This window comes from Roseomonas elaeocarpi (genome assembly GCF_042433915.1).
GTDB classification, from domain to species: Bacteria; Pseudomonadota; Alphaproteobacteria; order Acetobacterales; family Acetobacteraceae; genus Roseomonas; species Roseomonas elaeocarpi.
The window spans coordinates 1-112,038 of record NZ_JBHLUN010000008.1; the positions used below are offsets into that span (position 1 = coordinate 1).

Here is a 112,038-nt window from a genome sequence, read left to right on the forward strand (position 1 = left end):
CCGCAACGGCGTGGCTCGCTCGCAGATGACGGTGCAGGCCTTCGGCGAGAGCCGTCCGCTGGTCGCCACCGCCGACGGCGTGCGCGAGCCGCAGAACCGCCGCGTCGAGATCGTCCTGCGCTGATCACGCGGGCGACCTCAACCGTCGCTTGACCAGGAGGGCCGGTCCGCAGGGACCGGCCCTTTCCTTTTGCGGGTCCCGCGCCGAAGCCGTCCCGCCGCCCAAAACAAAAAAGGCGCCCCCGGAGGGACGCCTTCTCAGCACGCCGTGCCGCCGGCAGGCGGCGGGCGCAGGGTCAGCGGTGGGTGGACACCGAGCGCACGCGGGCCGGACGCGCCGCGGGGCGCTCGGGCTTGGCGGCGGTCACGGCGGAACCCGTGCACTCGCTGCGGCCGTGCGGGTTGGACAGGTTGTTGTCCTCGGTCACCTTGGCCAGCGCCGCGGGCTCGACCGGCGCGGCCATGGCGGACTGCATCAGCTCGGCGCTGTTGCCGCAGAAGCGGGAGCCCATGCGGATCCCTTCCTGGGACTGCTGGTTCGCCATGTTGGTGATGTAGCCGTCCATCGCCTTCTGCCCCCCGGCCCGGCGATAGCTGGCGTCGATCACCTTGATGGCGCTGCTCAGCTGCGAGCTGTAGCGCGTCACGAAGGCGTTGTAGACGTCCTCATGCTTGCAGCTGAGCGCCACGACCATCATCTGGCTCTGCAGCGCGCGGACGTCGAAGGCCGTCTTTTCGGCCGGTTGCAGGCAGGCGCCCTGTGCGAATACGGGCGAGGCAGCGCCGACGAAGGCCGAAACCAGGCCGGCGAGCAGGAAGCGGGACGGCATCATCGCAGCCGGTGTCTCCGATCAAAAGCATCGAGGGCACCCCCTGCCCCCGCCGCTGCTATAGCTCCTGGCAGCGGGGCTGCACAGGAAAGATTGTGGCGCACGCATCCCCATGGGAAGCAACGGCTTGGCGCCCGTTGCCGAAATGCCATGGCAGCCGGCCTCAGCGGGGCTTCCGCTGCTGCAGCCGACCTAGCCGCGACAGTTGGCGGTCCAGGAAGCCCAGCGTCGCCGCCGAGTCCTCGCTGCCGTCCGCCATCCAGTAAGCCAGCACGCTGCCGTACAGCGCTGCCAGCGTCGCCCGGCGGGTGTAGCGGGACAGGTCAGTGGACACGTCGCCGGCGGCCACCCAGGTCGCGTCGGCGGTCCGCAGCGTCGTCCTGAGCATCACCCTGGCGTTCCAGGGTAGCGATAGCGTCGCCAGCCCCTGCCGGACGGCCTCCTTGTGGGGGGCCGCCTGCCCGATGCGGCGGGCAATCAGCGCCCGGATGCGGCCAGGCGTGCGCAGACCTTCCAGCTGCGCCCCCTCGGCCATGCGGCGGTCCGCCAGGTCGCACCAGGCTTCCAGCGCGCCCAGACCGCCCCGGGGAAAGAGCCAGTCGGGCGTTTCCGGCGCTAGCCCGAGCGACGCCGCCCCTTCACGCAGCGCCTGCGTGGTCCAGCCGAGGCGGGCGACGTGCGGCAGGCTGGCCTGGAGCAGCGCGTCGCGCTCCGCACTCCGCTCCACCGGCGGCAGGGCCAGGATCACGACAGATTGCCTTGGGGTGCCCCCTGGGGTGCCCCCTGGGCCGTTCCGGCGGAGGCCTGGGTGCCCTTGGCCGCGGCGTCCTCGGTCCGCCGATGGGCCGCGGCGGCGCGCGTGAGCTCCTCGTTGAAGCCCAGCAGCGATAGGTCCGTCATCCGCATCGGGTACATGGTGCCCTCGAGGTGGTCGTACTCGTGCTGCAGCACCCGCGCGGCCATCCCCTCGGCCTCGCCCGAGATGGTGTTGCCGTTGAAGTCCGTGGCGCTCCAGCGCACCCGCCGGGCGCGGGGCACGCAGCCGCGCAGGCCGGGGATCGACAGGCAGCCCTCCCATCCCGGCTCGGTCGGCTCGTCCAGCAGCTCGAGCGTGGGGTTGATCAGCCCGCGCCCGCCCTCGAACTCCCGCACCACGAAGAGGCGCAGCGGCACATGGACCTGCGGCGCCGCGAGGCCCAGGCCGTTGGCGTCGATCATGGTCTCGATCATGTCCTCGATCAGCCGCCCGATCTCGGGGTCGGTCGGATCCTCGACGGGTTCGGCGCGCTGCAGGAGGACCGGATGGCCCATTCGCGCGATCTTGAGGATGGCCATGGCGTGTTCCCGTGGAAATCTTGAGCAGGAATGCCAGATTGGCCCGGTGCCACCGGCTGGGAAGGCCTTCCAACCGCGATCGTGACGTGTTATCGGCCGCGCTCCCGAGAGCGGACCGTCGCGTCCGTGATTCGGCACGTCTTCAACCAACGTCACCCCTAGCAGGAGGACCGAGCCGAGTGCAGGTCGTCGTCCGCGACAACAATGTCGATCAGGCGCTGAAGGCGCTGAAGAAGAAGCTCCAGCGCGAAGGCGTCTTCCGCGAGATGAAGCTTCGCCGCCACTACGAGAAGCCGTCCGAGCGCCGCGCCCGCGAGGCCGCCGAGGCCGTCCGCCGCGCCCGCAAGGTCGAGCGCAAGCGCCTGGAGCGCGAGGGCTTCTGAAGCCCTCCCCCGTCCTCCGGGACGGGTGACCGCCGAGACATACAGATCGCGGCATGGGGTGACCCATGGGCCGCGATTTGTCGTGTCGGTGTCCCGCCCGCGAGGCGGATGAACAACCCCACCGCCCCGTTGCCGGGATGATGGGGCCGTGTGCCCTCAGTGCTGCAGGGCCTGCACGATCTGCTGCGTCACCTTCTTGGCGTCACCGAAGAGCATCATCGTGTTGTCGCGAAAGAACAGCTCGTTCTCCACGCCGGCGTAGCCGCTGGACATGCCGCGCTTGACGAAGAACACCGTCCTGGCGCGCTCCACGTCTAGGATCGGCATGCCGTAGATGGCCGAGGACTTGTCGGTCTTGGCCGCCGGGTTGGTCACGTCGTTGGCCCCGATCACGTAGGCCACGTCCGCCTCGGCGAATTCCGGGTTGATCTCCTCCAACTCCTTCACGTCGTCGTAGGGCACGTTGGCCTCGGCCAGCAGCACGTTCATGTGCCCGGGCATGCGGCCGGCCACCGGGTGGATGGCGTATTCCACCGAAGCACCTTCCTTCTTCAGCAGGTCCGCCATCTCGCGCAGCACCTGCTGCGCCTGCGCCACCGCCATGCCGTAGCCCGGCACGATGATGATCCGGCCGGCGTTGCGCATGATGAAGGCCGCGTCCTCCGGCGAGCCGGACTTCACCGGCCGCGCCGGCTGCTGCGCCGCGGCCGGTCCCGCCGTAGCTGCCGCGGCCTCGCCGCCGAAACCGCCCAGCAACACGTTGATGATGGAGCGGTTCATGCCCTTGCACATGATGTAGCTCAGGATCGCGCCCGAGGCGCCGACCAGCGCGCCGGTCACGATCAGCAGGAGGTTGCCCACCGTGAAGCCGATGCCCGCCGCCGCCCAGCCGGAATAGCTGTTGAGCATCGACACCACCACCGGCATGTCCGCGCCGCCGATGGGGATGATCAGCAGGAAGCCCAGCGCGAAGCTGAGGATCGCGATCAACCAGAACAGCAGCCCGCTGCCGGTGGCCACGAAGCTGATCACCAGCACCAGCAGCAGCAGGCCCAGCCCGGCATTGATCCAGTGCTGCCCGCCGAAGGTGATCGGCGCGCCCGACATGGTGCCCTGGAGCTTGCTGAAAGCGATCACCGAGCCCGAGAAGGTAACCGCGCCGATCGCCAGGCCCAGCGACATCTCCACCAGCGACTGCCCGTGGATGTCGCCCGGAACGCCGATGCCAAAGCTCTGTGGGGCGTAGAAGGCGGCCGCCGCGACGCAGACGGCGGCCAGGCCCACCAGCGAGTGGAAGGCGGCCACGAGCTGCGGCAGCGCCGTCATCTCGATCCGGTTGGCCAGGACCGTTCCAACCGCACCGCCGATCACCAGCCCGGCGATCACGATGGCGACGCCGCCGCCCGACATGCCGGGCTGCGCCAGGGTCGCCAGCACGGCGATGGCCATGCCGATCATGCCAAACAGGTTGCCGCGCCGGCTGGTGACGGGGCTGCTCAAGCCGCGCAGCGCCAGGATGAACAGGACCGAGGCGACGAGGTAGGCCAGGGTCGAGAGCGTGTGCGCCATGGGACCGCTCAGCCCTTGCGCCGGAACATCGCGAGCATTCGCCGCGTCACCAGGAAGCCGCCGACGATGTTCACCGACGCCAGCGTCACGGCCAGGAAGCCGAAGACCTTGGCCGCGACCGAGTCGCCCAGCCCCGTCGCCATGATCGCGCCCACCACGATCACCGAGGAGATGGCGTTGGTCACGCCCATCAGCGGCGAGTGCAGCGCCGGGGTGACGTTCCACACGACGTGGTAGCCGACGAAGCAGGCCAGCAGAAAGATCGTCAGCAGCAGCAGGAAAGGCTCCGCCGTGGCCGCGCCCTGCGCCACCGCGTCCATCGCCGCCGGCCCGTGCTGTTCCGCCAGGCTCCGCGCTTCCCGCGCCAGGGCGATGGCCTGGTTCGCGGTCGCCTCCGCCCGGTTGGCGAGTTCCGTTGGGTTCATCTGTCGGGCGCTCCTCAGGCGGAACGGAGTTGCGGGTGGACCACGGCGCCGCCCTGCGTCAGCAGCACGCCGTGCACGATCTCGTCCCCTTCGGGCAGCTTCGGCGCCCCGGCGTCCCAGTCCCAGAAGGTGGAAAGGAAGGTCAGCAGGTTGCGCGCGTAAAGGCTGCTGGCGGAGGATGGGATGCGGGCGGCCCAGTTGCGCCAGCCCAGCACCTTCACCCCGTTCGCGGTGGTGATCATCTCGCCCGGCACCGTGGCGGCGCAGTTGCCGCCGGCGTCGGAGGCGATGTCCACCACCACCGAGCCCGGCTTCATGGAGGCCACCATGGCCTCGCTCAGCAGCACCGGCGCCCGCCTGCCCTGCACCAGTGCGGTGCAGACCACGATGTCGGCCTTGGCCGCGGCGACGGCGACCACCTCGGCCTGCTTGCGCAGGTAGGTCTCGCTCAGCGCCTTGGCGTAGCCGCCGGTGGTCTGTGCCGCGGCGCTTTCCTCATCCTCCACGCCCACGAAGCTGGCGCCGAGGGACCTGATCTCCTCCTTCGCGGCGGGCCGCACGTCGGAGGCAGAGACGCGCCCGCCCAGCCGCCGGGCCGTGGCGATGGCCTGCAGGCCGGCGACGCCGGCGCCCAGCACCAGGACGTTGGCGGGCGCGATGGTGCCGGCGGCCGTCATCAGCATGGGGAAGCCGCGGTCGAAGGCGGCCGCGCCCTCGATCACCGCGCGGTAGCCGGCGAGGTTCGCCTGCGAGGACAGGACGTCCATGCTCTGCGCCCGGGTGATGCGCGGCAGCAGCTCCATCGAGCAGGCGGTCAGCCGCTTGAGCGCGTAGGCGGCCGCACGCTCCGTCACCGCGAAGGCTTCCAGCATGCCGACCAGCATGGCGCCGTCGGGGATCAGGGCGAGCTCGTCGACCTCGCCCTCGCCGGCCGTCAGGGGCGCGCGGACCTTGAACACGATCCCGGCCCCCGCCAGCACCGCAGCCGTGTCGGGCGCGATCTCGGCCCCCGCCTCGCGATAGGCGGCGTCCGGGAAGCCGCTCGCAACGCCTGCGCCGCTTTCCACCGCCACCGTGAGGCCGAGGCCGATCAGCTGCCGCACGGTCTCGGGTGTCGCCGCCACGCGGGCCTCGGTGGCCCGTCTTTCCTTCGGTACGGCCAGTTTCATGCCGCCTCCCACGCTTCGTTCCCTTCTGCGCACGATCACCGGGCGCGCGGAGGGCCGCAAGGCATGAAGATGTCCCGGCGGGGAAGAAAGGTCTCGCCCGAAGCCGAGTGGGGGCGAAGTGCGTCAGCCGGGGCGGAAGACGTGGCGGTCTGCCACCGGCCAACGCCACCGCGCAGCTAAGCATCGCGCGGCAATGCGGCAGCGGGGCCACGAGGCCGCCCCGCCACCTTTCACCGGCGCCTGCAGCAGCACCGGTCGGGAAACCTGCTCAGCTCTGCTTCATCTTGCCGATGGTGTCGTTCGGAACGCCGGCGAAGTTGTTGGACAGCAGGTAACGCGGGCTCGACTGCACCCACTTGTCGAGGTCAATCTCCTCGAACTTGCCGTTGTCCCAGGTCTGCACAATCTCCAGGTCCTCGCTGCCGCTGTTGCGGATGCAGTGCCCGAAGCCTTGCGGGATGTAGGCGACGTCACCCGGCCCGAACTCTGCCACCTTGCCACGGCCACCCGATCCGAACAGCGCCACCTGCCCCTTGCCACGCAGGTAGTAGTGCCATTCGTTGGCGTTTACGTTCCAGTGCAGGTTCCGCTGCTCGCCCGGCTTGATGGTCATCACACCGCCCGACATGCTCTTCGAGACCGGCCACTCGTCCACGGTGGCGAGGCGGAAGGTGCCGCCATCGAAGTCGCGCGCTGCCCTGCTGTCGCGGAGCAGCCGGAACTTATGCGTCGACTCACGCGGCCAGGGCGCGTCGAGCGCGTCGGAAAGGGGAATCACCGGCCCGGCCTGGATGTAGGTCTCGCCCTTCGGGAAAGCGTCGAACAGGTCCTTCGGCAGCCGGAAGTTGGCAGCCAGCATCTCCTTCGGCGTCACGTCGATCCAGTCCGTGATCGAGAAGGTGCCGTGCTCGGAGAAAGCACCGTTGTCGAAGCTCAGGATGAAGTGGCAGGGCTTGTCGCCGATGGTCTGGATCGAGTGGCCATGGCCCTTCGGAAAGAACCAGAGGTCACCCGGCTCGTAGTTGTTGATCTCGCTGGCGCCCGAAGGGTCCAACACCACCGTCTGGCAACGGCCGTCGATCACGTAAGCCCATTCGGCGGCAATGGCGTGCCAGTGCAGTTCCCGCGATGCGCCCGCATCGAGAAACATGTGCACGCCCGCGATCCCCGTGCTGATCGGGAACTGGTGCACGGTTGCTTCTTTCGCCCAACCACCCGTCGTGACCTTGGGCCGGTTACCGTCGAGCGAGAATTTAAAGTCGGGCATCGCGCCGACATCGGCCGGATCGTGATAGGCGACCTTTTCGCCGGGCGGGAGCTGTACGACCTGACGGCCGAAGCCGCCATCACCGGGATTCGCGCTGGCCTTTTCTGCTCCGGTGGCGGCGAGCGCGGTGAGACTTCCTGCGCCCAGAACGGCGGTACCGAGGAAGTTGCGTCGGTTGGAACTCATGTCTCGCTCTTCTCCGTGCCCGAACACCGTGGAGCCGGGAAACTCGGGCACGAACTGCACTACGAGGCGACGGTTAACCTGGGCATGAAGGCGAAATGTAACGAATGAAACAGCAAAAGCGCCGAGATTCGCCGATCCAAAGCCGCTTGCTGGTCCTTCCACTCGTCTTCATGTCAGGCAAAGAAGCACCCACTGGGAGCAACATCCCGGGTGCGACGACGCAGTTGTTCCAGTTTCAAACTGCAGAAATCACCACCGCCCTGGCACCGGCATGATCACGCCACGCCAGCAGAAAGCCTGCTGGCGTGGCCGTACCACTCCGGGGTCCACCCGCATCGATCAGCCGGAACGTGGCGTTCCCTTAACCTAGATGCGTTGGATCACACGCTATCTTGAGGAACACCCGCACGCCGGATCGCTTTGTCCTGCCGCGCGGCCAGGGCGTCCTCGTCGTAGCCGTCGATCAGTTCCTCGAAGAGGCGGTGCCAGTTCTGCCGCGCCTTGAGCCGCAGGAAGACGCTGCCCAGCCCCACCGTGGCGCGGTCCATCAGCACGAACTCGCGCGGCGGCTTCACGCCCCCGGTCTTCTTCAGGCCCGCATGAACCTCCTCGGCCACCTTGCGTCCGAACATCGGGTCGTTCGACTCCGAGATCGGCCGCACCCGGTCGTCCAGCACCGGCTCGTGCAGGAAGCGCGCCCACTTCATCAGCACGTCCATGGTTTCGCGGCTGAGGTTGCGGAAACCCCAGGCCTCGAAGGCATGCGCCGCCGCGTCGTCGTCGCCGTCACGCACGGCGCGGTACAGGCGCACCACCGCCGACACGAAGCTCGGCTTGAAGACGCGGATGGTGCCGAAGTCGAGCAGGTTCAGCCCCCGATCCTCCGGCCGCACCTGGTAGTTGCCCAGGTGCGGGTCGCCGTGGATCACGCCGTAGCGGTAGAAGGGCACGTACCAGGCGCGGAACAGCACGCGGGCATAGGCGTCGCGCTCCTCCTGGGTCGGGTCTTCCTCGATGCGGCTCTGGATGGAGCGGCCGTTGAGCCAGCTCATGGTCAGCAGGCGCTTGGTGGTCAGCTCCGGCACGGCGGTGGGCACCTGAATGCCGGGCTCGTTTTCCAGCATGATGCCGTAAAGGCGCATCTGCGCGGCCTCGCGCTCGTAGTCGAGCTCCTCGCGCAGCCGCTCCGCTAGCTCGTCATAGACGTCGCCGGTCTGGATCGAGCTGTCCATGCGCGCGTAGATGCCCATGGCGAGGCGCAGCTGCCGCAGGTCCGCCTCCACCACGGTCGGCATGTCGGGGTACTGCAGCTTGCAGGCGACGTCCTGCCCGGCCTGGGTGGTGGCGCGGTGCACCTGCCCCAGCGAGGCCGCGGCCGCCGCTTCCTGGCCGAAGCGCCGGAACCGTGTCTGCCAGTCGGGGCCGAGCTCGGTGCTCATGCGACGGCGCACGAAGGGCCAGCCCATCGCCGGCGCGTTGCTTTGCAGCTGCGACAGTTCCCGCGCGTATTCCTCCGGCAGAGCGTCGGGAATGGTGGAAAGCAGCTGCGCCACCTTCATCATCGGCCCCTTGAGGCCGCCGAGAACCGCCTTCAGGTCCTCGGCATGGGCGTGCTTGTCGGTCTTGATGCCGAGGTAGCGCTCCCCCGCCACGCGGGCGGCGATGCCGCCCACGGCGCCGGAGGTACGCGCCATGCGGCGGATCTCGCCGAAGATATTGCCGCCGCGGCGGTCACCCTCGCTCATGCGGCGGCTCCAGCAACGGGTTGCTCAAGTTCGTCGATGAAGCCCGCGATCACGTCGAGGCCCTTGCGCCAGAAGCCGGGATCGGAGGCATCGAGGCCGAAGGGCGCCAGCAGCTCCCGGTGCCGCAGCGTGCCGCCGGCGCGCAGCAGGTCGAGGTACTTCGCCTGGAAGTCCGGCACCGCGCCGCTCTGGTAGACGCCGTAGAGCGCGTTCACCAGGCAGTCCCCGAAGGCGTAGGCGTAGACGTAGAAGGGCGAGTGCACGAAGTGCGGGATATAGGCCCAGTACACGCTGTAGTCCGGCGTGAACTCGAAGGCCGGCCCGAGGCTCTCGGTCTGCACCCCCATCCAGATCTCGCCGATCTGCTCGGCCGAGAGCTCTCCCTTGCGGCGCGCGTCATGGAGGCGCGTCTCGAAGGTGTAGAAGGCGATCTGCCGCACCACGGTGTTGAGCATGTCCTCGACCTTGCCGGCCAGCAGCGCGCGGCGGCGCACCGGGTCGGTCTCGGCATCGAGCACGGCGCGGAAGGTCAGCATCTCGCCGAACACGCTCGCTGTCTCGGCCAGGGTCAGCGGCGTGCCGGAGCGCAGGTAGCCCTGATCCGCCGCCAGCACCTGATGCACCCCGTGGCCGAGCTCGTGCGCCAGCGTCATCACGTCGCGCGACTTTCCGTGGTAGTTCAGCAGCAGGTACGGGTGGACGGAGGGCACCGTCGGGTGCGCGAAGGCGCCCGAAGCCTTGCCGGGGCGCGGCGGCACGTCGATCCAGGGATTATCGAAGAAACGCTGCCCCACCGAGGCGAGCTCGGGCGAGAAGGCGTTGTATGCCTTGAACACGCGCTCCTTGGCCTCGAGCCAAGGGATGGTGCGGTCATCCTCGTCGGGCAGCGGGGCGTTGCGGTCCCAGTGCTGCATCCGCTCCATGCCGAGCCACTTCGCCTTCATCGAGTAGTAGCGGTGGCTCAGGCGCGGATAGGCTTCGCGGACGGCGCTCACCAGCGCGTCCACCACCTCGTCCTCGACCATGTTGGCGCGGTTGCGCGAGGAGCCCGGGCGCGGGTAGCGGCGCCAGTTGTCCAGGATCTCCTTGTCCTTGGCGAGCGTGTTGGTGATCAGCGAGAACAGCTTCACCTGCCCGCCGAAAGCCGCCGAAACGCCCTTGGCCGCGGCCTCGCGCACGGAACGATCCCGGTCCGACAGCTTGTTGAGCGCGGCGGAAACCGTCAGCTCCTCCTCGCCCACGCGGACCTTCATGGCGGCCACGGTTTCGTCGAACAGGCGGTTCCAGGCGGAGCGGCCCGTAACCTCCTTCTCGTGCAGCAGCTTCTCGACCTCGTCCGAGAGCTGGTGCGGGCGGAACACGCGCAGGTCGCGCAGCCAGCTTTCCCAGGCCGCCAGCGCGCTCGACTCCCGCAGCTTGCGCTCCAGCACCGCGTCGTCGAGGCGGTTCAGCTCCAGCGTCAGGAACAGCAGATGGCTGCCGATCGCCGTCGCCCGCTCCTGCATGGTCTGGTAGAAGCGGCCGTTCTCGCTATCGGTGGCATCGCCCGAGAAGCGAAGCTGGGCGTAGCTGACTGCCCGGCCCAGGATCTCCTCGACCCGCTCGAATCGCTCGATCACCGCGGCCAGCGCGTCGCCGCTCATCCCCTCCAGCTTGCCGGCGGCCTCGGCCTCCAGCGCCTGGGCCTCGGCCTCGGCCCGGTCGAGGTCGGCCGCAAGCTTCGGGTCGTCGGTCGCGGCGTAAAGGTCGCTCAGGTCCCACTGCGGCAGGGCCTCCCCTGTGCTCCCCCCGCTGCCCTTGGAAATGTCGTGGTTGCGGGGATCGCCTAGGCAGGTCGGGTGAAACATGGAAATGCGTGTGCCTCGTGCGTCGCGAATACTCGTGCCTGGATATATGGCCGCGCCGCGTCGCACCAAGGCCGGGGGGAGACACGACGCGATGAGGGACGGCACCGAAGGGGCGGCACGCTGGACGAGCCTGCCCGGAATGCTGTTGCAGCTGGCGGCGGAACGGGGCGACCGGCCGATGCTGACTGCGTGGCGCGACGGCGGCTGGCAGCGGATGAGCTGGGGGCAGTTCGCCGCCGCCGTGGCTGCCGTGGCCGCAGGCTTGCGGGCGCGCGGGGTGGGGTTCGGCGACCGCGTCCTGCTGGTGAGCGAGAGCCGGCCCGAGTTCCCCATCGCCGATACGGCGCTGATGGCGATCGGCGCGGTGACGGTGCCGACCTACACCACCAACACGGTGGCCGATCACGTTCACATCCTGCGCGACAGCGGCGCCCGCGCGGCGGTGGTGTCCACGACTCGCCTCGCCGCCAAGGTGCGCGAGGCGGCCGCGGAACTGGGTGGGCTCGACCTGCTGGTCACGATGGACGCCACCGAGGGGGCGGTCCCCTGGGCGGAGCTGCTCGCCACCCCGGCCGACCTGCCGATGCTGATGGCCGAGGTGGCGCAGATCCCGGCCGGGCGACTGGCCTGCCTGATCTATACCTCCGGCACCGGCGGCGCGCCGCGCGGGGTGATGCTGCCGCACCGCGCCATGCTGGCGAATCAGCGCGGGCTGGCGGTGGTGACCAAGCCGCTCAAGCTCGACGGCGAGCGTTACCTGTCCTTCCTGCCGCTGAGCCACGCCTACGAGCACACGGTGGGCAATTTCCTCCTCCCCTCGCTGGGCATGGAGGTCGTCTACAGCCGCGGCGCCGAGAAGCTGGCGGCGGAACTGCCCGAGGTCGAGCCCGCCCTGGTCACCGCCGTGCCGCGCCTGTTCGAGGTGCTGCGCGCCCGCATCCTGGCCGGGCTCGAGAAGGAGAAGCCCTGGAAGCGCCGCCTTTTCGACCGCGCCGTGGCGCTGGGGCTGCGCCGCCTCGACGGGCCGCGCCTCCTGCCCTGGGAATGGGTGGAGGACGCGGTGCTGGAGCGCCTGGTCCGCCGCAAGGTGCAGGCGCGCTTCGGCACCCGGCTGGTGGCGCTGGTGTCGGGCGGCGCGCGGCTGGACCCCGACCTGTCGGGCTTCTTCCTGGCGCTGGGCGTGCCGGTGCTGCAGGGCTACGGCCAGACCGAGGCCGGGCCTGTGGTCAGCGTCAACATGCCCTGGGACAACGACCGCCGCACCGTGGGACAGCCCCTGCCCGGCGTGGAAGCGCGCGTCGCCGAGGATGGCGAGCTGGTGATCCGGGGCGAGCTGGTGATGGACGGCTACTGGAACGCGCCCGAGGCGACCGCCGCCGCGATCGTGGAGGACTGGCTGCACACCGGCGACGTGGGCCGCCTCGACGGCGCCAACCACCTCGCGATCCTCGACCGCAAGAAGGACTTCATCAAGACGCTGGGCGGCGACATGGTCTCCCCCGCGCGCATCGAAGGCCTGCTGATGGCCGAGCCCGAGATCGCCCAGGCCGTGGTGGCCGGCGAAGGGCGGCCGGGCATCGTGGCGCTGCTGGTGCCGGCCGAGGGCGCGGATGCCGGCAAAGCGGTGGAGCGCGTGAACGGGCGCCTGTCGGGCATCGAGCGCATTCGCCGCTGGCGCGCGGTGGAGCCCTTCACCGTGGAGAACGGGCTGCTGACCCACACCATGAAGGCGCGGCGCAAGCTGGTTCTCCAGCACCATGCCGAGACCGTGGCGGCGATGTACTGAAGGGTTGCCGCGCGGCGTCGGGCGGCCGGGCGGTCAGCCCCGCCGTCCATGCGGCGCGTGACGGCCGACGCGGATACTGAACCCGCGGCACCCGGCGCCGTTGTGCTTCCGGCGCGCCGCCCCAGCTGCGTGACCCGCGCCGCTTCAGACCCCGAGCCGGGAGTTCCGCCCGATGATCCTGCCCGTTCCCGTCCCCATGCCTCGGCTGCACCTGCTGTCCGGCCTCACCGTCGCCCTGTCGCTGCTGTGCGGCGGCGTGCTGGGCATTTCCACGGCGCTGCTCGGCCTAGCCGCCCGGCGGGTGTCGCACATGCGCCACGACCGGATGGCCTGAGGATGCTGTTTCTTCCTTTGCTGGCCGTGATCCACAGCTCGGCCGGCTTCACCCTCGGCGTGCTGTCGGTGCTGGCCGGCAAGTCCGTGGCGAAGATGGCCCGCGACGACCTGCGCCGCGCCCTCCGGCGGCCGCCACGGCAGGACTGAGAACCCCCGGGCCGCGGCGCCTCAGTCCGCGGCCGGCGTGCCCCGCAGGCGCTTGATGTCGCCCCGGCGCTGCTTCACTTCCAGCCGCTGTCGTTTCTGCGAACGTGGCACCCGCGTCGCGACGCGATAGACCGGCGCCACCGCGGCCTCGCGCAGCAGCGCCAGCAGCCGCTCGCGCGCGTCCTGGCGGTTCTGCTCCAGCGAGCGGAACTGCTGCGCCGCGATCACGATCACGCCCTCGTTGGTCAGGCGCCGCCCGGCCAGGCGCGCCGCGCGCTCCTTCACCGCCGGCGGCAGCGAGGGCGAGGCCGCCAGGTCGAAGCTGAGCCGCACCGCGCTGGACACCTTGTTGACGTTCTGCCCGCCCGGGCCCGAGGCGCGGACGAAGCTTTCGCTCAGCTCCTCTTCCCGCAACGCGAGGCGGGCGTTGATCGGGATCCACCCGCCCTCCCCGCGTTCCGGCATCGGAGGCGTCCCTTACATGCCGAGCGCGCGGCGGTAGAGGTCGAGCAGGGTTTCCTGCTCCTCCACCTCGGCGGGCTCCTGCTTGCGGATGCGGATGATCTGGCGGATCACCTTGACCTCGAAGCCGGCCGACTTGGCCTCCCCGAAGATGTCCTTGATGTCGTCGGCCAGAGCCTTGCGCTCTTCCTCCAGCCGCTCCACCCGCTCGATGATGGAGCGCAGGCGGTCGGCCGCGATGCCGCCGACATCGGCGTCCTGCTCCTGATCCTGCTCGGTAACGTCCGACATATGTTCCCCCTAGCCCCCGGAAAGGGGGCGGGTATAGCGGCACGGCCCGGTACTGCCAACGCGGTGCTTCGGGAAGCCGCCGCGCCCTGGCCGCCGTTATCCGCTCCGTCGCCGCGCGGATGAGGGGCGTCACGATGGCCGAGGCACGGCCACCGATTGATGCGGTAAGGGCAACCGCGGCTTGGGCGGGTCGCCCCGTCCCAAGCCGCCGGCTGCTGGCCGTTCCCGCTCAGGCGACCGGCGCGACCTCCCGGAAGGCCGGGAAGCTGGAAGGGGACAGTTCCTCGATGTCGCGCTTCTTCCAGTCGTGGATCTTCATGCCGTCCCACATCGCCTGCGCCCCTTCCTGCACCGCCCGGCCGAGTTCCACCGGATCGTAGCCCGGCACCACCCCGTCCTCCATCACCACGCGCCCGTCCACCATCGAGCATTGTAGGTCCTCGGCCGTTGCCGAGAACACCAGGTTGCGGATGGGGTCGCGCAGCGGCGTCATGAACAGGCTGTCGCCGCGCCAGATCAGCAGGTCCGCCTTGGCGCCCGGTGCGATGCGGCCGAGGTCGTCGCGCCCCAGCGCCTTGGCGCCGTTCAGCGTGGCGGCGTTGAACACGTCGGCGGCGGTGGCGACCTGCGTTTGCCGGTCCTGGATCTTCGACACCACCGAGGTCCAGCGCATCGCCTCGATCATGCTTTGCGGGCAGGTGTCGGTGGCGATCGTCATGTTCACGCCGCGCCTGAGGTAGCGGCTGAAGCTTTCCATCGCGATGCCGCGCCGCGCAAAGACCCAGACCGCGTGCGCCACGTTGGCGCCGGTATCGGCCAGGATGCCCACGTCGTCGGCGGCGTAGTTCGCCCAGGAGCTTTCGCCCGGGATGATGCAGTGGCCCAGGATGCAGCGTTCCGACAGGAAGCCGATGCTGCGGAGCCACTCGATTGGGGTGCAGCCGTGGCGGTGCGTCATCTCGTGGAATTCGGGCACCGACTGCGACACGTGCAGCGCCAGCGGCACCCGCATCTCGCGCGCCGCATCCGCCGAGCGTCGCAGCAGCGCCTCGGAACAGGTGTCCACCTGCATCGGCGTTAGGAAACCCTTGAGGCGCCCGTTCTCGCGCCCGTCCACGCGGGTGATGAACTCCACCGCCGCGTCCATGGCGCCGAACCCGTCATCCTCGCTCCACTCGTACCTGACGGTGCGCCCGTCGGGCGTGAACCAGCGGCCGGAGCGGTAGCCCTGGCCGATATAGGCGCGGATGCCGCAGCGCGCCGCGTGCTCCGCCACCACGTCGCCCCAGCGGCCGATCTCCATGATCGTGGTGGTGCCGGTGCGCAGCAGCTCGGGCATGGAATAAGCGATGCTGGCGCGCCGCGCGGCCTCGGTGATGGCGCCGTCACGCGCGGACAGGAACTCGAACAGCCCGCTCAGGTAGAACTGCCGCGGCCCCCGGTCCTCGACGAAGCTCTTGTCGAGGGGCGACTCCGACAGGTGCGCATGGGTGTTGATGAAGCCCGGCGTCACCACCCGGTCCTTGGCCTCGATCACCCGGTCCACCGCGCCGTCGTAGCGGTGCCCGACATGGAGGATCGTGTCGTCCTCCACCACCACCACGCCGTCGCGCAGGTGGCGATGGCCGCCATCCTGGTAGGCGATCACGTGCGAGGCGCGGATCAGGGTGCGGACCATGCAGGCTCCTTGCGGCATCTTTGCCGCCCCACTGTGCAACCGCTTGGCCACCGTTAACAGAGGGGCGCGCGCACCGGCACCCTGCCGCGCCGCTGGGCACGATCCTTGCACACTCCGGCGTATCCCTCCGGAGCAAAACCCTTGAAGCGTCGAACCCTGCTGCAGGCCGCCGGCACCGCCCTGGCCGGAACGGTGGCCCGCCCGAGCCTCGTGCGCGCGGCCACCGCCACCACGCTGCGCTTCACGCCACAGCAGGATCTCGTGACGCTCGATCCGGTGCTGAGCACCGGCTACATCACCCGCAACCACGCTTACGCGGTGTTCGACACGCCCTACGGCATGGACAACAGCTTCGGGGCCACGCCGCAGATGGTGGAAGGCCACCGGGTCGAGGACGACGGCAAGCGCTGGGACCTGCGCCTGCGCGAAGGCCTGCTGTGGCACGACGGCGAGAAGGTTCTGGCGCGCGACTGCGTGGCCAGCATCCGCCGCTGGGCGAAGCGCGACCCCTTCGGCGCCACGCTGATGGCCGCGACGGAGGAGCTTTCCGCCCCCGACGACCGCACGATCCGCTTCCGGCTGAAGCGGCCCTTCCCGCTGCTGCCGATCGCGCTGGGAAAGGCTTCGGTGCCGGTCTGCGCCATGATGCCCGAGCGCCTGGCCAACACCGACCCGTTCCAGCCGGTGCCCGAGATCATCGGCTCCGGCCCCTTCCGCTTCAAGGCGGATGAGCGCATCCCGGGCGAGCGCAACGTGTACACGAAGTTCGAGCGCTACGTGCCGCGCGGGGACGGGACGCCGACCTGGACCTCGGGCCCCAAGATCGTCCACTACGACCGCGTCGAGTGGAAAACGATCCCCGACAGCGGCACCGCCACGGCCGCGCTGCTGGCCGGCGAGCAGGACTGGCAGGAATACGCCTTTCACGACCAGATGTCGCTGCTGCGCGGCGCGGCCGGCGTGACCGTGCGCACGCTGGACCCGACGGGCTTCGTGAACATGATGCGGGTCAACCACCTGCAGCCGCCCTTCAACAACCCCGCGATCCGCAAGGCGCTCTGGGGCGCGCTGGACCAGACCTCCTACATGCAGGCGGTGGTGGGCACCGACGATCCGTCGATGTTCCATGTGCCGCTGGGCTTCTTCTGCCCGGGCACGCCCATGGCCTCCGAGGCGGGCCTGGCGCCGCTGAGCGGTGCGCGCGACATGGACAAGGTGCGCGCGGCGCTGAAGGCTGCCGGCTACAACGGCGAAACCGTGCTGCTGATGATCCCGTCCAACACGCCCTCGCTGCTGGCGGAAGGACAGGTCGCGGCGGACATGATGAAGCAGGCGGGCATGAACGTCGAAGTCTACGCGGTCGAGTTCAACGCCATGCTCCAGCGCCGCAACCGGCAGGGCCCCGTTTCGGACGGCGGCTGGAGCGCCTACGTCACCAACTGGTCGGGTACCGACTGGCTGAACCCCGCGGGCCACGCGGCGCTGCGCGGCGACGGCAGCTATCCGGGCTGGTCGCGCAGCCCGCGCATCGAGGAGCTGCGCGACAGCTGGTTCAGCGCCCCCGACCTTGCCGCGCAGCAGAGCATCTGCCGCGACATCCAGCTCGAGGCGATGGACCACACGCCCTTCTACCCGCTGGGCCAGTACCTCCAGCCCACCGCCTATCGCAGCAACGTGTCGGGCGTGCTGGACGGCTTCGCGACCTTCTGGAACGTGCGCCCGGCCTGAGGCGCGCCCGGTCCGGCGTTCGGAAAGGCGCGGGCCGCCGGAGCTTTCCCGTGCTTTCCGGAGATCAGCGGCGGCCCGGGACCACGTATGGGTCGGGCGCCGTCAGAGCCCCGCGTCCGGCACGGCCCGCAGCGACGGCACTGGAACCTCGTTGCGGTGCAGCAGGTGCGTCATGGCCGCCGTGCCCAGGATCGGCACCAGGAGGTTCGCCACGGGCACCAGCGCCAGCGCCGCCAGCGCGCCGCCCAGCGCCAGAACCTCGAAGCGCCGCTGCCGCCGCAGCGCCCGCGCTTCGGCCACCGTCATGCGGCGCTGCGCGACGCCCTCGAACATGCCGTTGCCCAGCGACACCGCGGCCACCACCCAGAACAGCACGGCGCCGATAAGCGGCAGGAACAGTCCCAGCGGCAGCAGCACGAGGTTGATCACCAGCACCTGCAGCGACAGCACGATGTTGAAGCGCGCCTGCGCCGCCAGCGAGGCGCCGCGCGCCGGCGGCAGCCCGGGATAGAAGCGCCGCTCCACCGCCTCGGCCACGGCGTCGGAGCACAGGCCCGAGATCGCCAGCGCCACCGGCACGAAGAGCCACACGGCCGAGGCCAACACCAGCAGCCCGCCGAGCCAGCCGGCGACCGTGGCGATCCAGCCGCTGCCCCCGACCAGGGCCGAAACGCCCCAGTCCGCCAGGAACACCACGGCCACGAAGCTGAACAGCGCGCCGAACAGCCCCTTGAGCAGGGTGTTGCGGAAGGACCGGTCGTCGAGCTGCCGCAGCGGCAGGATCAGGCTTCGGAGAAGGGGCGGCACCGTGCTGCGTTCCGTCGCTCAGTGGCCTGGGTTGGTGGCGGCGAAGGCGGCCTTCTGTTCCGCCGTCGCCTCGCGCTGGTGCTGCGCCTGCCAGTCGCGATAGGGCATGCCGTAAACGACCTCGCGCGCATCAGGGTCGGCGATGGTGACGCCCGCATCCGCCGCGGCCTCGCGGTACCAGCGGGACATGCAGTTCCGGCAGAAGCCCGCGAGGTTCATCAGGTCGATGTTCTGCACGTCGGTCCGGGTCCGCAGGTGCGCCACCAGCTTGCGGAAGGCGGCGGCCTCGATCGCCTGGCGCTGCTCGGGGCTGAGCGCCGCGGCGGCGCCGGTGTCGAGCGCGGCTTCGGGCTGGGGTGCGGGCATGGGAACTCCTCGCGCATGTCTGGGGCGCCGGTACGGGGCGCCGGTGCGGTTTCGCGTCGTGCGGCAGATGGCCCATCCGGTGCCGCCTTGCCAGGGGCCGGCGCCGCGCGGCGGGTGGCCGGGGCACGGTGCCACCGCGGTCGCCGGGACGTATTCCCCGCCCGCCGTCGCGTCGCACGCGATGACCGGCGGGGGCGGTCGTGCTACGCGGGTGCGCAGCACCGAAGGCCTCGCCAACCGGGGCGGCGGGAGTCGCGCCGCGGCCGGCGCACCCTTCGGCCTGCCCGGAACCAACACTGCCCGCGCGTCGCCACCCTGGGCGACCGGAAAGGTCCATGCCGATGTTTGCACCACGACTGTTTCGCGCCGGCCTGCTGGCGCTGCCGCTCGCAGCGCCGCTGGCCCTGGGTTTCGCCACGCCGGCGCACGCGCAGAAGGAAGGCTTCTACAACGTGGTCGGCAACGGACCCGATGGCTCGCCCTATACCGGCACGCTGGCGATGCATCAGGTGGGACTCGCGTCGTGGCAGGTGCTCTGGGAAACCAGCGTCGGCCGCTATGACGGCTACGCCATGGCGTCGAAGGATACCTTCGCGATCGGCTTCACCGCCGGCAACCAGCCGGGCCTCGCGGTCTACAAGATCCTGCCCAACGGCACGCTGACTGGCCAGTGGACGCTGATCGGCACGGCGCAGATCGGCACCGAAACCCTGAGCTACGGCGGCCCGCCCCCGGCCGGTGGCGACGCCACCGCCCCCGGTGCCGCCGCCCCTGGTGCCCCGGCCGCCGCTGCCCCGGCGCAGCGCCAGGGGAGCACGTCAGGCAGCACCCCCGCCCCGGCCCAGCAGCGTCGCTGACGCCCGCCGGCGCGGCGGGGTTATTCCGCCGCGCCGAGTTCCCGGAGCCGCGCGTACTGCAGCAGCATGATCGTCTTGGCGTCGACGATCTCGCCGCGGGTGATCATGGCCATGGCCTCGTCCAGCGGGACCTCCAGCACCTCGATATCCTCGCCCTCCGCTTCCAGCCCGCCGCCCTCGGCGATGCGATCGGAGGCGTCGTATTCCGCGGTGAAGAAGAACAGCTTCTCGGTCACCGCGCCGGGGCTCATGAAGGCCTCGAAGACCTTGCGCGGGGTGCCGACGCGCAGCCCGACCTCCTCTTCCGCCTCGCGACGGATGGTTTCCTCCGGGCTGCCCTCGTCGATCATGCCGGCCGGAACCTCCACCAGCTCCCCGGAATGGCCATTGGCATAGGCGGGAAAGCGGAACTGGCGCACCAGCACCACCGTGCGCTGGCGCGGCTCGATCAGCAGGATCGCCGCGCCGTTGCCGCGGTCATAGGTTTCGCGCGTGAGCGTCTGCCAGCGCCCGTCGCGGCGTCGGTACTCGAAGCGCGTCTTGCGCAGGATGTAGCGGTCGTCGGACAGCAGTTCGCTGCCCAGCACGCGGATACGGTCTTGCACTGGCCGATCTTCCTCGGTTGTCAGGTGTTGTCGCCCAGCGCCCGGCGTCGCAGCTCGCGCAGCCTCGCCGTGCCGCCCGCCAGATGCGGGTTCAGCTTCATCGCCGCCTCGAAGGAGCGCAGCGAGCCCGGGAGGTCACCGGCCCCTTCCTGCACCTCCGCCAGCGCCACCAGCGCGTCGAATCGCGTGGGATCGAGGCGCAGGGCCTGCTGCAGGTCGCGCGCCGCGTCGTTCGCGGCACCGGCCGCCGACTGCGCCTCGGCCCGCAGGATCCAGCCCTGCGGGTCGTCGGGCTGCAGCGTGAGGGCGGCGTCGAGATCCTCCAGCGCCGCATCCACCGCGCCGGAGCGGATGTTGCGCGCCGCGCTGTTCAGCAGCAGCCGCGCCGCCGGCGTGCTCCGCTGCGCCCAGAGCGCCCGCAGCCGTGCCTCGACCGGGGCGGCGCTTTCCTCGTCCGGCGCGCGTGCCAGGGCGTCGAGCAGCCGCTTCGCCTCGGCCTGCCGCGCGGCCTCGGCCGGCGGGTTGGCACGCGGCGCCTGCGCCAGCGCCGGCAGGGACGCCGGTGCGAGCATGGCGGCAAGGAGGGCGGCGGCGACGTGCTGGCGCATCAGCAGCGAATGTGGCGCAGCCGGCGGCGGTGGCAAGCACGGAGTTCCCGCGAAGTCCCCCGCGCCCGGAGGCACGTGCCACGATCCTGCCGGAAACTTCGCTTTGCCCGGGGTCCTTACCGAAACAGGATCGAACAGGAAGGACCCTTTGATGCAGATCGTGAAGCCCACCCTCGCCGTGCTGCTGGTGCTCGGCGGACTCGCCGCCTGTGCCGAGCGCACCACCGGGCAGAAGGTGCGCGACACCCTGGACCCGCCGAGCGGCACGGCCGAGGCGATCGGCCGCTCCACCGACCGGACGGTGGACCGCGTGCTGGGCAAGTAGCAGCGCGACGGGCCGGGGCCGCTCAACGGCCGCCCCGGATCCGTTCGCCCGCGTCGGAAACAAACAAGCCGCCCAGGTTGCCCCGGGCGGCCTGTTTGCCGAATCGTCCCCCGGCCGCGAAGGCCGGAAGGCGCCGGGTTCTTAGCCCTGGCGCGCCTTCATGCGGGGGTTCTTCTTGTTCAGAACGTACAGGCGGCCACGGCGGCGCACCACGTAGCAGTTCTTGTCACGGAGCTTGGCAGTCTTCAGGCTGTTGCGGATCTTCATAACCAACGCTTTCGGATTTCGGGCGCCTATAAGGGCTGGGCGCCGGGGGGTCAACCTTGCAGGCGGGAAACGACGCGTGCCGTGAGACACCGCATCGCCCGTTCTTCACGCGGGCGATGCGGCTGTCGCGGCCGCCGGGCCGGTCCGGCGCAAACCCCGCCGCGCGGCAGGGGTTGCGCGGGAGGGCCTCAGGAGGCGCGGCGATCCACCCCGTAGGGCGCCTGGGCGGGACCGGGCAGTTCCACCGTGATCGCCAAGGCGGACAGGTCGCCGCCGCGCTCCAGCGCCACGTTCACCTTTTCCGGGTTGATCGCGACGTGCTTGGCCACGAGCTCCACGATCTCGCGCTGGAGCTTGGGGAGGAAGTCCTCGCCCTTGCGGCTGATACGCTCATGCGCCAGCACGATCTGCAGCCGCTCCTTGGCGGCCGAGGCCGTCGCCGTCGGCTGCTGCTGCCGGTTGTTGCGAAAAAGAGCGAGCCAGCTCATGCAGCCCTCCCCCCGAACAGGCGTGACAGGATGCCCTTCTTCTCCAGGCCCAGGAAGCGCATCGGCTTGTCCTCGCCCAAGAAGCGGCTCACCGCGTCCTTGTAGGCCTGGCCCGCATTGCTCTCGGTGTCCAGGATCACCGGGTTGCCGGTGTTGGAGGCCTTGAGCACGCTCTCGCTCTCGGGGATCACGCCCAGCAGGGGGATGCGCAGGATGTCCTGGATGTCTTCGAGCTTGAGCATCTCGCCCCGCTCCACGCGCGCCGGGTCGTAGCGGGTGACGAGCAGGTGCTCCTTCACCGCGTCCTTGCCTTCTTCGGCGCGGCGCGACTTCGACTGCAGCACGCCCAGGATGCGGTCGCTGTCGCGCACCGAGGAGACTTCCGGGTTGGTCACCACGATCGCCTGGTCGGCGAAGTAGAGCGCCAGCAGCGCGCCCTTCTCGATGCCGGCCGGGCTGTCGCACAGGATGTAGTCGAACTCGCCGCCCAGTTCCTCGATGACCTTGCCCACGCCTTCCTTGGTCAGCGCGTCCTTGTCGCGGGTCTGCGAGGCCGGGAGGATGCTCAGCGTGTCGACCCGCTTGTCGCGGATCAGCGCCTGGTTCAGCCGCGCCTCGCCCGAGATCACGTTGACGATGTCGAACACCACCCGCCGCTCGACACCCATGATCAGGTCGAGGTTGCGAAGGCCGACGTCGAAGTCGATCACCGCCACCTTCTTGCCGGTCTGCGCCAGACCCGTGGCGATGGCGGCGGAAGAGGTCGTCTTGCCGACGCCTCCCTTTCCGGAAGTCACAACGATCACCTGCGCCATCGCGCCCTATCCCCCTGTAGTGTCAGTCTCTCGATCCCCCGCAACGGCGCCCACATCGTCGCCGCGGGGGTTTGACGGCCCCGCCCGTCAGCCCAGCTTGTCGAAGCGCATGGATTCGCCGACCAGGCGCGCCTGCACCGGCTTGCCGATCGGCGCCGCCCCCAGCCCGTCGCGCACGGCGTAGTAGCCGGCGATCGACACCAGCTCGGGGTCGAAGTTCAACGCGAAGACCCGCGCCTCGGTGTCCTCGGCCCCACCGGCGACCGCGCGGCCCTTGAGCGTGCCCCAGACATGGACGTTGCCGTCGGCGATCACCTCGGCCCCGTGGTTCACCGTGCCGTTGATCACGAGGTCGGCGCCCTGCGCCCAGATCCGCTGCCCCGCGCGGACCGAGCCGTCCACCACCATGGTCCGGCGCGCCGGTGCCGGCGGCTCCGGCTCGGGCGCGGGAGCGGCGGGGGCCGCGGTGAAGACCGGCGCTTCCTGCGCCTCCCCCACCGAGCGCAGCGGCGGCAGGCCGGCGCTGAGCGCCGCCGAGCGCAGACCCGGCGAGCCGCCGGTGGTGCCGATCGGCTGGATCGCGGCGGCGCGCAGTTCCTGGATCAGCACCGGGAAGTCCACGCTGGCATCGGGATCGAGGTCGTCGAGGCCGATGGCGATCGGCGCGTTGCGCAGGAAACCCGGCGCGCGACGGAACTGGTCGGCGATGGCCGGAACGATCGCTTCGATGCGCGGGTCGAGCAGCCGCAGGACCAGCAGGCTGAAATTGGCGGCACGGAGGCGAAACAGCTCGGCGCCTCCGGGCCGGAGATTGGCAACCTGTGCGGACATGCCGACGCTGAACCCCCGGGCAGAAGAACGGGCAGACTACACGCTCCGGGGGGTGGAAGGTAAGCCTGCTCTCGCATCCGGGAGCACGAAGCCTGCCCCCGCCGCTACGCCGGGCTGCCGTATGGTGCAGGAAAGCCGCGGGGCACGGGGGCGCGGGTCCGGCATCGGACCGTTTCGGGACGCACCCGCCCGAGGACGGTTGACCGGGGCGCGGCGGATCGGGGCACGGCTGAGTGGAGCTGCCCTGAGCAGGTCGCGACGGAGCAGGCCGCGACGGAGCAGGCCGCAATCAGGTGAGCTGCGGCCGGAACGGGCCGCGACCGCCCGACCGCCCGACCGTCCGACCGCCTGTCGCGGTGGACGGGATGGCGCGATGGCCGCAACCCCGGCTGTGGCCTCCCGACTGCAGCCTCGATTGCCTCCTGGCGCCTCAGCCGGCCAGGAAGCGCCGGGCGCCCTCGGCCAGCACGCGCAGGCCCATGGCCAGGTCCTCGCGCTTGGTATCCTCGCGCCAGTGGTGGCTGATGCCGCCGATCGAGGGGACGAACAGCATGGCGGAGGGGATCACCCGCGCCAGGTACTGCGCGTCGTGGCCGGCGCCCGAGGGCATGCGCTGCCAGCCGCCGGGCAGCAGCGCCTCCGCCGCCCCGGCGAGGCAGTCCTGCAGCGTCGCGTCGCAGGGGGCCGGGCGGGACTGGCTCATGACCTCCAGCGTGGCGGTGCAGCGCTCACGCCGGTTGCTTTCCACCACGCCGCGGCGGAGCACCTCGTCCAACCGCTCCAGCGTGGGAACGGAGATGTCGCGGAACTGGAACAGCACCTCGGCGCGGCCGGGGATGATCGAGGGCGCACCGGGGCTGAGCGCGATGCGGCCGCAGGTCCAGACGGTGCGGGCGTCGCAGTGCTTGGGGAACTCCGCGTCGATCCAGCTCAGGAAGCGCACCGCGGCCAGGCCGGCGTCGCGGCGCTCGGCCATGGTGGTGCCGCCGGCATGGTCCTGCATGCCCTCGAAGATGATGCGGTACTGCCAGATCGCCACGATGCCGGTAACCACGCCGATGCCCTGCCCGGCATTCTCCAGCGTGGTGCCCTGCTCGATATGCATCTCGAGGAAGCCCTTGTAGCGACCTTCCTCCAGCCGCAGGCGCGGCTTCCCGGCAAGGCCGGCCTCCGCCAGCGCGTCCCGCAGCGGCTTGCCGTGGTAGCGGTTGCTCAGGCGGTCGATCTCCTCCTCCTCCAGCAGCCCGGTGAAGGAGCGTGAGCCGATGAACGAGCCGTAGTGGCCTTCCTCGTCGGCGAAGGCGACCACGTCCACCGGCAGCCCGGCGCGCGCGAGGTTCAGCGCCGCCACCACGCCCAGCGCGCCGTCGAGCCAGCCGGCCTCGTTCTGCGTCTCGATGTGCGAACCCGCCAGCAGCTTCGGCCCGGGGCCGGGATGGCGGCCGAACACGTTGCCGATGCCGTCGATCTCGGCGACGAGGCCGACCTCCTCCATCTGGCGGACCAGCCAGTGTCGGGATTCCATGTCCTCGGGCGAGAAGGTCGGGCGGTGGTTGCCGGTCTCGAAGGGACCGATCTGATGCAGCGCGTCGAGGTCCGCCAGGAAGCGGTCGGTGTCGGGCGTGATGTGGTTGGGGATCGTCATGGCACGGCAGGGTGGCGGGCGCCGGGCCGCAGGGCAAGGCGCCCGGACGATCCGCCGGGCCGCTTCAACCACCGCGCCGCCGGGGCGTTGCACACGTCGTGAGGTCGTTGCGCGCGGAACAGGCATGCGGCGAGGTGGGAACGGCGACGGGCACGGCAGATTGCCCCTTGTTGTTGGCACACCCCGGCAAAACCTAGAGGGTTGCGATGGCTGAAACGCTTTCCCACCCTTGCAAGACCTGTGTTCCGTTACGCGGCCGCCGAACGAAAGGACTGTCCTGATGATCGCCATATCCGTTGTGCTGGCCGCCGCAGCCGCTGCCATCGCCGCCGCGCTGGCGACTTCCGGTGCCAGCGCCCCTGCCCCGGTTCCCGTGCGCGTCCGCAGCAATCCCCGCCGCCGCTGAGCCGGCCGCCGGCGCCCCACGACGGCGCCCCCGCCCCGGCCGCTCACGGGATCGCGCGCCGCGGTCCGGTGGCATACGCAGGGCCCTCCGCTGTAGGTTGTGGCTGACCGGCGTCGCTCTCGGGCGGCGATATGGTCGCGACACTGGCCAGAGGGGATCGCGCGATGTCAGGAATTTCCACCGGTGAGGACATCCGCTTCCGCCGCCGGCCCGAGGGGGGCGATGCCGAGGCGGAGGACGGCCACGGCCTGCTCGGCATCCTCGGGCGCACGGCGCGCATCACGCTGTGGGGCCTCGTCACCTTCGCGCTGACCTTCCTGGAACAGATCGCCGAGATCCTGGCGCCGCTGCTGCTGGTGGCGGGGATCGCCTGGTGGCTCGTGGTGCACGTGACGGCGGGGCTGCACGTCGACCCGATGGTGCAGGGCATCCTGGAGCAGGTTCCCACGCGCTACTGGGTCGGCGGCTACAACCTGTCGCCGAGCAGCCTGATCACCAACGGCGTGCTGGCGGTGGCCGTGGTGGCCGCCTGCCGCACGCTGACCGGCATCATCGCCAAGGAAAGCTGAGTCCCCGCTGCCCGGACCCTGCCCGCCGGACCATGACGGAGGGTCCGGCCGACCCGGCGCGGAGCCCGGCTTCGCGCTGCCGCTGGACAGCGTGACGCGCGCGGGCTAGGGCCGCCGCCCATCCCGCGATACGAGACCGTGCCCCAGACCCCTCCCCCGCTGCGGACGGGCGATTTCGACTTCGCCCTGCCCGACGCGCTGATCGCCCAGTCCCCTGCCCGCCCGCGCGACAGCGCCCGGCTGCTCGACGTGCGGACCGACGGTCTCGCGGACCGGATCGTCAGCGCGCTGCCCGAGCTGCTGGAACCCGGCGACCTGCTGGTGGTCAACGACACCCGCGTCATCCCCGCACGCCTGCGTGCCCGGCGCGGCGAGGCCGGGATCGAGCTGCTGCTCAACCGCTCCGAGGGCGGCGGCCGCTGGCACGCGCTGGCACGTAACGCCAAGAAGCTGCACCCCGGCGACGCCCTGGAAATCCTCGGCGCCCCGGAACTGCCGGCCCGCGTGGTGGAGCGGCAGGACGGCGGCGCGGTGATCGTGGATTTCGGGCCCGACGAGGCGGCGCTGCTTTCCGCGCTCGAGCGCGCGGGCGAGGTCCCGTTGCCGCCCTATATCGCCCGGCCCGGCGGCCCCGGTGCTGCGGACCGCGAGGACTACCAGACCGTCTTCGCCGACCGTCCCGGCGCCGTGGCCGCGCCCACCGCCAGCCTGCATTTCACGCCAGCATTGCTGGCGGCCCTCGACGCGCGCGGGATCGAGCGGGTGACGGTGACGCTGCACGTCGGCGCCGGCACCTTTCTTCCGGTGCGCGGCGAGAACCCGCGCGAGCACCGCCTCCATTCCGAATGGGGCGAGATCACGCCGGAGGCGGCAGCCCGCATCAACGCCGCGCGGCGGGTGGTGTCGGTCGGCACCACCGCGCTGCGGCTGCTGGAAAGTGCCGCGCGGGAAGACGGCACGGTGGCGCCCTTCCGCGGGCTGACCGACCTGTTCCTCCTGCCCGGCCATCGCTTCCGCACGGCCTCGCTGCTGCTCACCAACTTCCACCTGCCGCGCTCGACGCTGTTCATGCTGGTCTGCGCCTATGCCGGCACGGAGCGCGTGCGGGCGGCCTACGAGCACGCGATCCAGCAAGGCTACCGCTTCTACTCCTACGGTGACGCCACGCTGCTGCGTCGGGAGGATCCCTCGTGACGCTGCACCACACGCTTCAGGCGACCGACGGCCGCGCCCGCGCCGGCACGCTGCACACCGCGCATGGCGAGGTTCCGACGCCGGTGTTCATGCCGGTCGGCACCGCCGGCACGGTGAAGGCGATGACGGCCGACGCGGTGCGCGCGACGGGTGCCAGGATGATCCTCGGCAACACCTATCACCTGATGCTGCGCCCAGGCGCGGAGCGCGTCGGGCGGCTCGGCGGGCTGCATCGGATGGTGGACTGGGACGGGCCGATCCTGACGGATTCCGGCGGCTTCCAGGTCATGTCGCTGGCCAAGCTGCGGAAGATGGACCGGGACGGCGTGACCTTCCGCTCGCACGTCGACGGCTCGAAGCACCGCCTCACGCCGGAACGGTCGATCGAGATCCAGCACCTGCTGGACGCCGACGTGACCATGTGCCTCGACGAATGCATCCCCTTTCCCGCCACCGAGGAGGAGGCGGCACGGGCGATGCGGATGTCGATGCTCTGGGCCGCGCGCTGCCGCGAGGCCTTCGTGCCGCGCGAGGGCTACGGGTTGTTCGGCATCGTGCAGGGCGGCGTGTTTCCGGAGCTTCGCGCCGAGAGCGTGCGGGCACTCACCGAGATCGGCTTCGAGGGCTACGCGGTGGGCGGCCTCGCGGTCGGTGAGGGCCAGGAGATCATGTTCCAGACGCTCGACATCACGACGCCGCTGCTGCCCGCCGACAAGGCACACTACCTGATGGGCGTCGGTACGCCGTCTGACCTGATCGGCGGCGTGCGGCGCGGCATCGACATGTTCGACTGCGTGATGCCGACGCGCTCGGGCCGCACGGCGCGCGCCTATACCTCGCGCGGCGTGATGAACATGCGCAACGCCCGCTTCGCCGACGACGCCACCACGCTCGACCCGGAGTGCAACTGCCCGGCCTGCACGCGCCACACCCGCGCCTACCTGCATCACCTGTTCCGCGCAGAAGAGATGCTCGGGCCGATGCTGCTGACCTGGCACAACATCCGCTACTACCAGCGGCTGATGGAGCGGCTGCGCGCGGCGATCCTCGCCGGTCGCTTCGAGGACGAGGCGGCGCGGATCGAGGCGGGCTGGGAAGCGGGCGCGGCCGAGGCGGCCGCCCTGAAGACCGTCGTGCCCGGCGCCGCCGCGGCGCTGGCCGGTGGCGCCACGCCCCTTCCCGGGAACGCTGCTGCGCCATTGGCGGCGGGGGACGCCGACCCCACCTCCGGCGTCGTCGCGGCCGACACGGTTCCCTTTCCTGTTCCAGCCGGCAACGAAGCGCCGGAAAGCAACGCATGACCCAGAACGATACCTCGCACCTGACCATGCTCGGGCGGCCCACCGCGCAGCCCGAGAGCCCCGACACCGCCGTGCTCGAGCGCGTGGCGAACCCGCATCCGGGCAAGCTCTACTGCGTGCGCTTCACCGCGCCGGAGTTCACCTCGCTCTGCCCGATGACGGGGCAGCCGGACTTCGCGCACCTGGTGATCGACTACGTGCCGCGCGACTGGCTGGTGGAAAGCAAGTCGCTGAAGCTCTACCTCACCTCGTTCCGCAACCACGGCGCCTTTCACGAGAGCTGCACGGTGGAGATCGCGGCCCGCCTCCAGCGGGAGCTGGAGCCGGTCTGGATCCGCATCGGCGGCTACTGGTATCCGCGCGGCGGCATCCCGATCGACGTGTTCTGGCAGAGCGGCGCGGCGCCGACGGATGTCTGGATCCCGGCGCAGGAGGTTCCCGGCTACCGCGGCCGCGGCTGAACCCGCGAGACGGGGTGCCAGATGGGGCGCCAGACGGGGCATCGGAACAGGATGCCCCCGGTCCGCTGCGTCGTCGCACGGCGGGGGCCCCGGCATGGAAGGATGCTGAGCGGGCGGGTGGCGCACGGGACGGCGCCCCGCGGGAAGCGCCCGCCCCAGCGCGCGGGGCGCGGCGCTTCGCCTTACTTCCTTACCATCTTACCATCTTACTTTCCGCCGAACCGCGCGTCCGGGGCGCGGTTCGGGCGATGGCACTCAGTTAATCTGATTCAGATCTTCGGCCAGAACAACCATCTGGATGGCATAGGAAACATCGCCATCTTCCGCGTCGCGGTGGATCGTGCCGATGAACTCGTCGCCGATCCGCAGCTCGACGCTGCCGCCCCGCTGCTTCGGCGCGGCCACCACGATGCGCTGGTTGTTGAACTGCTTGCGGAGGTGGGCCTGGACTTGAGCGATCTCGGCAGGGGTCATCAAGTAAACACCATCATGTGAAGAAGCGCGGCAGATAGGCGCTCCGGCGGCCGGTTGGAATGGGTTTTCTCAAGGGCGCCCAGAATCTCCGCCCGCTGTGTCGCGGCCGCCGGCTTGCCGCGCGACGGCGGCTGGTGGAGCCTCGGCGCCAACAAAGCCGGAGGATGCGCCATGCTGATCACCCGAAACGCCCTCGAGGATTTCGCCCGCCGGATCTTCGCCGCCGCCGGCAGCGGCGAGGATGAGGCCGCCACCGTCGCGGCCGACCTGGTGGAGGCCAACCTCAAGGGCCATGACAGCCACGGCGTCGGGCTGATCCCGGGCTACCTGAAGGCCCGCGAAGGCGGGCACCTCGCGGCCGGGGCCCATGCCAGCTTCCTGCGCGACGACGGCCCCTTCGGCGTGGCCGACGGCGGCGGCGGCTTCGGCCAGGTGATCGGGCGCGAAGTCACGGACTGGGCCGTGCGGCGCGCGAAGGAGACCGGCATCGCCGTGGTGGCGATCCGCAACTGCCACCACCTCGGCCGCATCGGCGCCTTCGGGGAACGCGCGGCGGCGGCGGGCATGGTGTCGCTGTTCTTCGTCAACGTGCGGATCGGCATGACCTTCTACGTGGCGCCGCATGGCGGGCGCGACGGGCGGCTGCAGACCAACCCCGTCTGCATCACCGTGCCGACGGGTGCGGACAAGCCGCCGCTGGTGCTGGACTTCGCCACCAGCGCGATCGCCATGGGCAAGGTGCGCGTGGCCTACAACGCCAAGAAGCCCGTGCCGGGGCCGGTGCTGATCGACGCCGAGGGCGAGCCGACCACCGACCCGGCGGTGCTGTTCGGGCCGGGCGTTGGCACCGGCGGGCCGCACGGGGCGCTGCTGCCGTTCGGCGGGCACAAGGGCTTCGGCCTGTCGCTGATGTGCGAGGTGCTGGCCGGGGCGCTCGGCGGCGGCGGGGCCAATACCTCCGCCGAATGCGCGGCGCAGGGCATCCGCAACAACCTCCTGGGCTTCGTGATCGACCCGGCGCGCCTGGGCGACGTCGCCACGATCCAGGAGGAGGTCGCGGCCGTGATCGAGCACGTGAAGGCCTCCCCCACCCTGCCGGGCGGCGAGGTGCTGGTGGCCGGCGAGCCGGAGCGCCGGACCATGCAGCAGCGCCTGGCCGGGGGCATCCCGGTGGATGACGGCACCTGGGCGGGGATCGTGGCGGCGGCCGCCTCGGTGGGCGTGGCGCCGCCGGGCTGAAGGCGGCAGCCCGGGTCGCGGCCGGGGTGGAGCGGCAGGGTCCGGCCGCTCCGCGCGCAGGGGCCGGGGAGCGGGTGCCCTACCCGAACGGCTGGCGCCTTCTGCCGCGCCTGAGAGGGCGGGCGATACATGGCGCGCCCCCTCCCCCTGGGTTGGCCAGGGGCAGCGAAGCGAGGCTGATGGTCGTGCTGGACCGGGGAGCGGAGCATCCTCAGCGGCTGGCAGCACTTCCCGCCTCGATCATCAGCCAATCCCAGAAGGCGACGATGACCGGGTCCTCCGCGTCCTGCGGCCGGCAGACCACGTGGTAGGCGAGCGGGCACTCGAGCTCCGGTCCGAAGGGCCGGATCAGGCGTCCTTCCGCCAAGTCCTGCTCCACCAGGGTGGTGCGGCCGAGCGCGACGCCGCCGCCCGTCATCACCATTCGGTAGGCCGCCGCGGAGTCGTTGACCTGGATGCCGCGCTCGCTCCCCTTGGGGTCGAGGCCGGCGGCGGCGTGCCAGTCGCGCCAGGTGCGGAACTCGGGCGTCGCGGCCATCGACGTGTCGTGGATGAGCTGGTGGTGGCGGAGATCGCCCGGGCCGCGGAGCGGGTGCTGTCCCCGGAGGAGCGAGGGGGAGCAGACCGGGAAGAAGGCGTCGGTGGCGAAGGGCACGGCCACGAGGCCCGGCCAGCGACCGGCGCCGTAGCGGATCCCGACATCGACCGCTTCCCTCGCGAAGTCCACCAGCGCCGTGTTGGTGTCGATCCGCAGTTCGCAGTCGGGATGCCTCGCCCGGAAGCCGCCCAGCCGGTGCAGCAGCCACTTGTCCGCGAAGGCCGTGGACACCGTGACGGCGAGCGCCTGCCGCGTCCGCGCACGGCGGAGGCGCTCCATTGCGGCGGCCAGGTGCCGGAAGCCCGCCTGGAGCTCGGGCAGCGCCGCGCCCGCCGCCGCGGTGAGGACGATCCGCGCCGGCCCCGCCTGGGCCCGGTGGAACAGCTCGATCCCTAAGCTTTCTTCCAGCCGCCGCACGAGCTGCCCGATCGCCGCGGGCGTGACGTTCAGCTCCTGCGCGGCGAGCACGAAGCTGCCGTGCCGCGCGGCGGCTTCCACGGCGCGCAGGGCATTGAGGTGGTCGGGGGCTCGCATGCGGTAAACATAAACTATGGCGGCGGCCGAGATCATCCCGTTTGCCGGCCCCGCCTGACCCGCGCCATATCCGGCGCACGGAACGCGCGCTCCGACTTTCACGACGCTCAGGAAAGTCAGGAGGATTGGTGATGAAGCTCGAAGGCAAGATTGCGCTGGTCACGGGTGGCACCTCGGGGATCGGCCTCGCGACGGCGGAACTCTTCGTCCGCGAAGGTGCGCAGGTGGTCGTGGTCGGGACGGACCGCGCGCGCCTCGACGCCGCGGCGGCGCGGCTCGGCGACCACGGGTTCGCGGTGCAGGCCGACCTGCGGGCGCCGGGCGCGGCCGACCGCGTCGCCGAGGCCGTTCGCGAGCGGCACGGGCGGCTCAACATCCTGTTCGCCAATGCCGGGCTCGGCCGGGCGGCGCCGCTGGAGGCCGTGACGGAGGCGCAGTTCGACGAGCAGGTGGGGATCAACTTCCGGGGGCTGTTCTTCACGGTGCAGAAATCCGTGCCGCTCCTGGATCGTGGGGGCAGCATCGTGCTGACCACCTCCTTCCTGAACGCCGTCGGCACGCCGGGTCTGTCGGTGCTGTCCGCCACCAAGGCCGCCGTGCGGTCGCTGGCCCGCACGCTGGGCGCCGAGCTGGCGCCGCGTGGCATCCGGGTCAACGCCGTCAGCCCCGGCCCGATCAGCACGCCCTTCGCCGCGAAGATGGGGCTGGGCGAGCAGGAGTTGCGGGCCATGGCGGAGGGCGTGGAAGCCCAGGTGCCGCTCGGGCGCTTCGGCGAGGCCGTGGAGGTCGCGCGGGCCGCGCTGTTCCTGGCCAGCGACGACAGCGCCTTCGTCACCGGCATGGAGCTCATCGTCGATGGCGGGCTGTCGCAGGTCTGACCGCTTCCGGTCACCCCGCCGCTCCGGCCGGTTCCTGCCGGTCGGAGCCCGCCTTCCCCGGGCGGGAGCCCATGCTTCAGCGATGCAGCGGAGTTGCGGCGCCTTGTGTCGCGGCGCAGGCTCCCGCGCTGGAGGAAGGTCCATGGCAGAGAAACCCGCCTTGGTGGCGAGCGAGGCCCCGCCCCGCGTCAAGCCGAGCAACTACCCGGAACCCTTCGCGACGCGGATGTCGGGCCGGGTCAAGCACCCCCTGGGGGACCTGTTCGGCCTGCGCAGCTTCGGCGTGAACCTGACGCGGCTGCACCCGGGCTCGGTGTCGGCGCTCCATCACCGCCATTCGCGCCAGGACGAGTTCATCTACGTGCTCGAGGGCGAGCCGACGCTGTTCACCGGCGACGAGGTGACGCAGCTCCGGCCCGGCATGGTCGCAGGCTTCCCGGCCGCGGGCGTGGCGCATCACCTGGAAAACCGGACCGGGCGCGACTGCGTCATCTTGGAGGTGGGCGACCGGGCGCAGGACGATGAGGTCCACTATCCGAGCGACGACATCCAGGCGGTGATGGGCGAGGATGGCCGGTGGTGCTTCACGCACAAGGACGGGGTGCCGTACTGAGCGCCCGACCCGGCGGGCGGCGCGATGCCGCCAGGTTCGTGGCTCGCGCGCGCGAGGTCCGGCTGGCCAGCACTCGCCACTCCTGAGCCCAGGAGTTCCACGAGGGCTCCGGTTGCGGTGCGAGCCTTCCCGCCATCGCGCCTTCACGCGGCGGCCGGGCCGGCAGCATCCTCGCCTGCGCCGGAGCGGGTAGCGGGCCGGTTGCCCCGGCCGCGTCCACGACCCACATCCCTGGCACGACGCCGAAATCCCGCCGCCGCTGCGCCATCACCCGGCGCTGTCCCGGACGCCCCGTGCCCACTCGCCGCTGTTCCGGCCGAGCCGGGCGGCCGGTCGCGTGCCCCGGCCGGGCGCACAAGGAAGCTGCTGTTCATGTCCCTCACCCTTCCGTTCCGCAACAGCTACGCCGAATTGCCCGACCGCTTCTTCGCGCGGGTGCGGCCGACGCCGGTGGAGGCGCCGCGGCTGGTGCAGCTGAACGAGGCGCTGGCGGTGGAGCTCGGCCTCGACCCGGCGGCGCTGCGCAGCCCCGAGGGCGTCGAGGTCCTGGCTGGCAACCGCGTTCCCGAAGGCGCGGCCTCGATCGCGCTCGCCTATGCCGGGCACCAATTCGGCCACTTCGTGCCGCAGTTGGGCGACGGGCGCGCCCTGTTGTTGGGCGAGGTCGTGGGGCGCGACGGCCAGCGGCGGGACATCCAGCTCAAGGGTTCCGGCCCGACGCCCTATTCGCGCGGCGGCGACGGGCGTGCCGCGCTGGGGCCAGTGCTGCGCGAATACCTCGTGAGCGAGGCCATGGCGGCGCTGGGCATCCCCACCACGCGCGCCCTGGCGGCGGTCACCACGGGCGAGCCGGTGTTCCGCGAGACCCCCCTGCCCGGCGCCGTGCTGGCGCGTGTGGCGGCGAGCCACATCCGCGTCGGGACCTTCCAGTTCTTTGCCGCGCGGCGCGACGTGGAAGGGCTGCGCGCCCTGGCGGACCACGCCATCGCCCGGCACGACCCGGCCGCGGCCGGGGCGCCGAACCCCTACCGCGCGCTGCTCGACGGCGTGGCGGCACGTCAGGCGGAGCTGGTGGCACGCTGGCTGCTGGTGGGTTTCGTGCACGGGGTGATGAACACCGACAACAGCTCGATCTCGGGCGAAACCATCGACTACGGTCCCTGCGCCTTCCTGGACGCCTACGACCCGGACACGGTGTTCAGCTCGATCGACCGCGGCGGGCGCTACGCCTACGGCAACCAGCCGCAGATCGCGCTGTGGAACCTGGCGATGCTGGCCGGCGCGCTGCTGCCGCTGCTGGGCGAGGATGACGAGGCGGCGCAGGCCTCGGGCCGCGCGGCGCTGGACGGGTTCGGGCCGCGCTTCGAGGCGGCCTATCACGGCGGGCTGTGCCGCAAGATCGGCCTTGCGATGGAGCGCGAGGGCGACTTGGCACTGGCGCAGGATTTCCTGGGACTGCTGGCGGAGGCTGGCGCGGATTTCACGCTGAGCTTCCGGCACCTCGCCGGGATGGCGGCGCCTGACGCGACGGACTCCGGGATGGAGGCGTCCGGGGCGGTGGCCTGCGATGCCCAGGCCAGGGGGGCGCAGCAGGTCGGCCAGGGCGCGCGGGCGTTGTTCAGCGGCCTCCCCGGCTTCGATGCGTGGGCGGTGCGCTGGCGGCAGCGGCTGGAGGACGAGCCCGGTGGCGCGGCCGGCGCGGCCGACCGGATGCGGCAGGTGAACCCGGCCTATATCCCGCGCAACCACTTGGTGGAGGCGGCGCTCACGGCCGCCGTGCAGGGCGGCGATTACGCGCCCTTCGAGGAACTGCTCGGCGTGCTGTCGCATCCCTTCGAGGAACGCCCCGGCCTGGAGCGCTTCACCCAGCCGCCGGCGCCGAGTGGCGTGGCCTATCGCACCTTCTGCGGCACCTGAGGCCGTCGCGGACGATCCGTCCGGCGCGGTTCCGCAGCGGGGATGTTCTGGCCGGGCGGGGCCAGGCCCGACCCTGCCGCCACGCCTCAGGCCGAAAGGCGCGGCGGAAGCTTGCTGAACTGGGCGACCGTCCTGGCGCGATCCAGCTCCATGAAGCTTCCCATAGGGGCCGGCCGGGCCACGAGGTAGCCCTGGATCTGGTCGCAGCCGAGCGCCTGCAGGATCTCGAGCTGTGCCTGCGTTTCGACCCCTTCCGCCGTGACGTGCAGGCCGAGGTTGTGGCCGAGATTGACGATCGTGCGGGTCAGCGTCAGCGCATCCTCGCTCTGGCCGAGCCGCCGGACGAAGGACTTGTCGATCTTGAACTTGTCGAACCTGAAGAGCTGCAGGTAGCTCAGGCTGGAATAGCCGGTTCCGAAATCGTCCAGGGCGATGCGGATGCCCAGGTCGCGCAGCCGGTTCAGCGTCGCCACGGCCTTCGTGGCGTCGTCGATCAGAACGCCCTCGGTCACCTCCACGACGACGCGGGCGGGGTCGAGTTGGTTGACCCGCAGCGCCGTCGCCACGATGCCGCAGATGTCGGAATGGTGGAACTGCGAGGGCGACACGTTGACCGACACGCGCCACGGCTGCTCCCAGCCGGCGGCGTCCCGGCAGGCCGTCTCGATGACCCAGCGCCCGATCGCGTCGATGAGGCCGGTTTCCTCCGCCAGTGGGATGAACTCGGCCGGCGGCACCAGGCCGCGCTGGGGATGCTGCCAGCGGATCAGTGCCTCGAAGGTTTCGACCTCGCCGGTGATGCCGTTCACCAGGGGTTGGTAATGGAGCAGCAGCTCATCCCGCTCGATGGCGCCGATCAGCTCCTGTTCCAGCTGCAGCCGCGCATGGAGCTGCGTGTTCATCGAGCTTTCGAAGAAGCGCAGCCCCCCGCGCCCTTCCTGCTTGACGCGGTACATGGCGACGTCGGCGGCGCGCAGCAGGGTGTCGGGGGCAGCCCCGTCGTCGGGATAGATGGCGATCCCCACCGAGGCACCGATCTCGAGCCGGTGCCCTTCGATGTGGAAAGGCCGGCGCAGCGCATCGACGATGCGCGCCACGACGTTCGAGGCTTTCTCGGGCTGCGGCTCGCTCGTCAGGATCATGGTGAATTCGTCGCCGCCGATGCGCGCCAGCGTGTCCGAGGACTGGAGCTCGGCCAGGATGCGCTTGGAAACCTGGACCAGCAGCGCGTCCCCCGCGGCGTGGCCGTGGAGGTCGTTGATCGGCTTGAAGCGGTCGAGGTCGATATAGGCGATCGCGATCCGCTCCCGGTGCTGCGCCGCGTTGTCGAGCGCGATGTCCAACCGCTCCAGGAAGGCATGGCGGTTGGGCAGGTTGGTCAGGGCGTCGTGACGGGCCAGGTGAAGGATGCGTGCCTCGTCCTGCCGCCGGGCCGTCAGGTCCCGCAGCGCCACGGCCGTCGCGGGCCTGCCGAGATAGTCGATCGACTGGCTGGACAGCTCCACCGGAACCTGGGTCCCGTCGGCGGCCTGGAAGATCACCTCCTCCGGCGGCTGCTCCTGCGATGAGAAACGCTCGCGCCGTACCAGCAGCGGCGCGCTGTCCTGCGCGAAGAGGCTCAGCAGGGGCCGGCCGATGATCTCGCTGGCCGGGGCCTTGAACAGGCGTTCGCCGGCGCTGTTGACCTCGAACACCACGCCGTTGCTGTGGATGAGCAGCACTTCCTGCGCCAGGTTGCCCAGCAGCCGCATGCGCTTGAGGTCCTGCAGGGCGCGCTGCGACATGTAATGCTCGACGAAGGTGGCCGCGAGGCTGGCGATCAGGATGGCCACGCTGACGCTGCCGACCACCACGGCGAGGGTCGTGGTGCCCAGCACCGTTCCGGCGTTCAGCTCGGCCATGCCGGGTGCCACGGTGATCGCCGTCATGCCGGTGAAGTGCAGGCCGCAGATCCCCAGCGCCAGCCAGAAGGCCACCTCGAAGCGCCGGCTCACCCGCTCCAGCAGGTTCGCCCTGATCAGGGCCAGCGTCGCGAAGCCGATGCTGATGACCACCGAAGCCGCCACGTAGTCCCAGTTGAAGATCAGGAAGCCGGTAAAGGTCATGGCGGCCACGCCGGCATAGTGCATCCCGGTGATGGCGAGGCCCAGCAGGGTGCCGCCGAGCGCCACGCGGACGGGCTGCGGGAAACGGCCCTGCCAGACAAGGAAGGCGGCCAAGGCACCGCCCGAGGCGATCACGACCGACAGCACCGTCAGGTTCAGGCCGTAGGCGATCTGCTGCCCCGGCATGAAGGCCAGCATGGCCACGAAATGCAGCGACCAGACGCTGCAGCCGAACACCACGGCCGCGAAGCCGGTCCAGCGATGCTGGCGCGCCCGGCTGCTGACGCGGGCACGCGACAGCAGGACGACGGTGGTGATGCATCCCAGGGCGCAGATGAAGGCCGACAGGGCGACGAGCCGCAGATCATGCTCATGCGTGATGCAGCTCAGGACGTTCAACATGCAGGGGCCCCGCAGATCGAGGGATGCAGCCTACGGCCCCGGTCCTTTGCAAAGCTTTAAACAGAGGGGGCGCAGCGAGAACGTCCCGCAGCGGGCGCCGGGAGCCGCGGAACGAAGCTCCTGCCACGCTCCCGCATTTCTGGCGGCTGGCGAGACCCCGGCCTGCTCCGCCGTGAGCCGCGTGGACGGGCCGCTGCGCTGGCGGTGTCTGCCCGGCGCAGGGCTGCAGGCATCATGATCCTGGGCGCCACGGTCGTGCATGGGTCGCGGAAGCCCCGCCCCACCGGGGGTCGGGAGGACGATGCCCCTCCCCCGCCGCGGGAGGCGTTGCGCCCCGCCTAGGGCCCGACCAGCTGCCCGCCATCCACCGCCAGCGTTTGCCCGGTGACCCAGCGGGCCCGGTCGGAAGCCAGGAAGCACACCACCTCCGCCACCTCTTCCGGCTGTCCCATGCGGCCGAAGGGGATCGACGCCAAGGTGCGGTCGTAAAGGGCCTCGCCCTTCAGGCGCCGTTCCTCCCACAAGCCGCCGGGGAATTCGATCGAGCCCGGGGCGACGCAGTTGGCGCGGATGCGCTCGGGCGCCAGGATCTTAGCCTGACTGGCGGTGTAGTGCGACACCGCCGCCTTGGCCGCGCCGTAGGGCGCCGCGCGCGACGAGGCGCGGTAGGCCGAGATCGAGGCGATGTTGACCACCGAGGCACCGGTTCCGGCGCGTAGGAAGGGCAGCGCCGCCTGGGTGGCGCGCACCACCGCCATGACATCGACGCTCAGCGAGGCGGCCCAGCCTTCCTCGTCATCCGTGTAGCCGAAGGCCGAAGCGTTGTTCACCAGCACGTCGAGGCCGCCCAGCGCCGCCGCCGCTTCCGGCACGAAGCGGGCGATGGCGGCCGCGTCGCCCAGGTCGCAGACCCCGGCATGGGCGGTGGCGCCGAGCAGGCCGTTGATGGCCGCGATGGCCTGGCGCGCTTCCTCCAACGGCCCGGCGCCGCGGGCGCAGATCGACACCGAGGCGCCCTCGCGCGCGAAGCAAAGCGCGATGGCCCGGCCGATGCCGCGGCTGCCGCCCATCACCGCCACGCGCCGCCCGGCGAACTCGCCGCGTCCCGCCGTGACCTGACCAGCGACCCCTGCCGATCCGTGTTGTTCCATGCGTTTGCTTCCCCTGCGATGCCGGGTGCATCCTCCCTCCGCCGGGCATGGCGGACAACCGGGCAGCCGGCCTTTCGGCGTCGCGCGGCCGGCCTGGCACGGAAGGAGCACCGCGTGTTCCGCGCTTGCACCGGGATCGGCGGAACCGCAGATAGCGGCGAAGATGCCCGAAAGCCTGCTCATCCTGCCGGCGGAGCCTGCCGGTGACGGCGCCGGCACGCAGGCGCCCCCTGCCAGCCGGGCGTGCGCACCGGTGGTGGTGCCGTGCGGGGCCCGCGCCATCACGGCCGGCGCGACCGGTTCCGCGACGCCCGCTTCAGCCGCGCCCGATCTCGTCGCGCCCGGCGATGCCAACGCGGTTCCGACCCAGCCCGACCCTGCGGCCCCGCGCGATGCCGTCGCCCGACGCGACGCCGGCGCGTCGCCGCGTCAATTCGATCCCGCCGCGGCGCGCGACGCGATCCGTGCCGAGGCGCTGCGGCTGGGCTTCGACGCCGTGGGCTTCGCGCGGGCGGAACTCGGGCCGGAGGTGCGCGAGCGGCTGGGACGTTTCCTTGATGACGGCATGCACGGCAGCATGGGCTGGATGGAGGACCGTGCCGCGCAGCGCGCCCATCCGCGCGCGCTGTGGCCCGAGGCGGTGTCGATAGTGTCCTTAGGGATGAACTACGGGCCCGAGGGCGATGCGCTGGCCAACCTCGCGCGGCCCGATGTGGGCAACATCAGCGTGTATGCCCGCCACCGCGACTACCACGACGTGGTGAAGAAGCGGCTCAAGGCACTGGCGCGCTGGATGGTGGCCGAGTGGGCCGGGTCGGAGCTGAAGGTCTTCGTGGACACCGCGCCGGTGGCGGAAAAGCCCCTGGCGCGCGAGGCCGGGCTCGGCTGGCAGGGCAAGCACACCAACCTCGTGTCGCGCACCCACGGCTCGTGGCTCTTCCTGGGCGAGGTCTACACCACGCTGTCGCTCGCCCCGGATGCGCCGGAGGGCGATCATTGCGGGCGCTGCCAGCGCTGCCTCGCGGCCTGCCCCACCGCGGCCTTTCCAGCGCCCTACCGGCTCGATGCCCGACGCTGCATCTCCTACCTGACGATCGAGCATCACGGGCCGATCCCGCACGAGCTTCGCCCGCTGATGGGCAACCGCATCTACGGCTGCGACGACTGCCTGGCGGTGTGCCCCTGGAACAAGTGGGCGCAGGCGGCGCGCGAGCCGCTGCTGCGCGCGCGGGACGACCTGGTGGCGCCGGAGCTGCGGGCGCTCGCGGCGCTGGACGATGCGGGGTTCCGGGCGCATTTCTCGGGCTCGCCGGTCAAGCGCGTCGGGCGCGACCGCTTCGTGCGCAACGTGCTGAACGCCATCGGCAATTCCGCCGATCCGTCGTTGCTGCCGACCGCTCGCGCGCTGCTGGGTGACGCGGACCCGGTGGTGGCGGAAGCGGCGGCCTGGGCGGTAGAACGGCTGGAAGGTTGCGGCGCGGCGGGATGAGAAACAGGATCAGGAATGACTGAAGCGGCGGGGACGTCCGCTCCGGGTGCTGGCTCAAACGTGGCCAGTCGGGAGACGGCTGGGCCAGGGGTGGCCAGTTCGGAGGCGGCCGCGCCTGGGCCGGCCGCACCGGCGCCGGAAGGCGCGCTGGTGCTGTTCAGCGGCGGTCAGGACAGCGCCACCTGCCTCGCCTGGGCGCTGGAGCGGTGGGAGCGGGTGGAAACCCTGGGCTTCGACTACGGGCAGCGCCACCGGGTCGAGCTCGAGTGCCGCGCCACCTTCCGGGAACGCATCGCGGCGGAGTTCCCGCGCTGGGCCGGGCGCCTGGGCGCGGACCACACGCTGCCGCTCGGCGTGCTGGGCGAGATCTCGGACACGGCGATGACGCGCGAGGCCGAGATCCGCTTCCGCGAGGACGGGCTGCCCAACACCTTCGTGCCAGGGCGCAACCTGCTCTTCGTGACCTTTGCCGCGGCGCTCGCGTATCGGAGGGGGCTGCGGCACCTGGTCGGCGGCATGTGCGAGACGGACTACAGCGGCTACCCGGACTGCCGCGACGACACGCTCAAGGCGCTGCAGGTGGCGATCAACCTCGGCATGGACCGGCGCTTCGTGCTGCACACGCCACTAATGTGGCGCGACAAGCGCGCGACCTGGGTGCTGGCGGAGCAACTCGGCGGCGAGGCGCTGGTCGAGCGCGTCGTGGAGGATACGCACACCTGCTACCTGGGCGACCGCACGCACCGGCACCCCTGGGGCTACGGCTGCGGCACCTGCCCGGCCTGCGAGCTGCGCGCGCGCGGCTGGGAGCAGTACCGGGCCGAAGCGGTCTGAGACCCGGCGGGACGGCGCGGCGCGAGGCGTACCGTCTGGCCGGGGCTGCGGGGGGGCTGGCGGGCGCGATGACCTGCGATCCGGCCGGGTGTGCCGGCGGATGACGCGCGCCCCGGTCCGAGCCCGACCGCCCCCGGTCGCACGGCGCCGAAGCGTGAGCCGATCGAAACTTCAGCGGGACGTGGCTCGCTCGTGGCGACGGGCGGGCGGAGGCCGACGGCCGCGGCCTGCCCGGGCTGTGTGCGGCGCGGCGCTGCCTCCGTGATAATGCAAACAATTCTTACTTGCTAAGCGAGACGCGCTGCCGCATGACGGCCGCAACATCGGATGTCGGCCACCATGATCCCCAGTGCCCGCGCCGCCGGCGCCCCTTCCCCGTTCTCGCCGCGCCGTGGCGGCCTCGCCTTCGCGGGGCTGGCCGCGGCGCTGTTCACGCTGGCGCCCGCCGCCGCGCGGGCGGAAGACCCGGCGCCGATCACGATCGAGCTGAACCGGCTGGAGCCGCAGCCCGACCTCAAGCCCGCCGCCGGCTGCCGCGCCTGGCTGCTGATGCGCAACCCGGGCGCGGAGGCGCTCGATCCGCTGCGCCTCGACCTGCTGCTGTTCGGCAAGGACGGCGTGATCGCGCGCCGCCTGGCGCTGGATGTCGGCCCCCTGCCCGGGGCCAAAACCATGGCGCGGGTCTTCGACCTGTCCGCCCTGCCCTGCGAGAACATCGGCAGCGTGCTGCTGAACGACGTTCTCGCCTGCAACAAGGGCGATGACGCACGCGCCGCCTGCGCCGCCCGCATCACCACCGCGTCGCGCGTCACCGGCGTGAACTTCGAGAAGTAAGCGAGGCCCGATCATGAACCCCGACGCCGCCGCCCCGGCCGCCACGCTCCCCACCATCCCGGTGCCCGTCGCGCACGACCTGAGCATGCTCGGGTTGTTTCTGCAGGCCGACATCGTGGTGAAACTGGTGATGGTGCTGCTGGTGCTGGCCTCGGTCGCCTGCTGGGCCATCATGATCGAGAAGGCGGTGACCCTGGGCAAGCTGCACCGCGAGGTGCGGCGCCTGACCAAGTTCGTGCGCGGCGACCTCAAGGGCGAGGACGCGTCGCAGGGCGAGGGCCTGTCGGCGCAGGTGCTGCGCGCCGGTATGGCGGAATGGCAGGAAGGCCGCGACGAGGACGAGAGCCGCGCCGAGTTCCGCCAGCGCATCGAGCACGCGATGCGCGCCGTGCTGGGCCGGCTGATCCGCCGCGCCGAGCCCGGCCTGCCGATCCTGGCCACCACCGGCTCGGTCGCGCCCTTCGTGGGCCTGTTCGGCACGGTCTGGGGCATCATGAACAGCTTCCAGGGCATCGCCGCCAGCAACGACACCAGCCTCGCCGTGGTGGCGCCGGGCATCGCCGAGGCGCTGTTCGCCACCGCGATCGGCCTGGTGGCCGCGATCCCGGCGGTGATGGCCTATAACCGCTTCGCGATCCGCATCGGCCGGCTGCGTACCGAGGGCAATGCCGCGTCGCACGACTTCGCGGCGGCGCTGTCGCGCCGGCAGGGTGCCCGCCGCCGCCACGCCGCGGCGGAGTAAGCCGCGATGGCCTTCGGCTCGATGGACCTGGGCGGCGAGGACGAGGACAGCGGTCGCCCGATGTCGGACATGAACGTCACGCCGCTGGTGGACGTCATGCTGGTGCTGCTGATCGTGTTCATGGTGGCGGCGCCGATGATGGTGGTGGGCGTGCCGGTGAACCTGCCCAAGACCTCGGCCGCGCGCGCGGCCTCGCCCATCCCGCCGGTGGTGCTGACGGTGCGGCGCGACGGCTCGACCTTTATCAAGCAGGACGCGGTGCCGGAGGCTGAGCTGGCCGCGAAGATCAAGGCGGCGCAGGGCGGCAACGACGAGACGCCGGTCTACGTGCGCGGCGACCGGGAAGCGCCCTACGGCGTGGTGCTGCGGGTGATGGGGCGTCTGAACAGCGCCGGCATCAACAAGGTTTCGCTGATCGCCGAGGCGGAGGCCACGGCCGCGCCCGTTCAGGCACGCTGAGCCGATGAACGCCCGTTGGAGGCTCCTCGGCTGGGGGGGCTCGGTGGTGCTGCACGCCGCCGTCGCCGTGCCGCTGTTCATGGCGCACAGCGAGCCCCCGCCGCCGCCGGCCGAGGTACCGCTGGAGGTCACTGTGGCCGCCGAGGACCCGGCACCGCCGAGCGAGAGCCAGGAGGACGCGCCCGCGCAGCCGGTGGCCGAGGCGGTCACGCCCACCCCGCCGCAGCCGGTGCAGGCCAGTCAGCCACCGCCGCCCGTGCAGGCCGCCGAACCGCCCCCGGTGCAGCCGACGGAGCCGCCGCCGGTCATGGCCGCGGCCGAGCCGCCGCCCGTGGCCGCCACCGAGCCGCCGCCACCTGAGCCCGCGCCGGAACCGCCGCCCGAGCTGGCCGAGGCGCTGCCGGAACCGCCGCCGCCCGCACCGCCCCCGCCGCCCGTGCCACGCCCGCCGCAGCCCCGGCCCACGCCGCCGCGCCCGACGCCGCCCCGCCCACAGGTGGCGCGCCCGGTGGAGCGTGCGGATCCGAACCTGCAGGCTTATGCCGCGCCGCCCGCGCCCGTGGCACCGGCCGCCCCGGCAGCGCCCGCCGCGCCGTCGCGGCCGCGCATGGCCTCGGCCGGTCCGCCGGCGAACTGGGCGCAGCGCCTGTCGGCGGCGGTGAACCGTGCCAAGCGCTACCCGCCCTTCGCCCTGCAGCGAAGCCAGGAAGGCGTGGTCTACGTGACCTTCCGGATGCGGCGCGACGGGTCGCTGATCTCCGCCAGCGTTGGGCGCAGCAGCGGCAACGAGATGCTGGACGAGGCCGGGCTGGAAGCGGTGCAGCGGGCTTCGCTGCCGCCCATCCCGGAAGAGTTCTCGGACGACGTCTTCTCCGCCACCGTGCCGATCAACTTCAACATCAGCGGGCGCTGAGCCCGCGCTGCCCGGTGCCGTATCGCGGCGCCGGGCAGCCTTGCCGGGCTGATCACGCCCGGTCTCGGCCCCAACAGCGTCCAGCTGCCTGCCGGGCAGCGTGAGGGACGCCGGCCGTGGCCACGCGGGAAGACCGTTTTCAGAGGAAGGCCCGCACCGCCATCAGGCGCTGGAAGACGGCCAGCCGATCACTGCTTGCCTGCCCCCACATTCCGCCCAGCCTGCCGCGGGTCCGAGCCGCCGCGGAGTTCCGTGGGACAGCCCCGGCCACGGCGGGCGCCCCGCCGGAACCGCACGGCGTGCAGGTCGCCTCCCTGAAACGAAGAGTCGCCCTTTTGAAACGAAGAACGGCGCGGCTGGATGATCCAGCTGCGCCGTTTCCGTATTCAACCCTGGCCCGCCGGGACCCCGCTCGCGCGGGGTTCTCAGCGGAAGCCGCCGACCGCGGCACCCTTGGGGGTTGCCGTGGCCGGGTCGCGCCTGAAGATCAGGCGCTGGCCTTCATGATCTCGTCCGCGACGTTGCGCGGCACCGGATCGTAGTGGTGGAACTGCATCGAGAACGACGCACGGCCCTTGGTCATGCCGCGGAGGTTGGAGATGTAGCCGAACATCTCCTTCAGCGGCACGTGGGCGCGCACAATGACCGAGGTGCCGGCCATGTCCTGCGACTGGATCACGCCGCGACGACGGTTCAGGTCGCCCACCACGTCACCGACGTGGTCCTGCGGGGTGGTCACTTCCACGTCCATGATCGGCTCCAGGATCACCGGGCCGGCCTTCTTCATGCCTTCGCGGAAGCAGGCCTTGCCGGCGATCTCGAACGCCAGGGCGGACGAGTCGACGTCGTGGTACTTGCCGTCCACCAGGGTGAACTTGAAGTCCACCGTCGGGAAGCCGGCGAGCACGCCGGTGTCGGCCTGGACCTTGATGCCCTTGTCGACCGCCGGGATGTACTCCTTCGGCACCGTGCCGCCGACCACCGCGTTCACGAACTCGATGCCCGTGTTCCGCTCCAGCGGCTCGAAGGTGATCTTCACCTCGGCGAACTGGCCCGAACCACCCGACTGCTTCTTGTGGGTGTAGGTCTCGGTGTGGGACTTCGAGATCGTCTCACGGTACGCGACCTGCGGGGCGCCGATGTTGGCGTCCACGCCGTACTCGCGGCGCAGGCGGTCGATGATGATCTCCAGGTGCAGCTCGCCCATGCCCGACAGGATGGTCTGGCCGGTCTCCTGGTCGGTCTTCAGGCGCAGCGACGGGTCCTCACCCGCCAGCTTCTGAAGGCCGAGCGTCATCTTCTCGATGCCTTCCTTGGTCTTCGGCTCGACGGAGATGTCGATCACGGGGACCGGGAAGGCCATGCGCTCGAGCACCACGGCGTCGGAGGCGTCGGCCAGGGTGTCACCGGTGCCGGTGTCCTTCAGGCCCACGAAGGCGGCGATGTCGCCCGCGAACACCTCCTTGATCTCCTCGCGCTTGTCGGCGTGCATCTGGAACATGCGGCCGACGCGCTCCTTGTGGCCCTTGGTCGTGTTCAGGACTTGGTCGCCGGAACGCAGCACGCCGCGGTAGACGCGCACGAAGGTGAGGTTGCCGTACTTGTCGTTGATGATCTTGAACGCCAGGCCGGCGAAGGGCGCGTCCTCACGCGCGGGGATCACGCGGCGCTCGGCTTCCTCGTCCTCACCCTCTTCCGGGGCGACCTTGATGCCCTCGATGTCGACCGGGCTCGGCAGGTAGTCCACCACGCCGTCGAGCAGCGGCTGCACGCCCTTGTTCTTGAAGGCCGAGCCGCAGAAGACGGGGCGGAACTCGCCGGAGATCGTGCCCTTCTTGATGCACTTCTTCAGGGTCTCGACGCTCACGTCGCCCTTGTCGAAGTACTCCTCCATGGCGGCGTCATCGACCGACAGCACGGTGTCGAGCAGCGTCTGGCGGTACTCGGCGGCCTTGTCGGCGAGGTCGGCGGGGATCGGGGCCTCGTGGTACTTGGCGCCCAGCTCGTCGCCTTCCCAGATCAGCGCCTTCATCTCGACCAGGTCGACGACGCCCTTCAGGCTGTCCTCGATGCCGATCGGCAGCTGCAGGGCGACCCAGTTGATGCCCAGCTTCTCGGTCAGCGTGGCGGCGGCGCGGTAGAAGTCGGCGCCGGTGCGGTCGAGCTTGTTGATGAAGATGATGCGCGGCACGTTGTAGCGGTCGGCTAGGCGCCAGTTCGTCTCGGACTGCGGCTGCACGCCGGCCACGCCCTCGATGATGAACACCGCGCCGTCGAGCACGCGCAGCGAACGGTTCACCTCGATGTTGAAGTCGATGTGGCCGGGCGTGTCGATGACGTTGATGCGGTAGTCGTTCCACACGGCCGTCACGGCGGCGGAGGTGATGGTGATCCCCCGCTCACGCTCCTGGTCCATGTAGTCGGTGGTGGTGTTGCCGTCGTGCACCTCACCGATCTTATGGGACTTGCCGGTGTAGTAGAGGATACGCTCGGTGGTGGTGGTCTTGCCGGCGTCAATATGCGCCGTGATGCCGATGTTGCGAATTCGCTCGAGCGGGATGCGCGCCACGGTGGGCCTCCAATAGGTCGCCGCGCGAGCCGCGCGGGGAATGCGTCGGGGCGGGTTCGGGGTCGGCCTTCGCCGCCTCGCCCGCCCATCCGGTTTCTGCCAGGGGTGCTGGGGACCCCTCGGGCCCCGGTTTCGCGGGCGGACATGTGCGCTGTCCGGGCGCGAAAATCAAGCTTGGGCAACGCGGACGGGTCACTCTTCGTTGCAACGCCCCGGGCGGCCCCGTGTTAGGCAGGTGCCCGAGACTTCGTGAGGCCGCAACGCTCCATGGACGCACGCAGCGCCATCGCCCCGATCCGCTTTGGCCTGGGTCCCCGCATGGGGGATGGCGCCGTGGACGACCCGCGAGCCTGGCTGCTCGACCAGCTGGCCGCGCCCGATGCGCCGCGGGCCCTGCCTGAGGGCTGGGACCACCTGCCTACCACGCTCGACGCCTTCGAGGTCTGGCGCGACGACCGGGACTACAACCGCGCCCAGCGGGAGCGGACCGCCGCCATGCAGGCCGGCGGCGGAAGCATGAGCCCCGGGACAGCAGGACCGGGGAACGCGGCGGCCGGGACCATGTCCGGAGGTGCCGCGATGCCGGGCAGTGCCGGGGCGTCCGGCGGGGGCATGGCGGATGCTGGCGGGATGGCCCCAGGCGGCATGGCCGGCGGCGGTACCACGGGCGGCATGGCCGGCGGGAACGGCATGGCCGCCGGGGGCGGGTCGCCCGGCGCGGCACCCCCCGTCGTGCAGGCCTACCGCGTCACGCCGCGCGGGCAACGCATCCAGGTGTCGAGCACGGGCAGCCTCCAGCTCTTTGGTGCCGAGCGGAAGGCCTGGATGGGGCAGCTGATCACCACCGACCAGCCCTTCCGGGAACGGCTGGTGAGCTTCTGGCTCAACCACTTCACGGTCAGCCGGCGGGAATCCCTGACCGGGGTTTTCGCGGGGCCGATGATGCGCGAGGCGATCCGGCCGCACCTGACGGGCCGCTTCGCCGACATGGTGGTGGCGGTGACGCGGCACCCGGCGATGATCCTGTACCTCAACCAGAACACCTCGGTGGGGCCGAACAGCCAGCGGGGGCTGCAAAGGCACCTGGGCCTGAACGAGAACCTGGCGCGCGAGGTGATGGAGCTGCACACGCTCTCGCCCGCCGCCGGTTATTCCCAGGAGGACGTGACCAGCTTCGCGCGGCTGCTGACGGGGCTGAACATCGAGGCCACCAAGGACCCGATGGGCGTGGTGTTCCGCCCCGAGCTGCACGAGCCCGGCACCAAGACCATCATGGGCCGCACCTTCGCGCCCGGAGAAGCCTCGATCGAGGAGGCCCTGCGCTGGCTGGCCGACCACCCGGCGACGCACAAGCACCTGGCGATCAAGCTCGCCCGGCACTTCGTGGCGGACGACCCGCCGCCGGCTGCCGTGGCCAAGCTGGAGGGCGTGCTGCGCGACACCGGCGGCGATCTCGGCGCCACGTCGCGGATGCTGGTGACCATGGAGGAAAGCTGGACCACGCCGCTGAACAAGCTGCGCGCGCCCCAGGACTACGTGGTGAGCTGCCTGCGCGCGCTGGGCGCCGATGCGGGGTACGGGGAGTTCGCGGCCAATATCTGCACCGTGCTGAACCAGCCGCCCTGGATCGCGCCGCAGCCCAATGGCTGGGGCGACACCGCCGCCGACTGGGTGACGCCGGAAGGGATGCTCCAGCGCATCGACCAGGCGCACGGCATGACGGGGCGCTTCTCGCGCCTCGACAGCAAGGCGGTGCTCGACACGGTGCTGGGGCCCCTGGCGCGGCCGGAAACCCAGCAGGCGGTGATGCGGGCCGGCTCCAACCGCGACGCCCTCACCCTTATTCTCGGCAGCCCGGAGTTCCAGCGGCGATGAGCATGCCACATCTTCCAAAAATCGGCCGGCGCGGGTTGCTGCTGGGCCTCACCTCGCTGGCGGTGGCGGGCAACGCGCGGCTGGCCTTCGGCGCAGGCCCCGAGGGCGATGCGCGGCTGGTGGTGATCCTGCTGCGGGGCGCGATGGACGGGCTGGCCGTGGTGCAGGCCTATGGCGAGCCGGGCTGGCGCGACCTGCGCGGGCCGCTGGCGCTGCCCGAGCCTGGGGGGGAGAACGGGCTGCTCGACCTTGGCGGCAAGTTCGGGCTGCACCCGAGGCTCGCCAGCATGCACCGGATCTATCGCGAGAACGGTTTGCTGATCGTCCATGCCGCCGCCGGGCCCTACCGCTCGCGCTCGCACTTCGACGCGCAGGACATGCTGGAAAGCGGCGCCGAGCAGCGGCTGAGCTCCGGCTGGCTGAACCGGGCGCTGGCGGCGATGCCGGAAACCGCGGCCCACGCGCGCACTGGGCTGGTGGTGGGGCTGGACCTGCCGCTGCTGATGCGCGGCAATGTTCCGGTGGCGATGTACGCCGCGGCGCGCTCCGCCCGGCCGGACCCGGACCTTTACGCCCGGCTGATGGAGCTGAACCACGAGGACCCGGTGATCGGCCCGGCCATGACCGAGGGGATGCGGGCGCGCGGCATGAGCACGGAGCTGCTGGGCAACCCGAAGCAGCAGCGGTCCGGCTTCACCGACCTGGCGGAAGCGGCGGGGCGGCTGCTGGCGGCACCCAACGGGCCGCGCGTGGCGGCGCTGGAGATCGGCGGCTGGGACACCCACGACGCCCAGATGGGGCGGCTGAACGCGCCGCTGATGCAGCTCGACAGCGGGATCGCGGCGCTGCAGGCGACGCTGGGTCCGGCCTGGAAGCACACGGCGGTGCTGGTGATGACGGAGTTCGGCCGCACGGTGCGGGCCAACGGCTCGGCCGGCACGGACCACGGCACGGCGGGCGTGGCCTTCCTGGCCGGCGGCGCGATCGCCGGCGGACGGATCGGCGGCGACTGGCCGGGCTTGAGCCCCAACAACCTGTTCGAGAACCGCGACCTGCAGCCCACGACCGACCTGCGGGCGCTGGCCAAGGGGTTGCTGGCCGACCACCTCAAGCTGCCGCCCCGCGCCATCGCCGCCGCCTTCCCGGACAGCGAAGGGGTGGAAGCAACGTCGCGGCTGCTGGCCTCCTGAGGGCGCCAGGGTCCGGTCGGCTGCAGCGGCACGGGCCTCACGACGGCGCCGGCGACCGGGTCGCTCGCCCAAGGCCAAGGGTCCCGTGCTGGGGCGTCCTGTGCCGGGGCGACTCGACTCCAGGCAGGTAAGCCGGGGGCTCGGCCCTTTGGGGGCTCGGCCTCTAGGAACCCGGATCGGGCCATTGACCCCGGGAACCCGGATCGCGGAGCCGGGTTTCGGGCCCGAACCGCGGGTCCTGTGGGATCAGTCGTCGCGGTGGACACGCTCCATCCGCTCGTGCCGCTCCTGCGCCTCGATCGACAGCGTGGCGATGGGGCGGGCTTCCAGGCGCTTGAGGCCGATCGGCTCGCCGGTCTCCTCGCAGTAGCCGTAGGTGCCGTTCTCGATCCGCTCCAGCGCCTGGTCGATCTTGGAGATCAGCTTGCGGGCACGGTCGCGGGTGCGGAGTTCGAGGGCACGGTCGGTTTCCACGCTGGCACGGTCGGTGAGGTCGGCCTCGATGATCCCCCCCTGCCCCATGGAGGTCAGCGTTTCGCCGGCCTCCCGCAGCAGGTCGAGGCGCCAGCGCAGCAGCTTCTGCCGGAAGTATTGCAGCTGCTGGGTATTCATGAAGGACTCGACATCGGACGGGCGGTAGTCCGGCGGAAGCGTCATCAGCATCGCGCGCAATCCCTATGAGCGTCGTGCGAGCCGGCGGCATTCCCGGCCCACGAAACCGCGAGGTTCATACAAGGCGCATGGCTGCCCCGCCAAGTGCTCCGTTGCGACGATTCCGAGACGAATCTCTCACCGTCGGTTGTTTCTGCCCTCGTAACGGGCGATTTCAACCCTGGCGCGCAGCGCGATGGCACTCAGCGCATCGGCCAGCACCGGGTCCGAGGCGGCGCGGCCTTCCGCCAGACTGGCCAGCCGCTCCAGCCGGGCCGGGTCGGCGCGGCCACTCAGGAGCTCACGCTGCAGGGCCTGGAGTTCTTCCAGCATCGCCGCGGCGCGTTGCCGGCCCTGGCGGTCGCGTTCCGCCGGGTCGTCCGGTTCTTCCTGGATCGCCAGCAGCCCCACGGCCGCCAGCGGCGCCGCGGCGGTGGCCGTGCCCGCCTCGGTGGTCTCCTCCGGCAGCGTGAAGCCGCCGGCGGCGGCGCGGCGCGCGCGGTTGCCCCCGGCCACGGGCCCGGCCCCCCTGATGTCGCCGATGCGGTGCATCCTGCCGCCTCCTGTGCCGCAGCCCGGCGGGTTTGGCCGCCCGCCCGGCAGTTTCTGCCGCTTATCCCTGCCTGCGGGGCGGCACGTCGCTTGCCCCTCCCCGCTCCGAGATGAGCGACATCCTGCACAGAACCTCTTTCCGAACCGAAAACCCGGTGCGCTTCGCGTGGGCATCGCGGACGGGCCGCCGGATGCTGCCGGTGCTCGCGCTGCTGCTGGCGCTGCCGGCGCTGCTTCTCGCGGCGGGGCCGGCGGCGGCACAGGTGCGGATCAAGGACGTGGCGGATGTCGAGGGGGTGCGCGACAACCAGCTGGTGGGCTACGGCCTCGTGGTCGGGCTGCCCGGCACCGGCGACAAGCTGCGCACCGCGGTGTTCACCCGCCAGTCGCTGGTGGGCATGCTGGAACGGCTGGGCGTCAACACCCGCGACAACGAGAAGCAGCTCGACACCCGCAACGTCGCGGCGGTGATGGTGACGGCCAACCTGCCCTCCTTCGCGCGCAGCGGGTCGCGCATCGACGTGGCGGTGTCGGCGTTGGGCGACAGCACCAACCTGACCGGCGGCACGCTGCTGGTGACGCCGCTGCTGGGCGCGGATGGCGAGGTCTACGCCGTGTCGCAGGGGGCGCTGGCCACCGGCGCGATCGGCGCCAAGGGGGCGGCTGCCTCCGTCCAGCGAGGCGTGCCGACAGCCGGGCGCATCGCCAACGGCGCCATCGTGGAGCGCGAGATCCCCTTCGAGCTGGCGGGCCAGGACCGGCTGCGGCTGAGCCTGCGCAACCCCGACCTCACCACGGCGCAGCGGATCGCCGCCGCCATCAACGGCAGGCTGGGCGGTGTCGCCACCGCCACCGACCCGCGCACCGTGGTGCTGCTGACGCATGGCCGCGACATCCCGGGCCTGCTGGGCGAGATCGAACAGCTGCGCATCACGCCGGACCAGTCGGCGCGGGTGATCATCGAGGAAGCCTCGGGCACCATCGTGATGGGCGCCGACGTGCGGATTTCCACCGTCGCGATCGCGCAGGGCAACCTGACCATCCGCATCACCGAAACCCCGCAGGTGAGCCAGCCGGCGCCGCTGAGCAACGGGCAAACGGCTGTGGTGCCGCGCACCGGCATCCAGGTGGACGACCAGAACGGCCGTCGCCTGGGCATCCTGCCGCGCTCCGTCACCCTGCAGGAACTGGTGAACGGACTGAACTCGCTGGGCGTCGGGCCGCGCGACATGATCACCATCCTGCAATCCATCAAGGCGGCCGGCGCCCTGCAGGCCGAGCTGGAGGTCCGCTGAGATGGGCAGCCTCCCCGCTTCCCCCACCGCCGCGCCGGTCGCGCCCGCCACGCCCCAGCTCGGCATGGCGCAGGACCCGGCCGCCATGCGCAAGGCCGCCGCGAAGTTCGAGTCGCAGACGCTGAGCGCCCTGCTGCAGCCCGCCTTCAACGCCGCCGCCAATGACAAAAGCGCCTTCGGCGGCGGCGAGGCCGAGGCGCAGTGGCGGCCGATGCTGGTGGATGCCTATGCCGAGGCCTGGGTCCGCCGCGGCGGCATCGGCCTGTCGCAGTCGGTGATGGGGGAGATGCTGCGGATGCAGTCGGCCTCCGGCGGCCATCCTTCCCCTGCCCCTGACAGCGCCAGCACCGGTCATGGGGCCGGCAACACTTCCTCAACACCCCACAACGGAGAATCCGTCCCATGATGATGCAGTCGCTGATCAACGCCGGCCTTCGCCTGGCCGACGCGCTGGATGCCGAGAACGAGGCGCTGTCGCGCTTCGACATGGTGAGCGCGGCGAAGCTGGCGGAAGCCAAGATCCGCGCCTCGGAAGCCTTCGCGGCGGCGCACGGCGCGGTCCATCGCACCGCCTCGCGCCCCGACACGACGGAGCGCGTGGCGGCGGAAGCGCTGTCGACCCGTCTCAAGACCCTGTCCGACGAGAACCGGCGGCTGCTGGAGCGCGCCATCGCCCTGCAGGCGCGGGTGATCGAGACCATCGCCACCGCCGCCATCCCGCACGCGCGCCCGGCCACCTACGGGCGCGGTGGCTACAACGCCGCCTCGCGGCTGGCGCCGTCGCTGGCGCTCGCGACGCGGGCCTGAAACAGCGCGAACGGGCCAGGGCTGGCGGGCGCGGCACGGTCCGCTGCATCGCCGACCCCGATCACGCATCGGGATGGTCACCCGCCCGTGACTGCGGCAAGCTCCCGGCATGGGAGACGACGACGCCTGGTCCATGCTGCTGCGGGCACGACGGGGCGAGGGTCCGGTGCCGGACCACCCCGTGGCGCGACTCTTCGCGCCGCTGCTGGACCGGCCCGAGATCGTGCTCGGGCGGCTGGCACAGACGCTGGACGGGCGGATCGCCACGGCCTGCGGGGCCAGCCAGTGGATCGGCGGCGCGGGCGACATCCTGCACACCCACCGCCTGCGCGCCCTGTTCGACGCCGTGATCGTGGGCGCCGGAACCGTGGCGGCGGATGACCCGCAGCTGACCACGCGCCACTGCGAGGGTTCCCATCCCGTGCGCGTGGTGCTGGACCCTGACGGGCGCCTCGGACCCGACCACCGCTTGTTCCGCGAAGGGCCGCCCACGATCCTGGCGCGCGCCACCGACCGCTGCGGCACCGCGGACCGGCACGGATCGGCGGAGCTGCTGCCCCTGCCGCGCGAGGATTTCCTGCCATCGGTGCTGCGGGCGCTGCGCGCGCGCGGGCTCGGCCGGGTGTTCGTGGAAGGCGGCGGCGTCACGGTGTCGCGCTTCCTGGCCGCGGGGCTGCTGGACCGGCTGCACCTGACGGTGGCGCCGGTGATCCTGGGTTCGGGCCGCCCCTCCTTCGTGTTGCCCGAGGCGCTCTGCATCGACGATGGGTTGCGCGTGCGCTGGAGCGTTTATCCGCTGGGCGAGGATGTTCTGCTGGATATTCCCCTCGACGGGGCGCGACCGGGCCGGCGGGACGGCGTGCCGGCGTGAACGCGGCGGGTGAGGCGCGGGCCCTCTGGATCGTGGCGCCAGGACGGGCGGAGCTGCGGCGCGAGGTGCTGCGCCAGCCTGACGCGGAGGAGCTGCTGATCCGCGCGCTCCACAGCGGGATCTCGCGCGGGACGGAGCGGCTCGTGCTCGGCGGGCGGGTGCCGGAAAGCCAGTACGCCGCGATGCGCGCCCCGCTGATGGCGGGCGAGTTCCCCCATCCGGTGAAGTACGGCTACGCCGCGGTGGGCGTGGTGGAGCGCGGGCCCGCCGAGCGGATCGGCCAGCGCGTCTTCGTGCTGCACCCGCATCAGGACCGCTTCCTGGCACCCGCCGCGATGTGCGTGCCGGTGCCCGGTGCCGTGCCCGACGCGCGCGCCGTGCTGGCCGCCAACATGGAAACGGCGCTCAACATCCTCTGGGACGCGGCGCCCCTGCCCGGCGAGCGGGCCACCGTGATCGGCGCCGGCGTGGTGGGGCTGCTGGTGGCGCGGCTGCTCGCGCGGATGCCGGGGATCGACTTGGTCGTGGTGGACAGCGACGGCGGCAAGCAGGCGATTGCGGAAGCGCTGGGACTGCGCTTCCGCCTGCCCGACGATGCGCCGGCGGAGCGCGAGCTGATCATCCATGCCAGCGCCAGCGAGGCGGGGCTGCAGCTGGCGTTGCGCTGCGCCGCGACCGAAGCGCGCATCCTGGAAGCCTCCTGGTTCGGTGACCGCGCCGTGTCGCTGCCGCTGGGCGAGGCGTTTCACGCGCGGCGGCTTCGGCTGATCTCGACGCAGGTGGGACAGGTCTCGCCCGCGATGCGCGGCCGCCGCACCTACGGGGAGCGACTCGCCCTGGCGCTGCAACTGCTGGAGGATCCGGCGCTGGACGTGCTCTGCACGGTGCGCGTCCCCTTCGCGAAACTGCCGCGACGCCTGCCGGCGCTGCTCCATGGCGGGGATGCCGTGCTCTGCCCCGTGGTGGATTACGGCGCGGACTGAGCGGCGCAGGGAGCTTCGCCGCGCCTGACGCGACGCCCCGTGACGCGACGCCTCTGACGCCTTCGTCTTGACGCCGCGCAGCGCTGACGCCGGGGATGCGTCGCCAGTTCGGCGCGCGAAGGCTATACGGAAGCGTCGGTGGCCGCGGGCCATCAGGGCCTTGTAGGAGGGCGTGCGCGCCGTGTTCAGCCTCACCGTCGCCGATCACATCATGGTCGCCCATTCCTTTCGCGGCGAAGGCTTCGGCCCGGCGCAGCGCGTCCATGGCGCCACCTTCGTGGTGGAGGCCGAGTTCCGCGCGCCCCGGCTCGACAGCGACAACCTGCTGGTGGACATCGCCGCCGCGCGGGTCGAGCTGCGGCGCATCCTGGACGGCATCGACTACCGCAACCTCGACGAGGTGCCGGAGATGCGCGGGCAGAACACCACCACGGAATACCTGTGCGGCTTCATCCACGCGCGGCTGTCGGACGCGCTGCGCGACGGGCGCCTCGGCGCGGGCGGCAAGGTGGTGCAGTGGCTGAAGGTGGTGCTGCGCGAAAGCCCGTTGGCCTGGGCGGGCTACGAGGCGCCGGTCAACCTTGGGGCACCGGACGACGCGGCGGCGGTGCCGGCGGCGACGGAGATGCTGTCGTGAAGATCGCTCTGCTGGTGCCCGCCCCCTTCGACGCGGTGAGCGGCGGCTACGCCTATGACCGGCGGCTGGTCGAGGGCCTGCGCGCCGGCGGCCACGCGGTGCGCGTGGTGGAGCTCGCCGGCCGGCATCCGCAACCCGACGCGGCGGCCGAGGCAGCGGCGTGCGCCGCGATCGAAGGCTGCGAGGCGGACGAGGCGGTGGTGATCGACGGGCTGGCGCTGCCGGGCTTCCTGCCGGTGCTGGACGTGCTGGAGGAACGCCGCGCCGTGGGGCTGATCCATCACCCCACCGCCGTCGAGACCGGCGTGCCCGAGGACGTGCGCGACCGGCTGCGCGAGCGTGAGCGCGCGATCTTCCCGCGCCTGGCGCGGCTGGTGACGACCTCGCGCCTCACCGCCTCGCGCCTGCCGGAAGAATTCGCGGTGGAGCCGGCGCGCGTGGCGGTGGTGGAGCCCGGCACCGATCCAGCGCCGCGCGCCACGGGTTCGGGCGGTGGTTGCGAGATCCTGTCGGTCGGCGTGCTGGTGCCGCGCAAGGGACATGACGGGCTGATCCACGCGCTGGGCCGGCTGCGCGACCTCGACTGGCGTCTGACTGTCGTGGGGCCGGAGCGCAATCCCGATCACGCGGCCACCCTGCGCGCGCTGACGGAGGAGCTGGCGATCGCGGAGCGGGTGCGCTTCGCCGGCGACGTCGACAGCGCCGCGCTGGAGCGGCTCTACGCCGGGGCCGACATCTTCGCGCTGTTTTCCTGGTGGGAAGGCTACGGCATGGCCGCGGCGGAAGCGATGGCGCGCGGCTTGCCGCTGGCGCTGAGCAAGGGCGGTGCGCTGGAGGACCTCATGCCCAAAGGCGGCGGCATCAGTGCCGCGCCCGGCGACAGCGACAGCTTCTCGCGCGCGCTGCGTCGGATGATCTTCGACCTGCCGCTGCGACAGTCGATGGCGGAAGCCTCCTGGCAGGCGGGGCAGCGGCTGCCGCGCTGGGACGATCGTGCCGCGGCCTTCGTGCGGGAGCTGGAACAGGCGCGTGGCTGACCAATTCGCGGAACGCTGGCTCGCCTTGCGGGAACCAGCCGATGCCCGGGCGCGCGACGCGGCGCTGGCGGCGCAACTGATCGAGCTCCTGCCGGCACGGCCGCGCATTGTGGACCTCGGCGCCGGAACGGGATCGCTGTTCCGCTGGCTGGCGCCGCAGATCGCGCGGCCGCAGGCCTGGACGCTGGTGGACAACGACGCCGCGCTGGTGGAGCGCAGCTTCGACGTGATCGCGGGCTGGGCGGAATGGCATGGCCTGCGGGTGAGTGCCCCCAACAAGCGCGTGCTGCTGGTGCATACGCCGGCCGGCGCCTGGCGCGTGGAAGGGCTGATCGCCGACCTCGCCGACGCGCCGGAATGGCTCGCGCGGCGCGAGGCCGACGCGGTGACGGCGTCGGCGCTGCTGGACCTCGTATCCGACATCTGGGTGGAGGATCTGGCGGACGTGTTGCAGGTGCCCTTCTACAGCACGCTGGACGTGTCCGGCGCGGCGCGCTTCCTGCCGCCGATCGCGGGCGACGCCGCGGTGGCGCGCGGCTTCCGGCGCGACCAGCGGCGCGACAAGGGCTTCGAGGGCGCGGCACTCGGCCCCGAGGCCACGCGCGTCGCGGCCACGATCTTCCGGGCACGCGGCTTCGCGGTGCGGCGCGCGCCCTCCCCTTGGCAGCTCGGCCGGGGCGAGGCCTCGTTGCTGGCGGAACTGGTGGAGGGTCATGCCACCGCCGCCGCGCCGCACCTGCCGCGCACGGCGGCGGCCGTGCAGGCGTGGCGAGCGTCGCGGTTGGAGTCGCTGCGGCGCGGCCGCCTGCGCGCGCGCGTGCCACATGGCGACCTGCTGGCGCTGCCGCCGGAGCACGCGGCATGAGCCTGCACCTGGGTGGCCTCGCGCCGGACCTGCTGAGTGCCGTGGCGCTGGCCGGCGGCTTCGCGCGCGGCGGGCGACGCACGGTGCTGTGCCTCGACGTGCCGGAGAACGTCGCGGCGGAGGTCGACGCGGCGGTGTCGCTGCCGCCGGGCGCCGTGGATGCGCCACGCGCGGACGCGGCTGCGGCGGTGCTGCGCGAGGCGGAGGCCATGGTGGCGGCCGGCGCGGCGCAGATCATCGTGGCGGACGGCACGCCGCGGCACGGACTGGCCGCGCTGACGGAAGCGCTCGCCCGTCGACTCGGCACCGGCCTCGCCGTGATCGCGCCGGCCTCGCCCGGTGCGCGACGCACCGTGTACCAGGGTCACCTGTTCCAGGACGCGAACCTGCCCGACAGCGAAAGCCTCGTGCGCGTTTGGTCGCATGACGCGGGCGGCGCGGTGGGGCTGGTTCCCTTCACCACCGTCGAGGCCGGCGCCGCCGCGATCCGCCGCGACCTCGCGCGCCTGGCCGAGGGCGGGCGTCAGCACGCGGTGCTCGACGCGCTGACCGCCGCGCATCTCGACGCCATCGCGGAGGCCGTGGCCGCCTACCCGCTGATCCTGGGCAGCACGGAACTCGCCGCGCGGCTGGCGGCGCGCTTCCCGGCCGCGACGATGACGGAAGCGGAGGCCTGGCCGCCGGCGGAGGGTGCCGCCGCAATCCTGGTCTCCGCCACGAGCCGCACGAGCCTGGCGCAGCTGGGCGCGGCGCGCGCGCGGACACCGCTGCTGGAACTCGATCCCCTCGCCATGCCGGACGCGGAGGCGATGCTCGCGGCTGCGGAAGCCTGGCTGGACGGCGTCGCGGCGGAGCGTGTGGTGGTGGTCTCGACAGCCCTTCCGCCGGATCGGCTGGCACTGGCGCAGCGCCGCTTCGGTGCGGCGGAGTTGGACGCTCGGCTCGGCGCGGTGCTGCGGGCGCTGGCGGTGCGGCTGCGCGCGCGCGGGGTGCGCAAATTCCTGGCGAGCGGCGCGACCGCGGCCTCGGCGCTGGTGGGTGCCGTGGGGTCGCAACGCTTCACCGTCGGCGCGGAACTGGCCGAGGGGTTGAGCTGGCTACGCGGCGATGGGGATGTTTGGCTCTGCCTCAGCGATGGCGAGGCGGGCGGCCGCATGCTGCTGACGGAAGCCTTCGAGGAGTAGAACCGCCGCCTCGCACAAGCGGAGCCGGCTACGCCCGCGCGGTTGGTGTCATCGCTGGCGAAACCGCCACACCCGACGTTGCTGCCGAACGCAACGTCTAGAGCGAGGCCTCGGCGTCGAGTCGGATCACGAAGGACAGCCATCCCGCGCGCTCCGCCACCTGCTCGTAAAGGCGGATGGCGTCCTGATCGCCCGCGGGTACGATCCAGCGCAGGTGGCTCCAGCGGCGACGGCGTCCTTCCCCCGCCAGGTGGTCAAGCATGGCGCGGGCGATGCCGCGGCGACGGTGCTCGGGGTGCACGTAAAGGTCGTCCAGCATGCCGCAGCGGCGGGCAAACACGACCTCGGGCAGATCGAACAGGATGGCGAAGCCGGCCGGCGCACCGTCGCGCTCGCACAGCAGAACCTCGGTGCGCGGGTCGGCGCACAGCATCGCGGCGGCCGCGTGCCCGTCCGCCGGCTCGCTGCCGCGCAGCAGCGGCCGCATCTCGCCGGCATAGGATTGCAGCAGCGGCGCGATCACCACGCGCTCCGCCGGCGGGAGGAAGCGGAAGCCGATCACGGCCGCAACGGAAAAGGGCGCCGCGTTGCGGCGGCGCCCTCTCCAGCAACTGCGATCCGGTGTGGGATCAGCCGTTCTCCTCGCCCGCCGTTTCCGGCACGACGACCTCGGTCGTCTCCGTGGGCTCCGACGTCATCGTGTCGGCATTGGCGGCGGCGGCCGCCTCGGCCTTGCGACGGGCGCGGGTCTCGGCGCCCTTCTTGGCAGCGGCGGAACGCGCGCTGTCACCGGCCGCGGCGCGGCTGGTGGCGGCCGCACGCTTCGGCGCCGCGCTGCGCGCGGTGGTGCTGCGCGGCGTCGCGGCGGTGCTGCGGGCTGCGGGCTTGCGCGTCGTCGCCGCGGCCGTCGTGCGCTTGGCGGCGGCGGGGCGCTTGGCCGAGGTGGCCGAGCGCGCGGCGGTGGCACGGGTCGGCGCGGCCTTCTTGGCGGCGGTGGCGCGCGTCGCGGTCTTCGCCGCGGCCGGGCGGCGCGACGCGGGCTTCGCGGCAGCGGCGGCGGTGCGGGTCGTGCGGCGCGCGGGCGCGGCCTTGGCCGTGCTGCGGCTGGCGGCGGGCTTGCGAGCGGCGGCGGTGGAACGCGACGCGGCGGTCGAGCGCGACGCGGCGGTGCGGGCGGCGGGCTTCTTCGCGGCGGTCGCGGGCTTGGCGCGCGAGGCCGCGCTGCTGCGGGTCGCGGCGGGCTTCTTGGTGGCCGTGCTGCTGCGCGAGGCCGCGGCGCGGGTCGTGGGCTTCTTCGCGGCGGCGGTGGAACGCGACGCGGTGGCGCGCGTGGCGGGCTTCTTCGCGGCCGCCGGCTTGGCGCGCGAGGCCGTGGCGCTGCGCGTGGCGGCCGGCTTCTTCGCGGCGGCGGTACGGGCGGCGGGCTTCTTCGCGGCGGTGCTGCGGGCGGCCGGCTTCTTGTCGGCGGCAGCGGCGGTCTTGCGGCCGGCGGTGCTGGCCTTGCGCGTGGTGCTGCTGCGGCGCGTGGTGCTCACGGCCATGGCCTGCGCACGCGGTGTGCCGGGGTTGGTCTCATCGGTCATGTCTGCGATCTCCTGCGTGTTTCGTTGTTTCTGCGGGTCCGTCGCCACCGGGGCCGGGTAAAAGCGGTACGGCCGGCGCTGAACCCTGACGCTGTAGTCGAGTGGTGTTCGGCACTGCACGACGGAACTTCCGGATGACGTCAGGGGTGAGGACGCTGCGAACACCGGAAGGAAGCAACCCACGTTATGCTTCCGCCGATCTTCGCGAGGCGATCGCGCCCGCACCTCGTGAACAAGCCATCCTCCGCATTGCAACGCGTCGTACCTTGTGCCTCGCGGGATGCTGCGATCGCCGCGAATCGTGGGGAAGACGATGCGTTGTGCACGCTATCGGGACGCGCCCAGGGCTTGTCAACGAAAACGCAAGCTGCACACGCGCATTTTGAATTGTTTACGCGCCGGTGCATGCGCCGGTGCGGGCCGCGCGTACCGCAACCGCGCCCCGACCACGCGGGCGCGTCGCGGGTACACTCGCGCGTCGCCGCCGATGCGGCGCGGCGCAGGCGGCATCGACGCCGCGACGTGACGTCGCAGGGCATGAGGTCTAGCCTGTTCGCGGAACCCCTGAACGCCCGCCGCGCGGGCCAGAGCATCCGAGGACAGCATGAACGACGCGCAGCCGCCGGCCGGCGGGATCTACGACAGCCTGGTGCGGGGCGACCTCGTGTTGCCGGACCGTATCCTGCGGGATGGCTGGGTTGCTGCCGCGGGCGGCACGATCGCCGCGATCGGCACCGGCGAGCCGCCGCCGGCGAAGAGCGTTGCCGACCATCGCGGCCACCTGGTGTTTCCAGGGCTGGTGGACGGGCACATGCACACCAGCAGCTCCACCGGCTGGCCGGGCATCGAGGGCGCGACCTGTTCCGCGGCCGCCGGCGGCGTCACCACCTGCGTCGACATGCCCTACGACGTGCCCGAGGCGGTGACCGATGCCACCGTGTTCCGGCGCAAGGTGGAGGCGGTGGAGCAGCTGTCGCACGTCGACGTCGCGCTCTACGGCACCATCCGCAAGCACGGCGGCGTGGATGCCATCGCGGGCCTGGCCGAGGCGGGTGCCTGTTCCTTCAAGCTTTCGACCTATGAATATGACGAGCGGCGTTTCCCGCGCATCGACCACAACACAATGCTCGCGGCCTTCGCCGAGATCGCGAAGACCGGGCTGATGGTGTCGGTGCACAACGAGGATCAGGAGCTGGTGGAGCACCTGACCGCCGAGGCCAAGGCAGCCGGGCGGACTGACCCGATCATGCACTGCCGCACCCGGCCGCCGATCACCGAGAGTATGGCGGACCTGGAAATCTTCGAGCTCGGCCTGGAGACCGGCGCGCATGTCCACATGGCGCATTCCTCGCTGGCGCGCGGCTTCGACATCGCGGCCGACTTCCGCCGCGCGGGCGGCAAGGCCTCGGGCGAGGCCTGCCTGCAGTACCTGTGCATGACCGAGGAGGACATCATCCGCCTCGAAGGCTTCGGCAAGTGCAACCCGCCCTTCCGCACCGCGGCCGAGGTGGAGCGGATGTGGGCGGCGCTGGCGGCGGGCAAGATCGGCTACGTCAGCACCGACCACGCGCCCTGGCCGCGCGAGCGGAAGGTGTATCGCGGCGACATCTTCACCGTGGGCGCGGGCCTCACCGGCATGCAGTCCTTCGCGCCGGTGATGTTCACGCTGCTGCTGGAGCGCGGGCTCTCGCCCTCGCTGCTGGCGCTCTACTGCGCCGAGCGTCCGGCGCGCTTCCACGGGCTGTTCCCGCGCAAGGGCGCGATCCGCATCGGCGCCGATGCCGACCTTTGCGTGATCGAGCAGGGCGACTTCCGCTTCGACGCAGCCGAGATCCGCGATCGCGAGGATGCGCGCTGGTCGCCTTATGACGGCCGTGCGGTGAAGGGCCGGGTGGCGGCAACCTACCTGCGCGGCCACTGCATCTGGAACGGCGCCGAGGTGCTGGCGAAGCCCGGCACCGGCCGCTTCGTCGCGCGCCAGCACCGCGACACCTATATAGGAGAGGACGCGACGGGCGCCGCGGCGTGACGACGCCGCGCATCCACGACGCCGGGGTCGCCGATCTTCCGGCGGTGGTGCGCCTGCTGGCGGACGATCACTTCGGCGCGGCGCGCGAGGCTCCGGGGCCGGTTCTCGACCGCCGCTACGCCGATGCCTTCGCCGCCATCGTCGCTATCCCGGGCTGGGCGGTGATGCTGGCGGAGGAGGACGGGGCGGTGGTCGGCTGCCTGCAATTCATGGTGCTGCCGCAGCTCTCCCACACCGGCACCGCGAGCGCGCAGGTCGAGGGCGTTCGCGTCGCGGCCTCGCACCGCGGCGCCGGGATCGGGTCGGCGCTGATGCGCGCGGCCATCGCGCGGGCCCGCGACGCGGGGTGCGGCACGATGCAGCTCACCAGCCATGCCAGCCGCGTGGACGCGCGCCGCTTCTACGAACGGCTGGGCTTCGCGGTTTCGCACACGGGGTTCAAGCTGAACCTCGGCGGCACGGGCTGACCCGACCGGCCCGCGGAGCTGCGGCGCTTGCCGGCATCGCTGCCACGCGGGGGGCGGTGGTGCGGCCGGAAAGGGGTGTGCGCGGAACCATCGCATCCGCCGTCGCCTGGCACGGTGCCGCCTTCCCGCGCCGGGTGATCACGCGGCGGGCAGCCTTCCGCCGGGGCATCGGGAAAAATCGGGGTGGACCTGACGGCCACGTCTTGGCGCGGGGGGTGCTGATGTGCGACTCCACCGCGCCATGACACGCATCCTCACCGTCGCCGGGGCGCAGCTCGGCCCCATCCAGAAGTCCGAAGGGCGCGACGTCGCCGTCGGGCGTATGGTCCGCCTGATGGAGCGCGCGCACCAGCGCGGCGCCCAGGTCGTGGTGTACCCGGAGCTGGCGCTGACGACCTTCTTCCCGCGCTGGTACGAGGAAGACATCAGCAACGCCGACAACTGGTACGAGACGGCCCTGCCCTCGAACGAGACGGCGCCGCTGTTCGAGGCCGCGCGGAAGTACAACATCGCCTTCCACCTGGGCTACGCCGAGAAGACGCCGGACGGGCGCCGCTTCAACACCGCGGCCTTCGTGGACCCGTCGGGCGAGATCGTCCTGAAGTACCGCAAGATCCACCTGCCCGGGCACAAGGAATACGAGCCGCGCCGCCAGGTGCAGCACCTGGAGAAGCGCTACTTCGAGGTGGGCGACCTGGGCTTCCCGGTGGTGCGCGCGCCGGTCGCGGGCGTGGACGTCAATGTCGGCATGCTGATCTGCAACGACCGCCGCTGGCCCGAGGCCTGGCGCGAGCTCGGCCTGCAGCAGGTCGAGCTGGTGATGCTCGGCTACAACACGCCCTCCATCAACCAGGACCGGAAGGGCTTCGAGGCGCATCACCTGCGGGTGCTGCATTCCCACCTGTCGATCCAGGCCGGCTGCTACCAGAACGCCTGCTTCGGCGTGGGCGTGGCCAAGGCGGGCGTGGAGGACGACCACGAGCTGTTCGGCCATTCCATCATCGCCAACCCGCAGGGCGAGATGATCGCCCAGGCCACCACCTGGGACGACGAGCTGATCGTGGCGGATTGCAACCTCGACCAATGCGCGCTGGGGCGTTCCACCATCTTCAACTTTGCGGCGCATCGCCGGCCGGAGCATTACGGCCGCATCACCGGCCAGGTGGGCTCGGTGGAGCCGCCGCGCTGGCAGCCGCCGGTGAACGCGGCGGAGTAAGCGGCCGCCGATTAGCGGGGAGGCGGCGGGAACGGGCGGGCAGGTCGGGCGTTGTGGTCACGAACCGAACGGAACACCGCTCATGCGTCGCGTCGCTTCCAACGCCCTCCTCGCCCTCACCCTGGCCGCCGGCGCGCTGCTGCCGGGCGGCCGGCCTGCCCATGCGCAGGACGCCGCGCAACGGGCGCAGCAGCAGCTCAACACCGAGATCCAGCGCAACGACGCGCTGAACAATCGCAGCGACGCCCCGCCGTCGCGCCGCGCGCCCACCGGTAGCGCCGGCTCGGCCGCCCGCGTGGAAGGGATGGAAGCGCAGCGGCCGAACTTCCTGACGCAGCAGGGCGCACCGATCGACAACCTCAAGGGCGGCGAGTTCCTGAGCAAGCCGGACGTGACCAACGCGCCCCGGCTGGGTCGTGCCGGGGACGCTGGTCTCAGCCGCTGATCGGGTCGCTGAACCAAGCCGCTGCCTGCTTCGCCGGTTGCTGAGCGGCGGCTCTGAACCGGGTCGCCGGGCTGCCTCGCCGAATGGTCCGGCGTGGCTTGGCACGGGTACTGGCGTGTGGTGCAGCGCTTCGGGGAGGCTGCCGCACCCTCGGCGGAACGTTACGCCTGCAACGCCTCCTGCCCTGCGGCGTTGGAGAGGTCCGAAGCAGGAGGAAGCCAGGGTGTTCCGTTTTGTCGCGCCGTTGAAGGTCGTTGCCGTTGCCGGTCTGGTCGGCCTGGGAAGCGTCGCGGCCCAGGCGCAGCAGATCGACGGGCCGCTGGGGCAGGTCCTTCAGAACATGCAGCAGCGACAGAACGGCGATGCCCGTCGCCTGGAGGCCGAGCGCCAGCGCGAGAACGCCGACCGTGAGCGCGCCTGGCGCGACGAGGACCGGGCGCGGCGCGAAAGCGACCGTCGCGGCTGGGAGGACCGTCGCCGCCGTGACGCCGACATGCAGCGGCAGCGCGACGACCAGCGGCGGCAGCTGGCGGACCGGCAGCGTCAGCTGAACGAGCAGCAGCGCCAGTTGGACGAGCAGCAGAGGCGCTTGGCCGAACAGCGTCGCTGAGGTGGTTCCCGGCGGGTCGGAAGCGTTCTAGCCACGGAGTCGTGCCGTGCTGCCCGAGTCGTGGTGTCCCGGCATCCGATGGCGCGGCACGATGCGACGTCGGTCGCGACGTCCCTGCCCGCTCCTCCATGAGGCACCGCCATGGTCCGCCTGATCCTGCCCGTCCTGGTCGCGCTTCTCGCCGCGCCGGCATCGTCCCGGGCGGCCCCGCTGGACGGGATGTTCGACACTTCTTTCGAGCGGTTGTTCCGCGGCGGCCCGGCCGAGCAGCGTGACCCGGCCCTGCCCTCCGCCCGGCAGGTGCGCGAGGATGACAGCCGCACGATCCGCCAGGAGCTCTGGCAGGCCGAGAAGCGGCACCTGGGCCTGCCCATCCCGTCGGAGCTGCAGCCGCCGCCGACCGGCTGAGCCCGGCGCTGCGGCCCTCCCCCGGATGGGGGGAACCGGCCCTCCCGCGCGGAGCGGGCCGGTTGCCGGTCCGGCGGCCGCTTCGACGGCCTCCCGTTCAGGGACGCCCGCTCAGCGACGCCGGCTCAGAGGCCGGTAGCGCCGAGACGCAGGATGGCGCGGGCCAGGGCCTGGGCACGCGGCACCATGGTCGCGATCTCCAGGTATTCCTCCGGGCTGTGCGCCTTGCCACCCACGGGGCCCACGGCGCAGAGCGTCGGCGCCCCCATGGCCGCGGTGAAGCCGCTGTCGGCGCAGCCGCCGGCGAACTCGCCGGTGATGGCGAGGCCGCTCTCGGCCGCCGCGGCGACGTAGCCCTCGAACAGGCGGGCGGCGTCGGGCGTCTGGGTCAGCGGCACGAACTCGCCCTTGATTGTCAGCGTGGCGCGGGTGCCCGGCACGGTGGAGCGCGCGACGATGGCGTGGATGCGCTCCATGATCTCCTCGCGGTCGCGGGGCTCGACGTAGCGCAGGTCGATCTGGCCTTGGGCGGAAGGCGCCACGGTGTTCACGCTCTGCCCGCCGTTCACCAGCCCGACGTTCAGCGTGATGCCGCGCGCAAGGTCGGTCAGGGCGTGGATCGCGATGATCTTGTGCGCGAGCTCGCCGATCGCGCTCACCCCGGCCTCGAAGTTGCCGCCCGAGTGGGCGGCGCGGCCCTCGATGTCCATCACCATGAAGACGCCGCCCTTGCGGCCGGTGACGACGCCGCCGTTGGGGCGGCCGGGCTCGCTGTTGAACACGGCGCGGGCGGACTTCGCCTCGCGCTCGATCACCGGGCGGCCTTCGGGGGAGCCGATCTCCTCGTCGCCGGTGAAGAGGCCGACCAGCGGGCCGGGTGCGCCGCCGAACTTCCGGAAGGCGGCCAGCACGAACATGTTCATCACCAGCCCGGCCTTCATGTCGCAGACGCCGGGGCCGGTGGCGATGCCGTTCTCGATGCGGAAGGGGCGGCGCTGCGGCTCGCCCTTGGGGAACACCGTGTCGCGGTGGCCCATCAGCAGGATGTTCTCCCGCCGGTTGCCGCTGGCGAGTTCGCCGCCCTCCACCGTGGCGCGCAAACAGTCGCCGAAGCGCTCGCCGGGGATGGTCTCGACGGCGATGTCGTGCTGGCCGAGGAAGCGGCGGACCTGCTCGCCCACCGCATCGACGCCTGCCTTGTCGTAGGAGCCGCCGTCGGTGTCCACCATCTCACGCAGGGCGGCCACCATGGCGTCGTGCTGGGTGGCCAGCCAGTCGGTGATCTCGCGCTCGCTCATGCCGTGTGCTCTCCGGAGTTCTTGGTGGATGCCACCCGGTGGGCGGCGAGGTTGGCCATCGGGAAGGCCGCGGCCTGCTCGATCACGCGCGCGGCGCGGAAGCACAGGTCGTCGCGACCCTGCGCCGCCGCGACCTGCACCGCGCGCGGCATGCCGTGTGCGTCGAGGCCGGTGGGTACGCTGATCGCCGGCTGGCGGGTCAGGTTGAAGGCGAAGGTCCAGGGCGCCCAGTCGCGCCACAGCGCTTCCGTCGGGTGCAGCGTCGGCTGGTCGGCGGCAAAGGCGGCGGTGGGCGTCGAGGCGGTCAGGATCAGGTCGTAGCGGAGGTGGAACTGCCCCATGGCGTGCGCCGCCTGGGTGCGCATGGCCTCGGCGCCCAGGAAGTCGATGGCGCTCATGCCGCCCTCGCGGCGGGCGACCTCTTCCAGCCCGGCATCGAGGAAGGGCTTCCGGTTGTCGGGGGTCAGGCCCACCATGCGGGCCAGCGCCACGCCCCAGACGCGGCCGAAGACGTGGCGCGTGTCGGGCAGTTCGGGATCGGCTTCCTCCACCGTGGCGCCGGCCTCGCGCAGCCAGGCGGCGGCCTGCTCCATCGCGGCCTCGCCCTCGGCGTCCAGCGGCGCCTCGAACCCTAAGCGGCGGACCAGGGCGACGCGCATCCCGGCCACGCCGTTCTCGATGCCCGAGCGCCAGTCGCGCGGGTCGTCGGGCAGGCAGAAGGGATCGCGCACGTCGGCCCGCGCCATGGCGCCCAGCATCAGCGCCGCGTCGCGCACCGAACGCGTCATCGGCCCGGCGCAGGACACCGAGCCGAAGGCGCTGTGCGGCCATTGCGGCACGCGGCCGTAGGTGGGCTTCACGCCGACCAGGCCGCAATAAGCCGCCGGGATGCGGATGGAGCCACCGGCATCGGTGCCGATGTGCAGCGGCCCGAAGCAGGCCGCCCCGGCCGCGCCGGCGCCGGAGGAGGAGCCGCCGGTGGTGCGCTGCGGGTCCCAGGGGTTGCGGGTGATGCCGTGCAGCGGGCAGTCGCCGGGCGTTTTCCAGCCGAACTCGGTGGTGGTGGTCTTGCCCAGGATCACCGCGCCCGCGGCCTTCAGCCCCATCACCGAGGGCGCGTCCTCGGCGGCGGGCGTCGCGTCGGTGATCTTGCTGCCGCGCCGCGTCGGGAAGCCCGCGAGGTTGAGCAGGTCCTTCACCGTCACCGGCACGCCGTCCAGCGGGCCGATCGGCCGGCCGGCGGCCCAGCGCGCCTCGCTCTCACCGGCCTGGGCCAGGGCGCGGGGGTTCAGTGCCGCGAAAGCGTTGACCCAAGGGTTGTAGCGCGCCACCCGTTCGGTAACGGCCTTGAGGGTTTCCACGGGGCTGAGGGCGCGCCGGGCGTAGAGCGCGAGGAGCTCCTCGGCGCTGAGGAGAGCTGGATCGGTCTGTGTCATGCGGGGCGGCATCCTGCGCCGGTTGCACGCGGGGGGAAAGGCGGGTGGTGTGCCACCTCTGCGCGCACCGCTCCGACCAGCGGTTTGACTGGCGGTCCGCCTCGTCAGCGGGGCGTCTCGACGGCCCCTGTGGGCGCGTGCCACACAGTCCGGGCCGCCCCCGCCCGTCCCGACGACGAAGGAAGCACGTGCAAACATCGACGACCTCGCCCGACTGGCAAAGCGCCCTCAACACCGCCCGCGCCCGCCGTAGCGCGAACGACGTGGATGGCGCCGTGCAGGCTGCACGGGAAGGTCTGGCTCTGCAGCCCGGACAGCCGGCCCTGGTTGAATTGCTGGCGCAGATGCTGCAGGGGCGGCCGGACACGCAGGCCGAGGCACTGGAGCTCTGGCAAGGCCGATTGGCCGCGGAGCCCGGCGCGACCCGCGCCCGGGTGGAGGCCGCGCACCTGCTGACCCGTTTCGGGCGGCTGCGGGAGGTGGAAGCACTGTTGGCCGAAGCCGAGGCGCTGGAGCCTGGGAACCTGCGCTGGGCGGAATGGCGCGCGGGCACGATCCAGCGTCAGCCCGAGCGGCTGGAGGAGGCGCGAAATGCCTGGGAAGCGGTGGTGGCCCGCTTCCCCGACGCGGTCCGGGGTTATCAGGGCCTTGGCCTGACGCTGCGCGCCCTGAAGCGGCCAAAGTCAGCGCGCGACGTAGTCGAGGAAGGGCTGCGGCACTGTTCCGGCGATCCCCGGCTGGCGTTGCTGCGGGCGCAACTGCTGGATGTGCTGGAGCCCGCCAGCGAGGAGCGGATCGACGCCTGGACGGCGGTCGTGGCCGCACTGCCAGAGGAGGTGGCGGCGCAGATCGGCTTCTGCACCGCGCTCGCGGATTTTGAGCGGATCCCCGAGGCCGAGGCCGCGTATGGCGTGGCCGCCGCGGCGTTTCCGCAGAACGAGCGCCTGCCGCTCGGCCACGCACAGCTGCTGACGCGACTGTTTCGCCTCGATGAGGCCCTGGCGCTTTGCGAGGGCTTCCTTGACCGGGCGGAGCGGGCGGACAGCACCGTCTGGCACATGACGCACGTCCTGAGCCGGCTGCAGCGCATCGACGCGCTGGAGCGGCTGCTGGAGCGGCCGGCTGCCCGCAACCTGCCCAACGCGGCGGTTCTGGAGCAGAGGGTGGCAAGGCTGCGCGCGCAGTTCGATGCAAGCCGCGCGCGGTGGAACCGGGCACGGGCCCAGGCGCCGGAGCAAACCGTCCAGGCCATCGCCTTCCGCTTTGCCGACGCGCGGGATCATGGCGCGTCACAATACGGCTCGCTGCTCGCGCTGGAGGAAGCGCCCGGGGAGCTGGAGCGGCTGCGACTCTGCCAGATCTGCTTCTCGACCTCGGGCGCCGAGTACGGCGAGGCGGCCGGCTATTTCGCACGCCGCATCACCGAGCTCTTTCCCGGCGACCTGCGCTCACATATCGACCTCGCCTTCTCGCTGATGACCCCGGCCACGATCCGCAGCAGCGAGGCCGTGCTGCGCGACATCCTGGACCGATTCCCCGGGCAGGCAGAAGCGGCGCTGCTGCTGCTGGGCCTGGTAGAGAACTCGCCCCGCACCGGGGAATACGACGCGCTCCTGCAGCGGATCACGGTGGCGGAGCGTGGCGCCTTCCCGCGGGATTTCGTGACGCAGTGCGAGGTACGCGTTTACGCCCGCTCCGTGCTTCGCGGCGGGCCGGTGCTCGCGCCGGAGCGCGCGATCCCGTCCTGGCCGGCGATCGAGCGGCGCTTCCCGGCGGCACCTCTGGCCATGGAGCTGATCGCGGCCGCCATACCGGCCGCGCCAGCCGTGCGACGCGAGAAGCCGCGGGTGGCGATCTGCGCCGCGGGGCAGCTGCGCGGCTACGAGACCGCCTGGCCCGCCCTGATCGAGAAGCTGGCGGGTCCGCTGGAGGCCGACCTGTTCCTCAGCACCTGGGACAAGGTCGGCACCAGCCACGGTGCCATCAACTCCATCGCGCGGCTGGTATCCCCGGCCTTCTTCGAAGCCTTGCCGCCGGTGCAGCGGCGGGCGAGCGAGTTCCTCGCGACCTTCCGCAACACCGCGGCACTGTTCTCACGCGACGAGACCGTTTCGGCCGAGGCGCTGCGCGAGCAGCTCGGCCTCACCGGCGTCGAGGTCGAGGACGGCGACAGTTTCACCGCGCGCCTGGAGGAGCTCGGGATCGACGATCGCGGGCGTAATCCCTGTCGTATGGTGTACCGTAACTGGCGCTGCGACGCGCTGATGCGCGAGCACGTCGCCCACACCGGCAAGCCCTACGACATCGTGGTCCGCACGCGGCCGGACCTGTTGCTGAACCACATCGACCTCGACGCCGTGCGGGCCACCGCCGCGCAACCGGATCGGGTGCTGGCGCCGCGTTTCCGCTCTGTGGTGCTGGATGACCAGTTCGCCGTGGGGCACGACTCGGCCATGCAGATCTATGCCGGTATCTGGCCGCTGGTGGAGCGCAACCGTGGCACTTGGTACATGCCCAATATGGGCGATGTCTGGAGCGAGCGGCTGCTGCGGCAGCACCTTCTCACCTTTGGCGTCTCGATCAGCGAAACGCGGTCGTTGCAGAAGGAGCTGTGCCAGCGCCTGCCGCACTGGAGTGACTTCACCGACGCTCTGCTGGAAGACATCTCCCCAGCACCGGCCACCTTCGCCGACACGCTGCGCGCGCTGCAGGCCGACCTAGATGCGCGCGCCGCAGCGTCTGCCGCGGCGGAAAAGCCGATGATCGACGATCGGCGCGGGAGGGTTGTTCGGCTGTTGGACAGTCCGTGACAAGGCACCGAGTGACCGGGAAGCAAGTATCCCAGCGAATGGAGCAGGCATCCCTGGGGTGAAATCATCGGCCGAACCCGCGCTGCCTTCTCGCCTGTACCATCATCCTGACCACAGGGTGCCCGCCGCCGTGCCGCGTCACGAGGCCCGAGGCCCGAGGCCCGAGGCCCGAGGCCCGACGGGCAGCCGCCGGCGCTTCGCCATGGCAAGGCATGGACGTCTTGCGGCGCAACCGGGCCAGCGAAAGACGGCAGGGAGCCTTGAGGGCGGGAGCACTTGTGGTGCAATCCTTGGCCATGTTCTGCCTGATGGAGGGATTTGGTGACTGAACTCGCATCTCCGTCCGCTCTTCAGGCCTTGCTCAAAGAGATCGACCGATCCGCATCGTCGCAAGATTGGGCCAGGGCGGAGCTAGTGGTGCAGGACGCACTCGCTCGCTTTCCGGAGGAGTTTGGCATTCTTGATCGCCGCGCGGCGCTGCTCGCGCGACAGCAAGGTCGGGAAACAGAGGCACTCGAAGCTGCATCAAAGATGCGTGAGCTGTATCCACATGATCAACGCGGCTGGGTACTCGCCCTCGATGTACTGTCGCGTTGCGGCCGGTGGTCCGAATGTCATGAGCTCGCGGAAGCGGCCCTGGCGAAGTTCCCCGGCAGCCCGCATGCCGCCCTGCGGCTCGCGCAGTCGGTTGATGCCGTGGCCCGCCGGGACGAAGTGCGCCGTTTAGAGGCCTGGACCTATGCTGCCGAGATACCCGGTGGATTCGAGGCCGCAGTGCTGGGGAGAAGCGCTGCTCAGATCGACTTCGAACGGGTCGATGACGCCCGCGCGACATTCGAGGAAGCCCTGCGGCGTTTTCCCGGGAGCGATCTCACCTACTCTTCCTACCTGAAGTTCCTCATGGATGAGTACGAGCTTGATGAAGCCATCGAGCTCACTAGGAGGGCGATGGGGGAGGCTGAGCATCTTCCCCGCACCCTGCCGGCAACCCTGAACCTGCTTCTGACTCTCCACCGTTACGACGGGGTTTCCGATCTGTTCGGCAGCAAAGCCTTCCAGAATCATCCGGACGCCCAGGCGCTCCGGTCACGCTTCGAAGCCAGCAGAACAGCATGGCAGGCCGCCTCGAGCCGGTGGGAGGAAAGCGCCGGCCGCAGTGCTGAGTTCAACGTGACGGTTGATCAGGTGCGCGGCCTCACCCGCTCCAACGATCATCTCACGGCAACCGAGGCTGCTCTCAGGCTGATCCGGGAACATCGCGGCAACCCGATGGCCTGGCAGGTCTGCTTCGACACATTCCGACGGGCGGGCGGACACTATGCCGCACTTTCCGGCTACTTCTGCCTCACGGCCACGCGGCTGTTCCCCGACGACGTCGACAGCCACTTCAAGCTGGCCTGCATGCTGATCCACCCGGTGAAGACGCGCAGGGCGGAAACCCTGCTCCACTGGGTGGTCGGGAGAACGCCGAACGCCTCGGCTGCGGGCGCGGTGGCAATCCTGCTTTGCCTGCTGGAAAGCACGGGACGAGCTTCGGAAGCCCGCGAACTGCTCCAGCGGGTTGTCGGCGGCGATCCCTCCTCGTACCCGGCGGATTTCATTCAGTTCTGCCAGCTGCGGCAAAGAAGCCAGGCTCTCCTGGCGGGTGCGGAAGCCGACAAGCTGGCGTTGCCGGAGGGCTTGATCGAGACGTTCCCTTCCGTCGCCCTCATGACGGACAAACTGGTCACTCTGGGGAAACGGCGGAACTTCACCTCCGGCCGCTCGGTCCCGCGGGTCGCCTTGTGCCTGTCCGGGCAGCTGCGCGGGTACCGTTCAGCCTGGCCGAGCATCAAGCGCATGATCGTGGAGCCGTTGGGTGCCGACGTGTTCGTCAGCACCTGGGATACTCTTGGAACGAGCCTGGGCGCGCCGGGCCTCGTCGACCGCTTTCTTCCAGTGGAATTCCAGGCGGCGCTCCCGCCGATGCTGCGGCGGGGTGAGGTCTTCCCGGATGTCTTCCCGTCCCTGTTCCGTCTGCTGACCACGGACAAAGCGGTGACGTCCGAAGAACTGAGCAGCAGCCTGGGTCTGGCAGTCTGCGAAACGGAAGATCCGGCGGGCTTCAACGAGGTTCTGCCGCGCCTCGCGGTACCCAGAGGGGGCTGGAATGCCTGCCGTATGGTGTACAAGATCTGGCGGGCCGACGCGTTGATGCGGCATTACGCCGAAGCGCAGGGCTTCGAGTACGACATCGTCATCAGGCTGCGCCCGGACATGCAGCTCTTCAACTTCGACCTCGGCGTCGTGGATGCCTGCCTGCTTGACAACAGGACGATCGCGACGCGGCCCGCCAAGGCGTCAGGCCTGGACGATCAGATGGCCGTCGGCAGCTGGGACGCGATGCACATCTACGCCCAGGTCTGGCCCCACATCGAGAGCAGCGGCACCAACGAGTATCTTCCCTGGTTCCGCGGTGCCGCCAGCGAAAGCCTCATACGCAATCACCTGATGGCCTACGGACTGTCGCTGCATTCGTCCGCGGGCTTCTCCTGGAAGCTGTGCCAGAGGCAGCTCGAGTGGCAGGATTTCATGGATGCCGCGCTCGATGATGCCAGGACCGCAGGCCCAAACAGGACAAGCATCTTACAAGGGCTCCAATTCTACGCTTCAAGTCTCCAGGCGAAGCGGGAAGCGGTGTGCCAGGACGACCTCCGGCGCTACACCGGAATGATCAACCAGCAGTTGGACGCAGAAGGAGTACGCTAGCATGGAGACCAACCAGAAACCCTGGGAATGGCCCGAGCCCACTTGGCGTGAGATCACCGGCCGCGCCCGCGCCGGCCGCTCGCTCGCGCCCAAGTCCTGGCCACACGGCGCCCGCTGCTGCGTGGCGCTCAGCTTCGACGCGGACCACGACACCATTCCGCTGCGCGACGGCGACCAGAGCCCGATGCGCATCAGCCAGGGCCAGTACGGCAACCGCCAGGGCGTGCCGCGCATCCGCCGGCTGCTGGAGCGGCACGGCATCCAGGCCTCCTTCTTCTACCCGGCCGTGTCCGCGCTGCTCTACCCGGACGAGGTGCGCGCCGTGGTGGCCGAGGGGCACGAGATCGGCATCCACTCCTGGATCCACGAGGCCAACACGCAGCTTCCCCCGGGCGTGGAGCGCGAGCTGACGATGCGCGCCGCCGACACGCTGGAACAGGTCAGCGGCAAGCGGCCGGTGGGGATGCGCACGGCGTCGTGGGACTTCTCGGTCGACACCATGAACATCATCCGGGAAATGAAGCTGCTCTACGACAGCTCCCTGATGGCCGATGACGACCCCTACGAGATCGTGGCCGATGGCGAGGCGACCGGCATCGTCGAGCTGCCGGTGGAGTGGATCAAGGACGACGCGCCCTACTTCAACTTCCAGCGCTTCTCCGGCCTGCGGCCCTACACCCCCCCTTCGGGCGTGGAGGAGATCTTCCGGGCCGAGTTCGACGGCGCATACCGCGAGAACGGGCTGTTCCTGCTGACGATGCACCCGCACATCACCGGCCATCGCTCGCGCATCGCCCTGCTGGAGCGGCTGATCGAGTACATGCGCGGCCACGAGGGCGTCTGCTTCATGACGCACGAGCAGGTGGCGCGTTACTGCCTCGAACAGGCGAAGTAAGCTTCACCGGGCCGGGCCTTCGCGCCCGGCCCGCCCTTTGCCGCGAGGGTATGGCAGGACTATCTCTCGCCGGACGCGCGACAAGGATATCCGCCCATGGCTCCCTCCCCCGCCCTTCAGGTCGATCCGGCTCTCGTTCGCTTCGTGGCCGAGGAAGCCCTGCCCGGCACCGGTGTCACGCCCGACGCCTTCTGGGCGGGGATGGAGGCGATCCTGCGCGACCTCGCGCCGCGCAACGCCCTGCTGCTGCGCCATCGTGACGCGCTGCAGGCGCGGATCGACGCCTGGCACCGGGAGAACCCTGCCCGGCCGATCGACCTCGCCGCCTATACCGGTTTCCTGCGGGAGATCGGCTACCTGCTCGACCCGCCGGGCGAGGTCACGCTCGCCACGGACGGCGTGGATCCGGAAATCGCGACCATGGCCGGGCCGCAGCTCGTGGTGCCGGTGAACAACGCCCGCTACGCCCTCAACGCCGCCAACGCGCGCTGGGGCAGCCTTTACGACGCGCTCTACGGCACCGACGCCATTCCGCAGGAGGGTGCCCCGGCCAGGGGCTACGACCCGGCGCGCGGCGCGAAGGTGATCGCGCGTGCGCGGGAGGCGCTGGACGAGGCGGCGCCGCTCGCGCAGGGGAGCCACGCGGAGGCGCAGGGCTACGCGGTGGAGGCCGGGGCGCTGGCGGTGCGGCTGCCGGGTGGCGGCACCACGGCGCTGCGCGACCCGGCGCAGTTCGTGGGCTACGAGGGCGAGGCCGCGTCACCGCGTTCGGTGCTGCTGCGCCGCAACGGGCTGCATCTCGACATCCGCTTCGACCGTGCCAGCGAGATCGGCCGGAACGACGCGGCGGGGATCAGCGACCTGATCCTCGAGAGCGCGGTGAGCACCATCATGGATGCCGAGGACTCCGTGGCGGCGGTGGATGCCGAGGACAAGGTCGGCGTGTACCGCAACTGGCTCGGCCTGATGCGCGGCGACCTCCAGGCGAGCTTCGAGAAGAACGGCCGCACGGTGACGCGCCGGCTGAACGGGGACCGCACCTGGACGGCGCCGGGCGGCGGCACCGTGACGCTGCCGGGCCGCTCGCTGATGCTGGTGCGCAATGTCGGCCACCACATGATGACCGACGCGGTGACCCTCGATGGCGAGGTCGTGCCCGAAACGGTCCTCGACGCGATGGTGACCGCGGCGATCGCGATCCACGACCTCAAGGGAGCGCGCATGAACTCGCGCGCCGGGTCGGTCTACATCGTCAAGCCCAAGATGCACGGGCCCGAGGAAGTGGCCTGGGCGGTGGAGCTGTTCGGGCGCGTGGAAGACGTGCTCGGCCTCGCGCGCAATACGCTCAAGATGGGCATCATGGACGAGGAGCGGCGCACCACCGTGAACCTGCGCCGCTGCATCGCGGCGGCACGCGAGCGGGTGGTGTTCATCAACACCGGCTTCCTCGACCGCACCGGCGACGAGATCCACACCTCCATGGAAGCCGGCGCCATGGTGCGCAAGAACGACATGAAGGCGCAGCCCTGGATTGCGGCCTACGAGGCGCAAAACGTCGAGGCCGGGCTGGAATGCGGCCTCGCCGGGCGGGCGCAGATCGGCAAGGGCATGTGGGCGGCGCCCGACGCGATGGCCGACATGCTCGTGCAGAAGATCGGCCATCCGCGCGCCGGCGCCAGCACCGCCTGGGTCCCCTCGCCCACCGCGGCCACGCTGCACGCGCTGCATTACCATCAGGTCGACGTGGCGGAGCGGCAGCGCGAGATCGCGGGTGGCGCGGCGAAGGGTGACCTGGCGGCGATCCTGACGGTGCCGCTGGCCGCCGACACCAACTGGCCGCCCGAGGCCGTACAGGCGGAGCTCGACAACAACGCGCAGGGCATCCTGGGCTACGTGGTGCGCTGGGTGGACCAGGGGGTCGGCTGCTCCAAGGTGCCCGACATCCACGATGTCGGGCTGATGGAGGACCGCGCGACGCTGCGCATCTCGGCGCAGCACATCGCCAACTGGCTGCGCCACGGCGTGGTGACGGAAGCGCAGGTGGAGGAAACGCTGCGCCGGATGGCGGGCGTGGTGGACCGGCAGAACGCGGGTGACCCGCTCTATCGCGCCATGGCGCCGGGCTTCGACGGGCCGGCGTTCCGCGCGGCGCGGGCGCTGGTGCTGGAGGGCACGACGCAGCCCAACGGCTATACCGAGTTCATCCTCCACGCCCATCGCCGCGAGGCCAAGGCGGCCTGAGCCGCCCGCCCCCTGCCCGCGGCGCGGCGTTCAGCCGGCGGCGGGCAGCCAGCGCGTCACGTCGGCGCCGGCACCGGTCTTGAACCGCCGCTCGACGCGCTGCGTCTCCAGGTCCACGGTCAGGACCTCGTCCGAGGCGAGCGAGATGAAGGCGCGCGCTGCCGTCGGGTGCAGCGAGGCGCCGGCCGGCTTGGCGCCGAGCTTCATCGTCCAGATGTTGCTCATGTCGGGCTTGAGCAGCGAGGCGCTCTCCCCCGCCAGGTTCAGCAACAGCAGCCGCCCGTCCGCCATGGCGTAAAGCCGCACCGGGTCGCCGCCGACCTCGCGCGTGGCGCGGACCTTCAGCGTGTCGGCGTCGAGCATGGTGACGGAACCGCTGCGACGATTGCCGACGTAGAGGGTCTTCTCGTCCGGGCTCAGGCAGTTGCCTTCCGGAAAGGTGCCGACGCGCGTGACCACCGGCGCCACCGAGGCGTCGCGCGGGCGGATCAGGCTCACGGTGTTGCTCAGCAGCCCGGTCACCCAGGCGCGCTCGCCGTCGCGGCTGAGCGAGAAGAGGTGCGTCTTGATACCGCCGGTGTTTGCCGCGGCCGAGGGCTGTTTCGCGCCGACCGGATCGTCGAAGGAGACGAGGACGCCCTTTTCCTCGCTCAGCACCGTCAGGCGGCCTTTCTCGTCCAGGCCGATGCCGTGGAGGCGGTTGAAGGGCGCGCATTCAAGGGAATGCACCACCCGGCGTTCCAGGAGGTCCACCACCACCACGTCGGTGCCGCCCTCGCCCACCTTGTCGGAGGATTCGAGGCCGTAATGCGCCACGAAGGCGTGGCGGTTCGCCCGGTCCACCACGAATTCGTGCGGGAACTGCGGCAGCGCCACCTCGGCGCGGCGGTCGCCCGTGTCGGGATCGAGGAAGACCAGCTTGCTGGCCACCTTCTCCACCAGCAGCAGCGTGTCGCCACCGCTCGCCACGGTGGTCTGTGCCGCGGCGCCGCGCGAAACGCCCTCGGCGGCCAGGGACAGAGTTGGAAGCAGAAGAGTGCCGAGGGCCATGAGCGTGCTTCTCCGGGCGAGCATGGGTGGTGTCCTCACGTCTGGCGTTAAGACGCCTCCGGTTTCGCCGGGTTTCCGCCGGTAACAGCCGGCTGGCTGATCCAACCTGCCCGCCTATGTTGCGTTGCGGTAATTCCCTGTCCATGCGCCGCGCGGCGTGGGTGGCGGGCTTCCTTTTCTGCACAGACCGGAACCACGCCCATTCAGCCGATCCGAACCAACGAACAATCCGCCCGCAGTCTCCCGGGCGGTGGCGCATGATCGTTCCAAGGAATGCCCAGCTGGGCCGCATGGTGCGGTCGCTGGGATGGCCGCTGGCGCTGTTCCTCGTGTGGGATTTCGCGGTGGTGGTGTCCTACGTCACGCTGCACCACGACCTGCGCCTTTACCTGCCGGTGCTGCCGCTGAGCCTGCTGGGCTCGGCGCTGGTGCTGTTCCTGGGTTTCCGCAACAACAGCGCCTATGCCCGCTGGTGGGAAGCGCGCACGCTCTGGGGTGCGACGGTGAATGCGTCGCGCTCCTTCGGGCGCCAGGTGCTGAGCTTCATCCCCGACACGCCCGCGACGGTGCCCTTCAAGCGTGAGGTCGTGCAGCGGCAGATCGCCTATGTCCACGCGCTGCGCTGCGCGCTGCGCCGGCAGGATTGCTGGGACGAGATCGGCCGGCACGTCCCCGGCGACGAGCTGACGCGATTGAAGGGCATGAACAACCTGCCCAACGCGATCCTGGCGATCGCGGCCTCGCGCCTGGCCCATGCGCGGGCGCAGGGCTGGATCGACAGCATCCAGCAGACACGGCTGGAAGCCACCATGGTCGACCTGAGCAACGCGCAGGGCGGGATGGAGCGCATCAAGAACACGCCGCTGCCGCGCCAGTACACCTTCTTTCCGCGCTTCTTCGTGCACGTCTTCTGCGTGCTGCTGCCGGTCGGGCTGGTGGAAAGCCTGGGCTTCTACACCCCGCTCGCCTCCTTCGTGGTGGGCTTCATGCTGCTGGCGATCGAGCAGATCGGCGACGACATCCAGGACCCGTTCGAGAACACGGTGAACGACGTGCCGCTGACGGCGATCTGCCGCACCATCGAGATCGACCTGCTGCAGTCCATCGGCGACATGAACACGCCGCCCCCGGCCAGGCCCGAGCACGACGTGCTGTGGTGAGGCGGGCGCCTCAGGCGCGGCGGCTGAGCTGGGCGCGGAGGAGGTCGAGGTCCTCGCGCAGCGCGGCGATCTCGTCGGCTACCGGATCGGGCGCCCCGCGCGCGATGCCGTAGCCCAGCGAGGGGCCAACCGCCTCGGGATGTTCGGGCGGCCGCGCCGGGATGCCCACCACGGTTAGCCCGGGCGGAACCTCGGACACCACCACGGCATTGGCGCCGACCCGCGCGCCCAGGCCCACCACGATCGGCCCCAGCACCTGCGCGCCGGCGCCGATCACCGCGCCATCGCGGATGGTGGGATGCCGCTTGCCGGGCCGCATGGTCAGGCCGCCCAGCGTGACGTTGTGGTAGATCAGCACGTCGTCGCCGATCTCGGCCGTTTCCCCGATCACGGTGCCCAGCCCGTGATCGATGAAGAGCCGTCGGCCGATGCGCGCGCCGGGATGGATCTCGATGCCGGTCAGCCAGCGCGACAGGTGCGACACGCAGCGCCCCGCGGTGCGGAAGCCGCGCCGCCACAGCCCGTGCGCCAGGCGGTGCCACAGCACCGCGTGGAGCCCGGCGTAGCACAGGATCGCCTCCAGCTGGCCCGGCCGCGCCGGGTCACGCGCACGGATCGAACGGACGAGTTCGAACAGCTCCACCGCGGCTCAGCCGTCGAGCCAGCTCGGCACCGGCAGGCCCTTGGAGCGCAGGAACTCCGGGTTGAACAGCTTGCTCTGATACCGCGCGCCGCTGTCGCACAGGATCGTCACCACGGTGTTGCCCGGCCCCATCTCGCGCGCCACGCGGATCGCGGCGGCGACGTTGATGCCGGCGCTGCCGCCGATGCTCAGACCCTCGTCGCGCAGCAGCTCGAACACCTCACGCAGCGCCTCGTCATCGGGGATCTGCACCGCGTCGTCGATCGGCGCGCCTTCAAGGTTGCCGGGCACGCGCGCGGCCTGCCCGATGCCCTCGGTGACGGAACCGCCCTCGGCCTTGAGCGTGCCGGTCTTGACCCAGGAATACAGCGCCGAGCCCATCGGGTCGGCCAGCACGGTCCGCACCGCCGGGTTGCGCGACTTCAGCGCCCGCGCGATGCCCGCGAAGGTGCCGCCCGTTCCGGCCGAGCAGGTGAAGGCGTGGATGCGGCCGTCCAGCTCTTCCCAGATCTCGGGACCGGTGGTGCGCTCATGCTCGGCACCGTTGGCGAGGTTGTCGAACTGGTTGGCCCAGACCGTCGGACCTTCCTTCGACAACTCCTCCGCCACGCGACGGGAATAGTGCACGTAGTTGCCGGGATCGCTGTAGGGCTTGGCCGGGATCAGCCGCAGGTCGGCGCCGATCATGCGCAGGAAGTCGATCTTCTCGCGGCTCTGGGTTTCCGGCATCACCACGACGCTGCGCCAGCCGCGCGCGTTGGCGGCCAGCGTCAGGCCGATGCCGGTGTTGCCGGCCGTGCCTTCCACCACCGTGCCCGGCTGGAAGGGCACGAGCTGCCCGCGGTTCACCGCGTCGCCCAGGATGCCCAACGCGGCACGGTCCTTCACGCTGCCGCCGGGGTTCATGAACTCGGCCTTGCCGAAGATGTCGCAGCCCGTCATCTCGGAGGCGCGCTTGAGGCGGATCAGCGGGGTGCGGCCGACCGCACCCCAGAAGCCGTCCACCGGACCAGGATGAAGCGTCACGCCGTCAGTCCTTCGCGAGTTCGACCCAGCGGAGATAAGGCCGCTCGGTGGTGAAGCCTTGCGGGAACAGTTCCTTCGCCTGCTCGTCGCTCAGCGACGGGGCCACGATCACCTTCTCGCCCGGGCGCCAGTTCACCGGCGTCGCGACCTTGTGCTTGTCGGTGGTCTGCAGGCTGTCGATCACGCGCAACACCTCGTCGAAGTTGCGGCCCGCACTGGGCGGGTAGACCAGCATCAGGCGGATCTTCTTGTTGGGGTCCACCACGAAGACGGTGCGCACCGTCACCGACGGATCGGCCTCGGGATGGATCATGCCGTACAGGTTGGCGACGGTGCGGTCCGGGTCCGAGATCATCGGGAAGTTCACCGGCATGCCCTGCGTCGCGGCAATGTCGGCGTCCCAGCCGGCATGGTGCTCCAAGGTATCGACCGACAGGCCAATGGCCTTAACGTTGCGGCGGTCGAACTCGGGCTTGAGGCGCGCCGTCATGCCGAGTTCGGTGGTGCAGACCGGCGTGTAGTCCTTCGGATGGCTGAACAGCACGCCCCAGCTGTTGCCCAGCCATTCGTGGAAGCGAATACGGCCTTCGGTGGTTTCGGCCTCGAAATCGGGCGCCACCTGTCCCAGTTGCAGCATCGCGGGTGTTCCCTGTTCCGTTGAACCGTGCGGCCCGCATGTGGGCACGCGGGCCCGCCCGCCACAACTCCCCCCGCCCGGCGCCCAGCGCCTCCTTTGCGTCACGCCGCCGAGAGCCACGTTGCGCCCGGTGGCAGCGGCTGGTGGCTGGTGGCTGGTGGCGGCACACGGGCCCGGCGCCTTGATGGTTTCCGGCGGCGCGGCGTAGAATCGGACACTTCGCGCCGGGCCCGTCCGGCCGTTGTTCCGGACATCCTCCCAGCGTGCAGAGTTCCCGGTTTCCCGCTTGGCGGCTGCCCATCCTCGTCGGCCTGCTGCTGGCGATGGGCCAAGGCGTGGCCCCCAGCGTGGCCTGGGCCGACGAGCCCGACGATCTCGACATGGGCTTTCCCACCACCCTAACCGACCCGGTGGTGGAGGAGCCCGGCAGCGTCGAGCTGCAGACCGCCGCGCAGTACGACCGGCGGCACCGGCACGACACCTTCCTGCTGACGCCGCAGATCCAGGTGGGTGCGGCGCGCAACCTGCAGCTGACGCTGGGCGTGCCCTACACGGTGGGCTCGGGCCAGGATGCCAACCAGGGCGACCTCGACCTCAGCGCCCTGTACCGGCTGAACGAGGAAACACGGCTGCTGCCATCCTTTGGCCTGCAGCTGGACGCCACCAGCCCGATCGGTCCCGGCGACCGTTCCACCGAGGTGCAGCTCACCGGCATCGCCATGCGCACGGTCGATCCGCAGGGGCGCAAGCGGGTTCACCTGAACCTCACCTGGATGCACCGCTTCGACCCGGACATGACGGAACGGGCGGAGCGGTATCGCGCGGTCGTGGGCTACAGCCAGTTGCTGGCGCAGGACTGGGCCCTCGTGCTGGACGCCCTGCACCAGAGCGAGGAACGGCACGAGCACGACAGCAACATCCTGGAGGCCGGCTTGCGCTACCGCGTCAACGACGACGTGGTGGTGGGGCTGGGCGGCGGCCGCGGCTTCGGGCACGACGCCACCCACGCGCGGGTGCTGCTGAGCCTGCAGATCACGCTGCATGACGGCTGAGATGCGGCGCCGTCTCCTCGCGCTGCTGCTGGCGGTGCTGGCAGCGCTTCCGGCGCAAGCGCAGGACCGGGATGTCGGTGCCACGCCATCGGCGCAGGCGGCCTACGAGTCGCTGTTCTCCGCCGCGACGCTCGGACCCGCCTCGCGGGGGCCGAGCGCGGTGCTGGGCTGGACGCAGGGCTATCGCGGCACCGTTCCCAACGCCGCCTTCGCCATCGCCGTGGCGCCGAACGGCGGCAGTATCTGGCGCTTCGTGTCCGGCCAGCCCACGCCCGAGGCGGCGCGCGACGCGGCGCTGGCGGGATGCCGCGAAGCGCAGGGCCGATCCTTGCCCGGGGTCGAGTGCCGCATCCTGGCGCTGAACGGCGCCGTGGACGGCCACCCCGTGCTGCAACCGGCGGAGGCGCGCGTCGGGCCGCTGCGTGCCAGCCCCCTTCACGAGTATCACGGGCCGCACGCCGCCGCAGGCGTCATCGTCTACAGCCACGGCTACGGCGGCCCCGCGGCGGACAACCGCGGCAACCCGACGCCGGCCTGGCTGTCGGCCTTCAACGACCTGGGCTGGGACGTGTTCCGCTTCGACCGCGCGCCTGGCGGCGACGACCTGTTCCGCGCCGTGGCCGCGCTGAAGGAGGCGGTGCCGCAGCTGCATGCCATGGGCTACCGACAGGTGGTGCTGGCGGGCCAGTCGCGCGGCGGCTGGCAGTCGCTGCTCGCAGGGGCCGAGCTGCCGGCGGAGGCGGTGTCGGCGGTGATCGCCACCGCGCCGGCCGCGCACGGCACCACCGACGCCACGCATGCCGGCGCGCGGGAAGACTGGGAGCGGCTGCTGGCCGAGCTGCCGCGCGGGCGGCTCCGCGTGGCGGTGGGGCTGTTCGACCGCGACCCCTTCGACCCGGACCCCGACTGGCGGGCGGAGCGGCTGGCGGAGATCGGGCAGGAACGTGGGGCACCGACCCTGGCGCTGCGCCCGTCGCGCGGGCGCATCGAAGGGCATGGCGGGGCCGGAAACCTCGCCTTCACAGGCCTCTACACCGGCTGCTTCCTGGCGCTGGTGCTCTCGCCGCAGCCGCCCGAGGGCCTGCGCCAGGACCCCTGCCCGCGCTGAGCCGCCCTCAGGGCCGCCGACACGCCGGTCGCGAACGAGCCGCCCGTGGAGTCGCCAGCTGGGCAATGGCCGGGCGGCGGATGCCGGCTGGAGCCTTCGTGTTCGAGCGCCGCCGCGAGGATGACCGGTCAGAGCATCCCCTTGAGCCGCAGCAGCGCAAAGGCCGAGATCGTCGACTGGTCGTCGATCACGCCGTCGCGGATCATCCGCTCCACCTCCGCCAGCGGGATGGCGCGGGTCACCAGGTCCTGCTCCTCCGGCTCCAGCGCGGCCTGACCGGGGCGCAGGCCGCGCGCCAGGAAGACGTGGTTCGCCTGGGTGCAGAAGCCGTAGGCGAGGAAGAGCCGCCCGGCATAGTGCATCTCCGCCGCCTCGAGCCCGGTTTCCTCGCGCAGCTCGGCGCGCGCCAGCACCAGCGGGTCGGTGCCGGGCCGGGTCTCCCACATGCCCTGCACGAACTCCCATGCGCGGCGGCGGACCGGGTAGCGATACTGCTCGATCATGTGGAGCATCCCGTCCTCGATCGCCGCCACGGTGGCGAAGTCGGTCTTCTCCACCACGCCGAACAGGCCGGGCGAGCCGTCGCGGCGGCGCACCGTGTCCTCGCGCAGCCGCATCCAGCGATTCTCGTAGATCAGACGGCTGCCGGTGGTGGTGATGTCGTGGTCGCCCTCGCCCTGGAGCGAGGTACTGGACGAGGTACCGGATGATGCACCCGACAGGGCCGCGGCGGCCGAGGCGCCGGACGGCGCGCCGCCTGACGGCGAGGTGCCGCTGCGTCCGGTCTGGTCGGCCCGTGGCTCATCCCGTGGAGGAGCCGTTGACCCGTTCCGCCCAGGCTCCGATGGCCCGGAGCCGCTGCTCATCCGGCGGCGCCGTCGCCGGCATAGGGGTTGGTGCGCCGCTCCTCGCCCAGCGTGCCGCCGGCGCCGTGGCCGCACAGGAAGGGCATGTCGTCACCCAGCGGAAACAGCTTCTCGCGGATGACGCGGATCAGCCCCGGCCCGTCGCCGTAAGGAAAATCGGTGCGCCCCACGGAGCCCTTGAACAACACGTCGCCCACGATCGCGAGCGAGCCGTCCTCGGCATGGAACACGACGTGGCCGGGCGTGTGGCCCGGGCAGTGCAGCACGCCGAAGCGGCGACCGGCGATCTCCACCGTGTCGCCCTCGTTCAGCCAGCGGCCCGGCGTGACCGGGCGGCCGACGAAGCCGTACTGCGCCGTCGACTTCGCCAGCCCGTCGAGCAGGAAGCGGTCGGCCTCGTGCGGGCCTTCCACGGGGATGCGCAGCGTTTCGCTCAGCTCCGCCGCGCCGGCGGCGTGGTCCAGGTGGCCGTGGGTCAGCAGGATTTTCTCCGCCGTGACGCCAAGCTCCTCGAGCGCCTGCAGCACCGCGCTGGCCTCGCCCGGATCGACCACGGTGCCGCGCATGGTGCGCTCGTCCCACAGCAGCAGGCAGTTCTGCCGGAAGGGCGTGACCGGCACGACGGCGCCGCGCAGCGGCGAGGTGTCGTCCGGCGGACTCGCCTGCGGAGGGACGGTGGAAGCCATGGCCCTTTGGGTCCTTACCAGGTGGCTGTCGCGCGGTGCCGGCGTCCGGCGCCGTGAGAAGGGCGACACGAGCTGTCTCGCCATCTCCCGCATCGCACAACACGGGGGTTCCCGCCAATCCCGCCCCTCGTCGCGGCACATGGTGCTTGCGGGATGCGGCAGGACGTGGGGAAATCACTCCCGAGCAACGCGACACTCTGTTGTTGCGAGAAGCACTGCAACCTGATATTTCAGCGCTCGTGCTTGCCTCCGCTCTCCTGCCCCTGTCGGACACCGAAACCGCCTCGTTGTCGGACCGTGTCTATGGCCGGCTCCGCGACGCGATCATCGCGGGTTCGCTCGTGCCCAGGGCGCGGGTGTCGGAGCGGATGCTGGCGGGCGTTCTCGGCGTGTCTGCCGCCCCGGTGCGCGAGGCGCTGCGGCGGCTGGAAAGCGAGGGGCTGGTGATCACCCTGCCCCGCCGCGGCACGCTGGTGGCGGATTTCGGGCCCGAGCAGCTGGAAAAGATGGGCCGCATCCGCGTGGCGCTGGAAGGCACCGCTGCCGCCTTCGCCGCGCGGCAGGCCACGCCCGAACATATCGAGGCGCTGACCGCGCAGCTGGCCGTGATGCGCGAGGCCACCGAGGCCGGCGACGCGGAAGCCCTGGCCCAGGCCAACGAGCGCTTCCACGACATGATCCATGAGATCGCCGATAACGCCTTCCTGGAGCAGATGCTGCGCTCGCTGCGCGGCTACGACCGGGTGGGACGCCGCCGCATCCTGGCGGCACCGGGCGAGCTGAAGCTGGCGCTGCAGGAACATGCGGCGCTGGTGGAAGCGCTGCGGGAGCGCGACGGGGAAGAGGCCGAGGCGCGGATGCGCGCGCACGCCTTGCGATCACTGCAACAAGCATTCTGGGCGCCGTTCGATGCGCCCGGACACGGAGGGAAACTCGCCTGATGGACAAGGAAAAGCTGGCCGCTGCACTGCGCGGCATCTCGGGGATCCTGGTGACGCCCTACGACCGTGAGGGCAACATCAACCCGCAGGCGCTCCGGCCGATCATCGATCGCGCCACGGCGGCCGGCGTACACGGCCTGACGGTGAACGGCAACACCAGCGAGTTCTACAGCCTGTCGCTGGCCGAGGCCGAGCGCATGCAGGCCGAGGTTCCCGCGATGGTGAACGGCCGCGCCGCGGTGATCGCGGGCATCGGCCGCTCGCTCGTGGAAGCCAAGCAGCTGGCGCGCGGTGCCAAGAAGGCCGGCGCCGACGTGCTGATGGTGCACCAGCCCCCCGACCCCTTCTGTGCCCCGCGCGGCGTGAAGGCCTATCTCGAGGGCGTGGCCGAGGCCGGCGAGCTGCCGATCATCCTCTACCTGCGCAACGATAGCATGGGCATCGAGCGCATCGTCGAGCTGGCCAGCCTGCCCGGCGTGGTCGGCGTGAAGTGGGCGACGCAGAACCCGCTGCTGCTCGCGCAGGCGATCCGCCGCACGCGCCACCTCGGCGTGAACTGGGTCTGCGGCCTGGCCGAGCCCTGGGCGCCCCCGATGTACGGCGTGGGCGCGCGCGGCTTCACCTCGGGCCTGATCAACGTTCTGCCGGAGCGTTCGGTGGCGATCCACAAGGCGCTGGAAGCCGGCGACTACAGCAGCGCCAACGCCGCGATCGAGGAGATCGACCCCTTCGAGGTGCTGCGCGCGCAGGAACTCGGCGGCGCCAACGTGTCGGTGGTCAAGGCCGCGCTGAACCTGATGGGCCAGGAGGTCGGCCCCGCCCGTCCGCCGGCGGCCTGGCCGCTCACGGCCGAGGCGCAGGCGACGCTGGAAAAGCTGCTCGCCGGCTGGGGTATCCTGGGCGGCCGCAAGGCGGCCTGAACCGCCTCCGTCACGGCGGCGCGGCGCCCGGGGATGAACCCGGGGCGCCGCGCGCCCTCAGAACTGCTTTTCAGCCAGCAACACGGCCTTGTTCGGGGCGATCACCTCCACCATCCGGGTTTCCGGTCCCAGCTCCAGAAGTCGCTGGTTGGTGCCGTTGAAGGCGTCCCAGGCCGGCAGGCCGTCGCCGTTGGGGTTGCCGGTGCGGGCGAAGTTCACCCAATAGGCCGACATCGCCTTGGACAGCTCGGTGTCGAGCGAGGTCCAGGGCCGGTCGAGGCGGGCCTGGTTGCCGAAGACGTAGGGCAGCTCGCTGGAATGGAAGGCGCCGTACTGCGGGTACTGCGGCCAGGGCGTCGGGCGGTTGAAGAAGTAGAGGTAGTTCGGCGAGTCCCCCGTGCTCGCGCGCATGTTGGCGAGCCAAGCGAGGCCGAAGCGCCGCTCGTCGCGCATCAGCGTGCGCTGCACCTCGTGCGCCTCATCATCCGAACTGGCCCCGTAGAGCGCGTTGAAGACGTCGGTCTGCAGCGGGTAGCTGCGCGCGCCGTACTGGCGCAGCTGGTCCACGCCCCAGCTGCCGTAATCCTTCTCGCTGCCGCGCTCGTCACGATTGGTGCCGGCGAGGATGGGAACGTCGTTCTGCGCATGCCTCAGGTAGATGGCGGACACGCGATCGGGCAGCAGCCTGCCGTCGATCACCGGCCCGCGGATCGGCTGCTTGTCCACCGACAGGCGGTTGATGTCGGCGGCGCTGGCGGAGCGTAGCGCGGCGAGGTCGTTGAAGCCCGCATCGTGCGCCCAGTCGGCACCGATCTTCTCGGCCTCGGCGCGCGGGAGGCCCACCATCTCGGTCGGTCGGGCGGGATAGTTGGTGATGGTGGTGCCGGGCGCGCTGTCCATGATGGCGCGCTGATAGAGGCCCTTGGCCAGCGGCGAGGCGTTGAGCACCATCACCGCCTGCGCCCCGGCGGACTGGCCCATGATCGTGACGTTGCCGGGGTCGCCGCCCAGCGCCGCGACGTTTTCCTTGATCCAGCGCAGCGCCGCGATCTGGTCGTACAGGGCGTAGTTGCCGGAGGAGCCCGACTCGGCGGAAAGCGCGGGATGCGCCAGCAGGCCGAACACGCCCAGCCGGTAGTTGACGGTCACGAAGACCACGCCCTGGTGGGAAATGTTCTCGCCGTCATAGACCGGGATGCTGCCCGAGCCTTCCGTGAAGCCGCCGCCGTGAAAGAACACGATCACCGGCAGCTTGCTGCCACCCGCGGGTGCCCAGGCGTTCAGGGTGAGGCAGTCCTCCGACATCGACCCGGTGTGGAGGTATTCCAGGGTCCAGGGCAGGCGGGGCCCGGTGACCTCCTTCTGCATGCAGCCGGCGCCGAACTGCGTGGCGGGCCGCACACCCTGCCAGGCGCTGACGGGCTGCGGTTCCCGCCAGCGCAGGGCACCGACCGGCGGCGCGGCGTAGGGGATGCCCTTCCAGCTCGCGGTGCTGCCGTCCTGGGACAGCGCCCCCTGCAGCTGACCGGAGGCGGTGCTGACGGGCGGAAGTTCCGCCGCGATGGCCGCCATGGGCGGCAGCAGGACCAGCCCGAACAGGGCGGCCCCCATGGCCAAGGCTTTGTGCATGATCGTTTCCCCTTCGCTGCTTCGGTCGCGCGATTCCCGCGAGAGTGCCTCGTTGGAGAAGGATGTGCGAGCTCTGCGCAATGATGTGGGGCGGAACAAGGATTGTGACGCGACGGCGCTGATCGGAGGAAGCGCCCAGCAACCCGCCGGCGGGTCCCGTCGCGCCGTCAGGAAAGCAGGGGGTTCCTGGCGGCTCAACTTGCACCGGGACGGCGGTGGTTCCGCCGTCCCGAAAGGCATTCACCCTGCGCTTCGTCAGCCCAGGTCGAAGCCGATGCGCGGCCGCTGCGTCAGCGGCCCCTGCTGCTTCAGGCTGCGGCGGAGCTGCTCGTATTCCTGCTCCATCTCCGGCGTCACCGAAGGCCGCGCCTCGCGCAGCGCCTGGTCGAACTGCGAGCGTCCGACCGCGGGGCTGTTGATGTCGCCGCGCAGGGCCAGCAGCCCCGCCCGCCGCACCACGTCGCCGAGGTCGGCACCGGTGTAGCCCTGGGTCCGGCGCGCCAGATCGTCCAGGTCGACGTCGTCGGCGATCGGCATGTCCCGGGTCTGGATGCCCAGGATGTGCCGCCGTCCCGCCTCGTCGGGCACCGGGACGTAGACCAGCTCGTCGAAGCGGCCGGGGCGCAGCAGCGCCGGGTCCAGCAGGTTCGGCCGGTTGGTGGCGCCGATGACGACCACGCTCTGCAGCTCCTCCAGCCCGTCCATCTCGGCCAGGATGGTGTTCACCACGCGCTCGGTGACCGCCGGTTCCCCCATCGAGCCGCCGCGCGCCGGAACGAGACTGTCGATCTCGTCGATGAAGATCACCGTCGGCGCGACCTGCCGGGCGCGGGCGAAGAGGCGGCTGACCTGCTGCTCGGACTCGCCGTACCACTTCGACAACAGGTCCGAGGACTTGGTGGCGATGAAGTTGGCGTTGGCCTCGCGCGCCACGGCCTTGGCCATCAGCGTCTTGCCGGTGCCGGGAGGGCCGAACAGCAGGAAGCCCTTGGCCGGGCGGATACCCAGCCGCCGGAAGGCCTCCGGGTTGCGCAGCGGCAGCTCGATACCGTCGCGCAGCTGCGTGCGGGTTTCCTCCAGGCCGCCGACATCCTCCCAGGTGGTGTTGGGCACCTGGATCATGATCTCGCGCAGCGCCGAAGGCTGGATCCGCTTGAGCGCGTTGTCGAAGTCCTGCCGGCACACGCGCATGCCCGCCAGCACCTCCGACGGGATGCCCTCGCGCAGGTTGATCTGCGGCAGCACGCGGCGCACCGCGTCCATCGCAGCCTCGCGCGCCAGCGCCGACATGTCGGCGCCGACGTAGCCGTAGGTGCTCTTCGCCAGGGCGTCGAGGTCGACATCCTCGGCCAGCGGCATGCCGCGGGTGTGGATCGCCAGCTGCGCGCGGCGGCCGGGCTCGTCCGGAACGCCGATCACGATCTCGCGGTCGAAGCGGCCGGGGCGACGCAGCGCCTCGTCGATCGCGTCCACGCGATTGGTGGCGGCGATCACCACGACGTTCTGCCGCGGCTCCAGCCCGTCCATCAGCGTCAGCAGCTGCGCCACGATGCGACGCTCCACCTCGCCGCGCGTCTCGTCGCGCTTGGGGGCGATGCTGTCGATCTCGTCGATGAAGATGATCGAGGGCGCCTTCTTGCCGGCTTCCTCGAAGATCTCGCGCAGGCGCTTCTCGCTCTCGCCGTACTGGCTGCCCATGATCTCGGGGCCGGCGATCGAGAAGAAGTTCGCCTCCGACTCGTTGGCGACGGCCTTGGCCAGCAGCGTCTTACCGGTGCCCGGCGGGCCATGCAGGATCACACCCTTCGGCGGATCGATCCCCAGACGCTGGAACAGCTCAGGATGGCGCAGCGGCAGTTCCACCATCTCGCGCACCTGTTCCACCGCGTTGCCCAACCCGCCGATGTCGTCATAGGTGACGTCGGCGCGGCGGACCTCCTTGGGCTCGCTGTACTGGGGCAGCAGCTCGAACTCGGTGTTGCCGTCCACGCGCACGATGCCCTTGGGCACCACGCTCACCACCACGAGGCGGATTTCCTGCAGGGCGTAGGTCTGCTGGTTGAAGAAGCGACGGAACGCCTCCTCCTCGCCGCCACCCTCGGGGCGCTGGTAGACCGAGGTGGACACCACGTCGCCCGACGACAGCGGCCGCCCCATGAACACCCGGCGCAAACCCTCCGCCGAGCCGCTCAGGCGCAGGTTCTTCTGCGCCGGCGCCAGCGTGACGTGGGTGGCGGTGCGAACCTGCGCCTTGCGGACCTCGATGCGCTCGCCGGCGGTGACGCCGGCATTGGCGCGGCCGAGGCCGTCCAGGCGGATGATTTCCAGGTCCTCGTCCTCGGGCGAGGGCGGGACGGCGATCACCGCCGTGTGCCGCTGCCCCACGACCTCCAGCACCTCGCCGGGCTGGATGCCCAACTCCCCCATCGCCTTGCGGCTGATGCGCGCCACACCCTTGCCGACATCGTCGGGCCGGGCATTGGCCACCTGCACCTGCGTGCTTCGAGCCTCTTCGGCCATTCTTCCTAACTCCGCTCGCCGCCCTTACGGCGCGGCACCGTCAGGGTCCGTCTCCGGACAGCACCCTGCTGGAGACCCAGATCGGAACACGGGGCGCCCGGCGCAAGTTTCCGCACGCAACCGGGATGTGCGGTGGAAACGCGGCAGCCCCGCACTGGAACAAGTGGCGAACAGGGATTATGTAGAGGGGGCGTTCACCTCCTGTTCCAAGTCACCCGATCGAGGGGAAACCTTCCATGGCCGGCAAACGTCCCGCGTCCCCCGACAAGGCCGCGCTCAGCAAGCTGGCGGACCTCGCCGGCAAGGGCGTCGCCCCCGACCGCGTCCGCCGCGAGGTCGAGAACATCGTCGCCGACTGGCGCTCCGGCCTGATCGGCTACGACGAGCGCCTAGCGCTGCGCGAGCGCCTGGAAGAAATGCGCGACCAGCTGAGCGAGGGCGTCGAAAGCGCCCAGGAGCAGGTGGACGAGCTCGACCAGGCCGAGAAGGCCGCCGTGACGCAGGGGCGCAAGTCGCTGGCGGCGCTGATCGCGGCGCGTGACGCGCTGGCGGCGGCGCACCGCTCGATCCTGATCTGAGGCGGAAGTTCCGGAGCGGGTCGTCCCTGCGAGGGTGATCCGCCGGGACTGGTTTCCTCAGGGCGGGATCACCTGCCCGTCCCAGGCCAGCACCGAGCCGCTCTGCTCCGGGCCTAAGCCACGGATCACCCGCAGCAGGCAGGCCGCCGCGTGATCCGGCGTGAAGAGCTTGCCCTCCGGCACGCCGCGCTGGAACGGCCGGCTGAGCGCGGTGTCGACCGTGCCGGGATGCAGGCCGACGCAGATCGCCTCCGGCCGGGTGCGGGCGAGCTCGATCGCCAGGTTGCGCAGGATCATGTTCAGCGCGGCCTTGGAGGCGCGGTAGCCGTGCCAGCCGCCCAGGCGGTTGTCGCCGATGCTGCCCACCCGCGCCGACAGGGCGGCGAAGACGCTGCGCCCTTCGCGCGGCAGCAGCGGCAGGAGGTGCTTGGCCACGAGCGCCGGGCCGACCGCGTTGATGCGGTAGGCGCGCAGCAGCGCCTCCGCGTCCAGGGCGCGGAAGCTCCGCTCCGGCTGCTCGTCCGGCACGGTTTGCAGCGTGCCCGTTGCGACGATCACCAGCCGCAATGGCTGCGCCAACCTCGCGAGGCGCGCGGCGGCCGCGGCGATGGATGCTTCGTCGGTTACGTCGACGGGGCCGCTCTCGGGACCTTCCGCCGCCCGGCGTGACAGCGCCTGGACGCTGCGGAAGCCACCCTCGGCCCGCAGGGCCGACACCAGTGCCGCGCCCAGGCCGCCAGCGGCCCCGACCACCACGGCGCAGCCCTGATCCGGCGGCGGCGGGCTCACGCCGGGTCGCGCCGGGTCGAGGTTTCAGGGCGCGCGGTCGGAGGCTCCGGCCTGAGCGCCTGGGGCGGTTCGTGGTGAAGCACGGCGGTTCCATCCTGCTGCCGGGGCTTAACGCCCCTCCCACTGCGGGCGTTACGGCGCCGCGAACCGGCGGGTCCGGCCGCCCCTCCCCACCGCAGGCGTCTCGGCATCGGCCCTGCTTGGACAGCGGCGCGTGGTCGCCGCAACATGCGGCCCCGCATGACTCCGGCGCGGCGGGTCGAAGCGGCCCGTCCACCGGGGTGATCACCTGCGCCCTGTTGCCCGTGCCCTGCTGAAGGAGCCCTTCGATGCCGCCGACCGCCCTTCCGCTGCCGGATGCGCCGACGGTGCTGCTGGAGCGCCGCTTTCCCCGCACGCTCGACGCCGTGCTGGAGCGCTTCGGCGACGGCGCGCACGGAGGCGCGCGGATCGAGGCCTGGCTGTTCGAGGATGCGCCCGCACGCCAGGAGGCGGAGCGTCGCCTGGGGGAGCTCGGCATCACCGCGCGCCTGCGGAGTGCCTACAAGCCGCTGCTGCACGCCTTCCTGGAAGGCGAGATCGCGGCCCGGCCAGGCGAGTCGGTGCTGGTGCGGCTGCCCAGCCTCGTGCCGGCGCGCTTCCGGCTGGAGGCCTATCCCCTGGCTGCGCTGCTGCCAGAAGGCTGCACGCTGCGTTTCGAGGAGGGCGAGGCCCCGGACCGCTACGAGGTGATCCTCGAAGGGCCGGACGGGGCACGGGCACGGCACGAGGTCTTCGCGCCGAACCATCCCCGGACGGACCACCTGGGCGAGGAGGTGCTGGCGCCCTGCGGCTGGCTGCGCGCCTGGCCGGCAGAGGCCGGCGCCACGCCGGACCTTGGAGCATCACCCATCGCCGGCGGCACGGCGACACACCCCGCCCCGGCAGATGCCGGGGACGGCACCGGCGCGGCACCTTCTGAGGACGGCCCGCTGCACACCGAGTTCGAAGCCGCCTTCGCCGCCGCGATGGGGGCGCTGGCGGCGCGGGACTGGGGCCCGGGGCCGCGCCTCTTCGAGGTGCTGGAGATCCGCGTCGAGACCGGCGGCATCGAGCGCCCCCTGCCCGTGGGGTCGGAAGTGCTCAGCACGCGCGAGGCGCTGCACGAGGACCTGTACTTCTCGGCGCTGGAACTGTTTCAGCGCCGCGCCGGCCTGCCGCTCGGCGACCGCCGGCTGCAGCCGGGACAGATCCTGCCCGAGGTCCTGCCGGGCGACGGCGACACGCGGCTGCGCGTCAGCCTGCGCGGCCCGCTGCCCGAACGCCCTTCCGCCCCGCAGGACGAGCCGCTGGACACCATCGGCACGCCGCTGGAGCCGGACCGCCTCGCCGCCGAGACCGCCCGGCTGGGCGGCGAGCGCTTCGACGCCACCTCGGTGCAGGGGCGCGCGGTGCCGGCGATCCACCACCCGGGCGACGGCCCGGCGCTGGTGATCTCGGCCGCGCAGCACGCCAACGAGGCCTCCGGCGTGGTGGGCGCCCTGCGCGCCGCGGCGGTGCTGCGCGACGCCGGGCGGCACTTCGCCCTGATCCCGCTCGAGAACCCGGACGGCTACGCGCTGCACCGCCACCTGCGCGCCACGCACGCGCACCACATGCACCACGCCGCCCGCTACACCGCGCTGGGCGACGATCTCGAGGCGCGCGAGGCCGCGCCCTGGTTCGAGAAGACGGCGCGGATCGAGGCCTTCCGCCGCACCGGCGCGCGGCTGCACGTCAACCTCCACGGTTACCCGGCGCATGAATGGACGCGGCCGCTGAGCGGCTACGTTCCGCGCGGCTTCGCGAGCTGGACCGTGCCGCGCGGCTTCTTCCTGATCCTGCGCCACCATCCAGGCCTGGAAGACGCGGCGCTGGCGCTGGTGCAGGGCGTGGCGGAGCGGCTGGGCTCGGTGCCGGGCCTCTTGGAGTTCAACCGGCGCTGCCTGGCGCTGCATCGCCTGCATGCGGGCGACGGGGCGGCGGGGCCGGTGCATGCCGACATCCCCTACGTCCTGGGCGAGACGACGCGGCACACGCCGCCCTTCACGCTGATCACCGAGTACCCGGACGAGACGGTCGGGGGCGACGCTTTCCGCCTTGCGCAGGAGGCTCAGCGCGCTGCGGTGCTGGCGGCAGCCGAGCTGTCCGCGATCTGGGCCCCGGCGGGGAGCTGACGGCGCGGCCGGACAGGCGGAAGCCGAGCCAGGAGCCAGGAGCCAGGAGCCAGGAGCCAGGAGCCAGGAGCCAGGAGCCAGGAGCCAGGAGCCAGGAGCCAGGAGCCGCCGGAACGCGACGCCGCCGTTGGCGCAACCCGCCTCCGCCAACGGAGACGGATGTCACGAAGACGAGAGCGTGACAGAAGGATACAAGTAACATCCAGGCCCGGGTTCCGGTGCCATCCAGTGGAGCCCTCGCTTGTCCGCATTTTCCCCATCTGCCGTATCGGCCCCATCACCTGACACCGTCACGCCGGCGGCGCGAAAGGCGCTGATCGGCTCGGCCCTCGGCTACGCCATGGACGGTTTCGACCTGCTGATCCTGGGCTTCATGCTGCGCCTGATCGCGGGCGAGCTCGGCCTGAGCGTGGCCGAGAGCACCTCGCTGGTCACCGCCACGCTGGTGGGCGCGGTGATCGGCGGCGTGTTGTTCGGGATGCTGTCGGACCGGCTGGGTCGCGTGCGGGTGCTGACCTGGACCATCGTGCTCTTCGCGGTGTTCACCGGACTCTGTGCGCTGGCGCAGGGCTACTGGGACCTGCTGATCTACCGCACCATCGCGGGCATCGGACTGGGCGGCGAGTTCGGCATCGGCATGGCGCTGGTGGCGGAAGCCTGGCCGGCCTCGAAGCGCGCCCGCGCCTCCTCCTACGTGGGCTTGGGCTGGCAGCTGGGCGTGCTGCTGGCGGCGATCGTGACGCCGGCGCTGCTGCCGGTGATCGGCTGGCGCGGCATGTTCGCGGTGGGGCTGCTGCCGGCCGTCGCCGCCTACTTCATCCGCCGGTCGCTGCATGAGCCCGAGGTCTTCGTGCGCGACACCGCGCACCGCACCGGCCCCTCGCCACTGAGCCTGCTGGTGGCGGATGCCGCGACGGCGCGGATCAGCCTGGGCATGGTGATCCTCTGCTCGGTGCAGAACTTCGGCTACTACGGCGTGATGATCTGGCTGCCGAACTACCTGAGCAGCCGCTTCGGCTACGGCCTGACGCAGTCCGCCATTTGGACCGCGGTGACCATCCTGGGCATGGCGGTGGGCATCTTCGCCTTCGGCCACATTGCCGACCGCATCGGCCGTCGCCCGTCCTTTCTCGGCTACATGCTGGGCGCGGCGGTGATGGTGGTGGTGTATTCCCGCCTCACCGATCCCACCGCGCTGCTGATCGGCGGCGCCGTGATGGGCTTCTTCGTGAACGGGATGCTGGGCGGCTACGGCGCGCTGATGAGCGAGCTCTACCCCACCGCTGCCCGCGCGACGGCGCAGAACGTGTTGTTCAACATCGGCCGCGCGGTGGGCGGCTTCGGCCCGGTGGCGATCGGCGCGGTGGCCGGCAGCCTCGGCTTCGAAACCGCGATCGCGCTGCTGGCCGTGCTCTACGTGCTGGACATGATCGCGCTGTGGCTGCTGATCCCCGAGCGCCGGGGCAGCGCGTTGAACTGAGGCGGACAGCCTCCGGCCCGGCGGACCTCCCGCGCCGGGCCTGATCCGATTCGTCGCGGGGCGGCGGAACCGGACGCCCGCCGCGCTACGGCGGCAGCAGCGCCATCCGGTCCACGTCGAGCATCCCGCGATCGGTGATCTTCAGGTGCGGGATCACCGGCAGCGGCAGGAAGGCGATCTGCAGGAAAGGGTCGGCCAGGGTGATGCCCAGCGCCCTTCCCGCCTCGCCCATGCGCTCCAGCCCGCGGGCGACCTCCTCGAAGGGCCGGTCGCTCATCAGCCCGGCCACGGGCAGCGGCAGTTCCGCGACGACCTTGCCGTCCTCCGCCACGGCGAAGCCGCCACCGATCTCGCCCAGCCGGTTCACCGCCAGGGCCATCGCCGCGTCGTCGGTGCCGACCACGCAGATGTTGTGGCTGTCGTGCCCGACCGAGGAGGCGATGGCGCCGCGCCGCATCCCGAAGCCGCGCACGAAGCCACGGCCGATGTTGCCGTTGTGCCCGTGTCGCGGCACGACGCAGACCTTGGCCACGTCCTGCGCCGGGTCGGGCAGCACCGCGCCGTCCCGCACCGGCAGGGTGAGGCGAAGGTGCTCGGTGATGATCTTGCCGGGGATGACCCCGATCACCGGCTGCGAAGCCTCGCCGCGCAACACGAGATCCGCCGCGGTGATCCGCCGCGCCTTCATGCTGTCGGTCGCCACCGACGCCATCGGCGGTCGCGCGGCAAACAGCGCCTCGTCCACCAGCCGGCCGGCGGAGACGACGTCCGACACGTTGCAGCTTTCCAGCGCGTCGATCAGCACCAGGTCGGCCCGGTAGCCCGGCGCGATCATGCCCCGGTCCGCGAGGCCGAAGGCGCGCGCCGCCGTCAGCGAGGCCGCGCGATAAGCGGCCAGCGGCGGCACGCCAAGCGCGATGGCCTTGCGGATCAGGAAATCGAGATGGCCCTCATGCGCGATTTCCAGCGGGTTGCGGTCGTCGGTGCAGAAGCACAGGAAGGGTGAGGTCGCCACATCCAGGATCGGCGCCAGCGCGGCGAGGTCCTTGCAGACCGATCCCTCGCGGATCAGCACCGTCAGGCCCTTGCGGATTTTCTCCAGCGCTTCCTCGGCGGTGGTGGCCTCGTGCTCGGTGCGGATGCCGGCGGCGGCGTAGCCGTTGAGGGCCAGGCCGCGCAGCAGCGGCGCGTGGCCGTCGACGTGCCCGCCGCGAAAGGCTTCGAGCTTTTGCAGGCAGTCGGGATCGCCCGCCAGCACGCCGGGGAAGTTCATGAACTCCGCCAGCCCGATCACCTTGGGATGCGCGCGAAAGGGAAGCAGGTCCTCCGCCCCCAGCACCGCGCCCGAGGTTTCCAGCGCGGTGGCCGGAACACAGGAGCTGAGGTTCACCCGCAGGTCCATCACGGTGCGTTCCGCCGCCGCGAGGAAGTAGCGGAAGGCCTCGACGCCGACGACGTTGGCCATCTCGTGCGGGTCGCAGATCGCGGTGGTGACGCCGTGCGGCAGGACGCAGCGGTCGAACTCCAGCGGCGTGACCATCGAGCTTTCGACGTGAAGGTGCGTGTCGATGAAGCCTGGCACGGCGATGCGCCCGCGCCCCTCGATCACCCGTGCGCCCTCGTAGCGGCCGTAGGTGCCCACCACCGTGTCGCCGCAGACGGCGATGTCGGTTTCCACCAGCGCGCCGGTTACGAGGTCCAGCAGGCGCACGTCGCGGACCACGAGGTCGGCGGGCTCGGCTCCCTGCCCCTGAAGGATGCGGCGCGACAGCGGCGCGCGGTCGGTGCTCATCCGCCCTGCCCTCAGCCGAAGGCGCCGACGTCGTGCGACACGGCGGTGCCGATCTCGCGCACCAGGGCAAACAAGCGCCCCATCGGCTCAAAGACCTCGCGGTGCTCGCGCTCGTAGGAGGACGCGCCGCGCGGCCCCGGCGGTTCGCCGTAGTCGAGGCCCGCCGCCGGGTCGGGCAACGCGGGAAAGATGTCCCGCAGCAGTTCCAGCGCCGCCGGCACGTCGAGCCGCACCAGCCGCGTCAGCAGCGCCGCGTGAGTCACGCCGTGGCGGGCGGAGAATTCTGGCACCCGCATCGCCAGCCGCCAGATGCGGCCGATCACCGCGATCCGCAGCGCGTGGAGCAGCACCTCCCGCTCCTCCATGCGCGGGGCGTCGGGCCAGGTGCCGCGCAGCAGGAGGTGGTCGGCCTGGACGCGGCGGAACATCGCGCCCAGCGGTGCGGCCAGCGCCATGTCCTCCAGGATCGTGGCGAGGCGCAGCGCGGCTTCACGGTCCTCCGCTTCCGCCGTGGCGGCACGGTCCAGCCAGGCGCCGGGGTCGAGCAGCGACACCACGGCGCGCAGCACGTCGAGGTCGGAATGCGCCAGCGCGTGGGCGGCGAAGTCCATGGCGCGGCGGAAGCGCGGGCTGTTGCGGCGCAGTTCCTCGAAATTGTGGCCGTAGCGGCTCAGCGCCCCGCCCAGGCCGTGCAGCGAGTTGGCCATCCAGCCCACCTGCTGGAGGATCGCGTTGTTGGGGATGGCGCGCAGCTCGCGCGGGTGGCGGATCACCGCCGGGCCGCCCATGCCGTCGGTCTGCCGCGCCGAGGGGCGCGAACCGGTCGGGTCCAGCAGCGCCGGGCCGAAGGCGCCGAGCAGCGCGGCGTAGCCCGGATCCTCCACGAGGTCGCGCATCGCTGCACCCGCGGTGGTGAAGAAGCCGGCGGCGAAATCGCCCTCGGCATAAACCGGGTCGGTGCCGTCCGGGCCGATCACCGTCGGGTCCGCCTGCGGCGGGATGGCGGCGAAGCTGTGCGCGGCGACCCGCGCCACCGTGGCCAGTGCCAGCTCCGGCGTGCCGAACAGCAGGTAGCCGTCGCCGCCCTGGAAGGCGCTTTCCAGCCGCACCGGGATGCCGGCGCGCACCAGCACGCGGCGGCTGCGGGTCGGCGACAGGTAGCGCAGCCGGTCGGTGAGCGAGAACGGGTGCGCGCCGCGCCCGACGCTCTCGCCATGGGTGTCGAAGAACACGACCTCGACGCCACTCAGCCCGTGGCGCGACAGCAGCTCCGCCACGCGCAGCCGCAGCCGCTCGATCAGGTAGGTGGCGGGGAGCTGCCCCATGTAGCGGCCGCTGTCGGAATAGCCGAACTGCAAGGACAACCGCCCGATCCCGGCCAGGTACCGGCGCCAGTGCGGCGAGCGCAGAGCTTCCTCCAGCACGCGCTCGCCGTTCTCCAGCGCTTCCGGCGTTTCGAATAGCGGCGAGATCTCGACCTGACGATCCACGCCGAACAGCGTCGCGAGGTAAAGGGCCGAGAGCAGAGTGTAGCCGCTCTCGGTTTCGGCGATCAGGAACCGCACGGGGGCGCTGCCGTCCACGTGCTTGGCGATCTGCGCCACCGTCATCATCAACCGCGCGGCGGAAGCCTGTTCCGCCAGGATCGCGCCGAAATCCACCGGCACGGGCGAGAGCTTGCCCAGCGCCTCATCCATGGCGGCCAACAGCGTGCGGCGGCGCGACGGATCGGCCGGCGGATCGGCGAGGCCGGTGCGCTGGCGCAGGGCGTTGTGCAGCTGCGACGCGTTCAGCCGGACATGGGTATGCGCCAGCGACAGCCCGTGCGCGAAGAGGCCGGCGCGCACCACCGCGAGATCCAGCTGCGCCTCGCCCTCCGCGGCCTCAACCGCGGCGTCGAGGTCGCGCAGCAGCGGCTCCGGCGTGGTGAGTGCGGCGTCGCGCGTCGCGGCGACGAGGCGGCCGAAGCTCGCCACGGCTTCCGGCGTGCCGTCGGTGGGGCAGGCCTCGATCTGCTGCTCCAGCGCGGCGAGCGCTTCCGCCAGCCGGGCCGAGGCGGCGGGCGCCGGCAGCGGGGCCAGCGCGTCACGCAGCCGCTCCAGCTGCAGCCGCTTCATCCGCAGCCGCAGCCGCAGCGTGTCCCACCAGCCGATATCGACGCGCCCGTCGGTGTCGTAGCCGACCCAGCTCGCCAGCGTCACCGGGCGCGGCCGCAGCGCGCTCCACCGGTCCGGCCAGCGCTCGCGCGCGGCGCTCAGCAGGGTGCGGGTCAGGGCATCGATGGCGTCGCGGCCATGCGCGATCGCGGCGACGGCCTGGCTGAACTCGTCCTCCAGCGTCGGGCGGCTCGGGCGGTGGGACGCGTGTTCGGCCGCGGCCTCGCGCCCCGAGGCCAGCGCGGCGAGGTCGGCATAAACCTCGGGCGGCAGGGCGAAGGTCGGGTGCGCGGTGAACACCGCCGAGAAGCGGGTGCGCTCCAGCCGGTCGCGGGCGGCGTCGAACCCGCCCTCCGGCGCCTCGCCCTCCAGCGCCGCCGGCGCGAGCTGCGCCATGGCCGCGAGGCTCGCCCCGGGATCGGTGCCGCCGACGTAGCGCGCGGTGCGGGCGGCGCGGTCGCGAAAGGCCTCGTCGCGCAGGCTTCGCACCAGCGCGGTGACCGCCGCCTCGTCCAGCGATCCCTCGGCCAGCCGCCGCTCGACGCGCGCGGCCAGCGACAGCACCGGGTTGCCGAAGCCGGCTTCCCCGACCGCGGCGCGAATGCGCCGGAGCTCTTCCAGCAGGGTTCCGGCGTCGGCGGGTGGGGTGCGGTCGGGCATGGCGGCGACTGTCGCGCGCCCGCCCTGCCCGGCACAAGGGCGTCGCGGCCCGGTTGCGCGAAGCTTACGGGAAGAAGCGGTTCGCGGGGCGCGGCAGGCCCAGGTTCTCGCGCAGGGTGCGGCCCTCGTATTCGCGGCGGAACAGCCCGCGCCGCTGCAGTTCCGGCACAACCTTGTTCACGAAGTCGTCCAACCCGCCCGGCACGTGCGAGAACATGATGTTGAAGCCGTCGCTGCCGCGTGTTTCCAGCCATTCCTCCATGGTGTCGGCGATCGTGGCCGCGGTGCCCACCATGGCCAGCCCGGCATAGCCGCCCATGCGCTGCGCCAGCTGCCGCACCGTCAGCCCTTCTTCCCGTGCGGTGCGGATCGCGCGCTCGCGACCGCTCTTGCTCGCATTGGTTTCGGGGATCTCCGGCAGCGGCCCATCGGGGTCGAAGTCCCGCGCATCCGTGCCCAACGCGATCGAGAGCGAGGCGATCGCGCTGTCGTAGTGCACGAGGCTGTCGAGCTTCGCGCGGATCGCCCGCGCTTCCTCCGCCGTGTCGCCCACCACCACGAAGGCGGCCGGCAGGATCTTCATGTGGTCCGGATCGCGGCCCAGCTGCTGCATCCGCCCCTTCACGTCGGCGTAGAAGCGCTGCCCTTCCACGAGGTTGCCGGGCGCCGCGAAGACCACCTCGGCGGTTTCCGCAGCCAGCTGCCGCCCGTCCTCCGAGGAACCCGCCTGCACCACCACCGGCCAGCCCTGCACCGGCCGCGCGATGTTGAGCGGCCCGCGCACCCGCAGCGACGGGCCTTCGTGGTTCAGCACGTGCATCCGCTCAGGCTCGAAGAAGACGCCGCTTTCCACGTCGCGGACGAAGGCGTCGTCGGCCCAGCTGTCCCAGAGCCCCGTCACCACGTCAAAGAACTCGCGCGCGCGGCGATAGCGGTCGGCATGGGCGGGCTGTTCCGTCATGCCGAAGTTCAGCGCGGCGTCGGGATTGGCGGTGGTCACCAGGTTCCAACCCGCGCGCCCTCCGCTGAGGTGGTCGAGCGAGGCGAGGCGGCGCGCGATGGTGTAGGGCGGCTCGAAGGTGGTGGAAGCGGTGGCGACGAGGCCCAGCCGCTCCGTCACCATGGCCAGCGCCGGCAGCAGCGTCAGCGGGTCGAAGGAAGTGGCCGTGTGCGACCGCTTCAGCGCCTCCACCGGCATGTTCAGCACTGCCAAGTGGTCAGCCATGAAGAAGGCGTCGAAACGCCCGCGCTCCAGGGTCTGGGCGAAGCGCGCGAGCAGCGCGAGGTTGAAGTTGCTGTCGGGCGCGGCGCCGGGATAGCGCCACGCGCCGGTGTGGATGGTGGTGGGGCGCATGAAGGCGCCGAGGCGAAGCTGCCGCGAACGGGCCATGGGATTGGTCGCTCCTGCTGAGATCCGGGCAGCGGCGATCCGTGAGCCCCAGGCGATGGCCGGCATGCCGCACGGGACCGTCGCCGAAGGTGCGCGGCGTCCCGCTGCCATTCCTACGGAAGCGTGGGGAGCGGAGCGGCGGGCGGCAATGGGTCGGGCCCCGATCCTTCGTACGTCATCGAACATTGTGGGATCGGGCTAATCCGTTGAAAATCAGTCCGTTCTGCATAACGGACTTGTTTGACCTGATTGCCAGACAATTTCATAAGCTGCGCCGGGAATGGGAATCTGGCCCGGTGCCGGGCTTCCGGGAGACCATCGAGTCGCACGGGACAGGAATATGAAGACGGTGCTAAACCTTCAGCCGAGCCTTCCCCATCTCCGGGTCTGGGCGAGCTGTTGGTGCCGCAGGACCGGTTCTCATGCGCTTCCGGCACGGCGCGGCGCCACGGGTTGGCAGGGGTCATGACCATGTCCCGCACGAGCATGCGGCGGCCGGTCCGCTGCTTCTCTACCCTGGGCTGCGCCGAGCTCGACCTCGACGGCACCCTGCAGCTCGCCGCCAATCACGGCATCCCGACCGTGGAGGTGCGGGCGCTCTCGGGCAGCACGGACCTGCCGAAGATCTTCGCCGAGCGCTACGGCACGCCCGCCGGCTTGGCCGCGGCCCTGCGGGACAAGCCGTCGCGCATGGTGGCGATCGGCACCTCGCTGCGCCTGATCGGCAACACGCCGGAGGATCGCGAGGATTTCCTGCGCATCGTGCCCTGGGCGGAAGCGGCCGGCGTGCGCACGCTGCGTCTCTTCGATGGCGGCCGCGAGGCCGACGCGGCGGAGTTCGAGGAAGCGCTGCGGACGCTGGACTGGTGGCGGGAGCTGCGTGCCAAGAACGGCTGGATCGTGGACATCAACATCGAGACGCACGACAGCCTCGTCACCTTGGCCGCGCTGGAGCGCTTCTGCCGCCTCGTGGCGGACTGCCCGCTGCTGTGGGACAGCCACCACACCTGGCGCAAGGGCGGCGCCAACCCGCTGGACGTTTGGCAGTGCCTCCACCCGCACGTGTCGCACATCCACGTCAAGGACAGCGTCAGCCAGCCGGGACCCCGCCTGCCCTACAGCTACGTGCTGCCCGGCGAGGGCGAGTTCCCGATGGCGGCGCTGAACGCCGTGCTGCGCCGCGACGGCTACACCGGCCTCCTGAGCCTGGAGTGGGAACGGCTCTGGCACCGGGAGCTCCCGCCGCTCGACGACGCGCTGCGCAGCGCCGAACAGCACGGCTGGTGGTGAGGCGCCGGGTCCCCGCCGGACCCGGGCGTCACAGGAAGTCGAGCAGCGCCCGCAGCGTGTCCTCCGGCACCTCTTCCTGCGGGCTGTGGCCGCAGGGCAGCGGCTGACCGCGGACGTCGCGCGCCTTCTCGCGCCAGGTTTCCAGCACGTCGTAGAGCGCGCCCACCGTCCCCTTGGCACCCCACAGCGCCAGCAGCGGCGCCTCGATGCGCCGCTCCGCGTCGGCGGCGTCGTGCTCCAGGTCGATCGTCGCGGCGGCGCGGTAGTCCTCGCAGGCGGCGTGGCGCATCGCCGGGTCGCGGTAGCAGCGCAGGTATTCCGCGAAGAGCTCCTCGCTGGTGGCACCGGGTGTCTTGAGCTGCCCGTCGATATGCTTGCGCAGGAAGAACTCCGGATCGGCGCCGATCATGTGCTCGGGCAAGGGCGCCGGCTGGATCAGGAAGAACCACCAGAAGTAGCGGGTGGCGAATTCCTTGTCGGTGCGGGCGTACATCGTGGCGGTGGGCGCGATGTCGAGCACCGCCAGCTTCTCCAGCGCCTGCGGATGATCCAGCGCCAGCCGGTGCGCCACGCGGCCGCCGCGGTCGTGGCCCACCAGCCGAAAGCGCTCGAAGCCGAGCGCCCGCATCAGCGCCACCTGATCCGCCGCCATGGCGCGCTTGCTGTAGTTGCGGTGCCCCTCGCCGCCCTCCGGCCGGCCGCTGTCGCCGTAGCCGCGCAGGTCGGCCGCCACCACGGTGAAGCGCTCCGCCAGTGCCGGCGCGACCTTGTTCCAGGTCGAATGCGTTTGCGGATGCCCGTGCAGCAGCAGCAGCGGCGGCCCGCTGCCGCCCACCGCGGCGCGGAGGCGGACCTCGGGCGTTTCGACGTCGTGCAGGGTGAAGCCGCGCAGGAAGCGGCTCGGCCCGATCGCGCCGGCCACCGTCACTCTCCCGCGGGGAAGTCGGTGGAACGGCCGAGATCGCTCCAGCGCTCCACCTCCGCCAGGCGCTCGCGCAGCTTCTCGGTCACCCGATCCACGCCGAAATTGCCGAGCACGAGGTGGCGCGGCGGCGAGGCTTCTTCCGTGATGCGGATCATCGCCTCGGCCGCGCGCGCCGGATCGCCGGGCTGCTTGCCGCTGACTTCGCTGGTGCCGCGCAGCCGTGCGCCGGCGGTGTCGGCGTAGTCGGCGATGCGGTTGGGCGTTTGCCGCAGGGAACGTCCCGCCCAGTCGGTGCGGAAGGGGCCGGGCTCCACGCAGGTGACGCGGATGTTCAGCGGCGCGCCTTCCGCCGCCAGCGCGTCGGAGAAGCCTTCCACCGCGTGCTTGGTGGCGGCGTAGTAGCCCGAGCCCGGAAAGCCGATGAAGCCCGCGACCGAGGTGATGTTGACGACATGTCCCCGGCGCCGCGCCCGCATGCCCGGCAGCACCGCGCGGGTCATGGCGAACAGGCCGAAGACGTTGGCGTCGAACTGCGCGCGGATCTCGCGCTCCTCGCCTTCCTCGACCGAGGCCTGGTAGCCGTAGCCGGCATTGTTCACCAGCACGTCGATCCGGCCGAAGCGCGACTCCGCGACCTCCACCGCCGTGGCGACCTGCTCGGCATCGGTGACGTCGAGGCTGAGCGCCAGCGCGTGGTCGCCGGCCCCGGCCGCGAGGTCCGCAACCCGCGCGGCGTCGCGCGCGGTGACCACGGCGCGCCAGCCGCGCGCCAGCACCGCCTGGGCGAGCTCGCGCCCGAAGCCGGTGGAACAGCCGGTGATGAACCAGACGGGGCTTTCCGAGGCAGACATTCGCTTGCTCCTGATCGAGGGCCGGGTCGCCGCGCGGCGGCCGTCCGGCAGATGGAGGTTCCGGTGCGCCGCCGCGCCATCCTGCGGCACGGCACGTCATCAACGCCCTGCGAGGATGGATGCCGGATCCCCCGCCCGGTTCGCCCGTGTTCCGGCAGGAAACGTCACGAGGCGGCCGGGCTGCTTTCCCGCACGAGCATCGCCGCCACCTTGTCGGCGAGGTCGTCCAGCGAGAAAGGCTTGGCGACCGCGGCCATGCCGGGCGGCAGGCCGTTGTTGAGCGCCATGCCCGCGTAGCCGGTGATGAACAGGACCGGCAGCATCGGCCGCATCTCCCGCGCCGCGTCGGCCAGTTGGCGGCCGTTGAGGCCGGGCAGCCCCACATCGGTGAGGAGCAGGTCCACCCGCGCGGGCGGCGCGAGGGCCGCGAGGCCCGACGGGCCGTCCGCCGCTTCCAGCACCACGTAGCCGCGTTCCCGGAGGGTTTCGGCAGCGAGCGCCCGCACCGCGGGCTCGTCTTCCACCAGGAGGATCGTGTGCCGCCTCGATTCTCCGGGCGCCGTCGCAGGGGTATCGCCTGCCGCAGCTGGCACGTCCTGGCCCGCCGGAACCACGTCGGCCCTTGGCAGAAAGAGCCGCACCGTCGTGCCCCGGCCCGGCTCACTCTCGATTCGCAGGAAGCCGCCGGACTGCCGCACGAAGCCGTAAGTCTGGGACAGGCCGAGGCCCGTGCCCTTGCCGATGGGCTTGGTGGTGAAGAAGGGCTCGAGGACGCGGGCCAGCAGCTCGGGCGACATGCCCTCACCGGTGTCGGTCACCGACACCAGCAGGAAGTCGCCCGGCTCGACCCCTTCGTCCTCGCCCAGATCACTAGCCGGCACCGCCATTTCCTGCGTGGCGAAGGTGAGGCGCCCGCCGTCGGGCATCGCGTCGCGGGCATTGATCGCGAGGTTCAGCAGGGCACTTTCCAGCGCGCCCGGATCAATCCGGGCGGTCCAGATGCCGTCGGCCAGCTGCAGCTGCACCTCGATGTCCGGGCCGACGGTGCGGCGCATGAGTTCGGCCATGCCCGCCACGACTTCGTCGAGGACGACCGGCCTGGGGTCGAGCCGCCCGCGGCGGGCGAAGGCCAGCAATCCGTGGGTCAGGGCGGCAGCGCGGTCCACGCCGTCCTGGGCCGCACGGAACAGGCGCGACATCTCCATGAGGCGGCGGCCTCGACGCGCTTGCGCATCAGCTCGATGGCGCCGCCGATCCCCTGGAGCATGTTGTTCACGTCGTGGGCGAGGCCGCCGGTGAGCTGGCCGATGGCCTCCATCTTCTGGCTTTGGCGCAGCCGCTCCTCGATCGCCATCAGCCGGCGCGAGCGTGCGGCGACCTGCTCCTCGAGCGTTTCGTTCAGGCGGCGCAGCGCTTCCTCGGCCTCGCGGCGGGCAGTGACGTCGCTTGCCGCCCCGAACCATTCCGTGATCTCCCCCGCCGCGTCGAGCAGCGGAACGGCGCGGCTCAGCGTCCAGCCTATCGTGCCATCACCGCGGCGGACCCTGTGCTCCAGGTGGAACAGTGTCTTGGTTCGGACGGCCTCCTGAATGGCTGCCCTGACGCGCGGCTGCTCCTCGACCGGGATGTAGTCACCCAGCCAGCTGGGATTGGCGGTGGTGGTATCGGCCAGGAAGCCCCCGCCGCGCAGCTGGCGCATCTCGCCCCAGTCCGCGCTCATGGAATAAAGCACCTCGGCCGAGGCACGCACCAGCGCGGCCAGGCGCGCCTCGCTGTCGCGCAGCGCGGCCTCGCCCACGACGCGGTCGGTGACATCCATGCCTTCGACGAAGATGCCGGTGACGCGGCCCTGCCGGTCCCGCAGGGGCTGGAACACGAAATCGAGGTAGCGCTCGTCGGCCGGCGCGTCGGGAGAGGTGCGGACGACGTAGCGGGCGCCGCGCGCGCCATGGGCCTCGCCGCTGGTGAAGACCTGATCCAGCAGTGCGAGGTAGCCCTGTTCCACCGCGTCGGGCAGCGCCTCGGCCACTGTCCTGCCGATCACCGTCCGATGCCCGACGAGGCGCGCGTAGCCCGGATTCGCCAGCTCGAACCGGTGGTCGCGCCCGCTGAGCAGGGCCATGAAGCCCGGCGCCCGCCGGAACATTTCATCCAGCCGGTCGCTCCCGGAGACCGGTGCCGGGTCGTTCCCGCCGTCGTCCCGCGCCTGACCGGACATGTATTCGGAGGCCGGGGCAGGCTCCGCCACCGGCGCGGTCCCGGTTCGCTCCGCCGAGCCCTGCGGATGCTGCGAACCGGCCGTGTCGGCCAGGTGCAGGAGGATCAGCTCGACCTCGCCGTTCCGGTCGAGCACCGGCGCATTGGTGATGCTCCATCGGTGCTCACCGGCGCCACCCCCGCCCGACCCAGGCCCGTCGAGGCGCAGCGGGGCGGTGGTGTCCGGGCCTCTCGTGCGGATAACGCGCTCGCAGGAGGCCGCCAGCTGCCGCGATGCCTCGGCCTCCGCCCCGATAGCCTCCCAGGCCGGATGGCCCAGGATCTCGGCCAGTTCCCGCCCGAGGCTGGCGAGGCAGGCACGGTTCGCGCCTACGACGCGGAACTGCCGGTTCAGCACGAGGTAGGCGTTAGGAGAGGCGTCGAAGAGGCCCTGGAAGTTCACCGGACCCGCCTCTGCCCACACTTGGCTGGACGGATTCCGGCAGTGGCCACGTGGCCCCGCGCGATCGGGTCGAGGCCGGGGCGCAGCCTCCGCAGGACCAGGGCATTCTCGCCGCTGACGCTCCCTCCCCCGCCCTCCTCGGACGGGTTCTTGGGGCCGCGCTGGATAAAGGACGCTGCGAGCATGGTTCCTCGAACGCTCGATGCTTCAGGGTGTTGCGGAAAGAATCCCGCGGCGTGGCGATGCGGTGACGCGGGCCCGTCTGGTGCTTCGGGATCACGCTCGTGAACTCGCGTGTCGAGGGAGTCCGCCTGGTCGCGGTACTGGTGATCGGGCGGGGCATGGTCGGGCCTGGCCCGCGGTCCGCCGGCGATGGCACGCCCTCTTGGTTCCACCTTCGGGTTCTCGGTCTCCCTGCCGCCGCGATCTCCTGGCCGCGGCGCCGGAACTCCGCCCGCCCGATCCGCCTCAGCGATAATCGACGAGAGCGTGGTGCCCCTCGACCTCGGCTGCCAGTTTTCCGACGATCGCGACCTGGGCGCCCGCCGCCTTCGCCGCGGCGATCCCCGCGTGCGAGTCCTCGAAGACAAGGCACGCGGTCACCGGCACGCCGAGCAGCGCTGCAGCCTTCTGGAAGCCCTGCGGGTCGGGCTTCCCGCGCTCGACATCCTCGGCCGCGATCAGGACCTTCGGAAGCGGGATCCCGGCGGCCCTGAGCCTGACCTCGGCCAGTTGCCGCGGTGCGGAGGTGACAACCGCCCAGCGGCCCGGATCGAGGCTTTCGATCAGCGCGCCAATGCCCTCGACCGGGACAACGCCCTCGATGTCTGCGACCTCGGCGGCGAGGATGACGGCCACCTCCCCGGACACCTCGATGCCCGTGGGAGCGAAGCGTTTCACCAGATCCTCGCTTCGCACGCCGTGACAGGCCGCCAGCACCGTTGCCGGATCAACCCCGTGCCGCTCGGCCCATTCCCGCCAGACACGCTCCACCACGACGGAGGAGTCCACCATCGTCCCGTCCATGTCGAACAGGAAGGCTGCGTAGTTCTGGCCTCGGAACTGCGGCATGCCGCGAGGCTATCAACCCCGACCGCGGCGGCAAAGCGTCGAGCGTGCGCGCTGGCGGTTGCCGCGCGGCGCCTACGGATTAATCCGGGTGAGAATGGTGTGGGGAAGCCGCCCTGCACCCCCATTCGGGGGAAATGGTGCCGACGCCCGGGATTGAACCGGGGACCTACTGATTACGAATACCTGCGTCAGCCAGTTTCGCCACCGTCGCCTAGTGTCTCACACCGTTCCCAGACGCACCCCTAACCTACGGTCTCATCTTGCTTTTTCGGGGAATGACGCGCTTATCTCTGTCTCAGAGCGTCGCGTGACGCACCTGGGGAACGCAGCGTTGCTGAAACCCCAGTGAAACCCCAGTGAGCCCCTGAGGGGGCCGGAAGGGATGGCGGCGGTGGCGCTGAAGTTGACCGAGGCAAGCCTCAACCGGGCGATCAAGGATGCCGTCAACACCGGCCGGGTTGAGCTTGTGGACGCCGGGCATCCCGGTCTGCGCATCCGCATCTCGCCCCCGTCGAAGCGCAGCAGCGTCGCCACCGCCACATGGTCGCTGGCCCTCAGAGATGGCCACGGCACCATGAAGCGGCACTCGCTGGGCGCCTTCCCTGATATGGGCATTGCCGCTGCCAGGGAGGCCGCGCGCGCCATGCGCGCGGCTGTCGAGCAGGGCGCTGATCCTTCAGCCGAGAAGCGCCGGGCGCGTCAGGCCGGGCAGGATGCAAAGGCTGGCATCGGCACCTTGCGCGGGCTGCTGGACATTTACGGCGGCCGCCTGAAGCCGGCTGCCGAAGGCGAGCCGCCCCCTCCCCGTGTCATCGGCCCCGGTGGCGCCCTGAAGTCCTGGCCCGACGCCCGCCGCCGGGTGGAGCACGTCTTTGCCGCCTTCCTCGACAAGCCGCTGCTGACGCTGAAGCCCGAGGAATTGCAGTTCACGGCCGATGCCCACCCGGCGCAGCAGAGCGCCGCTGCTGCCGTACGCTACGTCAGGCCCATCTTGTCCTGGGCGGGCAAGCGCAAGCTATGCGCCCGTGACCTCGCCTTGCTGGAACCGCCGGCAGCCGTGAAGCGCCGTGACCGGGTTCTCACGCGGGAGGAATTGCGGGCGATCCTGGCCGTGCTGGACGCAGGAACGGATGCGTACAGCCGGGCGCATTCGATGATGCTGCTGACGCTGGGCCGGCGCTCCGAAGTTCTGAGCCTGACCTGGGCCGACGTGGACCTAGAAGCTGCCACCGCAACCTTCCGAGCCACGAAGAATGGCACGGATCACAAGGTGCCACTGCCCCGGCAGGCGGTGGCGCTGCTGGCCGCGTGGAAGCCCGCCAGCGCGGCTGCCGGCGCCTTGGTGTTCGCCACCCGCACCGGCGCGCCACTAGGCAACACCGATCGGCACACAAAGCGCATCCAGGCCGCCAGCAACACGTCAGGATGGACGCGACATGATTTGCGCCGTTCGGGCGCGACGCTGCTGGGCGAGCTTGGGCACCCTCCGCACGTGGTCGAAAGCGCGCTGAACCACAGCGCAATCCACAGCGACTTAGCCGCGACGTATAACCGCGCGCGCTATCGGGACGAGGTCCGGGCAGCACTTCAGCAGCTCGCAGACTTGCTCGACGGCATCCGCGCCGGTGGCGCCGAGGTTGTGCCGTTGCGGTCCGCCGCCAGCTAACCCCCAACCTCGCGACCTTGTGATGAGAGAATCCGATGAAAGGCAGGGCGGCCGCCAAGGCCGCCCAAGCCCGAGTCGCAGTCCGTGGATTTCCACAGGACGGCCAAGGCTTAGGCGGCGGTTCGTTTCCTTTTCAATACGAAAAAGGGCACAAGCAACACGCAAGTAATTGCGATTTCCTGCGCAGTAAATCGCAATAGGTTGCGAATAAATCCGGTGGTTTCCCGACGTCTCAGAGCGCCTTTCGCTTGCTAAGCGACGGCGCCAAAAGCATATGCCCGGCCGTCCGAACGAAAGAGGAACGGCCGTGCGCCCTTTGAATGCTTCAGCGCTACCGCTCAGACTCACCGTGCCAGCTGCTTGCGGCACGTCTGGATTGTCGCGTGCTTCTCTTTATCGCGCTCTCGCGAGGGGCGATTTCTCCGCTCAAAAATGCGGCCGCCGGACGTTGATCGACGGTGCCAGCTTCGCGGCATGGCTCGATCGCTTGCCCAGCGCCACCTTCCGCGCTCCTGCCGGAACCGAGCCGCGCACGTGACCTTCACCGCCACGCCGCTGGCCGATCTGGCCCTGGAGGACTGCGACGGCGACGGCATCGTTGCCGGACTGCTGGACCAGGGCGCGGTTGGGTTTCTTGTCGGCGCACCAAATGCTGGCAAGTCCGCACTGGCCGTCCTCCTGGCCCATCGCGTCGCGTCGGGCTCGCCTTTCCTGGGCCAGCGTTGCGCAGCGGCCCCGGTGATGATTGTTGCCGCCGAAGCGCGGAAATCGATGCAACGACGCCTCGTGGCCCGAAGGCAGCGCGACGGCGCCGCCCCTGTGTATCTCTGGGGCGGCCCCGGAAATCTCACCGACGCCGATGAGGTCGCCGCGTTGCGTGCCAAAATTCGGGCGCTTGGCGCTGGGTTGCTGGTTGTGGACACCGCTCTGGCCGCCCTCGCTGGGCTGGACCTGCTGGATCTACGGGATGCCGGCCGCGCCATGCGCATTCTCGCTGGCATTGCCTCTGAGGGCGCCGCTGTTCTCGTGCTGCATCACAGCGCCAAAGCTGAAGGCTCGACTTCGCCGATCGGGAGCATCAGCCAGCAAGCCGGCGCCGATATCGTGCTGAACATCACCGCCGGCGAAGACGGCCACCGAAAACTGTGGATCTCGAAAGCCCGCGACTACGACACATCCTGGTGCGCCGGCTTTCGCATCGAGGTCGAGACGGTCGGCCACGACGCCGTAGGAGGCGCGATCACTGCCGCCGTGGCCGTGCCGGCCGCTGGCGCGCCGGCTCGCCGTGAAAAGCCGCTGCCCGCACAACAAAGCCGTGTTCTGGCGGTGGTTCACGACCTCGCCGCCGGCGGGACGGTAGGTGTTGAGGCGGTGCTTGCCGAGGCTGTCGCTCGCGGGGTGACCACCAGCGAAAGCACGAAAACCGCCCGCATGGTCGTGCGCAGGACACTCGCGACGCTTGCCGACCTTGGCCGCCTGACCTTGCGGGAGGGTGTCATCACCATGGCCCAGGGAACATGCGGGAACATGCAGGAACCCGTTGGGAACACTCGGGAACATGGAGGAAACCAAGTTTCGGGAGGCGGCAGGGAACAAGGAACATTGGGAACCCCGTCCCTGAGGACGGGTTCCCATGTTCCCGCGTTCCCGCCCCCCACCGCCCATCCGGAGGCAGAGCCTGCCGG

General features: G+C 71.2%; 103 protein-coding genes, 1 tRNA gene and 2 pseudogenes (1 of these 106 only partly in view). 57 read left to right on the forward strand and 49 right to left on the reverse strand.

The window, feature by feature from the left end:
• Window positions 1–124: pseudogene (locus ACFFGY_RS22760) on the forward strand (OmpA family protein); the annotation flags it as partial.
• A gap of 172 nt (window positions 125–296) precedes the next feature.
• Here ACFFGY_RS22760 and ACFFGY_RS11410 read toward each other — a convergent pair.
• The 3 genes from ACFFGY_RS11410 to def form a co-directional block, all read right to left on the reverse strand.
• Window positions 297–833: a hypothetical protein gene (locus ACFFGY_RS11410; protein WP_377044623.1), complete on the reverse strand. Its 537-nt coding sequence runs from the start codon at window positions 831–833 to the stop codon at window positions 297–299.
• Window positions 834–993: 160 nt separating this feature from the next.
• Window positions 994–1,578 carry a COQ9 family protein gene (locus ACFFGY_RS11415; RefSeq protein ID WP_377044624.1) on the reverse strand — a complete coding sequence of 195 codons (585 nt, stop codon included), beginning with the start codon at window positions 1,576–1,578 and terminating at the stop codon, window positions 994–996.
• A complete protein-coding gene (def, locus tag ACFFGY_RS11420) occupies window positions 1,575–2,165 on the reverse strand; it encodes a peptide deformylase (protein ID WP_377044625.1) in 591 nt (196 codons plus the stop codon). Before def ends, ACFFGY_RS11415 begins: the two co-directional genes overlap by 4 nt.
• A 179-nt stretch (window positions 2,166–2,344) precedes the next feature.
• Here def and rpsU point away from each other — a divergent pair, with 179 nt between their 5' ends.
• Entirely contained in the window at window positions 2,345–2,548 is a 204-nt protein-coding gene (gene rpsU / locus ACFFGY_RS11425; protein ID WP_019459559.1) for a 30S ribosomal protein S21, read from the forward strand.
• 156 nt (window positions 2,549–2,704) lie between these two features.
• Here the strand turns inward: rpsU and ACFFGY_RS11430 are convergent, their stop codons facing one another.
• The 6 genes from ACFFGY_RS11430 to ACFFGY_RS11455 all read right to left on the reverse strand — a co-directional run bounded on the left by ACFFGY_RS11430 (window position 2,705) and on the right by ACFFGY_RS11455 (window position 10,756).
• A complete protein-coding gene (locus tag ACFFGY_RS11430; RefSeq protein ID WP_377044626.1) occupies window positions 2,705–4,117 on the reverse strand; it encodes an NAD(P)(+) transhydrogenase (Re/Si-specific) subunit beta in 1,413 nt (470 codons plus the stop codon).
• A gap of 8 nt (window positions 4,118–4,125) precedes the next feature.
• Complete coding sequence (locus ACFFGY_RS11435; protein ID WP_377044627.1) at window positions 4,126–4,542, reverse strand: NAD(P) transhydrogenase subunit alpha; 417 nt, start codon at window positions 4,540–4,542, stop codon at window positions 4,126–4,128.
• Between the two features lie 14 nt (window positions 4,543–4,556).
• Window positions 4,557–5,711, reverse strand: a complete 1,155-nt coding sequence (locus ACFFGY_RS11440; protein WP_377044628.1) for a Re/Si-specific NAD(P)(+) transhydrogenase subunit alpha — start codon at window positions 5,709–5,711, stop codon at window positions 4,557–4,559.
• Between the two features lie 268 nt (window positions 5,712–5,979).
• Window positions 5,980–7,164: a cupin domain-containing protein gene (locus ACFFGY_RS11445; protein WP_377044629.1), complete on the reverse strand. Its 1,185-nt coding sequence runs from the start codon at window positions 7,162–7,164 to the stop codon at window positions 5,980–5,982.
• Between the two features lie 380 nt (window positions 7,165–7,544).
• Window positions 7,545–8,909 (reverse strand): ABC1 kinase family protein, encoded by a 1,365-nt coding sequence (locus ACFFGY_RS11450; RefSeq protein ID WP_377044630.1) that lies wholly within the window; start codon window positions 8,907–8,909, stop codon window positions 7,545–7,547.
• Complete coding sequence (locus tag ACFFGY_RS11455) at window positions 8,906–10,756, reverse strand: M3 family oligoendopeptidase (protein WP_377044631.1); 1,851 nt, start codon at window positions 10,754–10,756, stop codon at window positions 8,906–8,908. The genes ACFFGY_RS11450 and ACFFGY_RS11455 overlap by 4 nt, the downstream gene beginning before the upstream one ends.
• A gap of 91 nt (window positions 10,757–10,847) precedes the next feature.
• Here ACFFGY_RS11455 and ACFFGY_RS11460 point away from each other — a divergent pair, with 91 nt between their 5' ends.
• The 3 genes from ACFFGY_RS11460 (at window position 10,848) to ACFFGY_RS11470 (ending at window position 13,025) form a co-directional block, all read left to right on the forward strand.
• Complete coding sequence (locus ACFFGY_RS11460) at window positions 10,848–12,542, forward strand: AMP-dependent synthetase/ligase (RefSeq protein ID WP_377044632.1); 1,695 nt, start codon at window positions 10,848–10,850, stop codon at window positions 12,540–12,542.
• Window positions 12,543–12,714: 172 nt separating this feature from the next.
• Window positions 12,715–12,876, forward strand: coding sequence for a hypothetical protein (locus tag ACFFGY_RS11465; protein ID WP_377044633.1), 162 nt, complete (start codon window positions 12,715–12,717; stop codon window positions 12,874–12,876).
• 2 nt (window positions 12,877–12,878) lie between these two features.
• The gene (locus ACFFGY_RS11470; RefSeq protein WP_377044634.1) at window positions 12,879–13,025 is read left to right on the forward strand and encodes a hypothetical protein; all 147 of its coding nucleotides are present in this window, start codon (window positions 12,879–12,881) and stop codon (window positions 13,023–13,025) included.
• Between the two features lie 21 nt (window positions 13,026–13,046).
• Here the strand turns inward: ACFFGY_RS11470 and arfB are convergent, their stop codons facing one another.
• The 3 genes from arfB to ACFFGY_RS11485 all read right to left on the reverse strand — a co-directional run bounded on the left by arfB (window position 13,047) and on the right by ACFFGY_RS11485 (window position 15,456).
• The gene (gene arfB, locus ACFFGY_RS11475) at window positions 13,047–13,490 is read right to left on the reverse strand and encodes an alternative ribosome rescue aminoacyl-tRNA hydrolase ArfB (RefSeq protein ID WP_377044635.1); all 444 of its coding nucleotides are present in this window, start codon (window positions 13,488–13,490) and stop codon (window positions 13,047–13,049) included.
• 12 nt (window positions 13,491–13,502) lie between these two features.
• Window positions 13,503–13,778, reverse strand: coding sequence for a DUF2312 domain-containing protein (locus ACFFGY_RS11480; RefSeq protein ID WP_377044636.1), 276 nt, complete (start codon window positions 13,776–13,778; stop codon window positions 13,503–13,505).
• A 229-nt stretch (window positions 13,779–14,007) separates the two neighbouring features.
• Window positions 14,008–15,456 carry a chlorohydrolase family protein gene (locus ACFFGY_RS11485; protein WP_377044637.1) on the reverse strand — a complete coding sequence of 483 codons (1,449 nt, stop codon included), beginning with the start codon at window positions 15,454–15,456 and terminating at the stop codon, window positions 14,008–14,010.
• 141 nt (window positions 15,457–15,597) lie between these two features.
• Between ACFFGY_RS11485 and ACFFGY_RS11490 the strand changes: the two genes are divergently transcribed.
• Entirely contained in the window at window positions 15,598–17,184 is a 1,587-nt protein-coding gene (locus ACFFGY_RS11490; RefSeq protein WP_377044638.1) for an ABC transporter substrate-binding protein, read from the forward strand.
• 102 nt (window positions 17,185–17,286) lie between these two features.
• Here ACFFGY_RS11490 and ACFFGY_RS11495 read toward each other — a convergent pair whose 3' ends face one another.
• Together ACFFGY_RS11495 and ACFFGY_RS11500 are read right to left on the reverse strand one after the other, a co-directional pair.
• Complete coding sequence (locus tag ACFFGY_RS11495) at window positions 17,287–17,991, reverse strand: EI24 domain-containing protein (RefSeq protein WP_377044639.1); 705 nt, start codon at window positions 17,989–17,991, stop codon at window positions 17,287–17,289.
• An 18-nt stretch (window positions 17,992–18,009) separates the two neighbouring features.
• Window positions 18,010–18,357 (reverse strand): DUF1244 domain-containing protein, encoded by a 348-nt coding sequence (locus ACFFGY_RS11500; RefSeq protein WP_377044640.1) that lies wholly within the window; start codon window positions 18,355–18,357, stop codon window positions 18,010–18,012.
• A 341-nt stretch (window positions 18,358–18,698) separates the two neighbouring features.
• On the opposite strand from ACFFGY_RS11500, the gene ACFFGY_RS11505 reads away from it, so the two are divergent.
• Window positions 18,699–19,214: a hypothetical protein gene (locus tag ACFFGY_RS11505; protein WP_377044641.1), complete on the forward strand. Its 516-nt coding sequence runs from the start codon at window positions 18,699–18,701 to the stop codon at window positions 19,212–19,214.
• Window positions 19,215–19,234: 20 nt separating this feature from the next.
• Here the strand turns inward: ACFFGY_RS11505 and ACFFGY_RS11510 are convergent, their stop codons facing one another.
• Window positions 19,235–19,819, reverse strand: a complete 585-nt coding sequence (locus ACFFGY_RS11510) for an NUDIX domain-containing protein (protein WP_377044642.1) — start codon at window positions 19,817–19,819, stop codon at window positions 19,235–19,237.
• A gap of 20 nt (window positions 19,820–19,839) precedes the next feature.
• Window positions 19,840–20,463, reverse strand: coding sequence for a tetratricopeptide repeat protein (locus ACFFGY_RS11515; RefSeq protein WP_377044643.1), 624 nt, complete (start codon window positions 20,461–20,463; stop codon window positions 19,840–19,842).
• 115 nt (window positions 20,464–20,578) lie between these two features.
• On the opposite strand from ACFFGY_RS11515, the gene ACFFGY_RS11520 reads away from it, so the two are divergent.
• Window positions 20,579–20,752: a hypothetical protein gene (locus ACFFGY_RS11520; protein WP_377044644.1), complete on the forward strand. Its 174-nt coding sequence runs from the start codon at window positions 20,579–20,581 to the stop codon at window positions 20,750–20,752.
• Between the two features lie 141 nt (window positions 20,753–20,893).
• Here ACFFGY_RS11520 and ykgO read toward each other — a convergent pair whose 3' ends face one another.
• From ykgO to ACFFGY_RS11545, 5 genes are all read right to left on the reverse strand, one after another.
• The gene (gene ykgO, locus ACFFGY_RS11525) at window positions 20,894–21,019 is read right to left on the reverse strand and encodes a type B 50S ribosomal protein L36 (RefSeq protein WP_377044645.1); all 126 of its coding nucleotides are present in this window, start codon (window positions 21,017–21,019) and stop codon (window positions 20,894–20,896) included.
• 188 nt (window positions 21,020–21,207) lie between these two features.
• Complete coding sequence (gene minE / locus ACFFGY_RS11530; protein WP_377044646.1) at window positions 21,208–21,507, reverse strand: cell division topological specificity factor MinE; 300 nt, start codon at window positions 21,505–21,507, stop codon at window positions 21,208–21,210.
• Entirely contained in the window at window positions 21,504–22,322 is an 819-nt protein-coding gene (gene minD, locus ACFFGY_RS11535) for a septum site-determining protein MinD (RefSeq protein ID WP_377044647.1), read from the reverse strand. Before minD ends, minE begins: the two co-directional genes overlap by 4 nt.
• Window positions 22,323–22,409: 87 nt before the next feature.
• On the reverse strand, window positions 22,410–23,153 hold the full coding sequence (gene minC, locus ACFFGY_RS11540) for a septum site-determining protein MinC (RefSeq protein WP_377044648.1): 744 nt from the start codon (window positions 23,151–23,153) through the stop codon (window positions 22,410–22,412).
• A 430-nt stretch (window positions 23,154–23,583) separates the two neighbouring features.
• Complete coding sequence (locus ACFFGY_RS11545) at window positions 23,584–24,798, reverse strand: Zn-dependent hydrolase (protein ID WP_377044649.1); 1,215 nt, start codon at window positions 24,796–24,798, stop codon at window positions 23,584–23,586.
• Between the two features lie 280 nt (window positions 24,799–25,078).
• Here ACFFGY_RS11545 and ACFFGY_RS11550 point away from each other — a divergent pair, with 280 nt between their 5' ends.
• The 5 genes from ACFFGY_RS11550 to queF all read left to right on the forward strand — a co-directional run bounded on the left by ACFFGY_RS11550 (window position 25,079) and on the right by queF (window position 28,729).
• Complete coding sequence (locus ACFFGY_RS11550) at window positions 25,079–25,204, forward strand: hypothetical protein (RefSeq protein ID WP_377044650.1); 126 nt, start codon at window positions 25,079–25,081, stop codon at window positions 25,202–25,204.
• 164 nt (window positions 25,205–25,368) lie between these two features.
• Window positions 25,369–25,773 carry a hypothetical protein gene (locus tag ACFFGY_RS11555; protein WP_377044651.1) on the forward strand — a complete coding sequence of 135 codons (405 nt, stop codon included), beginning with the start codon at window positions 25,369–25,371 and terminating at the stop codon, window positions 25,771–25,773.
• 159 nt (window positions 25,774–25,932) lie between these two features.
• On the forward strand, window positions 25,933–26,967 hold the full coding sequence (gene queA, locus ACFFGY_RS11560) for a tRNA preQ1(34) S-adenosylmethionine ribosyltransferase-isomerase QueA (RefSeq protein WP_377045039.1): 1,035 nt from the start codon (window positions 25,933–25,935) through the stop codon (window positions 26,965–26,967).
• Window positions 26,964–28,268: a tRNA guanosine(34) transglycosylase Tgt gene (gene tgt / locus ACFFGY_RS11565; protein ID WP_377044652.1), complete on the forward strand. Its 1,305-nt coding sequence runs from the start codon at window positions 26,964–26,966 to the stop codon at window positions 28,266–28,268. The genes queA and tgt overlap by 4 nt, the downstream gene beginning before the upstream one ends.
• Complete coding sequence (gene queF, locus ACFFGY_RS11570; RefSeq protein WP_377044653.1) at window positions 28,265–28,729, forward strand: preQ(1) synthase; 465 nt, start codon at window positions 28,265–28,267, stop codon at window positions 28,727–28,729. Before tgt ends, queF begins: the two co-directional genes overlap by 4 nt.
• A 255-nt stretch (window positions 28,730–28,984) precedes the next feature.
• Here queF and ACFFGY_RS11575 read toward each other — a convergent pair whose 3' ends face one another.
• Entirely contained in the window at window positions 28,985–29,203 is a 219-nt protein-coding gene (locus ACFFGY_RS11575) for a DUF3126 family protein (protein WP_377044654.1), read from the reverse strand.
• Between the two features lie 171 nt (window positions 29,204–29,374).
• On the opposite strand from ACFFGY_RS11575, the gene ACFFGY_RS11580 reads away from it, so the two are divergent.
• The gene (locus tag ACFFGY_RS11580; RefSeq protein ID WP_377044655.1) at window positions 29,375–30,442 is read left to right on the forward strand and encodes a malate/lactate/ureidoglycolate dehydrogenase; all 1,068 of its coding nucleotides are present in this window, start codon (window positions 29,375–29,377) and stop codon (window positions 30,440–30,442) included.
• A 211-nt stretch (window positions 30,443–30,653) separates the two neighbouring features.
• On the opposite strand, the gene ACFFGY_RS11585 is transcribed toward ACFFGY_RS11580, so the two are convergent.
• A complete protein-coding gene (locus ACFFGY_RS11585) occupies window positions 30,654–31,574 on the reverse strand; it encodes a LysR substrate-binding domain-containing protein (protein ID WP_377044656.1) in 921 nt (306 codons plus the stop codon).
• A gap of 131 nt (window positions 31,575–31,705) precedes the next feature.
• On the opposite strand from ACFFGY_RS11585, the gene ACFFGY_RS11590 reads away from it, so the two are divergent.
• The 3 genes from ACFFGY_RS11590 to ACFFGY_RS11600 all read left to right on the forward strand — a co-directional run bounded on the left by ACFFGY_RS11590 (window position 31,706) and on the right by ACFFGY_RS11600 (window position 34,982).
• Complete coding sequence (locus ACFFGY_RS11590; RefSeq protein ID WP_377044657.1) at window positions 31,706–32,452, forward strand: SDR family oxidoreductase; 747 nt, start codon at window positions 31,706–31,708, stop codon at window positions 32,450–32,452.
• Between the two features lie 142 nt (window positions 32,453–32,594).
• Complete coding sequence (locus ACFFGY_RS11595; RefSeq protein ID WP_377044658.1) at window positions 32,595–33,065, forward strand: cupin domain-containing protein; 471 nt, start codon at window positions 32,595–32,597, stop codon at window positions 33,063–33,065.
• A gap of 372 nt (window positions 33,066–33,437) precedes the next feature.
• Window positions 33,438–34,982, forward strand: a complete 1,545-nt coding sequence (locus ACFFGY_RS11600; protein ID WP_377044659.1) for a protein adenylyltransferase SelO — start codon at window positions 33,438–33,440, stop codon at window positions 34,980–34,982.
• A gap of 86 nt (window positions 34,983–35,068) precedes the next feature.
• On the opposite strand, the gene ACFFGY_RS11605 is transcribed toward ACFFGY_RS11600, so the two are convergent.
• Together ACFFGY_RS11605 and ACFFGY_RS11610 are read right to left on the reverse strand one after the other, a co-directional pair.
• Entirely contained in the window at window positions 35,069–37,489 is a 2,421-nt protein-coding gene (locus ACFFGY_RS11605; protein ID WP_377044660.1) for a bifunctional diguanylate cyclase/phosphodiesterase, read from the reverse strand.
• A gap of 338 nt (window positions 37,490–37,827) precedes the next feature.
• A complete protein-coding gene (locus ACFFGY_RS11610) occupies window positions 37,828–38,640 on the reverse strand; it encodes an SDR family NAD(P)-dependent oxidoreductase (protein ID WP_377044661.1) in 813 nt (270 codons plus the stop codon).
• 163 nt (window positions 38,641–38,803) lie between these two features.
• Between ACFFGY_RS11610 and queG the strand changes: the two genes are divergently transcribed.
• The 6 genes from queG (at window position 38,804) to ACFFGY_RS11640 (ending at window position 43,911) form a co-directional block, all read left to right on the forward strand.
• Entirely contained in the window at window positions 38,804–40,129 is a 1,326-nt protein-coding gene (gene queG, locus ACFFGY_RS11615) for a tRNA epoxyqueuosine(34) reductase QueG (protein ID WP_377044662.1), read from the forward strand.
• A 90-nt stretch (window positions 40,130–40,219) separates the two neighbouring features.
• On the forward strand, window positions 40,220–40,963 hold the full coding sequence (queC, locus tag ACFFGY_RS11620) for a 7-cyano-7-deazaguanine synthase QueC (protein WP_377044663.1): 744 nt from the start codon (window positions 40,220–40,222) through the stop codon (window positions 40,961–40,963).
• A gap of 339 nt (window positions 40,964–41,302) precedes the next feature.
• Window positions 41,303–41,797: a Tat pathway signal protein gene (locus ACFFGY_RS11625; protein ID WP_377044664.1), complete on the forward strand. Its 495-nt coding sequence runs from the start codon at window positions 41,303–41,305 to the stop codon at window positions 41,795–41,797.
• A gap of 13 nt (window positions 41,798–41,810) precedes the next feature.
• Complete coding sequence (locus ACFFGY_RS11630) at window positions 41,811–42,539, forward strand: MotA/TolQ/ExbB proton channel family protein (RefSeq protein ID WP_377044665.1); 729 nt, start codon at window positions 41,811–41,813, stop codon at window positions 42,537–42,539.
• 6 nt (window positions 42,540–42,545) lie between these two features.
• Window positions 42,546–42,998 carry an ExbD/TolR family protein gene (locus tag ACFFGY_RS11635; protein WP_377044666.1) on the forward strand — a complete coding sequence of 151 codons (453 nt, stop codon included), beginning with the start codon at window positions 42,546–42,548 and terminating at the stop codon, window positions 42,996–42,998.
• A 4-nt stretch (window positions 42,999–43,002) separates the two neighbouring features.
• Window positions 43,003–43,911, forward strand: a complete 909-nt coding sequence (locus ACFFGY_RS11640) for an energy transducer TonB (RefSeq protein WP_377044667.1) — start codon at window positions 43,003–43,005, stop codon at window positions 43,909–43,911.
• A 487-nt stretch (window positions 43,912–44,398) separates the two neighbouring features.
• Here the strand turns inward: ACFFGY_RS11640 and fusA are convergent, their stop codons facing one another.
• On the reverse strand, window positions 44,399–46,480 hold the full coding sequence (gene fusA, locus ACFFGY_RS11645) for an elongation factor G (RefSeq protein WP_377044668.1): 2,082 nt from the start codon (window positions 46,478–46,480) through the stop codon (window positions 44,399–44,401).
• Between the two features lie 267 nt (window positions 46,481–46,747).
• Here fusA and ACFFGY_RS11650 point away from each other — a divergent pair, with 267 nt between their 5' ends.
• Entirely contained in the window at window positions 46,748–48,355 is a 1,608-nt protein-coding gene (locus ACFFGY_RS11650; RefSeq protein ID WP_377044669.1) for a DUF1800 domain-containing protein, read from the forward strand.
• 2 nt (window positions 48,356–48,357) lie between these two features.
• Entirely contained in the window at window positions 48,358–49,545 is a 1,188-nt protein-coding gene (locus tag ACFFGY_RS11655; RefSeq protein ID WP_377045040.1) for a DUF1501 domain-containing protein, read from the forward strand.
• 246 nt (window positions 49,546–49,791) lie between these two features.
• Here ACFFGY_RS11655 and dksA read toward each other — a convergent pair whose 3' ends face one another.
• Complete coding sequence (dksA, locus tag ACFFGY_RS11660) at window positions 49,792–50,205, reverse strand: RNA polymerase-binding protein DksA (RefSeq protein ID WP_377045041.1); 414 nt, start codon at window positions 50,203–50,205, stop codon at window positions 49,792–49,794.
• A gap of 129 nt (window positions 50,206–50,334) precedes the next feature.
• Window positions 50,335–50,748, reverse strand: a complete 414-nt coding sequence (locus ACFFGY_RS11665; protein WP_377044670.1) for a flagellar assembly protein FliX — start codon at window positions 50,746–50,748, stop codon at window positions 50,335–50,337.
• A gap of 191 nt (window positions 50,749–50,939) precedes the next feature.
• Between ACFFGY_RS11665 and ACFFGY_RS11670 the strand changes: the two genes are divergently transcribed.
• The 9 genes from ACFFGY_RS11670 (at window position 50,940) to ACFFGY_RS11710 (ending at window position 58,427) form a co-directional block, all read left to right on the forward strand.
• Entirely contained in the window at window positions 50,940–52,043 is a 1,104-nt protein-coding gene (locus ACFFGY_RS11670) for a flagellar basal body P-ring protein FlgI (protein ID WP_377044671.1), read from the forward strand.
• A 1-nt stretch (window position 52,044) separates the two neighbouring features.
• Window positions 52,045–52,449: a rod-binding protein gene (locus ACFFGY_RS11675; protein WP_377044672.1), complete on the forward strand. Its 405-nt coding sequence runs from the start codon at window positions 52,045–52,047 to the stop codon at window positions 52,447–52,449.
• Entirely contained in the window at window positions 52,446–52,850 is a 405-nt protein-coding gene (locus ACFFGY_RS11680; RefSeq protein ID WP_377044673.1) for a hypothetical protein, read from the forward strand. The genes ACFFGY_RS11675 and ACFFGY_RS11680 overlap by 4 nt, the downstream gene beginning before the upstream one ends.
• A gap of 109 nt (window positions 52,851–52,959) precedes the next feature.
• Window positions 52,960–53,721 (forward strand): RibD family protein, encoded by a 762-nt coding sequence (locus tag ACFFGY_RS11685; protein ID WP_377044674.1) that lies wholly within the window; start codon window positions 52,960–52,962, stop codon window positions 53,719–53,721.
• Window positions 53,718–54,704 (forward strand): zinc-dependent alcohol dehydrogenase, encoded by a 987-nt coding sequence (locus ACFFGY_RS11690; RefSeq protein WP_377044675.1) that lies wholly within the window; start codon window positions 53,718–53,720, stop codon window positions 54,702–54,704. Before ACFFGY_RS11685 ends, ACFFGY_RS11690 begins: the two co-directional genes overlap by 4 nt.
• Before the next feature lie 181 nt (window positions 54,705–54,885).
• A complete protein-coding gene (locus tag ACFFGY_RS11695; RefSeq protein WP_377044676.1) occupies window positions 54,886–55,341 on the forward strand; it encodes a 6-pyruvoyl trahydropterin synthase family protein in 456 nt (151 codons plus the stop codon).
• Entirely contained in the window at window positions 55,338–56,378 is a 1,041-nt protein-coding gene (locus ACFFGY_RS11700; RefSeq protein WP_377044677.1) for a glycosyltransferase family 4 protein, read from the forward strand. The genes ACFFGY_RS11695 and ACFFGY_RS11700 overlap by 4 nt, the downstream gene beginning before the upstream one ends.
• Entirely contained in the window at window positions 56,371–57,243 is an 873-nt protein-coding gene (locus ACFFGY_RS11705; RefSeq protein ID WP_377044678.1) for a class I SAM-dependent methyltransferase, read from the forward strand. The genes ACFFGY_RS11700 and ACFFGY_RS11705 overlap by 8 nt, the downstream gene beginning before the upstream one ends.
• Window positions 57,240–58,427, forward strand: a complete 1,188-nt coding sequence (locus ACFFGY_RS11710; protein WP_377044679.1) for a four-carbon acid sugar kinase family protein — start codon at window positions 57,240–57,242, stop codon at window positions 58,425–58,427. The genes ACFFGY_RS11705 and ACFFGY_RS11710 overlap by 4 nt, the downstream gene beginning before the upstream one ends.
• Window positions 58,428–58,524: 97 nt before the next feature.
• Here ACFFGY_RS11710 and ACFFGY_RS11715 read toward each other — a convergent pair whose 3' ends face one another.
• Entirely contained in the window at window positions 58,525–58,989 is a 465-nt protein-coding gene (locus tag ACFFGY_RS11715) for a GNAT family N-acetyltransferase (protein WP_377044680.1), read from the reverse strand.
• Window positions 58,990–59,048: 59 nt separating this feature from the next.
• Between ACFFGY_RS11715 and ACFFGY_RS11720 the strand changes: the two genes are divergently transcribed.
• The 7 genes from ACFFGY_RS11720 to ACFFGY_RS11750 all read left to right on the forward strand — a co-directional run bounded on the left by ACFFGY_RS11720 (window position 59,049) and on the right by ACFFGY_RS11750 (window position 65,185).
• Window positions 59,049–60,071: a hypothetical protein gene (locus ACFFGY_RS11720; RefSeq protein WP_377044681.1), complete on the forward strand. Its 1,023-nt coding sequence runs from the start codon at window positions 59,049–59,051 to the stop codon at window positions 60,069–60,071.
• Window positions 60,072–60,614: 543 nt separating this feature from the next.
• On the forward strand, window positions 60,615–62,039 hold the full coding sequence (locus ACFFGY_RS11725) for a dihydroorotase (RefSeq protein ID WP_377044682.1): 1,425 nt from the start codon (window positions 60,615–60,617) through the stop codon (window positions 62,037–62,039).
• Window positions 62,036–62,506 (forward strand): GNAT family N-acetyltransferase, encoded by a 471-nt coding sequence (locus tag ACFFGY_RS11730; protein ID WP_377044683.1) that lies wholly within the window; start codon window positions 62,036–62,038, stop codon window positions 62,504–62,506. Before ACFFGY_RS11725 ends, ACFFGY_RS11730 begins: the two co-directional genes overlap by 4 nt.
• A 241-nt stretch (window positions 62,507–62,747) precedes the next feature.
• Window positions 62,748–63,722, forward strand: coding sequence for an N-carbamoyl-D-amino-acid hydrolase (locus tag ACFFGY_RS11735; protein WP_377044684.1), 975 nt, complete (start codon window positions 62,748–62,750; stop codon window positions 63,720–63,722).
• A gap of 82 nt (window positions 63,723–63,804) precedes the next feature.
• Entirely contained in the window at window positions 63,805–64,167 is a 363-nt protein-coding gene (locus tag ACFFGY_RS11740; protein ID WP_377044685.1) for a hypothetical protein, read from the forward strand.
• A gap of 223 nt (window positions 64,168–64,390) precedes the next feature.
• Window positions 64,391–64,777 carry a hypothetical protein gene (locus ACFFGY_RS11745; RefSeq protein ID WP_377044686.1) on the forward strand — a complete coding sequence of 129 codons (387 nt, stop codon included), beginning with the start codon at window positions 64,391–64,393 and terminating at the stop codon, window positions 64,775–64,777.
• Window positions 64,778–64,918: 141 nt separating this feature from the next.
• Window positions 64,919–65,185: a hypothetical protein gene (locus ACFFGY_RS11750; protein WP_377044687.1), complete on the forward strand. Its 267-nt coding sequence runs from the start codon at window positions 64,919–64,921 to the stop codon at window positions 65,183–65,185.
• Window positions 65,186–65,310: 125 nt separating this feature from the next.
• On the opposite strand, the gene ACFFGY_RS11755 is transcribed toward ACFFGY_RS11750, so the two are convergent.
• The gene (locus ACFFGY_RS11755; RefSeq protein WP_377044688.1) at window positions 65,311–66,483 is read right to left on the reverse strand and encodes a M20 family metallopeptidase; all 1,173 of its coding nucleotides are present in this window, start codon (window positions 66,481–66,483) and stop codon (window positions 65,311–65,313) included.
• Window positions 66,480–67,919: an amidase gene (locus ACFFGY_RS11760; protein ID WP_377044689.1), complete on the reverse strand. Its 1,440-nt coding sequence runs from the start codon at window positions 67,917–67,919 to the stop codon at window positions 66,480–66,482. Before ACFFGY_RS11760 ends, ACFFGY_RS11755 begins: the two co-directional genes overlap by 4 nt.
• Before the next feature lie 188 nt (window positions 67,920–68,107).
• Here ACFFGY_RS11760 and ACFFGY_RS11765 point away from each other — a divergent pair, with 188 nt between their 5' ends.
• The 4 genes from ACFFGY_RS11765 to ACFFGY_RS11780 all read left to right on the forward strand — a co-directional run bounded on the left by ACFFGY_RS11765 (window position 68,108) and on the right by ACFFGY_RS11780 (window position 76,613).
• The gene (locus tag ACFFGY_RS11765) at window positions 68,108–70,729 is read left to right on the forward strand and encodes a tetratricopeptide repeat protein (RefSeq protein WP_377044690.1); all 2,622 of its coding nucleotides are present in this window, start codon (window positions 68,108–68,110) and stop codon (window positions 70,727–70,729) included.
• A 321-nt stretch (window positions 70,730–71,050) separates the two neighbouring features.
• On the forward strand, window positions 71,051–73,477 hold the full coding sequence (locus ACFFGY_RS11770) for a tetratricopeptide repeat protein (protein ID WP_377044691.1): 2,427 nt from the start codon (window positions 71,051–71,053) through the stop codon (window positions 73,475–73,477).
• Window position 73,478: 1 nt separating this feature from the next.
• Window positions 73,479–74,372 (forward strand): polysaccharide deacetylase family protein, encoded by an 894-nt coding sequence (locus tag ACFFGY_RS11775; RefSeq protein WP_377044692.1) that lies wholly within the window; start codon window positions 73,479–73,481, stop codon window positions 74,370–74,372.
• Window positions 74,373–74,468: 96 nt separating this feature from the next.
• Window positions 74,469–76,613, forward strand: coding sequence for a malate synthase G (locus tag ACFFGY_RS11780; RefSeq protein ID WP_377044693.1), 2,145 nt, complete (start codon window positions 74,469–74,471; stop codon window positions 76,611–76,613).
• A 30-nt stretch (window positions 76,614–76,643) separates the two neighbouring features.
• On the opposite strand, the gene ACFFGY_RS11785 is transcribed toward ACFFGY_RS11780, so the two are convergent.
• Window positions 76,644–77,663: a YncE family protein gene (locus tag ACFFGY_RS11785; protein ID WP_377044694.1), complete on the reverse strand. Its 1,020-nt coding sequence runs from the start codon at window positions 77,661–77,663 to the stop codon at window positions 76,644–76,646.
• A 257-nt stretch (window positions 77,664–77,920) separates the two neighbouring features.
• On the opposite strand from ACFFGY_RS11785, the gene ACFFGY_RS11790 reads away from it, so the two are divergent.
• Window positions 77,921–78,823, forward strand: a complete 903-nt coding sequence (locus ACFFGY_RS11790) for a bestrophin family protein (protein WP_377044695.1) — start codon at window positions 77,921–77,923, stop codon at window positions 78,821–78,823.
• A gap of 10 nt (window positions 78,824–78,833) precedes the next feature.
• Here ACFFGY_RS11790 and cysE read toward each other — a convergent pair whose 3' ends face one another.
• Genes cysE through ACFFGY_RS11805 form a run of 3 tightly spaced genes read right to left on the reverse strand, consistent with a single transcriptional unit; the run spans window position 78,834 to window position 81,129 of the window.
• Window positions 78,834–79,466: a serine O-acetyltransferase gene (cysE, locus tag ACFFGY_RS11795; protein ID WP_377044696.1), complete on the reverse strand. Its 633-nt coding sequence runs from the start codon at window positions 79,464–79,466 to the stop codon at window positions 78,834–78,836.
• A 6-nt stretch (window positions 79,467–79,472) separates the two neighbouring features.
• On the reverse strand, window positions 79,473–80,492 hold the full coding sequence (locus ACFFGY_RS11800) for a cysteine synthase A (protein ID WP_377044697.1): 1,020 nt from the start codon (window positions 80,490–80,492) through the stop codon (window positions 79,473–79,475).
• Window positions 80,493–80,496: 4 nt separating this feature from the next.
• A complete protein-coding gene (locus ACFFGY_RS11805) occupies window positions 80,497–81,129 on the reverse strand; it encodes a peroxiredoxin (RefSeq protein WP_377044698.1) in 633 nt (210 codons plus the stop codon).
• A gap of 263 nt (window positions 81,130–81,392) precedes the next feature.
• Here ACFFGY_RS11805 and ACFFGY_RS11810 point away from each other — a divergent pair, with 263 nt between their 5' ends.
• Together ACFFGY_RS11810 and ACFFGY_RS11815 are read left to right on the forward strand one after the other, a co-directional pair.
• Window positions 81,393–82,181 (forward strand): hypothetical protein, encoded by a 789-nt coding sequence (locus tag ACFFGY_RS11810; protein ID WP_377044699.1) that lies wholly within the window; start codon window positions 81,393–81,395, stop codon window positions 82,179–82,181.
• 1 nt (window position 82,182) lies between these two features.
• Window positions 82,183–83,289 carry an alpha/beta fold hydrolase gene (locus ACFFGY_RS11815; RefSeq protein ID WP_377044700.1) on the forward strand — a complete coding sequence of 369 codons (1,107 nt, stop codon included), beginning with the start codon at window positions 82,183–82,185 and terminating at the stop codon, window positions 83,287–83,289.
• A 128-nt stretch (window positions 83,290–83,417) separates the two neighbouring features.
• Here the strand turns inward: ACFFGY_RS11815 and ACFFGY_RS11820 are convergent, their stop codons facing one another.
• A complete protein-coding gene (locus ACFFGY_RS11820) occupies window positions 83,418–84,155 on the reverse strand; it encodes an NUDIX domain-containing protein (RefSeq protein ID WP_377044701.1) in 738 nt (245 codons plus the stop codon).
• Window positions 84,152–84,841 (reverse strand): MBL fold metallo-hydrolase, encoded by a 690-nt coding sequence (locus ACFFGY_RS11825; RefSeq protein ID WP_377044702.1) that lies wholly within the window; start codon window positions 84,839–84,841, stop codon window positions 84,152–84,154. The genes ACFFGY_RS11820 and ACFFGY_RS11825 overlap by 4 nt, the downstream gene beginning before the upstream one ends.
• Before the next feature lie 239 nt (window positions 84,842–85,080).
• Here ACFFGY_RS11825 and ACFFGY_RS11830 point away from each other — a divergent pair, with 239 nt between their 5' ends.
• Window positions 85,081–85,782 carry a GntR family transcriptional regulator gene (locus ACFFGY_RS11830; protein ID WP_377044703.1) on the forward strand — a complete coding sequence of 234 codons (702 nt, stop codon included), beginning with the start codon at window positions 85,081–85,083 and terminating at the stop codon, window positions 85,780–85,782.
• Window positions 85,782–86,702: a dihydrodipicolinate synthase family protein gene (locus ACFFGY_RS11835; RefSeq protein WP_377044704.1), complete on the forward strand. Its 921-nt coding sequence runs from the start codon at window positions 85,782–85,784 to the stop codon at window positions 86,700–86,702. The genes ACFFGY_RS11830 and ACFFGY_RS11835 overlap by 1 nt, the downstream gene beginning before the upstream one ends.
• 57 nt (window positions 86,703–86,759) lie before the next feature.
• Here ACFFGY_RS11835 and ACFFGY_RS11840 read toward each other — a convergent pair whose 3' ends face one another.
• Entirely contained in the window at window positions 86,760–88,331 is a 1,572-nt protein-coding gene (locus tag ACFFGY_RS11840) for a carboxylesterase/lipase family protein (protein ID WP_377044705.1), read from the reverse strand.
• 255 nt (window positions 88,332–88,586) lie between these two features.
• Complete coding sequence (locus ACFFGY_RS11845; protein ID WP_377044706.1) at window positions 88,587–90,851, reverse strand: CDC48 family AAA ATPase; 2,265 nt, start codon at window positions 90,849–90,851, stop codon at window positions 88,587–88,589.
• Window positions 90,852–91,087: 236 nt separating this feature from the next.
• On the opposite strand from ACFFGY_RS11845, the gene ACFFGY_RS11850 reads away from it, so the two are divergent.
• Window positions 91,088–91,429 carry a hypothetical protein gene (locus tag ACFFGY_RS11850; protein ID WP_377044707.1) on the forward strand — a complete coding sequence of 114 codons (342 nt, stop codon included), beginning with the start codon at window positions 91,088–91,090 and terminating at the stop codon, window positions 91,427–91,429.
• 57 nt (window positions 91,430–91,486) lie between these two features.
• Here the strand turns inward: ACFFGY_RS11850 and ACFFGY_RS11855 are convergent, their stop codons facing one another.
• Window positions 91,487–92,218, reverse strand: coding sequence for an SDR family NAD(P)-dependent oxidoreductase (locus ACFFGY_RS11855; RefSeq protein WP_377044708.1), 732 nt, complete (start codon window positions 92,216–92,218; stop codon window positions 91,487–91,489).
• Window positions 92,219–92,547: 329 nt separating this feature from the next.
• Here ACFFGY_RS11855 and ACFFGY_RS11860 point away from each other — a divergent pair, with 329 nt between their 5' ends.
• Together ACFFGY_RS11860 and ACFFGY_RS11865 are read left to right on the forward strand one after the other, a co-directional pair.
• Complete coding sequence (locus tag ACFFGY_RS11860) at window positions 92,548–94,413, forward strand: peptidase M14 (RefSeq protein ID WP_377044709.1); 1,866 nt, start codon at window positions 92,548–92,550, stop codon at window positions 94,411–94,413.
• 241 nt (window positions 94,414–94,654) lie between these two features.
• Window positions 94,655–95,893 carry an MFS transporter gene (locus tag ACFFGY_RS11865; RefSeq protein ID WP_377044710.1) on the forward strand — a complete coding sequence of 413 codons (1,239 nt, stop codon included), beginning with the start codon at window positions 94,655–94,657 and terminating at the stop codon, window positions 95,891–95,893.
• 85 nt (window positions 95,894–95,978) lie between these two features.
• Here ACFFGY_RS11865 and ade read toward each other — a convergent pair whose 3' ends face one another.
• The 3 genes from ade to ACFFGY_RS11880 form a co-directional block, all read right to left on the reverse strand.
• Window positions 95,979–97,685: an adenine deaminase gene (ade, locus tag ACFFGY_RS11870; protein WP_377044711.1), complete on the reverse strand. Its 1,707-nt coding sequence runs from the start codon at window positions 97,683–97,685 to the stop codon at window positions 95,979–95,981.
• A gap of 11 nt (window positions 97,686–97,696) precedes the next feature.
• On the reverse strand, window positions 97,697–100,501 hold the full coding sequence (locus ACFFGY_RS11875) for a phosphoenolpyruvate carboxylase (RefSeq protein ID WP_377044712.1): 2,805 nt from the start codon (window positions 100,499–100,501) through the stop codon (window positions 97,697–97,699).
• 64 nt (window positions 100,502–100,565) lie between these two features.
• Complete coding sequence (locus tag ACFFGY_RS11880) at window positions 100,566–101,891, reverse strand: LLM class flavin-dependent oxidoreductase (RefSeq protein ID WP_377044713.1); 1,326 nt, start codon at window positions 101,889–101,891, stop codon at window positions 100,566–100,568.
• 471 nt (window positions 101,892–102,362) lie between these two features.
• Between ACFFGY_RS11880 and ACFFGY_RS11885 the strand changes: the two genes are divergently transcribed.
• Window positions 102,363–103,181, forward strand: a complete 819-nt coding sequence (locus ACFFGY_RS11885; protein WP_377044714.1) for a sugar phosphate isomerase/epimerase family protein — start codon at window positions 102,363–102,365, stop codon at window positions 103,179–103,181.
• 28 nt (window positions 103,182–103,209) lie between these two features.
• On the opposite strand, the gene ACFFGY_RS11890 is transcribed toward ACFFGY_RS11885, so the two are convergent.
• The 6 genes from ACFFGY_RS11890 to ACFFGY_RS11915 form a co-directional block, all read right to left on the reverse strand.
• Window positions 103,210–104,103, reverse strand: coding sequence for an alpha/beta fold hydrolase (locus ACFFGY_RS11890; protein WP_377044715.1), 894 nt, complete (start codon window positions 104,101–104,103; stop codon window positions 103,210–103,212).
• 2 nt (window positions 104,104–104,105) lie between these two features.
• On the reverse strand, window positions 104,106–104,957 hold the full coding sequence (locus tag ACFFGY_RS11895) for an oxidoreductase (protein WP_377044716.1): 852 nt from the start codon (window positions 104,955–104,957) through the stop codon (window positions 104,106–104,108).
• A 164-nt stretch (window positions 104,958–105,121) separates the two neighbouring features.
• Complete coding sequence (locus tag ACFFGY_RS11900) at window positions 105,122–106,162, reverse strand: ATP-binding protein (RefSeq protein ID WP_377044717.1); 1,041 nt, start codon at window positions 106,160–106,162, stop codon at window positions 105,122–105,124.
• Window positions 106,102–107,616 carry a PAS domain-containing protein gene (locus ACFFGY_RS11905; protein WP_377044718.1) on the reverse strand — a complete coding sequence of 505 codons (1,515 nt, stop codon included), beginning with the start codon at window positions 107,614–107,616 and terminating at the stop codon, window positions 106,102–106,104. The genes ACFFGY_RS11900 and ACFFGY_RS11905 overlap by 61 nt, the downstream gene beginning before the upstream one ends.
• A gap of 468 nt (window positions 107,617–108,084) precedes the next feature.
• On the reverse strand, window positions 108,085–108,687 hold the full coding sequence (locus tag ACFFGY_RS11910) for an HAD-IA family hydrolase (RefSeq protein ID WP_377044719.1): 603 nt from the start codon (window positions 108,685–108,687) through the stop codon (window positions 108,085–108,087).
• Between the two features lie 135 nt (window positions 108,688–108,822).
• Window positions 108,823–108,899 (reverse strand) — tRNA-OTHER (locus tag ACFFGY_RS11915).
• Between the two features lie 170 nt (window positions 108,900–109,069).
• On the opposite strand from ACFFGY_RS11915, the pseudogene ACFFGY_RS11920 reads away from it, so the two are divergent.
• The 3 genes and pseudogenes from ACFFGY_RS11920 to ACFFGY_RS11930 all read left to right on the forward strand — a co-directional run.
• Window positions 109,070–110,182 (forward strand): annotated as a pseudogene (locus ACFFGY_RS11920) (tyrosine-type recombinase/integrase); the annotation flags it as partial.
• Window positions 110,183–110,627: 445 nt separating this feature from the next.
• Complete coding sequence (locus ACFFGY_RS11925; RefSeq protein WP_377044720.1) at window positions 110,628–110,891, forward strand: helix-turn-helix domain-containing protein; 264 nt, start codon at window positions 110,628–110,630, stop codon at window positions 110,889–110,891.
• Window positions 110,888–112,038, forward strand: partial view of an AAA family ATPase gene (locus ACFFGY_RS11930; RefSeq protein ID WP_377044721.1) — the 5' portion only. The gene runs 190 nt beyond the window's last position; 1,151 of the gene's 1,341 nt are visible here — the first part of the coding sequence; its start codon is at window positions 110,888–110,890; its stop codon lies beyond the right edge, outside the window. Before ACFFGY_RS11925 ends, ACFFGY_RS11930 begins: the two co-directional genes overlap by 4 nt.

Coding starts and splice junctions, on each gene's coding strand:
- ACFFGY_RS11410 (WP_377044623.1), bottom strand. CDS start 833: ATGATGCCGTCCCGCTTCCTGCTCGCCGGCCTGGTTTCGGCCTTCGTC.
- def (WP_377044625.1), bottom strand. CDS start 2,165: ATGGCCATCCTCAAGATCGCGCGAATGGGCCATCCGGTCCTCCTGCAG.
- ACFFGY_RS11430 (WP_377044626.1), bottom strand. CDS start 4,117: ATGGCGCACACGCTCTCGACCCTGGCCTACCTCGTCGCCTCGGTCCTG.
- ACFFGY_RS11435 (WP_377044627.1), bottom strand. CDS start 4,542: ATGAACCCAACGGAACTCGCCAACCGGGCGGAGGCGACCGCGAACCAG.
- ACFFGY_RS11440 (WP_377044628.1), bottom strand. CDS start 5,711: ATGAAACTGGCCGTACCGAAGGAAAGACGGGCCACCGAGGCCCGCGTG.
- ACFFGY_RS11445 (WP_377044629.1), bottom strand. CDS start 7,164: ATGAGTTCCAACCGACGCAACTTCCTCGGTACCGCCGTTCTGGGCGCA.
- ACFFGY_RS11450 (WP_377044630.1), bottom strand. CDS start 8,909: ATGAGCGAGGGTGACCGCCGCGGCGGCAATATCTTCGGCGAGATCCGC.
- ACFFGY_RS11455 (WP_377044631.1), bottom strand. CDS start 10,756: ATGTTTCACCCGACCTGCCTAGGCGATCCCCGCAACCACGACATTTCC.
- ACFFGY_RS11460 (WP_377044632.1), top strand. CDS start 10,848: ATGAGGGACGGCACCGAAGGGGCGGCACGCTGGACGAGCCTGCCCGGA.
- ACFFGY_RS11465 (WP_377044633.1), top strand. CDS start 12,715: ATGATCCTGCCCGTTCCCGTCCCCATGCCTCGGCTGCACCTGCTGTCC.
- ACFFGY_RS11470 (WP_377044634.1), top strand. CDS start 12,879: ATGCTGTTTCTTCCTTTGCTGGCCGTGATCCACAGCTCGGCCGGCTTC.
- arfB (WP_377044635.1), bottom strand. CDS start 13,490: ATGCCGGAACGCGGGGAGGGCGGGTGGATCCCGATCAACGCCCGCCTC.
- ACFFGY_RS11480 (WP_377044636.1), bottom strand. CDS start 13,778: ATGTCGGACGTTACCGAGCAGGATCAGGAGCAGGACGCCGATGTCGGC.
- ACFFGY_RS11485 (WP_377044637.1), bottom strand. CDS start 15,456: ATGGTCCGCACCCTGATCCGCGCCTCGCACGTGATCGCCTACCAGGAT.
- ACFFGY_RS11500 (WP_377044640.1), bottom strand. CDS start 18,357: ATGCCCGCACCCCAGCCCGAAGCCGCGCTCGACACCGGCGCCGCCGCG.
- ACFFGY_RS11505 (WP_377044641.1), top strand. CDS start 18,699: ATGTTTGCACCACGACTGTTTCGCGCCGGCCTGCTGGCGCTGCCGCTC.
- ACFFGY_RS11520 (WP_377044644.1), top strand. CDS start 20,579: ATGCAGATCGTGAAGCCCACCCTCGCCGTGCTGCTGGTGCTCGGCGGA.
- ykgO (WP_377044645.1), bottom strand. CDS start 21,019: ATGAAGATCCGCAACAGCCTGAAGACTGCCAAGCTCCGTGACAAGAAC.
- minE (WP_377044646.1), bottom strand. CDS start 21,507: ATGAGCTGGCTCGCTCTTTTTCGCAACAACCGGCAGCAGCAGCCGACG.
- minD (WP_377044647.1), bottom strand. CDS start 22,322: ATGGCGCAGGTGATCGTTGTGACTTCCGGAAAGGGAGGCGTCGGCAAG.
- minC (WP_377044648.1), bottom strand. CDS start 23,153: ATGTCCGCACAGGTTGCCAATCTCCGGCCCGGAGGCGCCGAGCTGTTT.
- ACFFGY_RS11545 (WP_377044649.1), bottom strand. CDS start 24,798: ATGACGATCCCCAACCACATCACGCCCGACACCGACCGCTTCCTGGCG.
- ACFFGY_RS11550 (WP_377044650.1), top strand. CDS start 25,079: ATGATCGCCATATCCGTTGTGCTGGCCGCCGCAGCCGCTGCCATCGCC.
- ACFFGY_RS11555 (WP_377044651.1), top strand. CDS start 25,369: ATGTCAGGAATTTCCACCGGTGAGGACATCCGCTTCCGCCGCCGGCCC.
- queF (WP_377044653.1), top strand. CDS start 28,265: ATGACCCAGAACGATACCTCGCACCTGACCATGCTCGGGCGGCCCACC.
- ACFFGY_RS11575 (WP_377044654.1), bottom strand. CDS start 29,203: ATGACCCCTGCCGAGATCGCTCAAGTCCAGGCCCACCTCCGCAAGCAG.
- ACFFGY_RS11580 (WP_377044655.1), top strand. CDS start 29,375: ATGCTGATCACCCGAAACGCCCTCGAGGATTTCGCCCGCCGGATCTTC.
- ACFFGY_RS11585 (WP_377044656.1), bottom strand. CDS start 31,574: ATGCGAGCCCCCGACCACCTCAATGCCCTGCGCGCCGTGGAAGCCGCC.
- ACFFGY_RS11590 (WP_377044657.1), top strand. CDS start 31,706: ATGAAGCTCGAAGGCAAGATTGCGCTGGTCACGGGTGGCACCTCGGGG.
- ACFFGY_RS11595 (WP_377044658.1), top strand. CDS start 32,595: ATGGCAGAGAAACCCGCCTTGGTGGCGAGCGAGGCCCCGCCCCGCGTC.
- ACFFGY_RS11600 (WP_377044659.1), top strand. CDS start 33,438: ATGTCCCTCACCCTTCCGTTCCGCAACAGCTACGCCGAATTGCCCGAC.
- ACFFGY_RS11605 (WP_377044660.1), bottom strand. CDS start 37,489: ATGTTGAACGTCCTGAGCTGCATCACGCATGAGCATGATCTGCGGCTC.
- ACFFGY_RS11610 (WP_377044661.1), bottom strand. CDS start 38,640: ATGGAACAACACGGATCGGCAGGGGTCGCTGGTCAGGTCACGGCGGGA.
- queG (WP_377044662.1), top strand. CDS start 38,804: ATGCCCGAAAGCCTGCTCATCCTGCCGGCGGAGCCTGCCGGTGACGGC.
- ACFFGY_RS11625 (WP_377044664.1), top strand. CDS start 41,303: ATGATCCCCAGTGCCCGCGCCGCCGGCGCCCCTTCCCCGTTCTCGCCG.
- ACFFGY_RS11630 (WP_377044665.1), top strand. CDS start 41,811: ATGAACCCCGACGCCGCCGCCCCGGCCGCCACGCTCCCCACCATCCCG.
- ACFFGY_RS11635 (WP_377044666.1), top strand. CDS start 42,546: ATGGCCTTCGGCTCGATGGACCTGGGCGGCGAGGACGAGGACAGCGGT.
- ACFFGY_RS11640 (WP_377044667.1), top strand. CDS start 43,003: ATGAACGCCCGTTGGAGGCTCCTCGGCTGGGGGGGCTCGGTGGTGCTG.
- ACFFGY_RS11650 (WP_377044669.1), top strand. CDS start 46,748: ATGGACGCACGCAGCGCCATCGCCCCGATCCGCTTTGGCCTGGGTCCC.
- ACFFGY_RS11655 (WP_377045040.1), top strand. CDS start 48,358: ATGCCACATCTTCCAAAAATCGGCCGGCGCGGGTTGCTGCTGGGCCTC.
- ACFFGY_RS11665 (WP_377044670.1), bottom strand. CDS start 50,748: ATGCACCGCATCGGCGACATCAGGGGGGCCGGGCCCGTGGCCGGGGGC.
- ACFFGY_RS11670 (WP_377044671.1), top strand. CDS start 50,940: ATGCTGCCGGTGCTCGCGCTGCTGCTGGCGCTGCCGGCGCTGCTTCTC.
- ACFFGY_RS11675 (WP_377044672.1), top strand. CDS start 52,045: ATGGGCAGCCTCCCCGCTTCCCCCACCGCCGCGCCGGTCGCGCCCGCC.
- ACFFGY_RS11680 (WP_377044673.1), top strand. CDS start 52,446: ATGATGATGCAGTCGCTGATCAACGCCGGCCTTCGCCTGGCCGACGCG.
- ACFFGY_RS11685 (WP_377044674.1), top strand. CDS start 52,960: ATGGGAGACGACGACGCCTGGTCCATGCTGCTGCGGGCACGACGGGGC.
- ACFFGY_RS11710 (WP_377044679.1), top strand. CDS start 57,240: ATGAGCCTGCACCTGGGTGGCCTCGCGCCGGACCTGCTGAGTGCCGTG.
- ACFFGY_RS11725 (WP_377044682.1), top strand. CDS start 60,615: ATGAACGACGCGCAGCCGCCGGCCGGCGGGATCTACGACAGCCTGGTG.
- ACFFGY_RS11735 (WP_377044684.1), top strand. CDS start 62,748: ATGACACGCATCCTCACCGTCGCCGGGGCGCAGCTCGGCCCCATCCAG.
- ACFFGY_RS11740 (WP_377044685.1), top strand. CDS start 63,805: ATGCGTCGCGTCGCTTCCAACGCCCTCCTCGCCCTCACCCTGGCCGCC.
- ACFFGY_RS11750 (WP_377044687.1), top strand. CDS start 64,919: ATGGTCCGCCTGATCCTGCCCGTCCTGGTCGCGCTTCTCGCCGCGCCG.
- ACFFGY_RS11755 (WP_377044688.1), bottom strand. CDS start 66,483: ATGAGCGAGCGCGAGATCACCGACTGGCTGGCCACCCAGCACGACGCC.
- ACFFGY_RS11760 (WP_377044689.1), bottom strand. CDS start 67,919: ATGACACAGACCGATCCAGCTCTCCTCAGCGCCGAGGAGCTCCTCGCG.
- ACFFGY_RS11775 (WP_377044692.1), top strand. CDS start 73,479: ATGGAGACCAACCAGAAACCCTGGGAATGGCCCGAGCCCACTTGGCGT.
- ACFFGY_RS11780 (WP_377044693.1), top strand. CDS start 74,469: ATGGCTCCCTCCCCCGCCCTTCAGGTCGATCCGGCTCTCGTTCGCTTC.
- ACFFGY_RS11785 (WP_377044694.1), bottom strand. CDS start 77,663: ATGGCCCTCGGCACTCTTCTGCTTCCAACTCTGTCCCTGGCCGCCGAG.
- ACFFGY_RS11790 (WP_377044695.1), top strand. CDS start 77,921: ATGATCGTTCCAAGGAATGCCCAGCTGGGCCGCATGGTGCGGTCGCTG.
- ACFFGY_RS11805 (WP_377044698.1), bottom strand. CDS start 81,129: ATGCTGCAACTGGGACAGGTGGCGCCCGATTTCGAGGCCGAAACCACC.
- ACFFGY_RS11815 (WP_377044700.1), top strand. CDS start 82,183: ATGCGGCGCCGTCTCCTCGCGCTGCTGCTGGCGGTGCTGGCAGCGCTT.
- ACFFGY_RS11820 (WP_377044701.1), bottom strand. CDS start 84,155: ATGAGCAGCGGCTCCGGGCCATCGGAGCCTGGGCGGAACGGGTCAACG.
- ACFFGY_RS11825 (WP_377044702.1), bottom strand. CDS start 84,841: ATGGCTTCCACCGTCCCTCCGCAGGCGAGTCCGCCGGACGACACCTCG.
- ACFFGY_RS11835 (WP_377044704.1), top strand. CDS start 85,782: ATGGACAAGGAAAAGCTGGCCGCTGCACTGCGCGGCATCTCGGGGATC.
- ACFFGY_RS11840 (WP_377044705.1), bottom strand. CDS start 88,331: ATGCACAAAGCCTTGGCCATGGGGGCCGCCCTGTTCGGGCTGGTCCTG.
- ACFFGY_RS11845 (WP_377044706.1), bottom strand. CDS start 90,851: ATGGCCGAAGAGGCTCGAAGCACGCAGGTGCAGGTGGCCAATGCCCGG.
- ACFFGY_RS11850 (WP_377044707.1), top strand. CDS start 91,088: ATGGCCGGCAAACGTCCCGCGTCCCCCGACAAGGCCGCGCTCAGCAAG.
- ACFFGY_RS11860 (WP_377044709.1), top strand. CDS start 92,548: ATGCCGCCGACCGCCCTTCCGCTGCCGGATGCGCCGACGGTGCTGCTG.
- ade (WP_377044711.1), bottom strand. CDS start 97,685: ATGAGCACCGACCGCGCGCCGCTGTCGCGCCGCATCCTTCAGGGGCAG.
- ACFFGY_RS11875 (WP_377044712.1), bottom strand. CDS start 100,501: ATGCCCGACCGCACCCCACCCGCCGACGCCGGAACCCTGCTGGAAGAG.
- ACFFGY_RS11880 (WP_377044713.1), bottom strand. CDS start 101,891: ATGGCCCGTTCGCGGCAGCTTCGCCTCGGCGCCTTCATGCGCCCCACC.
- ACFFGY_RS11885 (WP_377044714.1), top strand. CDS start 102,363: ATGTCCCGCACGAGCATGCGGCGGCCGGTCCGCTGCTTCTCTACCCTG.
- ACFFGY_RS11895 (WP_377044716.1), bottom strand. CDS start 104,957: ATGTCTGCCTCGGAAAGCCCCGTCTGGTTCATCACCGGCTGTTCCACC.
- ACFFGY_RS11900 (WP_377044717.1), bottom strand. CDS start 106,162: ATGGAGATGTCGCGCCTGTTCCGTGCGGCCCAGGACGGCGTGGACCGC.
- ACFFGY_RS11910 (WP_377044719.1), bottom strand. CDS start 108,687: ATGCCGCAGTTCCGAGGCCAGAACTACGCAGCCTTCCTGTTCGACATG.
- ACFFGY_RS11925 (WP_377044720.1), top strand. CDS start 110,628: ATGCCCGGCCGTCCGAACGAAAGAGGAACGGCCGTGCGCCCTTTGAAT.